92 protein-coding genes, 1 pseudogene, 1 CRISPR repeat array and 1 riboswitch (1 of these 95 running past the window's edge) are annotated in these 115,343 nt (G+C 49.8%); of the genes and pseudogenes, 66 read left to right on the forward strand and 27 right to left on the reverse strand.

The window, feature by feature from the left end; all coding sequences use genetic code 11:
- Positions 1-348: 348 nt before the first annotated feature.
- The 7 genes and pseudogenes from H8S65_RS03125 to H8S65_RS03155 form a co-directional block, all read left to right on the forward strand.
- A pseudogene (locus H8S65_RS03125) lies at positions 349-531 on the forward strand (hypothetical protein); the annotation flags it as partial.
- Positions 532-653: 122 nt separating this feature from the next.
- The gene (locus tag H8S65_RS03130; RefSeq protein ID WP_186928513.1) at positions 654-2,198 is read left to right on the forward strand and encodes an acyl-CoA carboxylase subunit beta; all 1,545 of its coding nucleotides are present in this window, start codon (positions 654-656) and stop codon (positions 2,196-2,198) included.
- 12 nt (positions 2,199-2,210) lie between these two features.
- Positions 2,211-3,722, forward strand: a complete 1,512-nt coding sequence (gene accC, locus H8S65_RS03135; RefSeq protein ID WP_186928514.1) for an acetyl-CoA carboxylase biotin carboxylase subunit — start codon at positions 2,211-2,213, stop codon at positions 3,720-3,722.
- A 118-nt stretch (positions 3,723-3,840) separates the two neighbouring features.
- Positions 3,841-4,368, forward strand: a complete 528-nt coding sequence (locus H8S65_RS03140) for an acyl-CoA carboxylase biotin carboxyl carrier protein subunit (RefSeq protein WP_186928515.1) — start codon at positions 3,841-3,843, stop codon at positions 4,366-4,368.
- A gap of 391 nt (positions 4,369-4,759) precedes the next feature.
- The gene (locus H8S65_RS03145) at positions 4,760-5,536 is read left to right on the forward strand and encodes a DUF6261 family protein (RefSeq protein WP_186928516.1); all 777 of its coding nucleotides are present in this window, start codon (positions 4,760-4,762) and stop codon (positions 5,534-5,536) included.
- 163 nt (positions 5,537-5,699) lie between these two features.
- Entirely contained in the window at positions 5,700-7,388 is a 1,689-nt protein-coding gene (locus tag H8S65_RS03150) for a T9SS type A sorting domain-containing protein (RefSeq protein ID WP_186928517.1), read from the forward strand.
- Between the two features lie 145 nt (positions 7,389-7,533).
- Positions 7,534-8,709: a DUF4925 domain-containing protein gene (locus tag H8S65_RS03155; RefSeq protein WP_186928518.1), complete on the forward strand. Its 1,176-nt coding sequence runs from the start codon at positions 7,534-7,536 to the stop codon at positions 8,707-8,709.
- Positions 8,710-8,818: 109 nt separating this feature from the next.
- On the opposite strand, the gene H8S65_RS03160 is transcribed toward H8S65_RS03155, so the two are convergent.
- The 4 genes from H8S65_RS03160 to H8S65_RS03175 all read right to left on the reverse strand — a co-directional run bounded on the left by H8S65_RS03160 (position 8,819) and on the right by H8S65_RS03175 (position 13,602).
- Positions 8,819-9,904 (reverse strand): LptF/LptG family permease, encoded by a 1,086-nt coding sequence (locus H8S65_RS03160; protein WP_186928519.1) that lies wholly within the window; start codon positions 9,902-9,904, stop codon positions 8,819-8,821.
- Positions 9,905-9,916: 12 nt separating this feature from the next.
- A complete protein-coding gene (gene tgt / locus H8S65_RS03165; RefSeq protein WP_186928520.1) occupies positions 9,917-11,047 on the reverse strand; it encodes a tRNA guanosine(34) transglycosylase Tgt in 1,131 nt (376 codons plus the stop codon).
- Positions 11,048-11,119: 72 nt separating this feature from the next.
- The gene (locus H8S65_RS03170) at positions 11,120-12,670 is read right to left on the reverse strand and encodes a 4Fe-4S dicluster domain-containing protein (RefSeq protein ID WP_186928521.1); all 1,551 of its coding nucleotides are present in this window, start codon (positions 12,668-12,670) and stop codon (positions 11,120-11,122) included.
- Positions 12,670-13,602 carry a DUF362 domain-containing protein gene (locus H8S65_RS03175; RefSeq protein WP_186928522.1) on the reverse strand — a complete coding sequence of 311 codons (933 nt, stop codon included), beginning with the start codon at positions 13,600-13,602 and terminating at the stop codon, positions 12,670-12,672. The genes H8S65_RS03170 and H8S65_RS03175 overlap by 1 nt, the downstream gene beginning before the upstream one ends.
- 99 nt (positions 13,603-13,701) lie before the next feature.
- Between H8S65_RS03175 and H8S65_RS03180 the strand changes: the two genes are divergently transcribed.
- From H8S65_RS03180 to H8S65_RS03190, 3 genes are all read left to right on the forward strand, one after another.
- Positions 13,702-14,496, forward strand: coding sequence for a hypothetical protein (locus tag H8S65_RS03180; protein ID WP_186928523.1), 795 nt, complete (start codon positions 13,702-13,704; stop codon positions 14,494-14,496).
- A 130-nt stretch (positions 14,497-14,626) separates the two neighbouring features.
- A complete protein-coding gene (locus H8S65_RS03185) occupies positions 14,627-14,851 on the forward strand; it encodes a winged helix-turn-helix domain-containing protein (protein WP_008148574.1) in 225 nt (74 codons plus the stop codon).
- Positions 14,852-15,414: 563 nt separating this feature from the next.
- Positions 15,415-16,014 (forward strand): recombinase family protein, encoded by a 600-nt coding sequence (locus H8S65_RS03190; protein ID WP_186928524.1) that lies wholly within the window; start codon positions 15,415-15,417, stop codon positions 16,012-16,014.
- A gap of 108 nt (positions 16,015-16,122) precedes the next feature.
- On the opposite strand, the gene H8S65_RS03195 is transcribed toward H8S65_RS03190, so the two are convergent.
- Both H8S65_RS03195 and H8S65_RS03200 read right to left on the reverse strand, forming a co-directional pair.
- Positions 16,123-18,600 (reverse strand): endonuclease MutS2, encoded by a 2,478-nt coding sequence (locus H8S65_RS03195; RefSeq protein ID WP_186928525.1) that lies wholly within the window; start codon positions 18,598-18,600, stop codon positions 16,123-16,125.
- A gap of 15 nt (positions 18,601-18,615) precedes the next feature.
- Positions 18,616-20,034, reverse strand: a complete 1,419-nt coding sequence (locus H8S65_RS03200) for a PDZ domain-containing protein (RefSeq protein WP_186928526.1) — start codon at positions 20,032-20,034, stop codon at positions 18,616-18,618.
- 231 nt (positions 20,035-20,265) lie between these two features.
- Here H8S65_RS03200 and H8S65_RS03205 point away from each other — a divergent pair, with 231 nt between their 5' ends.
- The gene (locus tag H8S65_RS03205) at positions 20,266-20,868 is read left to right on the forward strand and encodes a nucleotide exchange factor GrpE (protein WP_186928527.1); all 603 of its coding nucleotides are present in this window, start codon (positions 20,266-20,268) and stop codon (positions 20,866-20,868) included.
- Between the two features lie 42 nt (positions 20,869-20,910).
- Positions 20,911-22,068: a molecular chaperone DnaJ gene (dnaJ, locus tag H8S65_RS03210; protein WP_186928528.1), complete on the forward strand. Its 1,158-nt coding sequence runs from the start codon at positions 20,911-20,913 to the stop codon at positions 22,066-22,068.
- 153 nt (positions 22,069-22,221) lie between these two features.
- Here the strand turns inward: dnaJ and H8S65_RS03215 are convergent, their stop codons facing one another.
- The 13 genes from H8S65_RS03215 to H8S65_RS03275 form a co-directional block, all read right to left on the reverse strand.
- Complete coding sequence (locus H8S65_RS03215; RefSeq protein WP_186928529.1) at positions 22,222-22,761, reverse strand: flavodoxin family protein; 540 nt, start codon at positions 22,759-22,761, stop codon at positions 22,222-22,224.
- Positions 22,762-22,927: 166 nt separating this feature from the next.
- The gene (locus H8S65_RS03220; RefSeq protein ID WP_186928530.1) at positions 22,928-23,656 is read right to left on the reverse strand and encodes a porin family protein; all 729 of its coding nucleotides are present in this window, start codon (positions 23,654-23,656) and stop codon (positions 22,928-22,930) included.
- Between the two features lie 2 nt (positions 23,657-23,658).
- Complete coding sequence (locus tag H8S65_RS03225) at positions 23,659-24,225, reverse strand: flavin reductase family protein (RefSeq protein ID WP_186928531.1); 567 nt, start codon at positions 24,223-24,225, stop codon at positions 23,659-23,661.
- Positions 24,226-24,231: 6 nt separating this feature from the next.
- Complete coding sequence (gene pyrI, locus H8S65_RS03230) at positions 24,232-24,696, reverse strand: aspartate carbamoyltransferase regulatory subunit (protein WP_186928532.1); 465 nt, start codon at positions 24,694-24,696, stop codon at positions 24,232-24,234.
- Between the two features lie 55 nt (positions 24,697-24,751).
- A complete protein-coding gene (gene pyrB, locus H8S65_RS03235; RefSeq protein WP_186928533.1) occupies positions 24,752-25,672 on the reverse strand; it encodes an aspartate carbamoyltransferase in 921 nt (306 codons plus the stop codon).
- A 197-nt stretch (positions 25,673-25,869) separates the two neighbouring features.
- Positions 25,870-27,231, reverse strand: coding sequence for an efflux transporter outer membrane subunit (locus H8S65_RS03240; protein ID WP_186928534.1), 1,362 nt, complete (start codon positions 27,229-27,231; stop codon positions 25,870-25,872).
- A 3-nt stretch (positions 27,232-27,234) separates the two neighbouring features.
- Positions 27,235-30,429 carry an efflux RND transporter permease subunit gene (locus H8S65_RS03245; protein WP_186928535.1) on the reverse strand — a complete coding sequence of 1,065 codons (3,195 nt, stop codon included), beginning with the start codon at positions 30,427-30,429 and terminating at the stop codon, positions 27,235-27,237.
- Positions 30,430-30,440: 11 nt separating this feature from the next.
- A complete protein-coding gene (locus H8S65_RS03250) occupies positions 30,441-31,547 on the reverse strand; it encodes an efflux RND transporter periplasmic adaptor subunit (protein ID WP_186928536.1) in 1,107 nt (368 codons plus the stop codon).
- A gap of 306 nt (positions 31,548-31,853) precedes the next feature.
- Positions 31,854-33,548 carry an alkaline phosphatase gene (locus H8S65_RS03255; RefSeq protein WP_186928537.1) on the reverse strand — a complete coding sequence of 565 codons (1,695 nt, stop codon included), beginning with the start codon at positions 33,546-33,548 and terminating at the stop codon, positions 31,854-31,856.
- Between the two features lie 11 nt (positions 33,549-33,559).
- Positions 33,560-34,732 carry a M24 family metallopeptidase gene (locus H8S65_RS03260; protein WP_186928538.1) on the reverse strand — a complete coding sequence of 391 codons (1,173 nt, stop codon included), beginning with the start codon at positions 34,730-34,732 and terminating at the stop codon, positions 33,560-33,562.
- 87 nt (positions 34,733-34,819) lie between these two features.
- Positions 34,820-35,644, reverse strand: coding sequence for a M48 family metallopeptidase (locus tag H8S65_RS03265; RefSeq protein WP_436277867.1), 825 nt, complete (start codon positions 35,642-35,644; stop codon positions 34,820-34,822).
- Positions 35,645-35,790: 146 nt separating this feature from the next.
- Positions 35,791-36,348, reverse strand: a complete 558-nt coding sequence (locus H8S65_RS03270; protein ID WP_186928540.1) for a LemA family protein — start codon at positions 36,346-36,348, stop codon at positions 35,791-35,793.
- Positions 36,349-36,841: 493 nt separating this feature from the next.
- Complete coding sequence (locus H8S65_RS03275; protein ID WP_186928541.1) at positions 36,842-37,738, reverse strand: helix-turn-helix domain-containing protein; 897 nt, start codon at positions 37,736-37,738, stop codon at positions 36,842-36,844.
- Between the two features lie 155 nt (positions 37,739-37,893).
- Here H8S65_RS03275 and H8S65_RS03280 point away from each other — a divergent pair, with 155 nt between their 5' ends.
- The 26 genes from H8S65_RS03280 (at position 37,894) to nrfA (ending at position 71,948) form a co-directional block, all read left to right on the forward strand.
- On the forward strand, positions 37,894-39,099 hold the full coding sequence (locus H8S65_RS03280) for a DUF418 domain-containing protein (RefSeq protein ID WP_186928542.1): 1,206 nt from the start codon (positions 37,894-37,896) through the stop codon (positions 39,097-39,099).
- Between the two features lie 246 nt (positions 39,100-39,345).
- Positions 39,346-39,747: direct repeats of the CRISPR family, unit length 37 nt; unit sequence GTCAGAAAGGTTATTCCAGTAGAACAAGGATTAAGAC.
- Positions 39,748-39,965: 218 nt separating this feature from the next.
- Positions 39,966-40,397, forward strand: a complete 432-nt coding sequence (locus tag H8S65_RS03285) for a DUF6078 family protein (RefSeq protein ID WP_186928543.1) — start codon at positions 39,966-39,968, stop codon at positions 40,395-40,397.
- 144 nt (positions 40,398-40,541) lie between these two features.
- A complete protein-coding gene (locus tag H8S65_RS03290; RefSeq protein WP_186928544.1) occupies positions 40,542-42,605 on the forward strand; it encodes a BT4734/BF3469 family protein in 2,064 nt (687 codons plus the stop codon).
- 289 nt (positions 42,606-42,894) lie between these two features.
- Complete coding sequence (locus tag H8S65_RS03295) at positions 42,895-44,010, forward strand: acyltransferase family protein (protein WP_186928545.1); 1,116 nt, start codon at positions 42,895-42,897, stop codon at positions 44,008-44,010.
- A gap of 26 nt (positions 44,011-44,036) precedes the next feature.
- Positions 44,037-45,167: an acyltransferase family protein gene (locus tag H8S65_RS03300; RefSeq protein ID WP_186928546.1), complete on the forward strand. Its 1,131-nt coding sequence runs from the start codon at positions 44,037-44,039 to the stop codon at positions 45,165-45,167.
- A 4-nt stretch (positions 45,168-45,171) separates the two neighbouring features.
- Complete coding sequence (locus H8S65_RS03305) at positions 45,172-46,377, forward strand: L-serine ammonia-lyase (protein WP_186928547.1); 1,206 nt, start codon at positions 45,172-45,174, stop codon at positions 46,375-46,377.
- Between the two features lie 70 nt (positions 46,378-46,447).
- On the forward strand, positions 46,448-47,446 hold the full coding sequence (locus H8S65_RS03310; protein ID WP_186928548.1) for a glycoside hydrolase family 43 protein: 999 nt from the start codon (positions 46,448-46,450) through the stop codon (positions 47,444-47,446).
- A 122-nt stretch (positions 47,447-47,568) separates the two neighbouring features.
- Positions 47,569-48,213, forward strand: a complete 645-nt coding sequence (locus H8S65_RS03315) for a TetR/AcrR family transcriptional regulator (RefSeq protein ID WP_186928549.1) — start codon at positions 47,569-47,571, stop codon at positions 48,211-48,213.
- 17 nt (positions 48,214-48,230) lie between these two features.
- The gene (locus H8S65_RS03320; RefSeq protein ID WP_186928550.1) at positions 48,231-49,550 is read left to right on the forward strand and encodes a TolC family protein; all 1,320 of its coding nucleotides are present in this window, start codon (positions 48,231-48,233) and stop codon (positions 49,548-49,550) included.
- Between the two features lie 307 nt (positions 49,551-49,857).
- A complete protein-coding gene (locus H8S65_RS03325; RefSeq protein ID WP_186928551.1) occupies positions 49,858-50,751 on the forward strand; it encodes an HlyD family secretion protein in 894 nt (297 codons plus the stop codon).
- Between the two features lie 5 nt (positions 50,752-50,756).
- Positions 50,757-51,677, forward strand: coding sequence for an ABC transporter ATP-binding protein (locus H8S65_RS03330; RefSeq protein WP_186928552.1), 921 nt, complete (start codon positions 50,757-50,759; stop codon positions 51,675-51,677).
- Positions 51,678-52,053: 376 nt separating this feature from the next.
- Positions 52,054-52,791 carry an ABC transporter ATP-binding protein gene (locus H8S65_RS03335; RefSeq protein WP_186928553.1) on the forward strand — a complete coding sequence of 246 codons (738 nt, stop codon included), beginning with the start codon at positions 52,054-52,056 and terminating at the stop codon, positions 52,789-52,791.
- A gap of 37 nt (positions 52,792-52,828) precedes the next feature.
- On the forward strand, positions 52,829-53,968 hold the full coding sequence (locus H8S65_RS03340) for an ABC transporter permease (protein ID WP_186928554.1): 1,140 nt from the start codon (positions 52,829-52,831) through the stop codon (positions 53,966-53,968).
- A 5-nt stretch (positions 53,969-53,973) separates the two neighbouring features.
- Positions 53,974-55,065: an ABC transporter permease gene (locus H8S65_RS03345; protein ID WP_186928652.1), complete on the forward strand. Its 1,092-nt coding sequence runs from the start codon at positions 53,974-53,976 to the stop codon at positions 55,063-55,065.
- Between the two features lie 171 nt (positions 55,066-55,236).
- Positions 55,237-56,046, forward strand: a complete 810-nt coding sequence (locus H8S65_RS03350) for an IclR family transcriptional regulator (protein ID WP_186928555.1) — start codon at positions 55,237-55,239, stop codon at positions 56,044-56,046.
- Between the two features lie 6 nt (positions 56,047-56,052).
- The gene (locus H8S65_RS03355; protein WP_186928556.1) at positions 56,053-57,828 is read left to right on the forward strand and encodes a YncE family protein; all 1,776 of its coding nucleotides are present in this window, start codon (positions 56,053-56,055) and stop codon (positions 57,826-57,828) included.
- On the forward strand, positions 57,825-58,919 hold the full coding sequence (locus H8S65_RS03360; protein WP_186928557.1) for a chorismate transformation FkbO/Hyg5 family protein: 1,095 nt from the start codon (positions 57,825-57,827) through the stop codon (positions 58,917-58,919). Before H8S65_RS03355 ends, H8S65_RS03360 begins: the two co-directional genes overlap by 4 nt.
- 144 nt (positions 58,920-59,063) lie before the next feature.
- Positions 59,064-59,825, forward strand: coding sequence for a cupin domain-containing protein (locus H8S65_RS03365; protein WP_186928558.1), 762 nt, complete (start codon positions 59,064-59,066; stop codon positions 59,823-59,825).
- Positions 59,826-59,854: 29 nt separating this feature from the next.
- Positions 59,855-63,850: an SUMF1/EgtB/PvdO family nonheme iron enzyme gene (locus H8S65_RS03370; RefSeq protein ID WP_186928559.1), complete on the forward strand. Its 3,996-nt coding sequence runs from the start codon at positions 59,855-59,857 to the stop codon at positions 63,848-63,850.
- Positions 63,851-63,980: 130 nt separating this feature from the next.
- The gene (locus H8S65_RS03375) at positions 63,981-66,416 is read left to right on the forward strand and encodes a cytochrome c biogenesis protein CcsA (protein WP_186928560.1); all 2,436 of its coding nucleotides are present in this window, start codon (positions 63,981-63,983) and stop codon (positions 66,414-66,416) included.
- Positions 66,417-66,510: 94 nt separating this feature from the next.
- Positions 66,511-66,825, forward strand: coding sequence for a hypothetical protein (locus tag H8S65_RS03380; RefSeq protein WP_008148365.1), 315 nt, complete (start codon positions 66,511-66,513; stop codon positions 66,823-66,825).
- A 35-nt stretch (positions 66,826-66,860) separates the two neighbouring features.
- The gene (locus H8S65_RS03385) at positions 66,861-67,877 is read left to right on the forward strand and encodes a dihydroxyacetone kinase subunit DhaK (RefSeq protein WP_186928653.1); all 1,017 of its coding nucleotides are present in this window, start codon (positions 66,861-66,863) and stop codon (positions 67,875-67,877) included.
- 7 nt (positions 67,878-67,884) lie between these two features.
- Positions 67,885-68,499 carry a DAK2 domain-containing protein gene (locus tag H8S65_RS03390; RefSeq protein ID WP_186928561.1) on the forward strand — a complete coding sequence of 205 codons (615 nt, stop codon included), beginning with the start codon at positions 67,885-67,887 and terminating at the stop codon, positions 68,497-68,499.
- 44 nt (positions 68,500-68,543) lie between these two features.
- Positions 68,544-69,416: a 3-hydroxy-5-phosphonooxypentane-2,4-dione thiolase gene (lsrF, locus tag H8S65_RS03395; RefSeq protein WP_186928562.1), complete on the forward strand. Its 873-nt coding sequence runs from the start codon at positions 68,544-68,546 to the stop codon at positions 69,414-69,416.
- 6 nt (positions 69,417-69,422) lie between these two features.
- The gene (locus H8S65_RS03400; protein WP_186928563.1) at positions 69,423-70,310 is read left to right on the forward strand and encodes a beta-propeller domain-containing protein; all 888 of its coding nucleotides are present in this window, start codon (positions 69,423-69,425) and stop codon (positions 70,308-70,310) included.
- Positions 70,311-70,532: 222 nt separating this feature from the next.
- On the forward strand, positions 70,533-71,948 hold the full coding sequence (nrfA, locus tag H8S65_RS03405; protein ID WP_186928654.1) for an ammonia-forming cytochrome c nitrite reductase: 1,416 nt from the start codon (positions 70,533-70,535) through the stop codon (positions 71,946-71,948).
- A gap of 4 nt (positions 71,949-71,952) precedes the next feature.
- Here the strand turns inward: nrfA and H8S65_RS03410 are convergent, their stop codons facing one another.
- Positions 71,953-74,256: a sensor histidine kinase gene (locus H8S65_RS03410; protein WP_186928564.1), complete on the reverse strand. Its 2,304-nt coding sequence runs from the start codon at positions 74,254-74,256 to the stop codon at positions 71,953-71,955.
- A gap of 214 nt (positions 74,257-74,470) precedes the next feature.
- Between H8S65_RS03410 and H8S65_RS03415 the strand changes: the two genes are divergently transcribed.
- The 24 genes from H8S65_RS03415 to H8S65_RS03530 all read left to right on the forward strand — a co-directional run bounded on the left by H8S65_RS03415 (position 74,471) and on the right by H8S65_RS03530 (position 101,209).
- Positions 74,471-74,665, forward strand: a complete 195-nt coding sequence (locus tag H8S65_RS03415) for a hypothetical protein (RefSeq protein ID WP_186928565.1) — start codon at positions 74,471-74,473, stop codon at positions 74,663-74,665.
- A gap of 706 nt (positions 74,666-75,371) precedes the next feature.
- Positions 75,372-76,751 (forward strand): cytochrome c peroxidase, encoded by a 1,380-nt coding sequence (locus H8S65_RS03420; RefSeq protein ID WP_186928566.1) that lies wholly within the window; start codon positions 75,372-75,374, stop codon positions 76,749-76,751.
- A 43-nt stretch (positions 76,752-76,794) separates the two neighbouring features.
- Positions 76,795-77,256 carry a septal ring lytic transglycosylase RlpA family protein gene (locus H8S65_RS03425; RefSeq protein WP_186928567.1) on the forward strand — a complete coding sequence of 154 codons (462 nt, stop codon included), beginning with the start codon at positions 76,795-76,797 and terminating at the stop codon, positions 77,254-77,256.
- Positions 77,257-77,355: 99 nt separating this feature from the next.
- A complete protein-coding gene (locus H8S65_RS03430; protein WP_186928568.1) occupies positions 77,356-78,624 on the forward strand; it encodes a TolC family protein in 1,269 nt (422 codons plus the stop codon).
- Positions 78,625-78,661: 37 nt separating this feature from the next.
- Complete coding sequence (locus tag H8S65_RS03435) at positions 78,662-79,750, forward strand: efflux RND transporter periplasmic adaptor subunit (RefSeq protein WP_186928569.1); 1,089 nt, start codon at positions 78,662-78,664, stop codon at positions 79,748-79,750.
- 8 nt (positions 79,751-79,758) lie between these two features.
- Positions 79,759-82,884 (forward strand): efflux RND transporter permease subunit, encoded by a 3,126-nt coding sequence (locus tag H8S65_RS03440; RefSeq protein ID WP_186928570.1) that lies wholly within the window; start codon positions 79,759-79,761, stop codon positions 82,882-82,884.
- Positions 82,885-82,997: 113 nt separating this feature from the next.
- On the forward strand, positions 82,998-83,675 hold the full coding sequence (locus tag H8S65_RS03445; protein ID WP_186928571.1) for a response regulator transcription factor: 678 nt from the start codon (positions 82,998-83,000) through the stop codon (positions 83,673-83,675).
- Positions 83,672-84,850, forward strand: a complete 1,179-nt coding sequence (locus H8S65_RS03450) for a sensor histidine kinase (RefSeq protein ID WP_186928572.1) — start codon at positions 83,672-83,674, stop codon at positions 84,848-84,850. The genes H8S65_RS03445 and H8S65_RS03450 overlap by 4 nt, the downstream gene beginning before the upstream one ends.
- A 222-nt stretch (positions 84,851-85,072) precedes the next feature.
- A complete protein-coding gene (locus H8S65_RS03455; RefSeq protein WP_186928573.1) occupies positions 85,073-86,071 on the forward strand; it encodes a 2-hydroxyacid dehydrogenase in 999 nt (332 codons plus the stop codon).
- 92 nt (positions 86,072-86,163) lie between these two features.
- Positions 86,164-87,021: a patatin-like phospholipase family protein gene (locus H8S65_RS03460; protein ID WP_186928574.1), complete on the forward strand. Its 858-nt coding sequence runs from the start codon at positions 86,164-86,166 to the stop codon at positions 87,019-87,021.
- A 66-nt stretch (positions 87,022-87,087) separates the two neighbouring features.
- Positions 87,088-87,903, forward strand: coding sequence for a 3'(2'),5'-bisphosphate nucleotidase CysQ (cysQ, locus tag H8S65_RS03465; RefSeq protein ID WP_186928655.1), 816 nt, complete (start codon positions 87,088-87,090; stop codon positions 87,901-87,903).
- A 142-nt stretch (positions 87,904-88,045) separates the two neighbouring features.
- Positions 88,046-89,599, forward strand: a complete 1,554-nt coding sequence (locus H8S65_RS03470; protein WP_186928575.1) for an SLC13 family permease — start codon at positions 88,046-88,048, stop codon at positions 89,597-89,599.
- A gap of 10 nt (positions 89,600-89,609) precedes the next feature.
- On the forward strand, positions 89,610-90,227 hold the full coding sequence (cysC, locus tag H8S65_RS03475) for an adenylyl-sulfate kinase (RefSeq protein WP_186928576.1): 618 nt from the start codon (positions 89,610-89,612) through the stop codon (positions 90,225-90,227).
- Between the two features lie 28 nt (positions 90,228-90,255).
- Positions 90,256-91,167, forward strand: coding sequence for a sulfate adenylyltransferase subunit CysD (gene cysD, locus H8S65_RS03480; RefSeq protein WP_186928656.1), 912 nt, complete (start codon positions 90,256-90,258; stop codon positions 91,165-91,167).
- Positions 91,168-91,266: 99 nt separating this feature from the next.
- Positions 91,267-92,730 (forward strand): sulfate adenylyltransferase subunit CysN, encoded by a 1,464-nt coding sequence (gene cysN / locus H8S65_RS03485; protein WP_186928577.1) that lies wholly within the window; start codon positions 91,267-91,269, stop codon positions 92,728-92,730.
- A 3-nt stretch (positions 92,731-92,733) separates the two neighbouring features.
- Entirely contained in the window at positions 92,734-93,837 is a 1,104-nt protein-coding gene (locus H8S65_RS03490; RefSeq protein WP_186928578.1) for a cholesterol-responsive sulfotransferase, read from the forward strand.
- Positions 93,838-94,075: 238 nt separating this feature from the next.
- Positions 94,076-95,038, forward strand: coding sequence for a PCMD domain-containing protein (locus H8S65_RS03495; RefSeq protein WP_186928579.1), 963 nt, complete (start codon positions 94,076-94,078; stop codon positions 95,036-95,038).
- A 70-nt stretch (positions 95,039-95,108) separates the two neighbouring features.
- Positions 95,109-97,109: an NAD-dependent DNA ligase LigA gene (gene ligA, locus H8S65_RS03500; RefSeq protein WP_186928580.1), complete on the forward strand. Its 2,001-nt coding sequence runs from the start codon at positions 95,109-95,111 to the stop codon at positions 97,107-97,109.
- The gene (locus tag H8S65_RS03505; protein WP_186928581.1) at positions 97,106-97,627 is read left to right on the forward strand and encodes a DUF6913 domain-containing protein; all 522 of its coding nucleotides are present in this window, start codon (positions 97,106-97,108) and stop codon (positions 97,625-97,627) included. The genes ligA and H8S65_RS03505 overlap by 4 nt, the downstream gene beginning before the upstream one ends.
- Before the next feature lie 53 nt (positions 97,628-97,680).
- Complete coding sequence (gene dapA, locus H8S65_RS03510; protein WP_186928582.1) at positions 97,681-98,574, forward strand: 4-hydroxy-tetrahydrodipicolinate synthase; 894 nt, start codon at positions 97,681-97,683, stop codon at positions 98,572-98,574.
- A gap of 21 nt (positions 98,575-98,595) precedes the next feature.
- Positions 98,596-98,772, forward strand: coding sequence for a DUF4250 domain-containing protein (locus H8S65_RS03515; RefSeq protein ID WP_186928657.1), 177 nt, complete (start codon positions 98,596-98,598; stop codon positions 98,770-98,772).
- A gap of 88 nt (positions 98,773-98,860) precedes the next feature.
- Positions 98,861-99,964, forward strand: a complete 1,104-nt coding sequence (locus H8S65_RS03520) for a cytochrome-c peroxidase (protein ID WP_186928583.1) — start codon at positions 98,861-98,863, stop codon at positions 99,962-99,964.
- 55 nt (positions 99,965-100,019) lie between these two features.
- The gene (locus tag H8S65_RS03525; RefSeq protein WP_186928584.1) at positions 100,020-100,370 is read left to right on the forward strand and encodes a DUF6565 domain-containing protein; all 351 of its coding nucleotides are present in this window, start codon (positions 100,020-100,022) and stop codon (positions 100,368-100,370) included.
- Positions 100,371-100,390: 20 nt separating this feature from the next.
- Positions 100,391-101,209, forward strand: coding sequence for an alpha/beta hydrolase (locus H8S65_RS03530; protein WP_186928585.1), 819 nt, complete (start codon positions 100,391-100,393; stop codon positions 101,207-101,209).
- Positions 101,210-101,331: 122 nt separating this feature from the next.
- Here the strand turns inward: H8S65_RS03530 and H8S65_RS03535 are convergent, their stop codons facing one another.
- A complete protein-coding gene (locus H8S65_RS03535) occupies positions 101,332-102,999 on the reverse strand; it encodes a formate--tetrahydrofolate ligase (RefSeq protein ID WP_186928586.1) in 1,668 nt (555 codons plus the stop codon).
- Between the two features lie 81 nt (positions 103,000-103,080).
- A complete protein-coding gene (locus tag H8S65_RS03540; RefSeq protein WP_186928587.1) occupies positions 103,081-103,779 on the reverse strand; it encodes a precorrin-2 C(20)-methyltransferase in 699 nt (232 codons plus the stop codon).
- 119 nt (positions 103,780-103,898) lie between these two features.
- A riboswitch (cobalamin riboswitch) is annotated at positions 103,899-104,099 on the forward strand.
- Between the two features lie 56 nt (positions 104,100-104,155).
- Between H8S65_RS03540 and H8S65_RS03545 the strand changes: the two genes are divergently transcribed.
- The 4 genes from H8S65_RS03545 to H8S65_RS03560 all read left to right on the forward strand — a co-directional run bounded on the left by H8S65_RS03545 (position 104,156) and on the right by H8S65_RS03560 (position 108,110).
- Positions 104,156-105,316 (forward strand): ABC transporter substrate-binding protein, encoded by a 1,161-nt coding sequence (locus H8S65_RS03545; protein ID WP_186928588.1) that lies wholly within the window; start codon positions 104,156-104,158, stop codon positions 105,314-105,316.
- A 9-nt stretch (positions 105,317-105,325) separates the two neighbouring features.
- On the forward strand, positions 105,326-106,363 hold the full coding sequence (locus H8S65_RS03550) for an iron chelate uptake ABC transporter family permease subunit (RefSeq protein WP_186928589.1): 1,038 nt from the start codon (positions 105,326-105,328) through the stop codon (positions 106,361-106,363).
- Entirely contained in the window at positions 106,363-107,370 is a 1,008-nt protein-coding gene (locus H8S65_RS03555; RefSeq protein ID WP_186928658.1) for an ABC transporter ATP-binding protein, read from the forward strand. The genes H8S65_RS03550 and H8S65_RS03555 overlap by 1 nt, the downstream gene beginning before the upstream one ends.
- 65 nt (positions 107,371-107,435) lie before the next feature.
- Positions 107,436-108,110, forward strand: a complete 675-nt coding sequence (locus H8S65_RS03560) for a hypothetical protein (protein WP_186928590.1) — start codon at positions 107,436-107,438, stop codon at positions 108,108-108,110.
- Here H8S65_RS03560 and cbiD read toward each other — a convergent pair whose 3' ends face one another.
- The 5 genes from cbiD to H8S65_RS03585 form a co-directional block, all read right to left on the reverse strand.
- The gene (gene cbiD, locus H8S65_RS03565; RefSeq protein ID WP_186928591.1) at positions 108,111-109,955 is read right to left on the reverse strand and encodes a cobalt-precorrin-5B (C(1))-methyltransferase CbiD; all 1,845 of its coding nucleotides are present in this window, start codon (positions 109,953-109,955) and stop codon (positions 108,111-108,113) included.
- A gap of 164 nt (positions 109,956-110,119) precedes the next feature.
- Positions 110,120-112,057, reverse strand: coding sequence for a precorrin-4 C(11)-methyltransferase (cobM, locus tag H8S65_RS03570; protein ID WP_186928592.1), 1,938 nt, complete (start codon positions 112,055-112,057; stop codon positions 110,120-110,122).
- A complete protein-coding gene (cbiE, locus tag H8S65_RS03575) occupies positions 112,050-113,309 on the reverse strand; it encodes a precorrin-6y C5,15-methyltransferase (decarboxylating) subunit CbiE (protein WP_186928593.1) in 1,260 nt (419 codons plus the stop codon). The genes cobM and cbiE overlap by 8 nt, the downstream gene beginning before the upstream one ends.
- Positions 113,306-114,718, reverse strand: a complete 1,413-nt coding sequence (cobJ, locus tag H8S65_RS03580) for a precorrin-3B C(17)-methyltransferase (protein ID WP_186928594.1) — start codon at positions 114,716-114,718, stop codon at positions 113,306-113,308. Before cobJ ends, cbiE begins: the two co-directional genes overlap by 4 nt.
- Before the next feature lie 48 nt (positions 114,719-114,766).
- A protein-coding gene (locus H8S65_RS03585; RefSeq protein ID WP_186928595.1) for an AMP-binding protein crosses the window boundary here: on the reverse strand, positions 114,767-115,343 show its end. 1,088 nt of this gene lie beyond the right edge of the window; 577 of the gene's 1,665 nt are visible here — the last part of the coding sequence; the start codon falls outside the window, past its right edge; the stop codon is at positions 114,767-114,769.

The following is a 115,343-nucleotide window of genomic DNA, read 5'->3' on the forward strand; positions in this document are numbered from 1 at the left end:
ACCGAAGGATTTGTCAACAAATTAAAGATGATTAAAAGAATGTGTTATGGACGAGCAAGCATAGAACTTCTCAAAAGAATGATGATTTGTGTATAAGGCAGCAAATGTGAACAAGACCCAATAAATTTTCCCGCAGGGGTAATATTTTTTAATAATCTTATACATGCTATAACGCTGATTGCCAACACTCTTTAAATAAGCTGTTTTTTAGGGGGATATTGTCGGTTTTGACAATTCGGAACGGGATAGGTAAAGGCCGCTATCGGTCGTTTTTATATATAATATGGAACAATTTAGTATCAAGCATCCCGCTTTTCCATTTCGGCGAGCGGAGCAGGTGCGTGCCGCCAAAGCCAGTACGAAGTGGGCCTGGAGACGCTCTCGGACTACCTCGAAGCGCAGGCTTTGTGGCAGCAGGCTTATGAAATGCAGGTCGATGCGCGTTTTCAGCTCTATTTGAATTATGTCGGTTATCTCAAAGCAGCAGGGGTGTTGTATGATTCCGTTCCTTATCTGTCGAAGGAAAAATGACGAATCGAGAGCAATGTAATAAATATTACCTATCAGTTGATAGATAAACCTTATCCTTGCATCCGGTGTTAGTATATAATAAATGCTTACATTGCACAAAACTCATTTAAACCGGAAATCCCATGAAAGAGAAAATCGATCAGTTGGCGGCGCTCAATCACCAGGCAGAGTTAGGTGGTGGAGAAGACCGGATCGCCAAGCAGCATGCGGCAGGGAAATTGACTGCCCGTGAACGTATTGAACTGCTCCTTGAAAAAGGAAGTTTCGTCGAAGTAGACAAGTTCGTCACCCACCGTTGCACCGAGTTCGGACTCGAAAAACAGCGTCCGTTGGGCGACGGGGTGGTAACCGGCTACGGGATGATAGGTAAACGCACGGTTTTTGTCTTCGCCCAAGACTTCACGGTCTTTGGCGGCGCCCTTTCCGAAACATATGCGCGTAAGATTTGCAAGATTATGGATATGGCGATGCAATTGGGAGCTCCGGTGATCGGCCTGAACGATTCGGGCGGGGCGCGTATCCAGGAAGGCGTCCGCTCGCTGGCCGGATATGCGGAAATATTCCTGCGCAACTCGCTGGCTTCGGGTGTGATCCCGCAGATCAGCGCCATCATGGGGCCGTGTGCCGGAGGAGCCGTTTATTCGCCTGCGCTGACCGATTTTATCTTTATGGTGAAAGATTCCAGCTATATGTTTATCACAGGCCCCGAAGTCGTGAAGAGCGTGACGCAGGAAGAAGTGACCATGAACGAGCTGGGCGGCTCGGAAGTGCACAGCACGAAATCGGGCGTTGCCCATTTCACCGCCGACAACGACATGGAATGTGTCATGAAGATACGCGAACTGATGTCCTTCCTGCCGAATAACAACATGGAGGAACCCCCGTTTGTCCCGACTACCGACAGCGCGAACCGCATCGACGAAAACCTGAACAACCTGGTCCCGACCAATCCGAACCAGCCCTACGACATGCGCGAACTTATCGTTTCGGTTGCGGATGACAACAACTTCTTCGAAGTGCAGGAAGAATACGCCCGCAACATCCTGATCGGCTATATCCGCCTGAACGGGAAGACGGTCGGGGTCGTCGCCAACCAGCCGGCAGCTCTCGCCGGGACGCTCGATATCAATGCGTCGGTCAAAGCCGCCCGCTTCGTCCGTTTCTGCGACGCGTTCAACATCCCGTTGCTGACGTTTGTGGACGTGCCGGGCTTCCTGCCGGGCGTCAACCAGGAATATGAAGGCATTATCCGCCACGGGGCCAAGCTGCTGTACGCCTATTGCGAGGCGACCGTCCCGAAAGTGACGGTTATCACGCGCAAGGCCTACGGAGGCGCCTACGACGTGATGAGTTCCAAGCATATCCGCGGCGATATCAATTTTGCCTATCCGACCGCCGAGATCGCCGTGATGGGGCCGGACGGCGCCGTCAATATCCTTTTCCGCAAAGAGCTGAAGAAAACCGAAGACGTAGAGAAGAAACGCAAGGAGTTGCAGGACGATTACCGCGAGAAATTCGCCAATCCGTACCGTGCCGCCGAGTTGGGATATGTCGACGAGATCATCGAACCGTCGGTAACCCGCCCGCGCCTGATCCGCAGCTTCGAGCTCTTGGCCAACAAACGGCAGTCCAACCCGCCGAAGAAACATTCCAATATTCCACTTTAAAACGCAGCTGTTATGATTAAGAAAGTATTAGTAGCCAATCGCGGCGAGATCGCTATGCGCATCTTTCGTACCTGCCGCGTGATGAATATCCCCACCGTTGCCATCTATACGCATGTCGACCGTGGCGCCCTGCATGTCCGCTATGCCGAAGAAGCCTACTGCATCTCCGAGGATGAGTCCGACACTTCTTATCTCAAACCCGAACTGATCCTCTCGATCGCCAAGAAAACGGGAGCCGCCATCCATCCCGGTTACGGTTTCCTGTCGGAGAATGCCGATTTCGCCCGCCGTTGCGAGGAAGAAGGCGTGATCTTTATCGGTCCGAGCGCCGACGTGATCGCCCGTATGGGTGTCAAGACCGAGGCGCGTAAGATTATGGCGGCAGCCGGTGTCCCGATCGTCCCCGGAACGGAAGAACCTGTCTCCGGCCTCGAAGAAGCCCGCCGCGTGGCAGTCGAAGTCGGCTACCCGATCATGCTCAAAGCCCTTGCCGGAGGCGGTGGAAAAGGGATGCGCCTGGTGCGCGACGAGGCCGGGCTGGACGAGGCTTTCCGCCTTTCCCGTTCCGAGGCCGCCAATTCGTTCGGCAACGATGCCATCTATATCGAAAAATATATCGAACATCCGCATCATATCGAAGTGCAGGTGTTAGGCGACAAATACGGGAATGTGATCCATTTGTACGACCGCGAATGCTCCATCCAGCGCCGCAACCAGAAAGTGATCGAAGAAGCCCCGTCGCCCTTCGTCAAGGAAGAAACGCGCCGGAAGATGTTAGAGATTGCCGTCGAAGCCTGCAAGAAGATCGGCTACTACAGCGCCGGGACGCTTGAGTTCATGATGGACAAGGACCAGAATTTCTACTTCCTCGAAATGAATACCCGCCTGCAGGTGGAACATTCGGTGACCGAAGAGTGTACCGGTGTCGATCTGGTGCGTGACATGATCCTCGTCGCAGCCGGCAACCCGCTTCCCTATAAGCAGAAAGACATCGAGTTCCGCGGAGCCGCCATCGAATGCCGCATCTATGCCGAGGACCCGGAGAACAACTTCATGCCGTCGCCCGGAATCATCAAGGTGCGCGAAGCCCCCGAAGGGCGCAACGTGCGCCTGGACAGCGCCGCCTACGCCGGTTTCGAAGTCTCCCTCCATTACGACCCGATGATCGCCAAGCTGTGCGCCTGGGGCCGTAACCGCGAGTCGGCCATCTCCAACATGGTGCGCGCCCTCCGCGAATACAAGATCTTGGGGATCAAGACGACGATCCCGTTCCACCAGCGTGTGCTGCACAACGCGACATTCCTTTCCGGCAACTACGACACGACCTTCATCGACACCAAGTTCGACAAGGAAGACCTGAAACGCCGCCAGAGCAATGACCCGCTTGTCGCCGTGATCGCTGCCGCTATCAAGCATTTCGAGCAGGAGAAGGAAGCAGCCGCACGGGCAACGACCGTCCCGCTCGTCGGAGAATCCCTGTGGAAGTATTACGGCAAGTTACAGATGACGGCCAATAATTATTAAAACAACATCCTTGTCCCCGCACTTGATGCGGGGCCGCAAAGGAACTGTCGGGATAAAGGCAGTGTCCATGCGATCCCGCGTCAGGCGCGGGAACGAGGTAAGTAAGGAGGAACTTATTATGTCAGCAAAAGCATTAGCGACCTATTTCGCAACAGTAAACGATATCCCTGATACCGAATTTAAAGTGGAAATTCTCGAAGACGGCCCCGTAAAGAAGGTTTCCGTCAACGGCAAAATCTACGAAGTGGACTATAATATGGGAGGCGACACGATCCATTCGATCATCCTGAACCACAAATCGCACGGCGTCCAGATCTCGAATATCGGCAACGACGTCTATGAGGTAAAGAATAAAGGCGATTATTTCCAGGTCCAGGTGATCGACGAATTGAAGAAGATGCGCCAGTCCCGCATCCGTTCCGCCGCCGCCGGCCGCCAGGTGATCACCGCCCAGATGCCGGGCGTGATCCTCAAGGTCAACGTCAAGCCCGGCCAGGAAGTGCAGGCGGGAACTCCGCTCTGCGTGCTCGTCGCCATGAAGATGGAAAACGAGATCCGCAGCCCGATCGACGGTGTGGTGAAGGAAGTGTATATTAACGACGGCGACAAAGTGTCTGTCGGCGATAAAATGTTAGTGGTAGAATAGTTTTTTGTTCTTTTTGTGATTTTCATGGTGGTGAAAGGGAGGATCTCCGAAAAGATTCTCCCTTTTGTTCGTTTTATTTTTGACATTTCTTTTTGCCCTGTCTTTTTAAATTCTTACCTTACCCGCCAGTTCCGAAAAGGGACGGATTCCGACAAAGGGCCCAAAAAAATAAATTGGACGCTTTGCCGGGTGACAAAAGCATCAAAAAAATAATTTGGGCCTTTCGCGAGCGGAAAAGCCTCGAAAAAAATAAAATGGAAGCTTTTTCGCCCGACAAAGGTCTCAAAAAAAAAATTCGGGCACTTTTTCGCCCGGCAATGGGGCCACACCGGAAAACGGGTTTGTTGTCGGGCGGCAATGAATTGAATATAAATCTTTAAATCGAAAAAACATGAAACAAATCATCGATTTCAACAAAACAAAGTTAGCGGCAGAAGCCTCTTACCAGTTCCATCTCGGCATTCAGGCGCGCATCAAGAAGGAAACGGCTGATAAATTGGAGATCACCGAAGAAATCGTTCGTTACGACAACGGTATCGCGCGTATGGATCGCGCCCTTGAATGCTTGTCGAAAAGCGCGTTCACTGCCAAAATGAATGTAGCGGACGGCAAACGCGATAAAATTATCAGGATTTTACAATCACAAGTAGCATCCCCGGAGGTTTATCCCGATGTCGAGGATCAGGAAGCCTGCATGCATTTGAATATCCTGCTCGAATCGTATAAGGACATTGCGAATGCCGCACAGGAAAAAGAAACCGGCATGTGCCGCAACCTGATCCAGGATTTCAGAAGCGATGCCTTTAAAGCGGATGTTACGAAACTGGGCCTCGACAAATGGGTGACACGCTTGGAAGAGGCCAACGAAGAGTTCGACGCAATGGTCGAAAACCGCATCTCTGAAAACCAGACGAAGGTCACCGGCGGTGTAGCCGAACCTCGTAAACAAACGGAACTGGCATATGAAGATATTGTGGCAAAAGTCAACGCCCTGGTGCGTGTCTATGGCGAAGCCAAATATGCCGATTTTATTGATTATGTCAATGCCCGTATCGCTTACTTCAAGACGATCCTAAGCCATAAAGGTATCAAACAACCGTCCAACCCGCCGAATAATCCGGATATCCCGTCATCGGGCGGAGAGGAAGAACGCCCCGGCGAATTGTAAGCCGTTATTTAGATTGAATTGTCCGTTTTTAAGATAACACCGGTTATTCATTTTGGAATGGCCGGTGTTGACTTTTTTGTCTTGCACAAGTCAAGGCGATTCGTTAGTTTTGCTACCATTATAAAACAAAAATGTTTTATGTCTAATCTAAAAATATAGATTTATGAAAAAAGTTTTTACATCGATTAGTATGGCGCTATGCCTCATGGCGTCTTCCTTTACCACCTCTGCACAGACTGCACAACTCAGCGAAGCGCAGAAAAAAGAAATCCAGAAAGAAGTATTGCCGGTCGTATTCGAACAAATCAAGCAGCAAGCCGGCCTTGACATCCTGGGTTGGGCACAGCCGCAGTTGACTTCGGATTTCATTGGAAGTTTGCCAGTATTGAATGCTCAGAGTGGTCTTCGGGCTACAGAGCCTACAGCTTTTAATGTCAAACCGGATAGCATTATGGTTAATGTTGCTGCTATACCGGATATTCCTCCTGTAATGGTAGGCATGATGGGGGATATCAAAGTATCATTTGACAATCACAAGAAGATCATAGTCCCTCTGATAGGGGAAATGGTATTCGGACGCGGTGTTGAAATCGAAATGCCGGGTGTTATCAATGTTACATCTTCAAAACTTGGCGAACTGGCGGTAATCAATATCACGACTACCGGTGGAGAAGGCGATTTAATCCCGTTCACGATGGATATGACGATTTCTATAATGAATTCGGAGGTAACGCCAATGTTAGGCATCTCTTTTACGCAGAATACGACAACACATGCGTTTGAAGCGGCAGTGGATCTCCAGGCTGGTATGAGAGCTATCATGGAGTTGATAAAAGGTTTCAGTGGAGAGACAACAGAGACTGAAGAACCGGCTTTGGACTATGTCGTAAGTATTAATCTGCCAGGGATGTTAGCTACCGGTGAGCTTCCGGTTTCTCTTTATGGCATACTGGAATCGGCTCCTGATAACAGAATCCCGATGGGAGATGCTGCTGTTGCTCTTGATCTCACTGGTAAAATGCCGGTTAAATATATAGGTCTTACCTCTTATGAAAATGCAGTAGCTAAGGGATGGCGCAAACTTTGGTTCAATATGGAACAGAAGACGGCTCAGGATCTGGTCTTGACGATCGACAATTATGTTTATACGACAGAGGCAAAGACCGATTCCGCTTTTGGTGGTAAGACAATCATTACCATGAGCGATTATTCAAAAAGCATGACGCTGACAAACGCTCAATCTGCCCTGAGATCTGTGATCGATCGTGTCGTTTCCGAATTGGCTACAGAAGGCAAAGCATCTATGTATGAGATGCAGATTTCAACAATTGTGGGTGATATAAATGCTGATGGCATACTGGATAATAAAGATGCAATGCCTGTCATGGATATTCACGTGACACCGTCTGTTTCCGGTACGAACATGCTTGCTGCTATCAATATCAAGTCTTATGATTATGATGAAGAAACTGGAATTCCTACCGTTACGGAAATGGATGTGAATGCGGCTCTCAGCATGACAAGCGAAGTGATTAAAGTCGATGTCGTACCGGCTGGTGCTGCGGCTCCGCTTGCAAGCGCTTATTTGAAATCGAATGCGTTCGGCGTCGTAACAAGCAACGATGATATCACAATCAATACCGTAAAAGTAACGCCGGTAGACGGTGGCATCTATATCGACAATAGCGGAAAGGCAACCTATCGTATCGTTAATATGAGCGGTGCTACGATCGCTAACGGAACTGTTTCGGGTGACAACGCTTACATCTCTACCTCTTCTTTGGCAAAAGGCATTTATGTAATTGTCGTAACAGAAAATGGCGTCAGCCAGTCTGTGAAATTCGCTCGTTGATTCAGGTTTTGATCTGGAATATTTCTTTTTTAAGTGGCGCCGGTTGTTTCTTCGGAAATAACCGGCGTTAACTTTTTTCCTTTGTTTCTCACATCTCTATTCTGTATCTTCACGTCGTTTTTATGTATAATTTAAATAGAAGTTTATGAAGAAAAATCTGTTATTTGTGTTTACGATGTTGTGTGCGTTGAGTTTCTTCACCGCCTGTAGCGATGATGACAACAAGAAGAATGAACCGGAAGGGGCAGTGCTGTTGAAGGGCACACAGACTTACAGCGCCGAAAAGCTTTCTCTCAAATATGGAGACAGCCCGCTTTTAGGTAAAGCGATCATATTTGCGACCGAAGATGGCAAAACCGGAACGATTAAGATGGAAGGTGTGTTTGATCCGAGTATCATCGAAGACCTGTTGCCTTCAAAGACTGAGCAAATGGTGTCATTAGCTCCGGGTGTTGTTCCGGGTGAAGTAACAACTATGTTTAATGTCAATCTGACTCAGGATGGAAATAAATACACATTCGAAGGCACAGACTCCAACAACGGCCGCGAAATGAAGTACGCCGGTACGGTCGATTCCACCTCCATGACCTTGGCCGTCAACGTCACGATGCCAAAGAACGATCTGTTGGGGACTTGGAACTTGGCTCCGATCATTCCCGGCGAAAGTGCAGCAGAGGCAAATAAATCGCAACCTCTGACGATGTCATGGGTTTCTTCCACGCCTATAAAAATAGATTGGAATTGGATTGATCCGCAGATGCCTGCAGGGACGATGATGGAGATGCCTGTTGATAATGTCGTTAAATTGTTGAGTAGCCTTTATGCATCTCCTGCATTGGCCGGAGCTTTGGAAAGCATTACTTTCCAGACTGATGGTAATATTGTTGCTTCTTATAAGTCGAAAGGACAGGCCGATTGGCAAACTTCTCCCACTAATTTGGCTCAATATTACATTAAAGACAATAAGATGTTTGTCCAGTTGAATATCGACAACATCATTGCCACGGTGATGGCTAATAAAGGTACAAAAGCCTCGACCAAAGCCGGCTTTGTCGATATCATTAATGGATTTGCTTCTCTTTTGTCGAAAGGGGTCCCTATGAATTATGCAATCAAGAGTGATGCGGCTACTATTTCTGTAGACCAGACATTGCTTCTTCCGTTGCTGTCGTTATTGGCTGATGAAACGATTGTCACATTGCTTCTTCCCAATATCCCGGAAAACTACCAGACTGCTGCCTCTGAAGTATTGAAGCAATTGCCGGAAATCATTAAAAATACAACAGAAATGAATGTTTCTCTACATTTGGTAAAGAAGTAAGAAAGAGCTGTTAGTATTCGGATTATTTCTGTATAGGGCTTAGGCTCTAATATATAAACCCTGCAAAGGCGATGATTTATCGACCGCTTTTGCAGGTTTTTTTATAATCTTATCTCGGTGCTTTCTGATACAAATAAATCGCGATAAACGTATACAATATATTGGGAATCCAAGCAGCCATTGCAGGGCTTAGGCTGCCGTTGATGGCGAAGGTCGATGTGACGGTGGTGAAGAGGATATAGGAAAAACTCAGTGCCAGTCCGATACCGATGTTCAATCCCATGCCTCCTTTGATCTTGCGGGAGGAGAGCGAGGCCCCGATGGAGGTCAGGATGAAAGCGGCCATGATGGCGGCAAAACGTTTGTGATATTCGATCTGGAACGTCTGGATATTGCCGATCCCCCGTCTCTTCTGGCGGTCGATATAGGTGGACAGTTCGGGAGATGTCATCGTCTCGCAGTCGTTGACCGAGATCAGGAAGTCCGAAGGGACGATCGTCAACGTGGTGTCCATGCGGCTTCCCTCGGTGATATGCTCGCGCATCCCGTCGAAGTCGCGGATCATGTAATCGATCAGCGTCCAGTTGTAGAGCGAATCATATTTGATGGAGTTTGCCGTAAGGCGTGAAATCATCTTCTTGTCCTCGAAATGCTCCAAAGAGAAACGGTATCCCATCCCGGAACGCGCATCATAGCGGTCGAAATAGGCGATTACGCCCGGCTCGATCTCCAATTGGGCGGAACGGACATAGTCTACCTTCTTATTCTTGATATATTTGTTTTGAAAGTCGATACGCGTGGCATTGGCAGGCGGAATGATATAAGCGTTCAGCGCAAACGTACTGAGCGCAATGATCGCTGCCGAAATCGCGTAGGGCAACATCAGCCGCCGGAAACTCATCCCGCTCGCCAGCATTGCGATCACTTCCGAATTGTCGGCCAACTTCGAAGTGAAGAAGATAACGGCAATGAAAGTAAACAACGGACTGAACAGATTCGCAAAATAGGGGATGAAGTTCATGTAATAGTCGAAAACGATCGCTTTCAACGGCACGTCCGGACTCAGGAACTTGTCGATCTTCTCATTTATATCGAAGACAACCGAGATAGCGATAATCAGGGCAATCGCAAAGATGTAAGTGCCTAAGAATTGCTTGATGATGTACCAGTCTATCCGTTTCAGTTTGAATTTCATGTGACAGTTTGCTTATAACCGGTTTGATAACTGACGGACCATCTCACTCTTCCAGGTCGTGAAATCGCCGGCAATGATATGTTTGCGTGCCTCTTTGACGAGCCACAGGTAAAACGCGAGGTTATGGATCGATGCCAGTTGAAGTCCCAACATCTCGTTCACCTTGATCAGGTGATGCAGATACGCCTTGCTATAACGCGTGTCGATAGCCGAATGAGCGTCCGGGTCGATAGGAGAGAAGTCGTTCTCCCATTTCTTATTGCGCATATTGATCGTGCCGAAGCGGGTAAACAGCTGTCCGTTGCGCCCGTTGCGCGTCGGCATGATGCAGTCGAACATATCGACACCCCGTTCGATCGCCTCTAAGATGTTGATCGGCGTACCGACTCCCATCAGGTAGCGGGGCTTGTCTTTCGGCAGGATTTCATTGACTACTTCGATCATCTCGTACATCTTCTCGGTCGGTTCGCCTACTGCCAGGCCGCCGATCGCATTGCCGTCCGCACCCTTTTCGGCTATATTCTCGGCAGCTTTCCGGCGCAGTTCCGGGTAAACACAACCTTGCACAATCGGGAAAAGGCTCTGCTGATAACCGTATTTCGGCTCCGTAGAATTGAAACGTTCGAAACAACGGTCCAGCCAACGCTCTGTCAGGCCGAGGGATTTCTTCGCGTATTCGTAATCGGCATCGCCCGGACAACATTCATCGAAAGCCATAATGATGTCCGCTCCGATGATCCGCTGGATATCCATTACCTTCTCCGGGGTGAACAGATGCTTGGAGCCGTCGATGTGCGAACGGAACATAGCGCCTTCTTCATGCAACTTGCGGTTTTCGGAAAGAGAGAATACCTGGAAACCACCGCTATCTGTCAGGATCGGCCGGTTCCATGTATTGAATTTGTGCAGTCCGCCTGCCTGTTCCAATATCTCCAGTCCGGGACGGAGATACAGATGGTATGTGTTTCCTAAAATGATTTGTGCGTTGATATCTTCCTCCAACTCGGTCATGTGGACACCTTTAACCGTGCCCTGCGTGCCGACCGGCATAAAAATAGGCGTTTCAATTACTCCATGATCAGTGGTAATCAGACCCGCCCTTGCATTTGATTTTGTGTCGTTATGTTGTAATTCAAATTTCATGGCTGCAAAGATAAAGAAAAGGCCTTACTTTCACAAATAAGGCCTCATAATATAGTCGGTTATAATCGTTAATCAGAAACCGAAATCGTCGACCTCGACTTCTTTGACTTCCTCTTCTTTAGGCTTCTCGACGAATTTATGTTCCACATTCGATTTGACGATGATGGCGCGCATCGGACGTACCGGGCAGATCGATTCGCATCCGCCGCATCCGATGCAGAGGTCGGGATCGATTTGCGGGATCGTCAGTGTCCCTTTGTATGGAACCATGTGTACGGCCTGGGTCGGGCAATGCTCTGCACAGGCGCCGCAGTCTTTCTCTTCTGTATTGACGACACAACGGCCTTTGAAGAAAGTGGCAATGCCGACCTGTGTCGTTGTCTTCTCTTCGACAGTCAGAGGCTTGATCGCACCGGTGGGACATACGTCGGAACAAACCGTGCACTCGTAATTACAATAACTGCTGATATAGGCCAAACGCGGTTTCAACATATAATCCAATCCGTATTCCAGCCCTGTCGGGCGTAAAACCTGGCTCGGACAGCGGACGACACAGATCTGGCATCCCGTACATTTATCTTTGAAACGTTCCAGGCTGATAGAACCCGGAGGCGTGAGGGGAGGCCATTTCTTTCTGCCTTTTCTGTTCATTTTCCCTTTTCCTTCTCCGGCAATCGCTGATACGATCGGCAACGAGGCGGCAACTGTTGCGCCTGTTGCCAGGAATGTACGGCGGCTGTTGGCGTTTGCCGGCTGGCCGGATTGCGATGCGGTCGGAAGTTGCAGACGATATTGCAAACCGCCTTTGGCACAGGAAGAAACACAATTGAAGCAATCTACGCAACGGGACGTATCGACCGTCAGGTTTTTGCTGTCGATCGCTTCCGCCTTGCAGGTATGTTCACAGTTTCCGCAATGCGTACAGGCTTCCTTATCGAAAGTTATGCGGAAGAACGAGTGGCGCGAAAAAAGGCTCAACAAGGCTCCGACAGGGCAGATCGTATTACAGAACAGCCGTCCGCGGAAAACAGTCATGACGATGAAAACAAGCAACGCGACAGTTGCCGCGATCAGACCGGAGACCGTCACGGTGCTGATCGTCACATGGAACAACGAATAGTTGTCCACTTTCATCAGCAGGTCGGCAAGTATGTTATTCCCCCACATCACGACCGGACGGAACAGGCTTGCCGCAATACGTCCGAAATTGCTGTACGGGTCCAAAAGCAGGCACAACCCGCTAAAACCGAAAACAGCCATGACCGCCGTAATTGCCAACAGCACGTAGCGAAGCCAGTTCATCGGCTTGTGGTAAGTAAAACGGCGGCTTCCTTTCTTCTTTTTCTTGCCGATGCAAAACAGACGGTTGATGATATCCTGGAATACGCCTGCCGGACATATCGTGGAACAATAAATACGTCCGAATACAAGTGCCAGCAAGAACTGGAAGACGATCAGACCGACCATCCCGCCCAACAAGGCCGGCATCAGTTGCAGATGCAGCAAGCGGTGTACACTATCCGGTAAAACTCCCGAAAAGTCTACGAAAAACAAAAGTATGGGTACAAAAAAGAGGATTGCGAGCAAAACTCTCAATCCCTTTAGATAATTCCGTTTCTTCATCAGATCTTAATACGTTTGATGTTTATTTTTTTCAGATCGGTAGAACCCAATTTAAGAGCTTCCCCTTTGCCCAGGTGTGAGACAGCTGCCATATCCAACTTTTTTACCTGATTGAACAATGCAAGAGCGGCAGTATCGACAGCTACGATATTCGGGGAAACGATCATTGATTTCAACATTGCTACGTCGGCCGCACTTTTTCCTTGCGGGCCGTTTTGGTGCATCATGCGGTAAGCATCCACGATGTGCAGCGCCGGCTTCTTCTGCCATGTACAGATGTCGGCGATGCACTGTTGCAAGTCGTTCTGGTGGAAGAAACGGCGATCCCAAACGATCCCCATCATATTCTTCATTGCGCACGATAACTTGGCGCCTCCGTGGTTCTTCAGGATGGGAACATTGATCCAGACATCCGCTTCGATCAGCGATTCGTGTATCTTGGCTTTCTTCAGCGTCACACCGTTGGGAATAGCTACTTCTTTGAAATATTTCTCGTCGTTGCCCGGCATGATGATACCGCCTGCTTCCTTTACGGCGGCGGCGATACCGCTTGTCTCGTAACATTTCTGCCAGTTGTCGCACGTATGGTCGAATACCGTCACCTTTTCGGCTCCTGCCTCGAAACATTTCTTTACGAGTGCCTTTACCAACCCCGGATTCGTATTTCCGGCGAGTTCCGGCGTACGGTCCCATCCGATATTGGGTTTGATAACGACTTTTTGTCCTTTCTTGATATATTTACCGATGCCGCCAAGCGCTTCTAACGCCTTGTCGAGCATGACTTCCGGTTCACCACCCATTACTGCTACCAGATCGGGTACTTGTTCTACTGCTACTGTATTCGAGGAGAGAGCAGCCTGTAATCCTTCAAAATTCAGAGATAAGGCTGCACCTGCTACAACACTGGTCTTAAGGAAATCGCGACGTTTCATCTTGTTCTATTGGTTTTATGTAGTTTATAAAAGTTTTAACAAAGGTAGATAATCTCCAAATATAAATTGTATATTTGACCTCCAAAAAAATCATAAAAGATGGATTTATATTCCTATGTTTCAATAGAATCCTTTGTTCGCGGATGCAAAGAGCCGAAAACGCCGGGAACATTCACCCTGCGTGTCCCTAATTTGCTATATGCCAAGCCGGACGAAATAACCGGATACGGTTTATCCCTGCTCCGCCGTTCGATCGTGTTGCATGAGGAGCAAAATGGTATCAAACAAGAGTTTAGTAAACAAAATATTCCTTTTTTCCGGGAGAACCGCCGGATGCTTATCGGGCCGGAGATCGAGATGTACGCCCTTTCCCTTTACCAGAACCCGGAGATCCCTTCCGGTATGGAGGAAAAGAAGGCTTCCTGTTTGCGGTTGGCTTTCGATTACGGGGCGTTGGGAGAGTATAGTTTGTCGGAGGATAAATATTTGCTCCGCTGCAAATACAATGAGGAGGAGAACCTGAACGCGTTTGTCTCTCAGATGGGGCAGGAGTATGACAAATTCTTTTACGATGAAGAGCATACCGGGTTCAAGCGGGATTCACGTTTCTTCTCGATGCTTTGCAATGCTTGTCTGGAAGTGCGGGAACCCCGTTGGGCTTCCGAACAGGAATGGCGGCTCGTGCAATTTTGCGATCCGGTAGAAGCCGGGTATGATTTTATGGGAGGTAACCTGATTCCTTATGTGGATTATGCGATCCCGTTCGAATGTCTCCACCGGATCGCTTTGGCGGACCTGACGGAGAACAGTTTGACATATAGTGCCCTGGCGGGATTCCTACAGAGTATAGGGTTGGCTCCCGACCGTTATTTGGAAGGGATGTTGGAGGAGTAATTAATGTTGATTAACGTTGTTTCGCTAAACTATTCAGGGGATGGAAGTGTTCACAATTCAAAGCGAAAGAATAATTTGGCTTTCTGAAAAAGTGGTGAGGAATAATATTATATCAAATAAGTGAGGTGCTATGACTAAGAATGATGTTGTTTCAGAGGCTGGTCAGATCTGGTCTTTGTTATCAGAAAGAAAAATTTTGTCAGTGAAGAGGATTGGGGAAATGACTCACTATCATGAGTCTTTAGTCTGTTTGGCTTTAGGATGGTTAGTAAAGGAAAATAAAGTCCGTCTGTTTGAAAAAAGCGGCGTATTGCATGCTGAGCTGAATATTTCGATTCCTGAAATGTATTATTAGACAGATCGGATTGATAAAAGCGATTTGCTCCGTGTAGTTCTCGTTTGCTCATCATGATCCCGCTTACGTTCGCTTTGATGTCGACGAGCGGGGAAAACGATTCCTGCTAATGCTTTATTTCTATATAAGAATGTTTCAACTTTTTTCTTTACGTGAAAATTTATTTTCATGCCGAAGAAAATTTATTTTCATGCTGGAGAAAATTTATTTTCATGCAAAGGAAACTAAATTTTCCCTGTGAGGAACTTTCTGCTGCGTTTGTGCTTTTTCTTCTTTCTTCAGCAGCCTTTCCTGCCACTCCGAAGAGTGAGGGATGTGGCGGTTACGGGCGAAAAGCGGAAGAGGTCATAAATCCCCGGTTATTCGGTAAGTTGTTAGCTATTTCATCCTTAGTGTGATAGCTTTTTGCATACGATTTAATTTATTGCGTTAAAGAGCGGAATACTAACATTTTCTTTAAATAAAATGGAAAGTTTAGCTATTGTGCTATAATTACTTTTCGTATCTTCACCGAAAAATAATTATTGGTTTTACGTTTTTTTAATTATTAAGTTGCTGGAAATATGGTAATAGCTTATTTAAGAGTAGGAACTTCAAACAAAGAGCTTCTGGAAGAACAGAAAGATGAGATTAAACGCTATGCTTCGGATCATAATATAAATATCGATAAGTGGATTACGGATGTCACTGTCGATAAAGGGAAGGAAGATGAACGTAATCTTGCTATGGTACTGGATCGTATGCAAAAAGGCGACAGCCTGGTTTTGTCGGATATTTCCCGCCTGGGACGAACTTTGTCGGAAGTCATGGAGATTATGGGGCGCTGCATGGAAAAAAGCGTTCAGATCTATAGTATAAAGGATCGGTATATCCTGGACCAAACATTGGACCTGCCGGTTATGGGAAGTGTGTTCAGACTGGTGAAGGAGATCGAACACAGTTTGATGTCCACCCGTACCAAAGAGGCCTTGAGTCATAAAAAGAGCACAGGAGGCCCGTTAGGCCGTCCGAAAGGATCGGCGGCCAAACAGTCTTTCCTGGATGCGAATAAAGAAGAGGTGATCAGTATGCTGGAACGCGGGGACACCGTTATGGAGATTTGTAAACGTTTTAATGTTTCCAGGAATACCTATTATATGTTCAAACGGAATTACGGACTCTAAAACCAGTCCTCGAACTTGATCCGGGATCTCATCCTACACTGATAATCGATATTTAGGATTACGAGGTCGGATCAAGTTCGTCATGACAAAACAGAATTTTGTTTGTTTTTATTCGAGTTCCACAACCGTAATGCCAGCACCTCCGAACTGGACATGTTCGTCATGATACTGGTGGACGCCTGGAACGGTGTGCAGGTAATCGCGTATCAACTGGCGAAGTATGCCTGTCCCGGTTCCGTGCAGGATACGGATGCGGGCAGCACCTACCTGTATGGCATCGTCCACAAAGTAAGTAACGGCCTGTAAGGCTTCGTCTCCTCTCATTCCTCTGACATCTATCTCCTGCTTGAAGTTCAATTTCTTTTCATGCATATCGTCTGCTGTCTGGACGCTGACGAAAGTGCTTTTCTGGATCTCTTTCTTGATCTGGCCTTTGCTGACCTTCTCCAATTGTTCCAGCTTGACCGTACTCTTGATCATGCCGAATGCCACGACTGCCTGCTTTCCCTGAACTTCCATAACGGTTCCGGCAGAGACCTGTCCTTTGAGGCGGACGTTGTCGCCAGCTTCTATGACGTCGCGGTTGAAGATTTGTTTGGAGGCCGGCGCGTTTTGTTTCTGCTTTTTACGTTCTTTGCGTTCCTGTAACTTTGCCATTTTGCGGGCGATCTTGTCGTCCTCTTCTTCGGCTGCTATCACAGATGCCTTGAATTCTTCCAGCGCTTTGCGGGCGAGCTTGGTCTGTTCCTTTTCCGCCTGTGCCTCTTTGATTTCGCGGATCGTGTTTTCGATCTTTGCGTTGGCTTCGGAAAGGATGCGCTGTGCTTCTTCCTTGGCGTTACGCATGATCTCTTTCCGTTGTTTGTTTACGGCTTCCAGGTCCTGCTCGTAGCGGGCGGTAATATCTTCCAACTTCTTTTCCTGTTGGCGGATATTCTGCCGCTTGCTTTCCCAATAGCGTTTGTCGCGAACGATATCCTGGAGGTATTTATCCATGTTGATATAGTCGGAGCCGACATTGGCCGACGCATCGGCTATGACATCCTCCGGCAGGCCGATCTTCCGGGCGATCTCGACGGCAAAGGAACTTCCCGGATTGCCGATCGACAGCTTAAAGAGCGGTTGCATCAGGTGTCGGTCATAGAGCATGGCGCCGTTGACGATCCCTTCCGTGTCTTCCGCGAAATGCTTCAGGTTCTGGTAGTGAGTCGTGATAACGCCGTAGCTGTGATTCCGGTTGAAACGGTCCAGCAGGGCTTCGGCAATCGCACCGCCGATCTGGGGTTCCGTACCGCTTCCGAACTCATCGATTAGGATTAAAGTCTTGCTGTTGCAATTCTTGACGAAAAACTTCATGTTCGTCAGGTGTGAACTGTAGGTACTCAGGTCGTTTTCGATACTTTGTTCGTCTCCAATGTCGATAAACAGGTTTTCGAATAATCCCGTCTTCGAACTTTCATATACCGGGATCAACAGGCCGCATTGCAACATATATTGCAGCAAGCCGACCGTTTTCAGGCAAACGGATTTACCACCTGCATTCGGCCCGGAGATAATCAGCAGACGCTTTTTCTCTTCCAAGAGAATATCCAGCGGGACGATCTGCTTGTTTTGTTTCTGTAACGAAAGGAAGAGCAGGGGATGTGCGGCGCGAATCCAGTCGATCTGCTGTTTGTCCTCAACAACCGGCTTGATTCCGTTTATCTGCTCGGCAAACAACGCTTTGGCACGGATGAAGTCGATCTCGGCCAGGAACTCGTAGGACTGCAGGATGTCGGGTACTAACGGACGGACGAAATTTGTAAATTCCGTCAGGATCTTCATGATCTCCCGGCGTTCGTCACCCTCCAGTTCACGGATGCGGTTGTTTGCCTCCACGACTACTTCCGGCTCGATGAAAACGGTCTTGCCGCTGGCCGATTCATCGTGCACGATCCCTTTGATCTTCCGTTTGAAAGCTGGAGCGACCGGGATCATCAGGCGCCCGTCGCGCATGGTGGGAGTAATATCCTTATCTACTACGCCTTCCGATTGTGCGGCACGTAATATTGATTGCAAGCTGCGGGAGATGCCGCTCATGGTGGCCGTGATCTCTTTTCGTATCTGCGCCAGGGCAGGAGAGGCATTGTCTTTCACCCGCCCGAACTTATCGAGGATCGCGTCGATCTTCCCGACCAGTTGCGGGAATACCAGGATATCGCCGGCAAGAGCGGTCAATGCCGGATATTTGATATCTTCTCCCTCTTCCAGGGAAGGGCGGAAGAAACGGATAATATCGTTGATTGTCTGGAGCGAACGTTTCAGGTCGAATAGCTCTTTTTCATCCAGCCAGGTTCCTTCGGGGCGTATCCGCTTCAACGAATAACGCACATCGAAAAAATAACTGGCGGGAAATTCGTCTTCTCCATGCAGGATGCGGACAAACTCATCGGTCTGTTCCAGACGTTGGGTTACGGTTTGATAATTGCCAGAGAACTCCATCTCTGCTACCCGCTCTTCTCCGAGCGGGCTTAAACATTTTTCTGAAATTAAACGGCGGACTTTATCGAAGCCCGTTTTCTGTTCGAAATTTTGCGGGTATATCACTTTCTTGTAGATGCTTTATTTTACTTCGACCGTCACAGACCGGCGAATGGTCGGACGGACGATGATTTCCATTTTGTTCTTACCCCTTTTGATATCGAACGTACAGGCATTGTTTCCGGACGGGTTGATATACGGGGCGTAATAATATAAATATGAGTAGGCTGCTTTATTTCCGGATTTCTGGATCGCATCGGCTACCTGCGGGTATTTGAATGTATCCCAGAACATACAACGTTTGAAACCGTTGACATCCGTAAACCGGGTTTTCGGATCGCGGTATTTCATCGTGTTGGTAATAAATCCTTTGTAAGCCGCGGAGAACTCTTCTGCCGTGTGATTCATTTTTTTGTCGTTGATTTTCTCTACAATATCACGTGGGCGTAGGCCGGCTGCATAGGCAGGCGAGTTTTTATCGACGTCGGCTACCTGTTCCATACGGTCGATATCGTAACTCAGCCCCGTATAGTTGTAGGTTTTCTGATTGACTTTGAACGGCACGTTACGCTGATATTTGACGTACGGATATTGCATGCACATCAACGGCGCATGGATACGGGCATATTCATCTAAGCGGTATGAGTCTTCCAACAGTTCGTTTGCTTCGCATTCCCACAAGATGCGGCCCGGTACGTCACGCTGGTCGATCAGGCGGAAACCGAACTGGAGCAGGTACTCCGCTTCCGCTTCTGCAGACATCGAGTTCAGGAACGGGAATGTCTCCATTTTGCTGTGATTGAAGTTGTAGCGATAGATTGGCTCTTTTTCGACCAGGATCTTGTTCGCTCCTTTATAGTTCGGATTCTTATCGAAGAAATAGAAGGTCTGTACTATGATGTCGGGACGGTCTGTGTCGACTGTCATTCCTTTCTTGGTCAACTCCTTTTCGATGCTTTCGTTGATGGCCGTTTCCAGTTTGCTGTTATTTTCGTCTATGGCAGAGAAGGCGAAAGTTTTGAACTTTCCGAAATCTACAGGATCGGCTGTTACGGTAGTCTTGAACGGACAGACAAATTCCCGTTCGCTGGTCGTTTCGAGGCTGTACATCGAAAAAGCGGTGGCCAGTTGTTCTTCGGTAATCGCATTCCCTTTTTTGCATTCTTTTTTGACAAGCACCTGCTTAGCCGGGGTTGCCAGATTGCCGATCGTCAGCAATACCTCGTTTTTTCCGGCGGGATTCAACATTTCACCGATCTCTTCCGGGGAAATATCTGTCGTTTGCACACCATCGATAGCGATGATGATATCGCTTGTTTTAACACCTGCAAGCTCTGCCGGCGAGTAAGGGATGACACTGGTAATAACCGGTTTGCCTTTTCCCCAGTGGTCGCTTTGACTAATATCGTATGTAATTCCTAATCGGCAGATATTCCGGTTTTGGGCAAAACCGGTAAGAAATGCAAATAGCAGTAAAACTGACAAAATCGCTCTCTTCATAATTAATTCCTTATTGTTTTATTAATCTTATATTTTGTACTATGACAATAAATCATCTTTTACTACACAAAGGTAAAGATATTTTCGTTCTGTAAGAACAGTTGGCAGTATATTTGATGTTATATTGGTGATTGATATCGACAAGAATAGTGCCGACAGACAGGCCGTATGACCGATATTAGTATGATATCTTATTGACAATTAGATAGTAATGAAAATATATAATTGATTATGAACAAGATGAATTTTAATAGTAAGAAGGAAACTGCTGACAAAAAAGAACGCCAGGGTGCTGATGAAGCGACAAAATTGCAGAACGAACAAGTAAATGCGGCAGAAGAAAATGCCGCATCTGACAATGTGACGGATGAAGGTTCGGAACAGAAGGAGCTGGAAGAACTTAAGAAGAAGTATGACGAACTGAACGATTCCCACCTGCGCCTGATGGCCGAGTTCGACAACTACCGTAAACGTACATTGCGCGAAAAGTCCGAACTGATCAAGAACGGTGGCGAAAGTGCTTTGACCCACCTGCTCCCTGTCGTCGATGACTTCGAACGCGCTTTGCAGAATATCCGTTCGGCTGAAGATATAAAGGCCGTTACGGAGGGAGTGGAACTTATCTATTCGAAATTCATGTCTTACCTGTCTCATCAGAATGTAAAACCGATCGAAACTGTCGGCGAACCGTTTGATGCTGAAACGTCTGAAGCCGTCGCCATGATTCCCGCACCGGAACCCGATATGAAGGGCAAGGTTCTGGATTGTGTACAGACCGGTTATTCTTTGAACGATAAGGTGATTCGCCACGCTAAAGTCGTGGTTGGCGAATAATACGACAGGATAATGAGCAAATAACAACAGACAGATACGAAGATGGCTAAAAGAGATTATTACGAAGTGCTGGGCGTCGAGAAGACCGCCTCGGTAGAAGAAATAAAGAAAGCTTACCGTAAGAAGGCGATTCAGTTCCACCCTGACAAGAATCCGGGTGACAAGCAGGCTGAAGAGAACTTTAAGGAAGCTGCTGAAGCGTACGACGTGCTGAGCGATCCTCAGAAGCGTCAGCGTTATGATCAGTTCGGTCATGCCGGAGTGGGAGGTGCTTCACAGGGTGGTGGCTTTGGCGGAGGAATGTCTATGGACGATATTTTCTCCCAGTTTGGAGACATCTTTGGCGGACATTTCGGTGGTTTTGGCGGGTTTAGCGGTTTTGGCGGCGGTTCACGTGGCGGTCGCCGGGTAAATCGTGGTTCGGATTTGCGTGTGAAAGTAAAATTGAACCTGAAAGAGATCGCTACCGGAGTCGAGAAGAAGATTAAGGTTAAGAAATATGTGACCTGTTCCAAATGCCACGGCAGCGGGGCGGAGGACGATCACAGTTCCAAGACTTGTGAAACTTGTCACGGCAGCGGTGTAGTCACCCGTATCGCCAATACGATTTTAGGACAGATGCAGACACAGACAACCTGTCCGACCTGTGGCGGTGAAGGAAAGATTATCACCAAGAAATGTAGCGAGTGTAACGGTGAAGGAATTGTGCGTGACGACGAAGTGATCACGATCAATATTCCGGCCGGTGTGGCAGAAGGCATGCAGCTTTCCATGAGTGGAAAGGGGAATGCGGCCCGTCATGGAGGCATTAACGGTGATTTGCTGATCCTGGTCGAAGAAGAACCGCATCCGGAACTGATACGTGACGAGAACGACATTCTGTATAACCTGCTGCTGAGTGTGCCTCAGGCGGCTTTGGGCGGCACGGTTGAAGTTCCGACCATCGACGGTAAGGCTAAAGTCAAGATCGAGCCGGGGACCCAGCCGGGTAAAGTGCTACGTTTGCGGAACAAAGGACTGCCGTCTATCAATAGCTATGGAACGGGAGACCTGCTTGTAAACGTAAGCGTATATATTCCGGAAACGTTGTCCGCGTCAGAGAAGGATATCATGAACGGTCTGGAAAACTCTCCTAATTTCCAACCGAAGAAATCTGTTAAGGAGAAGATTTTCGATAAGTTCAGACATATGTTCGATTAACATTCTGTGGCGTTTGGAAATAAAAAAGGCTGTGTCAAGGATTGCGACACAGCCCTTTTTATTTCCGCCATACGGATTAGCTTCCGGTCGTAAGTGGAAAAGGCCTTGTTTCAAAACACCGGTGTTTTATGCCAGGACTGTCACTGCAATCGCTTAAACTTGCTTTCCCATTTGATAGGCTTCTTCCATGGCAGGTTTACCGTTGATCTCTCCTTTGTGCCAAACGCCTAATCCGAACACGGTTCCTTTTATTACGGGATTTTCCAGACAGTCCAGGAATCCCTGGAAAGTGTCGATCGTGCGGAGCATTTTTTCCCGGTCGTCTTCGGCTGCCGTTACGATGAAATAAAATTCCTTGCCGTTCATCTCCGTGTATCTTCCGCAACAACGGTCTATCAGTGTTTTCATTTGGGCGCTCATCGTGTAGAAATAGACAGGGGTGCCCATTACGATTAAATCGGCATTCACCATTTTTTCGATGATCTCTGCCGCGTCGTCTTTTTGAGGGCACGGTTTCTGGTACAGGCTGCATGTGCTGCATCCCGTACAGTAATGGATTGTTTTGTCTCTCAGGAAAATCTTTTCCACTTCATGATTACTTTCTATCGCACCACGCATAAATTCGTCACAGAGTGTGTCTGAGTTGCCGCCGCGCCGGGGACTGGATGATAAGATCAATACTTTTTTTGCCATACTTGTATATTAGTTTAAATCGCTATTAAAAATGTTCCGGAGGAACGGATACAAAGTTACTGTGACGGGCTGGTTAGAATTGTATATGAATTACAGGGATAAATACCATTTTTACAGGATAAGGAGACGTATATCCCAATTCCCGGTCAACCAATGAAAATCTGAATTAGAACAGGAAACCGAGTGAAAAGCTCATTATGTTTGTCCGTTTTTCAATGCTGAGAGCTCCTTTTTGGTTGGCTTCGGTCTTACCTATCTCTCGGAAATCGGAAGCAACCTCATTCAAGCCGAATTCATAGCTGAAGTCAAGAAACAGGCGCCAGATACTGACTCCCAGTCCGGCGGCTATGCTGATCCCGAAAGGCGTGTTGTCATCTTCAAACTCTCGGGGCCTGTCCGTCATATCCGTGCTGTAGCGCGTCTTGTAATTGTATTTGATATTGGGACCGAACATCATGCTTAACGCATAGGGACCTTCTTTCACCAGATAATAACCGACCATCACCGGTACTTCGAGTGTGGCGGACTTATAGGTAATCCGGTTCTTGCCGATAGGCACTTGGGCGTTTGTTCCGCCAGGCAGGCTACTTTCCATCTGTGGTATGTTGAAACGTATGTCGCCTTCCGTATATTGCCACGCCAAACTGGGTTGAATATAGAAACGATCGATATTGACCCGCGCAAACGCGGCTGCCTGATAACCTACCTTATATTGTAGGCGTATATCTTCCATTTCCTGATTGTCTATCGTCAACGATTTGACAATTGGGAATGCGGCATTGACTCCGACTTTTCCTCCCCAGTTGAATGTCTTGTCTTCGATCTTGATAAACTTCTGGGCATCCGCAGGGAAACAGAATGGAAGAATCAGCAATATAAGGTAAATTTTCTTCATGACTATTTTTTCTTTCTGACCGACCAGCCGAACTTACCGACAAAGTCGCCCAATCCATAATATTTGCCATGAGAATAAGCCAGCAGGTCGGCACGCTGCATATCGAACGCTCCCGTTTCCGGATCCAGATATCTGTCGTCGGCCTGTACGTTCACCACGTCGGCGATAAACATATCATGGCTACCTAATGCCATTACTTCTTTTACCCGGCATTCGATACAGAGCGGGCACTCTTCGATGATCGGGGCGCTTACGACCGAGGCTTTTCCCGGCGTCAACTTCATCTCCTCAAACTTGGCATGATCTTTTCCCGAGTTGACACCGCACCAGTCGGTTGCATACGCCAGCTCGCGGGTTGTCAGGTTAATCACAAATTCCATATTCTTTTTCAGGATCGGATAGGAGTGGCGCTCCGGACGGACAGATATATAACACATCGGTGGATTGGTACAGACCGTACCCACCCACGCGACAGTTATAATATTGTATTCCGAAGGCTCAGAGCCGCAACTAACCATTACCGCAGGCAGCGGATAGATCATCGTACCGGGCTTCCAGTCATGCTTCATATCGGATTATTTAACGATAATGTCTTCTTTATTGATCTTGCGTTCGCAATAATGGCATCTGATCGTACCCTTCTCTTTGTCGATTACATCGAAACGGGTCGGCATAGGTTCATTATTGGTGATGCATTTCGGATTGTTGCATTTTACGAGCCCTACCAGTTCGTCCGGTAAGGTAACGGTCTTTTTCTCCACCACTTCGTAATCGCGGATAATGTTCAGGATCACGTTTGGGGCGATCAAGGCGATCCGGTTGATCTCTTCGTCACAGAAGAACTTGTCGGAGATCTTGATCACACCTTTGCAGCTCATTTTATTACTGTGAAAATTGTTACCGATCGTAATCGTATTATTCATGTTCTCCAGCCCCAGTAATTTGGCTACTTTAAACAACTGGCTGGGGGGGATATGATCGATGGCAGTACCATTTTCTAAAGCGGCGACTTGCAATTCTTTTTTCTTTTCTGCTGACATAGCTTTATTAATTGAAATTTGATGATTATAAATTGAAAATTAAGAAACAGGATTCTTAATCTTCAACGGAAATACCCAATACTTCGCAGATAATGGCTTGACGGGCGAACAGTCCGTTACGTGCCTGCTGGATATAGTAGGCTTTCGGATTATCGTCCACATCATAAGCGATTTCGTTCACGCGAGGCAGCGGATGCAGGATGCGCAGGTTCTCGCGGCTGTTTTTCAGCATGTCATTCTTCAGGATATACACATTCTTTACACGTTCGTATTCTTCCAGGTCGGTGAAACGTTCGCGTTGTACACGGGTCATATACAGAATATCCGTCTGGTTGATGATGTCTTCCGTAAATTCGGTATATTCGTTGTATTTGATGCCATGTTTGTCGCAGAAGTTCTTCTGTTCGTCCGGCATGCGGAGTTCGTTCGGTGCGACGAAGTTGAATGTCGGGTTGAAATGAGACATGCCTACGATTAACGAATGCACGGTACGTCCGTATTTCAGGTCGCCTACCATCGTGATGTTGAGGTCGGTCAGCTTGCCTTGTGTCTTTTGGATGGAATAGAGGTCCAGCATGGTTTGGGAAGGATGCTGGTTTGCTCCGTCGCCGGCATTGATGATAGGCACGTCCGTGATCTCCGAAGCATAGCGGGCAGCACCTTCCAGATGGTGGCGCATAATGATAAGATCGACGTAGTTGCTTACCATCAGGATGGTATCTTTCAGTGTTTCGCCTTTGGAGGAACTGGTCGTTGAAGCGTCGGAGAAACCGATCACACGACCACCCAATCGGTTCACCGCAGTCTCAAAGCTCAGGCGTGTGCGGGTGGAAGGTTCGAAGAACAAGGTCGCTGCAACTTTGCCTTCCAGCACTTTACGGTTCGGATTTGCTTCAAACTTCCTGGCGTTATCCAGAATACGAAGAATGTCCTCTTTGGAACATTGATCGATAGAAACTAAACTTTTACTTTTCATTGTTGTGTATATTCTGTCTTATGCCTACAAAAGTATAAAAAAATGCATAGACAATATCATGGCTCCGGTTATTTTTCACTTGATAAAAAAGGACCTGTTTCGTCAAAGTTGGTATACTTTTCTGAAACAGGTCCTATGAAATAGGTAAAAGGTCCGGTTTAAAAGGTTTTTGGCTTTTATGGATAAAAAATGTTTTCTTATTCTCTACCGCCTCCCAAAGCTTGATAAAGGTTTATCACGCTTTGTATCTCGGTGAACCTGTTAGCTGTTTGCGACAGCTGTGCACTCAACAAGGACTGGCGGGCGGTCAGTACTTCCAGGTAGGTAGTCGTACCGTGCTCCATCAGCAACGATGTGCTTTCCAATGCCTTTTCCAAGGATTGGATTTGCTTTTCGAACAGGACGGTTTTGGCCTTGCTTGTCTGGCAGGCCACCAAAGCGTCGTTGACTTCGCTACCGGCATTCAGCAAAGATTGTTGGAATGCCAGACTTGCTTCTTCCTGCTGTGCTTTGGCTATTTTGTATTGAGCCATGATCTGCCCTTTGTTGAACAACGGCTGTGTAAGTGAGCCGACTGCCGAAGCCAGGAATTTACCCGGATTGACGATCATGCTTCCTGCCGAGTTGGTCCATCCGGCACTTCCGCTCAGTACGATGGAAGGATAGAATGCTGCACGAGCCTGGTTGGTCATGTAAAATGCCTGTTCCAGCGAACGTTCGGCAGCACGCACATCGGGACGGTTCGACAACATTTGCATCGGTACGCCGACTGCCACGTCTTCCGGAAGCTGCTGGTCAGCCAACTTTCCACGTTCGTAGCGGCGTGGGGTTTCTGCGAGCAACAGGGCGAGACTGTTTTCGACCTGGTTGATCTGCTCTTTCAGGTCGAGAATGGAAGTCTGCACGCTGTAGTAAGCCGCTTCCATTTGGGAAGTGGCCGCCTCATTGGCTAATCCGGCATCCATCAATGCGCGGGTAGAAGCCACCGTCTCTTTCCAGGCTTCTTCTGTCTGTTGCGAAATGGCTAACTGCTCATCCAGCATCAACAATGTATAGTATACGTTGGCGATCCCGGCTATCAATTGGGTACGCACGGCCTGCTGGTAGTCCTTGCTTTGGGCATACAGCGCTTTGCTCTGTTGCTTGGCATTGCGCAGACGTCCGAAAATGTCCAGTTCCCAACTGGCTGTGGCGGGCAACGTGTATGTCTTAGTCGCTTTTCCTCCGTCGAAACTGCTGATCGTTCCTTGCGGGGAAAGTGCGAACGAAGGTAGAAAAGCGAGCTTCGCCGACATTAACGCCGCTTCCGCTTCCTCGATCTGCAATTGAGCGGACCGGAGGTCGGTGTTGTTTTGTAACCCTTGTTCGATAAGAGCCTGCAATTGCGGGTCCGTAAAAAGTTCCCGCCAGTTCACATTACCGAAGTTGGTCGTATCATCGACAGCCACCTCTTCTCCGTACAGGTTGTCCGGAGTCGTTTCGGCCGGTTGATATTTAGTGTATATGCCGCAACTGCTCAACAGAGCGGTTGCGGTTGTCAATACGATTATTTTCTTCATACCTTAATTATTTTCATTGTTTAAACCGTCACGTTCGTTTTGGCTCTTTTGCTTTTCCAACGCAACTTGCATATCGGTTTCCACTTCCATCGGCGGACGGATTCTTTCTTGCATGTATTCGAAAATGATGTAGAATACCGGCACGACGAACAGCAATGCTAATGTTCCGACTGCCATACCGCCGACAACACCTGTTCCTAATGAACTGTTGCCGTTGGCTCCGGCTCCGGATGCGAACATAAGCGGAAGCATACCGAAGATCATCGTAAGTACGGTCATCAAAATCGGACGCAAACGGGCTTGTGCGGCCGAATAAGCCGACTCGACGATACCCATCCCTTTACGGCGGCGTTCGATGGCGAACTCGGTGATCAAAATCGCTGTCTTGGCCAAAAGTCCGATCAGCATGATTACACCGGTTTGCAAGTAAATGTTATTTTCCAATCCAAACAGTTTGGCGAACAGGAACGAACCCATCAATCCGAACGGAACGGACAGGATAACGGCCCAAGGCACAAGGAAACTTTCGTACAGGCAAGCCAGGATCAAGTAGATAAGCAAGATACAGACCGCATAGATAAAGAGAGTTTGCGAGCCTCCGGTATTGGCCTCTTCACGCGCCATACCGCCATATTCGTACCCGTATCCTGTCGGCAACATTTGGGCAGCCACTTCTTCGATGGCCTGTTGCACTTCACCTGTGGAATATCCCGGTGCCGGGTTCACATTGACCGTGATACAGCTGAAGAGGTTGAAACGGTTGGCCACTTCAGGTCCGAGTACCCGTTTCAGGGTTACGAACTGGCTGATAGGAGCCATTTCCGTCCCGTTGCGGACGAACATATTGTTCAGGGCTTGCTCGTCAAGACGGTATTCAGGTGAGGCTTGCGACATCACGCGATATACTTTTCCGAATTGGTTGTAGTTGGAAACGTATGCGCCACCGCAATAACTACCCAATACGTCGAGAACCGTCGAAGGTGAAATGCCGGCCCGTTTACATTTGGCAGCGTCCACATCGACCGATATCTGCGGGAAGTTCATGGCATAAGAGGTATAAGCCATCGCCACTTCGGGACGTTGGTTCAAAGCCCCGATATATTGCATGGCGTTGCCGTAGAAGGTGCTCATATCTCCACCTGTACGGTCCTGCAAGTTCAACTCGATGGAGTTTCCCAGACCATAGCCCGGAATCATACCCGGCTGGAAACAGAATATCTGCGCCTCTTTGATTTGGGCGAATTGTGCGTTCAGGCGGGTCACCACAGCATCGGAAACATGTTCGGCCCCTTTTCTTTCATTCCAGTTTTTCAAACGGATGATCGCCATACCGTAGGAAGTACCCTGGCCTGCCAGGAAGCCGTAACCGGCTACGCGGGAGTAATGTTCTACTTCCGGTGTGTTCTTCAGGATGTCCTCTACCTTGTCCAGTACCTTGCCTGTCTCTTCCAGCGTGCTACCCGGAGCAATGGCTACATTCGCCATAATGACTCCCTGGTCTTCTTGCGGGACAAGACCTGTCTTGGTATTGCTGATGAGCCATCCTAACAGGATAACGGCTGCGATCATTCCGGTCCATACCATCCAACGGTGATGGATGAAAAACATGACGCCTTTTTTGTATTTACCCAACACCGCGTTGAAAGAGGCATTGTAGGCGGCACGCACACGACCGTTAATACTTTTGGCACTCTTTTTTCCATCGCTCGGACGCATCATCATGGCACATAGGGCAGGGCAGAGCGTCAATGCACAAATCATGGAAAGACCTACTGAGGTCGCCATCGTTACACCGAATTGCGTGTAGAAGATACCGGAAGTACCACCCATGAAAGTTACCGGCACGAACACGGCCATGAACACGCAGGTACAGGAGACAACGGCCATCGTTACGTCGCCCATCGCATCTTTCGTGGCCTGGTAGGACGAGGTGTAGCCCGAATCGAATTTCGCCTGTACGGCTTCCACCACTACGATCGCGTCGTCCACCACCGTACCGATGGCAAGCACTAATGCGAATAGAGTCAAGATATTGATTGTAAATCCGGCGGCAGTCAAGCAGGCGAATGTACCGATCAACGAAACGATGATCGAAATAGACGGGATCAACGTACTCTTTAAATCCTGCAGGAAGAAATACACCACAAGGATTACCAGAAGAATCGCCACGATCAGCGTTTCTACTACATTATATATAGAAGCGAAAAGGAAGTCGTTGGAACTCATCATCGTGATAAATTCCGTTCCTGTAGGCAATTCATCTTTCATCTTATCCAACTCGGCGGCAATACGCTCGTTTACTTCCGTAGCATTGGAGCCGGCTACCTGGTAGATCATGAATGTCACGGCCGGTTTACCGTCCATCTGGCTGTCGAAACCGTAGCTCAATGTTCCCAACTCGACCTTGGCGACATCTTTCAAGAGTAAAACAGAACCGTCTTCCTGGGCCCGGACAACGATATTCTGGAATTCTTCCACACTCTTCAAACGTCCGCGGTATTTCATTGTGTATTGGAAAACGTTTTTCGAATTTTCACCCAGCGAACCGGTCGGCGCCTCGATGTTCTGTTCTCCTAATATGGAAGTCACGTCCGAAGGAACCAATCCATATTGGGCCATTCGTTCGGGGTTCAGCCAGATACGCATACTGTAGGTATCGCCCAATTCCATTACATCGCCTACGCCTTCAATACGTTTGATACGCGGGATAACGTTGATGTCAAGGTAGTTTCCGAGAAATGTCTTGTCATAACGTCCATCGGTACAGACAAGTGCGTCGATCTGCAAGAAACTGGTCTGTCGTTTCTGGGTGCTGACGCCGATACGGGTTACTTCGGCGGGCAATAAACCCTGGGCTTTCGTTACACGGTTCTGTACGTTGACAGCCGCCATGTCAGGATCCGTCCCTTGTTTGAAATATATTTCGATACTTGCCGAGCCTGCATTGGTGGAAGTGGAAGTCATGTACATCATGTTTTCCACACCGTTGATACTTTCTTCCAGCGGCATGATGACACTGTTCATCACTGCGTCGGCATCTGCACCGGTATAAGTAGCCGATACGTGGACCGTAGGCGGCGCAATGTCAGGATATTGCTCGACCGGCAAGGTAAAGAGCGAAATCAGTCCGATCGCCAAAATAAGAATGGAGATGGAGATGGCCATAACGGGCCGTTTGATAAAAATATTTCCTTTCATACTTCGATCCTTTATTTAACTTGCGTTCCTTCACGTACTAATCCGGCTCCTTCGGATACGATCTCTTCGCCCACCTTCAATCCGTCGAGTACGATGTATTCACGACCGTCGCTGATTTCAGCCACGGTAATTAATGTGGAAACGGCTTTGCCGTCCACTACTTTGTAGACAATCGTCTTGTCCTGCATGCGGACTGTTGCGCCCTGAGGTATGACGATACAGTCTTTGTAAGCCTGCGGTATGAGCACATTGCCGGAGGCTCCGCTATGAAGCAGGCGGGATTCGTTGGGGAATACGGCACGCACGCCGACTGTCCCGGTCTTCCGGTCGATCACTCCGCTGATCGATTCGATCTTTCCTTTCTGTTCGTAAATAGACTGGTCGTTCAGTTTCAACGACACTTCCGGCATGTTTTCCAGGGCTTCATCCATGCTTTTGTATTGGCGGCTCATGGCCAGCAACTGGTTTTCCGTCATGGAGAAGTAGACATACATGTTCGAATTGTCCGAAACCGTTGTCAGCGGTTGGGGAATACTGGCGCTGACCAGTGCCCCGGCACGGTAAGGCAACATACCGACAACTCCGTCGGTCGGACTTTTGACTTCCGTATAAGACAGATTGTTGCGGGCGTTCAGTTCCTGGGCTTCGGCCTGAACCAACTGTGCTTTGGCGGTCAGGTAACTGTTTTCGCTTGTTTTCAGGTTAAAAGCGGAAACAACCTTTTTCGCAAACAGTTCTTTTGTGCTGCTGTAGTTCAGTTCGGCGGTAGCCAAAGCTGCTTTTGCCACTTCCACGTTTGCCTGGGCTGTTTTTAAGGCAGCCTTATAAGGAACCTGGTCTATGACGAAAAGTAATTGTCCTTTCCGTACAACCTGTCCTTCCGTTACACAAAGTCGCTCGATAGTTCCTGATACTTGCGGATAAATATCTATATCCTGGCGACCGCGGATCGTGGCCGAATAAGGTGTTGTCAGCTCTTTGTCAGCCGTAGAAACTTTCATCGTCGCGTAAGATGCTTTCATCTGCGCATCCGGTGCATGTTTGCAGGATGCCATCCACATAGTCGTACAGCCGATAACTGCCATCAGCCGTATCCATTTTGCATTTGCTCTTGTCATATTCGTTTATTATTTAGAAATGACGCAAATGTATTTCAAAAAAGATCGGTATAATTTGTCTGAATTTCTATATAAATCTCCCGTATTGATACTGTATAGATATTTTAATAAAAGAATGATTGAAAAAAAACAAATAACTATAACATACTGCTATGTGGTTTGTAAATCGGGTGTTTGGAAGGACAGGATCGGTTAATGGAAGTATATTGGGATTCACGGGAGAGACAGCGGTGTGTCAAAATGTACTTGTCCCCGCGTCAAGCGCGGGAACAAGGCAGTTTTGACACACCTTCGTCGTCTTTATTTTTATTGCAGATATTCTACCAGTTTGGTCGGCAGATAGAATGTGTTGTTTTTGTCAACATATACGATTACCGAATTCAGGCGGATTTCTTCCTGGCCTTTCTTTCCGATCGTCACGATGTTGCTGAACGGCGTGATATTGATTTGTTTCTTTTTGTTCTTTACAACCAATGAAGGAGAACCTTTTTCGTCTTTGGCCGGAACTATTTCACATTTGAAATCTTTGAATACTTCCGTGTGAGGAGCGAAGTTTCCGGCTGTCAGGTCTTCCAGCGTGTCGTGCGTCATGCCGAACAAGGCGCAGAGATAATGGTTCAGCTCAATATTCGTGTGCATGCCGAGAGGCAGGCTTCCCTGGTCCGGATGGTAGGCGGCAAGAAATACTTCTTCACCTGTATGACCTCCGGTTGTGAAGCCGAAACAAGTGCGTGAAGTCAGCAGTTGAGACATGAAAGAAGTCAGGGAACCGCTGTATAAGGAACCTTTGCCTTCGGTCGAACGTTCGCTTTGCGGTATCGGGCTGTTCTTATAGTCTTTGCAATGGTTTAAAGCATCCAACTCTTCCGGTGTCAGTTCGAAACCTGCATACGTGCGGAATACGTTCTGGACTTCGGAAGCCGGAACACTGTTCACCTTCTTGGCAAAGCCTTCGGCTGTCAGCTTATACAGAGAAAACTGGTGGAAGAGTTGTTCCTTGCTCAGTTTGTCGTAGCCTTTGCAGTCACGACGTCCGATGCTGATACCGCTGTTGCCGTGGTCGGGAACCATGATAACGGCAGTCTCACCATTCTGGCGGGCAAATTCGAGAGCAGCACCGCAAGCACGGTCATAAGCTAAGAAATCGGTAGCCATGCCGACCGGGTCGTTAGCGTGAGCAGCCCAGTCGACCTTGCTGCCTTCAACCATCAAGAAGAAGCCGTTCGGGTTCTGGGATAATTTTTCGATCGCTTTGCGTGTCATTTCTTCCAAAGAAGGCTGTTGGGCCGGGTCGCGGTCGATGTCATAAGCCATTTCCTTGTCTCCGAACAAGGCCCACATATTGTTGCCCTTGTAATTACGCATACCGTCGATGTCATTCTTGAAGACACCGTATCCGTTACCTTTCAGGTAGGCTTCGCTTTCTTCGGGAAGCAGGCTGACGCCACCGCCGATCACTACGTTCAGGTCGTTATGAGCCATCTGCGGGGCGATCCATTCATATTTGCCACGGTTGTAACTGTGGGCGGAGCAGTCGGCCGGTGTCGCATGCGGAAATTCGCAGGTGAAAACCAGTCCCGTTGATTTGCCCTGTTTTATTTTGGCGGCTTCCAGGACGGTTGTCAACGGTTGGAAAGCGCGTGCCGGATCGGTCGGGTAGATGTCGTTGTCGCCGTCGTTCTCCGGATAAGTGGAAACGTAGCCTGTGCGGCTGGGCTGTCCCGTCATGTAGCAGGAAGTCGTAGGAGCCGAGTCGCCGATCGGGGCATTCGAAGAATGCGTGCGGACCGTACCGCAGAGATACGGGTCGATGTTCAATTTCGGCTTGTCGGGGTTGGTGTACCATTGCAGCCAACGCGCCATGGAAACTGTAGCCAGTGATGTACCGTCCGGAATCAGAAGAATGACATTCTTCACCGGCTTTACGTTTTCTACATCCTGAGCCTTTACCGGCACGAAGATGACAGCCAGTAACAGGAGAAGTGTAATTGTTTTTTTCATGTTCTTACTATTTATAGTTGTATGATATCTTCTGTAAATTGCGTAATCTTCTCCAGCCCGGTTTCCGTAACCAGGAAACTGTTTTCGATGCCGACGGCGCCGACACCCGGTATTACGTATTTGGGTTCGAGCGCGAATACCATGTTCGGTTCCAGCACCTCTTTCGAGCGGGGCGTAAGTACCGGGAGCTCGTTTATCTGGATGCCGATGCCGTGTCCTACGAATTTGGCTTGTTGCTTGGTTCCCATGAAGTAAGCGCCGAGTCCCTGGTTTTCGGTGATTTTGGCGGCTATCTCATACAGTTCGGCACAGGGTGTTCCCGGCCGGGCGATATTTTCTATTTCGCTTTCGATAAGGAGTGCGGTCTGATGCGCCCGGTAAGCAAGCTCGGTCAGGCGGCCAACGGAGAACACACGTGTCATATCCGTCATATAAGCCGTATAGTTTCCCGCCATGTCCACCATAATGGCCGTCCCTTCTTTCAGGACCGTCCCGTTCGCACCTAACGGGCAGGATGCGTCGATGCCGCCTCCGCCTAAGGCAAAGTCGAAAGGAGAGGGGACTTCGGCGTTTTCTCCCGCCAGGATACTTCCCATAAAGATATCCATATTAGCGCCGAAAGCGCGGAACAGCCCGATGGAACCGTTCTTGCGCATCCGCTTTTCTATTTCATACTGGAATTCGAGGTCTGTCATTCCGGGACGGAAACATTCGGGAATTTCGGCGTATGTCTTGGCGTGGCGTTCGGCTGAGATACGGAACATCTGGATCTCGTGCGGCGTCTTTATCCGGCGCAGCTCACGCATCATTGTGGTAGCGTTTCCGGTCTCTTTCGGATTGAAGATCTTTTGCAGGCGTATATAGTCGTTGTATGTCAGTTCGTCGGCTTCGAGCAAGAGCTTTTCCGGCATTTCCAGTCCGTGGGACACGAACAGTTCGGCCATCTGTTCCGGTTTGCGGATATATTCCACATGGTCGTGTACCAAGCCGTTCGGGCGTTTCACGAAGAACCAGGGAGCGCCTTCTGCCGGAAGGTAGAAGTATCCGCTATAGACACGTCCGGTTGTATAATACAGGTTTACATCTACGGTGAGCAGGCATCCGTCGGCGTTTATTTTTCGCATCGCCTGTTGCATGCGATCCCATTTCAGCTTGAGATCGCCAATCAATTCTTTTTGTATCATTTCCAACACTTAATTTTTATCCGGCATCAAAGATATTAAATTAATGCCGGGATTGGAATGATTTTGGATATTAATTCTTGATTAAATTTAGAATTGTTCGAGCACTTGTATCCGCTTTTCGATGGGCGGATGAGTGGCGAAAAGTCCGCTTAAACCGCTCAATGCGCTTTGGGCTTGTTTGCCCGGATGCTGGATGAAAAGCTGGGCTACGTCTTCCCGTTTGACGGCTTCGATGTCGGGATCGGCCGATATTTTCCGCAGTGCGCTGGCAAGGGCGAGCGGATTCTTGGTCATCTCGGCAGCCCCGGCATCGGCCAGGTATTCCCGTTTGCGCGAGATGGCGAAACGCATCAGCATGGAGAAGAAATAGCCGATGGCTGCAACAACCATGACTAAGACGATGATGATCGCAGTGTTGTTTTTCTCGTCTCTCCTGCGGCTCATCGACGAGTAGTAGACGGAACGCATGGCCATCTGTGCGAGCATGGCAAAGATGCCGACAAAGACAATCGATACGATCATCAGGCGCACGTCCTTGTTGCGGATATGCGACAGCTCGTGTGCAATGACCGCTTCCAGTTCTTGGTCGTCCAACTTGTCGATGATCCCCCGCGAGAGGCTGACGGTGTAAGTCCTTTCGTTGATGCCGCTTGCAAAAGCGTTCAGCGAATCGTCGTTGATGATATTGATCTTGGGCATTTTCATCCCCTGGCTCATGCACAGGTTTTCCACTAAGTTATATACCCTTTTGTTTTCCATTCTCGACAAAGGTTCGGAACCGGTTGCCGAGTTGATGATGCTCGTATTGGCAAAATAGGCGATGATGAACCACATGAGTACGCCGCCCAACACGTATGGCGCCAAATGGATGAACATTCCGGTGGAATATCTTAATATCTCGGCCCCCGTCATGCCGTCGTCGTTCATCGCCAACAGGTGGAGCAGGTAGCAGAACGCAAAAAGCAGTCCCATCACCAGGCAGGGAAACAAGCAAAGCAAGAGCAGGGACCGGAAGTTGTTCCTGCTCTGTTGGGTTTGTATACCGACGTATTGCATCCTTAGAACTTGATTTTTGGTGCTTCTTCGAGTGTCGCGCGTTGTTCGCCCAGATCGAACATGATCTCTTTCTTGAAACCGAACATGCCGGCGATCAGGTTGGACGGGAATGTCTCGACTGCGTTATTCAGTTCTTTCGTTGCCGAATTGAAATAGCGGCGTACGGCAGCCAACTTGTTTTCCAGGTCGGAAATTTCTTCCTGCAACTGCAAGAAGTTCTGGTTGGCTTTCAGGTCCGGATAGGCTTCGAGGGTGATTTTCAATCCGGAAAGAGCGGAGCTCAATGCGTTTTCTGCCACGATCTTGTCGTCGATCGTTTTGGCGCTGATCGCTCCGTTGCGGGCGTTAATGACGCGTTCCAGCGTCTCTTTCTCGTGCGAGGCATAGCCTTTGACCGTTTCGACCAACTGCGGGATAAGGTCATGGCGTTGCTTGAGTTGCACGTCGATGTCGGCAAATGCGTTCTCACGGTTGTTACGCAATTTCACTAACGAATTATACAAAGAAACGATCCAGATTGCCAGGATCACGATCACTGCTATTAAAATGATTACTGTCATTGTCTATATATTTAGATTATGCCTGCAAACATACGAATTAATTTACAATATTGTTTCTCCTGGATCCTAAAACAGGTCGCTATGTGATCCATTCCGAACCAAAGCTAATATGAGTCGTCCTTCATCTCGTTTTGATTCATCTAACTGTCGTCGACGAGCCTGTTTAAGATCTTTTAGATATTGATGGGTAAATTCGAGTGTGTATTTCATTCTTTTACTTTATCAAGATAATCTTCAAATGAACTACATTTTATAGTGTCTCCAGTTTCAATTTCATGAATGGCTTGGCGCGTTTGAATATTAGGAATTGTATTTTTTTTACATGCACTTTTGAAACTCCGCGTAACATACTGATGGCTTTCTTTATATTGGCCACTACAGATGGGTCTTCTATTTCAACAATCAGTTGTGTCATAATTTTGATCTGTTCTTGTTTATATACATGACAAAGATAACTTATTCCTTTTTGTTTTCCAAAAAAGAAACTTATTTGTTACAACATCCTGTATTCATTCGGAGAAGTCCCGACAACCCGTTTGAACGCTTTGCTGAAATATTGGGGATACTGGTAACCTAAGGTGTAGGCTATATCGCTAATGGATCTGGACCGGTCGGCGAGCAAGTCTTTTGCCACCTCCATCGTTTTCGATAAAATGTATTCCTGTGCCGAACGTCCGGTTTCCTTTTTGATCAGATCCCCGAAATAATTGGCTGACAGATGCAACTGATCAGCGCAATAAGCGACGGTTGGCGTTCCGAACGATTGCGGCTTCTCGGAAACAAAATAACCGTTCAGCAGTGTTTCGAAAGAATGGAGGATGTCCTTGCCCTCCTTCTTGCGCGTGACAAACTGCCGGTCGTAGAAGCGGATGCAATAATTAAGGAACAGTTCGATGGTAGATACGATGATCTGGTTGCTATGCTTGTCTGTCGCCCCTTTGATCTCTTCGTCGATTTTCATCATGCAGTCGATCAGTGTCTCGCGTTCCTGTTTCGAGATATGCAGGGCTTCGTTTACGGCATACGAGAAGAAAGTATACTCTTGTATGTGCCGGCCGAGGGACGTGCCGTGCAGCAGCTCGGGATGAAAGGCCAGGCACCATCCTTTGGGCTGGAACGTTTCGCCGTTGTCGTTGTTCCCGATGATTTGTCCCGGTCCGATAAATACCAAGGTGTTTTCTTGGTAGTCATATTGCCTGCGTCCGTACTGGATGAAGTCGGCGCATTTGACATCCTTCAGGTAAATCGTGTAGATCCCCATATTCTTGCGTGCATGCCGCAACGGGGGAATAGTTGACATATTGATGACACTGACCAGCGGATGCAGGGTTTCGACTTGCATGAAATCATTGTAGTCCTTGATTGTATTTAACAATAAAATATTGTCCATGTCTATTCTGTTTATTCGCTGTTTTTGCAAATATAAGTGTTTTTACAGTAAAAAATATCCGCCGAACCGTAATTTATATCTCTTTTGTTTCGTTGGCATCCCGTAATTTTGCTCCCGGAAGAAAACGGATGAAAATCAAATATAAATTTAGATATATGGAAATGACAAAAACATTGCCTGCTTCCGGCGGGCGTATTACGGTGATCGACGCCCTGCGCGGTTTTTCTCTTATCGGCATTTGCCTGATTCATTCGATGCAACATTTTGGAGCTATAGGGACGATGACGCCCCAGGCTGTGTTCCCGTGGGAAGGGACGCTAAACGAGATTTTCAGTTGGCTTATCAATTATCTGGTTTTCGGGAAATTCTTCATTATCTTCTCTTGCCTGTTCGGTTTAAGTTTCTTTATCCAGATGGACCGGGCGGCGAAGAAGGGACTCGACTTCCGTCCCCGCTTCTTGTGGAGGCTGGTTCTGTTGTTGGCGATCGGTTATTTGCACGGCTTGATTGTCCGGGTGGACATCTTGCTGATATATGCGATACTGGGTTTCATTTTGGTGTTGATGTATAAATGGCCGACCAAGCTACTGGCGGGGATTACGCTGTTTCTCTTCTTAGGAGGCGCTTCGCTTGTCCCGGTGGTCTATAAAAGCCTGACGGCTCCGGTGGTGGAGCAGGTGGAACATGTCTCCGAAAGAGCTGCTTCCCGTCCGGCTGGTCCCCGACAAGCTCCGACGCTGTCTGAAACGATTGAAAACAACGCTTGGAACGGACTGGTCGGAAAAATGAGGTTTCAGGTGGCAAGCGGGCGTATCTACCAGACGTTGGGGCTTTTCATTTTAGGGTTTATCGTAGGGCGTATTCGCCTGTTCGAACGTCTGGGCGAGTTTCGCAACCGGTTGAACCGTTGGGCCTTGTTTGCCCTTGCAGGATTGGGCTTGCTGTATGTGGCGCGCTCTTACCTTCCGCCTGTTGCCTGGGGAGAGGTTTCTTACTTTTCGTGGATGAGCTCGACAACGACGAATCTGATTAATCTGCTGACCGCTTATCTATGGGTGATCGTCGTGATAGAGGCATATCGTTTGCAGAAGGTGCAGCGGGCAATGGCGCCATTGGTCAGCTATGGCCGCATGGGATTGACGAATTATATCGTGCAGTCTGTGGCCGGTGTCTTTATATTTTCCGGTTTCGGGCTGGATTGGAGCAATCTGGGCGTTTTCCTGAGCGTATTGGTTTGTCTTGCTTATACAGGCGTACAGATCGCGATTAGCCATTATTGGTTGAAAGGTTTCCGTTTCGGCCCGATGGAGTGGTTGTGGCGGACCGGCACTTATATGAAGTGGCAACCGCTGGTACGGTGATCGGGCAGAAGATCGAATTGGATATCATCATGCACAACAAAAATACCTTGTTTTTCTGACGAAAGCTGTTCGTTTACTGATAGTTGATTCGCCTTTGGGAATACTTCCTTTGAGTTCTTTGATATATTAATATTATTACTATCTTTGCATCTGTTTAAAACAAAGCTAATTTTTGTGAAAACGAAAGTGGCTTATGTGAAAAAGTGGAACAAGGTGGTTGATAGATAGCAAGTTGGTGTTTTTGCTGTCAGAAAGGTTATTCCAGTAGAACAAGGATTAAGACCCTCTTGCCGGTGTTCCATCCGGCATAGTTCTGATAGTCAGAAAGGTTATTCCAGTAGAACAAGGATTAAGACTTTTAGGGACAATATGATATCCAACTCTGGATGATGTCAGAAAGGTTATTCCAGTAGAACAAGGATTAAGACACCGTTTTCGGCATCGTTAAATTCGTGTCTTAAAATGGTCAGAAAGGTTATTCCAGTAGAACAAGGATTAAGACCTGTTCGACCTTAACGCTTACGCGTCTCAGTTCGATAGTCAGAAAGGTTATTCCAGTAGAACAAGGATTAAGACAAAGATAATTTTTCTGCTTGTTTAGATAAATTAGAGTCAGAAAGGTTATTCCAGTAGAACAAGGATTAAAAACAGCTCCCTTCATAATAGATAAAATATCCGTTTACTGACACTGCTGCCACTGTAAGTACTATATGAATTGAATAATAATGAATTGTGATGGTTGTTGTAGTAAATTGTATAAATACGAAAAATATGATTTACTATCACTTTTTTGATGATATTGTTTTAAAAAGTTTGTTTTTGACTTCTGAAATGCTTATATTTGTAGAAATCTAAAAAAGAAAGCTATGTTGGAAAAAAATGAATCCGTTCAAGTCCCTTCCCGGTTTGCATTGTGTTATAAAAGCGATTGCCGCCGGGCAGGCGAGTGCTTACGCTATCAGGTGGCGGGATGCGTGTCGGGAGAACGTTCCGTTGTATGTGTCGTCAATCCGTTATCCATCTCTTCCGACGAAGGATGCGGGCAATTCAAGGCTTGCCATGTACTCAAATATGCATACGGCATGACGGGCGTTTGGGACCGCTTGCCTTACCGGGCGGTAAAGGACGTGAGACATTGTATGCTAAGCCATTTTGGAAAAACTCATTTTTATCGTTTGATGCGGAAGCAACGTTGTTTCAGGCCGGAAGACCAAGTGTATGTGGAAGGCGTGTTCCGGAAATTCGGCATTGCAAGCGAACTTGTTTTCGACAGCTACCAGCTCGATTATGAATGGTAGGGCGGTTACTGTTAGTTTCATAGGTATGAAACTTTAGTTTCACTTGCGGGAAACTTTTGTTCCCTCTGCATGAAACTTTTGTTTCACCTAAGGGAAACAAAGTGAAACTTTTTATCGGATTCGGGAAACCTAATTATGCAAGCAATGAAAGTCACAAAGCAAAAAATATATCAGAAACAGTTGGCGCAACGGGCGCTGGAGATGGAAGCGGTCGTCGAATTGGTCAAAAGTGAAAAGACGAAGGAGGAGGTCGGGCGGTTCAGGGAAAGGCTACGGTGCGCTCAGCCGAACCGCCGTTATACATTCACGCAAAAACTGCCGCAACTGTTGTTTGCCGGAACATTTCGCAAGGACGTGATGAAAGAATATAACGGATGGGTCTTGCTGGAAGTAAACCGGCTGGGCGGCAAGGCGGAAGCGGAGTCTTTGCGCCGGAAGATTGCCGGATACCCGCAGACGCTGTTCGCGATGGTCGGGTCGAGTGGCCGGAGCGTGAAGTTCGTGATACCTTATACACGCCCTGACGGTTCGTTGCCGCGCCTGCGGAGGGAGGCGGAGTTGTTTCACGCGCACGCCTACCGCCACGCGCTCAAGACCTACGAACCGCGCCTCTCTTACCCGGTGGAACTGAAGGAGCCGGTGCTCGAACGGGGGTGCAGGATGAGTTTTGACGAGGATGTGTATTATAATCCCGCTGCGCTGACCATCCATATCGAGCAGCCAGCGGAAATGCCTGAAGAAAGTTTCTATCAGGAAAAGTATGACAAGCTTGTCCCGCCTGAAAACGCTGTGAGGTCTCTTTCCGAGCGTTACCGTTACCTGTCCGTGCAGTATGAACTGGCTTTGGAGCAGGCCGTGGAAAAGTATGGCGAGTTGGGCGACAAGCCGGATTTCAAGCCCGTGCTGGTCCATATCGGCAAACTCTGTTTCGGGGCGGGCATCGAGGAGGAGGAATGCGTGAAATGGACGTTGCTCTATTTCAGAAACTTGCTCGCGGAAGTCGAAGTGCGCGAGACGATCGGACACGCCTACCTGTCGGAAAAAGGCTTCGGGCTGCATGCGCTGAGCAAACCCGAACAGCTACAGGCGTTGAAAACGGAAGAGTTTATGGGCAGGCGCTACGACTTCCGGTTCAACACGATGACCGGCGGGGTGGAGTATCGCGAGCGGAACACATTCTGTTTCGACTACCGGCCTGTGACCGAACGGGTGATGAACAGCGTCGCCTTGAACGCGCAAAAAGAAGGGTTGCAACTGTGGGACCGTGACGTGCGCCGGTATATTCATTCGGATCGTATCCGCGACTACGCCCCGGTTGAAGACTACCTTTTCCGGCTGCCTGACTGGGATGGGAAAGACCGCATCCGTCCGCTTGCCTCCCGCATACCTTGCGATAATCCTCATTGGGAACATCTGTTCTACATCTGGTTTCTTTCGATGGTCGCCCATTGGCAAGGCCGGGACCGGAGGCACGGCAACAGCGTTTCGCCTCTGCTGGTTGGCGGGCAGGGGTGCGGGAAGTCCACGTTCTGCCTGAACCTGCTTCCACCCGGACTGAGTGCCTATTATACGGACAGCATCGACTTCGGCAAACGGCGGGATGCCGAGCTTTACCTGACCCGTTTCTGCCTGATCAACATCGACGAGTTCGACCAGGTCAGCGAAAAGCACCAAGGATTCCTGAAGCACCTGTTGCAGAAACCGATCGTGAACCTGCGCAAACCGTATGCCACCCAAGTGGAAGCCGTCCGTCGCTACGCCTCTTTCATCGCGACCAGCAACCACACGGACCTGCTGAGCGACCCGTCCGGAAGCCGCCGCTTCATCTGCATCGAAGTGAAAGGCCGGATCGACAATACGCAACCGGTCGAATACGACCAGCTTTACGCGCAAGCCGTCGCGGCGTTGGACAAAGGGGAGCGTTATTGGCTTATGCCCGAAGAGGAGCAGAGGCAGATGCAAGCGAACGAGGAGTTCCAACAGCGTCCATTGTACGAAGATCTCTTTTTCCGATTTTTCCGTCCGGCCGTCAACCGTGAGGAGGGCACGAGAATGTCTGCTGGCGAGATTTACGAAGTCTTGCAAAAGCAGAGCCGCACGAAGCTCCCGTCCGGGCAGATCCCGCATTTCGGGCGGTTTTTGAAAAAAGTGAACATGATAACTTTCAACTCCAACCGGGGGAAACTCTATTTGGTCGTAGGCAAATAACATCCGCTTCAAATCCAACCTTTCCCTCCCCGACGGCATCGGGTTGGGAAAGGGGGTAAGCCTTGGAAATGGAATTTTGCGAACATATTTTCCTCGGAAAGATTGACTTTTCTTTTTTTATCCATTATATTTGAGACAAATATTGTTCTTAGTCTAATAAATCATGGTGTATCCATCCCAATATAATCTGTTAGGTGCTTATATCAATGGTGTTAAGGAGAAAGGATATAATGCGGTAACTATATTGTGAATGATTTTTATGTCCAATAGTAATTTAGATATATGTAATATGGAAAAACAAAAACAGTCCCGGCGGCTGCTATCGCTGGATGCCCTGAGGGGGTTTGATATGTTCTTTATTATGGGAGGGGCCTCCCTTTTCGTTGCGTTGGCAACGTTGTTTCCGAATCCTTTTTTTCAGGCGATGGCCGATCAGATGCACCATGTGAAGTGGGACGGGCTGACACATCACGACACGATCTTCCCGTTGTTTCTGTTTATTGCCGGTATCTCGTTCCCGTTCTCGTTGGAGAAGCAGCGGGAGCAGGGAAAGACGGATGCCGATATCTATAAAAAGATTATCCGCCGCGGGCTGACGCTGGTGGTGTTGGGATTTGTCTACAACGGACTGCTGAATTTTGATTTTGAGCATCAGCGCTACGCCAGCGTGCTGGGGCGTATCGGCTTGGCATGGATGTTCGGGGCGTTGATCTTTGTCAATACGCGGACGATCACACGCGTTTGGATCACGGCGGCGATCCTGGTCGGGTACTGGTTGCTGTTGGCTTTTGTTCCGGCGCCGGACGGAGGTGGGGCAGGAGTCTTCACGATGGAAGGTTCGCTGGTCGGCTATGTGGATCGGTTGCTGTTGCCCGGACGCCTGCACTTGACGGTGCATGATCCCGAAGGAATTCTATCGACTGTGCCTGCGATTGCGACCGCCTTGTTAGGTATGTTTACGGGTGAATTCATCAAGATGCAGCGGGAAGGGCTGACGGATAAGAAGAAAGCGGGCGGACTGGTTGTCGCCGGAGCCGTCCTGCTGGCTGTCGGTTTGCTTTGGAGCCTTTTCTTTCCGGTCAACAAGAACCTGTGGACAAGTTCGTTCGTCTGTGTTGTAGGAGCCTATTCCGTGTGGATGTTTGCGTTGTTCTTTTATGTTGTCGATGTGTTGGAGTTTCGTAAATGGACGTTGTTCTTTAAGGTGATCGGCGTGAACTCTATCACGATCTATCTGGCCCAGGAATTTGTCAACTTCTCTTTCACTTCCGATGCTTTGTTCGGTGGTCTTGCCGGGCTGATGCCGGAGACCGTTCAGCCGTTGGTCGTCTCGGTCGGCTACATTGCCGTTTGTTGGGGATTCTTGTACTTCCTGTACCGTCAACGGATTTTCTTGAAGGTGTGAAATCATAAATTAAATCATAAATCATTATGAAACCTGCTTATGAACGCCTGGAGTCGCTCGACGTGTTGCGCGGCTTCGATTTGTTTTGCCTGGTGGCGCTGGAAGGGATTTTGCATCCTCTCGGACGTGCGATAGACGCGTCGTGGTATAACGACTTTCTGTGGGGCTTCTCGCATGTGCAGTGGGAAGGTTTCTCTTCGTGGGACTTGGTGATGCCGCTCTTCATGTTCATGGCGGGCGTGTCGATGCCGTTCGCCTTGTCCCGATACAAAGCGATGCCGGATAAATGGGCGGTCTACCGCCGTATCGTCAAACGGGTGATCCTGCTCTGGATCTTCGGTATGATGTGCCAGGGAAACCTGTTGGGATTGGACCCGGACCGGATTTATCTTTATTCGAACACGTTGCAGGCGATTGCGATGGGCTACCTGATCGCGGCCATGCTGTTCCTGCATGTGCGGCTCTCCGTACAGATCGGGACGGCGGTTGCCCTCTTGCTGGTCTATTGGGGCGCGATGCAGTTCATTACGGTTGACGGCTATGGCGGTGGCAATTACACACCCGACGGAAACCTGGCCGAATGGGTGGACCGTACCGTGTTGGGACGGTTCCGGGATGCTGCCGTGATCGAGAACGGGCAGGTCGTGTTTGCCGGATCATACCGTTATACCTGGATATTAAGCAGCCTGAACTTCGGGGTGACGGTGCTGACCGGGCTTTTTGCCGGACAGATCCTGAAAAGCGCGATGGACCGGAAGCGTAAATGGCAATGGCTGTTAGGGATCGGCGTGGCGATGGTTGCCCTGGGGTGGCTGTGGGGGTTGCAGCTTCCGGTAATCAAGAAGATATGGACGAGCTCGATGGTACTGGTCAGCAGCGGTTACTGCTTCCTGCTGATGGGCGTGTTCTATTATTGGATCGATTATAAGGGACATCGGAAGAACCTGACCTGGCTGAAAGTCTACGGCATGAATTCGATTGTGGCCTATATGCTGGCTAACGTGATTAGTTTCAGATGTATAGGGATATCTCTTTTTCATGGTCTCGAACAATATCTGGGAAATTACTATCCGGCTTTGATCGCAGCGTCGAACGCATTGATTATTTATGTAATTTTGTGGCTGCTTTATAAGCGTAATATATTTTTAAAAGTATAAGTAAATGGAATCAATCAAGCAAATATACCGGATCGGTCACGGGCCGTCCAGTAGCCACACGATGGGGCCGATGCGTGCTGCCCGGATGTTTCTGGAACGCAATCGCGGCGCTGTGCGGTTTAATGTCACTCTCTATGGTAGTCTGGCGGCCACAGGCAAAGGCCACATGACGGATGCGGCAATTCTCGAAGTGTTGAGCCCGGTGGCCAAGACCAACATCACCTGGGAACCGAAGGTGTTCCTGCCTTTCCACCCGAACGGCATCCTGTTCCAGTCGTTTGACGAAAGCGGCGAGGAGTTGGATAACTGGACGATTTACAGTATCGGGGGCGGAACATTGGCAAACGAAACCTACAACGAGTTGACACAGGGGCAGGTCTACGAAATGCATACCATCAAGGAAATACAGGCTTGGTGCGAAAAAACCGGCCATTCCTATTGGGAATATGTCGAACAGTGCGAAGGTCCGCAGATATGGGATTATCTGGCCGAAGTATGGGAAGTGATGCAACAGGCGGTCCATAACGGACTCGAAGCCGAAGGCATTTTGCCCGGCGGCCTGGGAATCCGGCGTAAGGCATCCGACTATATGATCCGTGCCAAAGGTTACGGCAGCAGCATCAAAAGCCGTGGAATGGTCTATGCGTATGCATTGGCCGTTTCCGAGGAGAACGCTTGCGGAGGCAAGATCGTGACTGCTCCGACCTGCGGTTCGTGCGGTGTCATGCCGGCTGTGCTCTATCACCTGAAAGAATCTCGCGATTTCCGTGACTCCCGTATCTTGCGTGCGTTGGCCACTGCCGGGTTGTTCGGCAATGTGGTGCGTACGAATGCATCCGTTTCCGGAGCCGAGGTAGGATGCCAGGGAGAGGTCGGTGTGGCTTGTGCGATGGCGGCAGCGGCGGCCAGCCAGCTATTTGGCGGAACGCCTGCCCAGATCGAGTATGCGGCCGAAATGGGACTGGAGCACCACTTGGGATTGACCTGCGACCCTGTTTGCGGACTGGTCCAGATTCCTTGTATCGAACGTAATGCTTTTGCGGCAGCTCGTGCGCTGGATGCAAACACTTTCTCCAACTTCTCCGATGGCAAGCACCGGGTAAGTTTCGACCAGGTGGTCGAAGTGATGCGCCAGACCGGAAACGACCTGCCGAGCCTTTATAAGGAAACATCCGAAGGCGGGTTGGCTAAGAATATGGAGCAGAAATGAAAAAAATATGATTTATCATCGACGCAGAAATTATAAATCTCAAGATCATAAATGTAAAAAAAATCGTACAATGAAAAAAAGTTTATACATGCTATTGTGTGCCGCTGCCTTAGTGGCTTGCGGGCAGCCGAAGCAACAAAAGGCAGCTACAGATGAAGTGGCAACCAGCGGTAATCCCGTGCTCGAAGGATGGTATGCCGATCCCGAAGGAATCATTTATGGCGATACCTATTGGATATTCCCGACTTGGAGCGACGCGTATGAGAAACAAACCTATTTCGACTGTTTTTCGTCCAAGGATCTGGTGAACTGGACGAAGTATTCGTCTGTGCTCGATACCTCCGCCGTGAAGTGGGCGAAGAAAGCCATGTGGGCGCCGTCTATCATCCATAAGGATGGCAAATATTATTTCTTCTTCGGAGCCAATGACGTGCATGAAGGCGAAGTAGGAGGAATCGGAGTTGCCGTCAGCGACCGTCCGGAAGGTCCGTACAAGGACCTGTTGGGCAAACCGCTTATCAACGAGATCGTCAACGGGGCACAACCGATCGACCAGTTCGTTTTCCGTGACGACGACGGTCGCTACTATATGTATTACGGCGGTTGGGGACATTGCAATGTTGTCCTCCTGAACGATGACTTCACCGGATTGGTTCCTTTTGAAGACGGAACGGTCTACAAGGAGGTGACACCGGATAAATATGTGGAAGGCCCGTTCATGTTCAAGAAGAACGGAAAGTACTATTTTATGTGGAGCGAAGGAGGCTGGACCGGTCCCGATTACTGTGTCGCATACGCGATCGCCGATTCGCCTTTCGGACCGTTCGACCGTGTCGCCACCATTCTCCAGCAGGATTCGACGATAGCGAGGGGAGCCGGACATCATTCTGTTTTGCATGTTCCGAACTCGGAAGACTACTACATCGTCTACCACCGCCGTCCGCTGAACGACAATACCCGCGACCACCGTGTGACTTGTATCGACCGGATGACTTTCGATGAGAATGGATTTATAAATCCTGTTAAAATGACATTCGAAGGTGTTTCCGCCCGTACAATAGATAAGTAAGAAGCGATTAATCGCTAAAAGATATTAAAACAGGAGCGTAGCTATTGCGTTCCTGTTTTTTTACACTACTTTTGACACATGTGTCAGACATAGTGGATGAAATATTTAATAACATTATAACGATGAGTACAGAAGAACTTCAGGACATGGAAAGCCGGATTATAGAAGCGGCTAAGCGGGTGTTTGTCAGGAAAGGATATGAAGCGACCAAAATGGGCGATATCGCTACTGAGGTCGGAATCAGCCGTACGGCCATGCACTATTATTTCCGGACGAAGGAGATGCTTTTCGATGCGATCTTCGGCCAATTGATGGATGCGTTGTTACCCAATATCGGAGTGATTGTAAGTGAGCCGACCTCTTTCCTGGATAAGATTCCGAAGATCGTGGAGCAGTACACGGCGATGATTCAGGCCAATCCGCTGTTTCCGATCTTTGTGGTGAACGAGTTTAACCGTGATCCTGAACATTTATACAAGACGATCCTGAAAGATCCGGAGAAAGTCAAGCCGTTATTGCTTTTGCAAAAACAGATGCAGGAGGAAATGGAGCGGGGATCGCTGAAGAAGATTCCGTTGGTCTATACGGCTTCCACCTTGATGAGCCTGATCGTCTTTCCGATGTTGGCAAGGAATCCGCTCACGAGTGTTTTCTTTGAAGGCGATCCCCGGAAATTCGAGGACTTTCTACAGGAACGAAAGGCTTTTATCACGGATGTCATGATCCGGTTGCTGATGCCGGACGAGGTGCAAACTGTAAAAGAATGAATAAAAGGAGGATGCATATGAAACAGACATTCCTGCATAGCTGGAAACAGATCGTCCTGTTGCTTGTCTTTCCCCTTATGGCGGAAGGAGTAGGGGCACAGGAACGTATTACGCTGGGCGAGTGCTACGAATGGGCGCATGCCAACTATCCGCAGATACGTCGGTACGGGCTGATCGAGCAGACCGAACAGTATAACCTGTCCAATGCCGCCAAAGGCTGGATGCCGCAACTCTCGGTCAATGCAAAGGCAACGTACCAGAGCGATGTGACGAAACTGCCGTTCGATGCAGATAAGCTGTCGGCTGTGATCCCCGGAATCGAGATCCCGACACTTGGCAAGGATCAGTATCAGGTCGTGGCCGAAGTGAACCAGACGATCTGGGACGGCGGTGCGATCCGTTCCACCCGCCAGTTGACGGAGGCGCAGGCGATGGCCGACCGGGAACAGCTGAACAGCGATCTTTATGCCTTGAACGACCGGGTGAACCAGCTTTATTTCGGTTGTCTCCTGCAGGACGAGCTGATCCGCCAGAACGGTTTGCTCCAGAAAGAGTTGCAGATCAATATCGATCGTATCTCTGCCATGATGGAGAACGGCGTTGCCAACCAGTCCGACCGCGAAAGCATGGAAGTCGAATTGTTGAACGCCCGCCAGAAGGAGATCGAGTTGAAGGCAGCCCGTTCGGCTTACGGCAAAATGCTGGCTGCCCTGATCGGTCGGCCTGATGCCGGAACGTTCGTGTTGGAAGTTCCTTCGCTGCCGGGGACAACTTCATTGTCGCCTGTGATCAACCGTCCGGAGCTTCGTGCGTTGGATGCCAAAAGCGATCTACTCGAATTGCAGAACAAGCAGTTGACTGCCGGCCTGATGCCTCGTATCGGCGCTTTCTTCCAGGGAGGATATGGCCGGCCGGGGTTGAATATGTTAGAAGACAGTTTCAATCCGTTTTATATGGCAGGTGTCCGTTTGAGCTGGAACATGGGTAAACTATATACCTTGAAGAACGATCGCCGGAAGATTGCCACGAACCGCCAGGAGTTGGAGGTACAACGGGAGACGTTCCTCTTTAACACTCGTCTCCAATTGACGCAGCAGAACACGGAGATCAAAAAGATGACCGACCTGATGAAAGCGGACGACGAGATCATCCGTCTCCGCACCAGCATCAAAAAGGCGGCCGAAGTTAAATTGGCGAATGGCGTGATCTCCGTCACCGACCTGATCCGCGAAATCAACTCCGAAGATCTGGCCCGGCAATCCGCCGCCACCCACCGGATTCAGCAATTGCAGTCGATCTATAATTATATGTACACAACAAATGAAGGATACAAATGAGGATTTATAGGTGGACTAACAGCCAAGGCTGCGCCTTATGCCGTAGGCTCTCTTTTGCCGTCTGCTTCAGCAGACGGTTTAAAAGATTTAGAGGCAAAGCCTCTTCCTCTGTGGACTTCAGTCCCTTTTCATATATTATATTTAAAGGGGTTAAAACCCACAAAGGAACCGGCAAAGCCGGAACAACCATCTATCCGTCTGCTTCAGCAGACGGCAAAAGAGAACCTGCGGCAACGAGGCTTGCACATTGTTGCTATAAACACACCGATAAATCATCATTTAATCGAAAGAAATAAACACATTCAATATGAAACCGATTCTTTTATTCAGTTTTGTTCTGGCTTTGTCTGCTTGCAGCAGCAATAACAACGACTTCGATGCCACCGGTGCATTCGAATCCACCGAAATAATCGTTTCCTCGGAAGCGAACGGGAAGATCATGGAATTGAACCTGCAGGAAGGTGACAGGCTTGAAGCCGGGGCAGTGCTGGGCTATGTGGACAGTACGCAGCTTTACCTTCGGAAGAAGCAGCTCGAAGCGGGCCTCCGTAGCGTGGACATTCGGAAACCGGACATCCGCAAACAGATCGCTTCCCTTGAACAGCAGATCGCCGTTGCCCGCAGTGAGCAGCAGCGTATGGAGAACCTGGTAAAGGCAAAAGCCGGCAACCAGAAACAGGTCGATGACATCGTCAACAACATCAAAGTGCTGCAAAAGCAACTGGATGCCCAATATTCGACCTTGCATAAAACGACAGGCGGGGCGGATGCCGAAGCGGAAAGCATCGTCTACCAGATCATGCAGTTGGACGACCAGTTGCAGAAAAGCCGCATCGTCAACCCGCAGTCCGGCACAGTCCTTGTGAAATATGCCGAACCGGGCGAAGTCACGGCGGCCGGCAAGCCTCTTTATAAGATAGCCGACACCGATCTCTTGTATCTACGCGCTTATCTTACCGCCGAACAGCTTACGCAATTGAAACTCGGACAGCAGGTTCGTGTCTTTGCAGATTTCGGCGAAAAGGCACAAAGGGAATATCCGGGTACGATCACCTGGATTTCCGAAAAGTCGGAATTTACCCCAAAAGGCATCCAGACCAAAGACGAACGTGCCAACCTGGTGTATGCCGTCAAGATCGCTGTCAAGAACGACGGTTACTTGAAGATCGGACAGTATGGAGAAATGAGGTTTAATTCTTAATTTACATGAAGGATATAGTTGTTCAGAAGGTCAATAAGGCTTACGGGAAAGTTCAGGCTTTGCAGGATATCTCGTTGCATATCGGCGAAGGGGAGCTTTTCGGGCTGATCGGGCCGGATGGGGCGGGCAAGACGTCGTTGTTCAGGATACTGACTACCCTGCTGCTGGCGGATAGCGGTACGGCATCGGTTTGCGGGCTGGATGTCGTGCGCGATTATAAGGAAATCCGATGGCGTGTAGGGTATATGCCGGGACGCTTTTCCCTTTATCAGGATCTGACGGTGGAAGAGAACCTGAACTTCTTTGCTACCGTATTCAATACGACTGTTGAGGAAAACTACGACCTGATACGCGACATATATGTCCAGATCGAACCTTTCAAGAAGCGGAAAGCCGGGAAGCTCTCCGGCGGGATGAAGCAGAAGTTGGCGCTGAGCTGTGCGTTGATCCATCGGCCCGATGTTCTTTTCCTGGACGAGCCTACGACAGGTGTCGATCCTGTTTCGCGTGTGGAATTTTGGGATATGCTGGATCGGTTGAAGAGGCAAGGAATTACGATCCTGGTTTCAACGCCCTATATGGATGAGGCTTCCCGTTGCGACCGTATTGCCCTGATGCGCGGCGGCCGGTGCTTGTCGGTCGACACGCCGGAAGGTATTCGCGGTACGTTCGATAAGCATTTGTATGCGGTCCGGTCGGCTTCCATGTATAAGCTGTTGCTCGATCTCAGGACATACCCGGATGCGGACTCTTGTTTCTCTTTCGGCGATGCCCATCATTTCTCCATTCGCAAGGATGTAGTGGAGAAAGAAGGGGAAGCCGCCTTCCGCAGGAATTTGCAGGCTTTCTTGACGGCAAAAGGACATACGGATATCGGTATCGAACCGATAAAACCCGGTATCGAGGATTGTTTTATGGCTTTATAAATATGAAAAGGACCGTCCCAGGTTGGGACAGTTGATATAGTAATGAGTTAATAATAATGTGGTGCATAAATGCTGATTTATGGGTGTGTTTATAGCTACAATGTGCAAGCCTCGTTGCCGCAGGTTCTCTTTTGCCGTCTGCTGAAGCAGACGGATAGATGATTGTTCCGGCTTTGCCGGTTCCTCTGTGGGTTTTAACCCCTTTTGATACAATAGATGAAAGGGACTGAAGTCCACAGAGGAAGAGGCTTTGCCTCTAAATCTTTTAAACCGTCTGCTGAAGCAGACGGCAAAAGAGAACCTACGGCATAAGGCGCAGCCTTGGCTGTTAGTCCACCTATAAATCAGCATTTATACCATTTTGTCTTTTATAATTATGAACGTAATAGAAACAGATAAACTAACGAAATGCTTCGGAACCTTTACTGCCGTCGACCACATTAGTTTCACGGTAGGCGAAGGGGAGATTTTCGGTTTCTTGGGGGCGAACGGAGCCGGGAAGACGACGGCTATGCGTATGTTGTGCGGTCTTTCGACACCGACCTCCGGGACGGGAAAGGTCGCCGGTTTCGATATCTATAAGGAAACGGAACAGATCAAGCGGCATATCGGCTATATGAGTCAGAAGTTTTCCCTTTACGGCGACTTGAAGGTCTGGGAGAATATCCGTTTGTATGGCGGTATCTACGGCTTGTCGGAAAAACAACTGAAAGCGAAGACGGACGAACTGCTTCGTGTCCTTGATCTGGAGAACGAACGGAACACCTTGGTCGATGCACTGCCGTTGGGCTGGAAGCAAAAGTTAGCTTTCTCCGTCGCTATCATCCACGAACCCCGGATCGTTTTCTTGGATGAGCCGACCGGAGGTGTCGATCCTGTCACCCGCCGTCAGTTCTGGGAACTGATCTACCAGGCTGCCGAACGCGGTATTACAGTCTTTGTCACCACCCACTATATGGACGAGGCGGAGTATTGCAACCGTGTCTCCATCATGGTAGACGGGAAGATCGAAGCCCTGGACAGCCCTTCCGCCCTCAAATCGTCTTTCAAGGCCGGTAATATGAACGAAGTTTTCCATGCGTTGGCGCGGGGGGCAAGGAGAGTGGACAATTAGAAATTAAGAATTAAGAATTAAAAAATAAGAAATAAAGATGAGAGATTCTTTGGCTGCTTTTGTTAGAAAGGAATTTTTACACATTTTCCGTGACAGGCGGACGATGATGATCCTGCTGCTGATGCCTATTGTGCTGATCATCCTTTTCGGCTATGCCATCACGACGGAGATCAAGCGTGTGCCTGTCGCAATCCTTGATCAGAGCCGCGACGAGGTAACACAGAAAATGATTTCCCATTTTGTCGCCAGCGAGTATTTCGAACTCTATAAGATGATCGATAGCGAAGAAGAAGGCCAGGCTCTTTTCCGTCAGGGAAAAATCCGGATGGCTTTAATAGTTGAAAGTGGAAAGTTGAAAGGTGAAAATGAAATCCAGCTATTAGTCGATGCGACCGATCCGAACGAAGCGACGCAGCTATCTGCGTATGCTACGCAGATAGCAGTTGAAAGTGGAAAGGTGAAAGTTGAAAGTGAAAATGCAAATAGCAACGCGAAGCCACTTTCACCTTTCACCTTTCACCTTTCACCTGACCAAGGGATTGCGCCGGTAATCAAGTTGCTCTATAACCCCCAGCTTCGTGGCGCCTATAACTTCGTGCCCGGTGTCATGGGACTGATCCTGATCCTTATCTGTGCCATGATGACCTCCGTCGGGATCGTGAAGGAGAAAGAAATCGGGACGATGGAAGTGCTTCTCGTCTCTCCGATGAAACCGGTTTATATCATTCTGGCAAAAGCTACTCCCTATCTGTTGCTGAGCTTAGTGAATATAGCTACCATCCTAAGTTTGTCGTATTTCCTGCTGGATGTGCCGATCAATGGCAGCCTGTTGCTGTTAGTGGGCGTTTCCGTCCTCTATGCATTGGTGGCGTTGTGCTTGGGATTGCTGATCTCGACGATAGCCGACACGCAGCAGGCCGCCATGCTGATCAGCGCCGTTGTCCTGATGCTGCCTGTCATATTGCTTAGCGGGATGGTATTTCCGATCGAGAATATGCCGGAGATCCTGCAAGTCATTTCCAATATCGTACCGGCCAAATGGTATATCATCGCCGTGAAAGATATCATGATAAAAGGCTTGGGCTTCGGTTCCGTCCTGCAGGAAATAGGCGTGTTGGCATTGATGGTGGTCGTGCTGGTCGGATTAAGTGTGAAACGTTTTAAAATACGATTGTAATGAGGATGCTGAAATATTTATTGGAGAAGGAATTCAAGCAGATCAAACGGGACCGTTTCTTGCCCCGTATCATCTTCCTGTTGCCGGTCATACAACTGGTGATCCTTCCTTTTGCCGCTAATTTCGAGATGCGGAATATCAATCTTAGTATCGTGGACAACGACCATACCGTCCTTTCCCGTAGGCTGACAGACAAGGTTCTTTCTTCCGGCTACTTCCGGCTGGCGGATGTTTCGCCCCGTTACGACGAGGCTTTGGTTTCGATCGAAAGCAATGCCGCCGATATCATCCTCGAAATCCCGTCCCGTTTCGAAGAACGGTTGGGACGGGAGGGAACGGCCGAGCTCCTGATAGCCGCCAATGCCGTGAACGGGACGAAGGGAGGAATCGGCAGTTCATATCTTGCGTCTATCATCCAGGATTTTAACCAGGAGAAAAGTCTCTCTCCCATATCGGCCCAGGAGGGAGGAATCCGTGTCACGAACCTGTTCAACCCACATCTGAATTATAAGAACTATATGGTTCCCGGTATCATGGCTTTCCTGCTGACGCTTATCGGAGGTTTCCTTTCCGCACTGAACATCGTGAGCGAAAAGGAGAAAGGGACGATCGAACAGATCAACGTGACGCCTGTCCCGAAAGCCCTGTTCCTGCTCTCCAAGCTGATACCGTTCTGGGTTATCGGTCTTATCCTGCTCACGATAGGCGCCTGTATCGCCTGGCTGGTCTACGGATTGTTGCCGGTAGGCAATATGGGGATCATCTATCTGTTTGCGGCAGTTTACCTGATGGCGTTTACCGGTTTCGGCCTGGCTATCTCGTCCGTGTCGTCCACCCAGCAACAGGCGATGTTCACGGCTTTCTTTTTTATGATTATTTTTGTCCTTCTGAGCGGTATGTTTACACCGGTCAGCAGTATGCCGGTCTGGGCACAGGAACTGACACGTGTCAATCCGCTCCGCTATTTAGTCGAAGTGATGCGAATGGTTTATCTGAAAGGCAGCACTTTGTCAGACCTCACCGGGCACTTCATTGCCGTTTGCCTGTTCGCCCTGTTCTTTAACGTGCTTGCTATCGTCAGCTACAAGAAGAGGTGAAAGTTGAAAGGTGAGAGTTGAAAGTGAAAATACAAATAGCGACGCGAAGCACCTTTCAACTTTCACCTATAATGTGTTTTACGACATACTTAACTATATTTTACAAACATCCTGCCTTCATTTCTTCGCACTCTTCTATATTTGATTCAAATCTGAAACAATATTTCAAATATGGAAAGCGTTATTCCAAATATGGAAAAAGCAGAAGAGAACTACAAGGTTCCGAATCTCGAAAAAGGGATCGCTGTACTTGAGTACTTGTCGCTTCACACCCAGGGTGAGACGCTTCAGGAAATCAAGTCGACCCTTGATATTTCACAGACGACGGCCTATCGTATTTTAAATACGCTGGTGCGTTTGGACTATTTGATTTATAATGAAGACACAAAGCGATACAAGTTATCCCGTAAATTGCTAACTTTGGGATTCAGATCACTGAACGAACACAATTTACTGGAAACTGTTTTGCCTCGTTTGCGTGATTTGCGCGATCAGGTAAAAGAGACGGCATGCTTCGGCGTGCTGGGAGACCGGAAGGGTATCTTTATCGAGCAGGCACAGGGACATCATACGTTCCGTTTTATCCTCTCGCCGGGGAAACCTTTCGATTTGCATTGTTCGGCTCCGGGAAAGGCGATCATGGCTTATCTGCCGAATACAGTACGGGACCGATATTTGACTTATATGGAATTTACACGCTACAACGCCCGGACTATTACTTCGCGTGATGCTTATCTGGAGGAACTTGAGAAGGTCCGGAAATTGGGCTATGCCATGGACAATGAAGAGGAGTTGAACGGTGTGATTTGCATCGGAGCGCCTATCTTTAATTATACAGGTTATCCTTGTGGGGCAATTTGGATTTCAGGCCCGAAGGACCGGTTGTCGAAGGAGGTCGTACGGACATCGGCCGATTGTATAAGGAAAGTGGCCCAGACCATTTCCCTTGAGTTAGGATATAGTAAAGCAAAAAAAATATAATATACCATGAACACACGAAAATACATGTTTAAAAACTCACTGGTGGCTTGTTTTGCCTGCTGTTGCATCTCCTTTGCTTCAGCAGGCAACCCACCGTTCTTCCCGACAGATGTCGTGACGAATGCCGAAGGTGAGTTGTTGATGACAGATAAAGGGGTAAAGCGGGTTGATGTTTTTTCGCCTGATGGTAAAACATTGTTGCGTTCTTTTCCTATGGACGAAGCGCCTACGGGCATCCTCGTGGATGGCGACAAGGCGTATGTGACGACATTCGGAACGACAGGCCATTTACAGATCCTGTCGCTCGAATCGGGCAGGGTGGAGGCTTCTATTCCGACCGGTTCGGGAGCATGCCATCCGATGTTCGGCCCGGATAAGAAACATATATATGTATGCAACCAGTTCCAGACTACGATCTCCGAGATCGATCCGGTAGCTCGCAAGGTGATGCGTACGGTGAAGGTGCTGCGCGAACCGAAGTCCGCCGTGTTCAGCAAGGACGGCAAATATATGTTCGTCACGAACTTCTTGCCGGCACAGCGGGCTGATCTCGACTATGTGGCCGCCTGTGTCTCCGTCATCGAAATGGATGGCTTCACGAAGGTGAAGGACATCCAGTTGGCAAACGGTAGCAATGCCCTCCGGGGAATCTGCATCACTCCCGACGGCAAGTATATATATGTATCGCACAACTTGGGCCGTTTCACTGTGCCGACCTCGCAATTGCAACAGGGATGGATGAACACGAGTGCTTTCAGTGTGATCGATGCCGACAAGCAGGAGTTTTTAGGGGCTATCGTCGTGGACGAGCCGGAACGGGGTGCAGCCGGTATCTGGAGCATTGCCTGCAATGACGAGTCTGTCTTCATCTCTCATTCGGGAACGCACGAGGTCAGTGTGATCGACCATAAGGCGATGCTGGAGAAATTCCTGAACTATCCCAATAAGGCGGTGTTAGACTACGACCTGACTTTCTTATACGGTCTTCGTGAACGTATCCCGTTGGAGGGGAACGGTCCTCGCAATATGATCCTGGCAGGTGACAAGCTGATTATCCCGACCTACTTTGCCGATGTCCTGAATATAATGGATGTCAATACGAACGAAGTGACGTCGGTTGAGCTGAATCCCGGACGCGAGGAAACGGCAGAGAACAAAGGCGAACGCTACTTCAACGATGCTTCGCACTGTTTCCAGAACTGGCAGAGCTGTAACGGTTGCCATCCGGGGGATGCCCGGACGGACGGCATGAACTGGGACTTGATGAACGACGGTGTCGGCAACTCCAAGAATTGCAAGAGCATGCTCTTTAGCCATGTGACTCCTCCCAACATGATTTCCGGTATTCGCGAACATGCGGAACGGGCTGTGCGGGCCGGCTTTAACTTTATCCAGTTTTATGATGTTACCGAAGAAGACGCCGTTTGTGTGGATGCCTATTTGAAATCGCTTCGTCCCGTGCCCAGTCCTTATTTGGTGAACGGCGAACTGTCCGATCTGGCAAAGGAAGGGCAGAAGGTTTTCGAAAAGTTGAAATGCGGGGAATGCCATAGCGGTGTTTACTATACGGATATGAAATACCACCGTATCGGTGAAGATATAGAGTTCGAAAAAGGTTGGGATACTCCGACTTTGCGCGAGGTGTGGCGTACGGCTCCTTATTTGTTCGACGGACGTGCCGCCACCATGAAGGATGTGTTCAGTGTCCATAAGCACGGCATCGAGAAAAAAGTCTCAGAGAAAGATATCGAAGCATTAACCGAATATGTGAACTCTTTATGAATTATTGCGATAAAATACATTATAATATCTATACGACCGCGTTGTCTACCTTCGGTGATATGGTGGACGCCCTGTTGGCACAGTTGCCGCAAGACGAACAGATTCTCCGTTTGGCATTCTTCGGTATGCCGAACGACAACGAACAATACGTCTCCCGCCGTATCATACTGCGCGAGAAGATCCGTAAGTTCTACGGGAACCATGAGCCGGTATTGAGCTACGTTTCCCAGCCTCCTCTGAATGCCGGATTGATCCTGGAGGTTCATAGCTACAAGGCGGATGAAAACGATCATATCACCTTCCGCCATCACGGTGGTTTCCCGTATGTCGTACTGGAAAATGCCGATGGCCGTTTCCTTTTTGCCGGAGGTTTCCACGGTGATGTGATCAACTTCGGCATCCAGCAACAGTCTTCAGAAGTATTCCATATGATGGGAGAGGTGATGCGGCGGGAAGGCTTCCCGGTGAACAGCATCATCCGCCAGTGGAACTACATCGAGCAGATCACCCGTTTCGACGGGCCGGACCAGCATTACCAGATGTTCAACAACGCCCGTGCCGATTTCTATGGAAAGACGGACTGGAGCAACGGCTATCCGGCTGCTACCGGTATCGGGGCCAACTTGGGAGGCATACTGGTCGATTTGGATGCGGCTGTATTTGCCCGCCCCGGATGCTATGCCACCCCGATCGACAATAAGTTGCAGATTGCCGCCCATGCCTATTCGGACCAGGTCCTCGAAGCTGCCCAGCAGAAGAAAGCGACACCGAAGTTCGAGCGTGCCAAGAGCATGACCTTCGACGGCAGGCGGATTGTCTATATAAGCGGTACGGCAGCCATCCGTGGAGAAGAAAGCCTGATAGGAGTAGGGCTCGACCGCCAGCTTCATATCACAATGGAAAACATCGACCAGCTGATCGGAGCGGCGAAGCTGAAAATGCTGCGTGTCTATCTGAAAGAAAAATCTTTTTATGAGGAGGCGCGTCAGTTGCTTGAAGGATATAATTTGAATATACCGATCTCTTACATGTGGGCGGATGTTTGCCGGGATGAGCTATTGATAGAGATTGAAGGGATTGCCATCGAATAACAGTTTCATAGGCATGAAACAAAAGTTCCCTCGTAGGGAAACGACAGTTTCTTAGGGAGGAAACGATAGTTTCCCCGAAGGGAAACGGATGGAACAAAAGCAGGAAACAAATATTAATTACTAACTAAATAAACAAGAGAAAAGATGAAAAAGAATCTTATGAAATTAACTGCGATGGGAGCTCTACTGCTTTCTATGGCTGCATGTGGCGGCAAAACATCTACCGGCGAAGCGACCTGTTGCGCTGCTGCAGGCGAAGGACAATGCACCGAACAGTGCGGAAATGATTGTAAAAACGAGTGTAACAACAATGCTAACTGTAAAAATAATAAAGAAATGAAGTATTCAAAGAAATTCACAAATGCCGACTTCTACAAAGACGGCAAGTTCCAACAAGATGTTGCTATTGAAGCAATGAAAGACATGTTCGCTTTCTATGACGTTCCTTTTACCGAACTGATGGCTAAGGACATGTGGGTAACCGACTTCGGTCTGGGCGATTTTGAAAACGTAGGTATGGGCGGTATCTTCTGGATCAACGATGCTGATCATGGCTACTTTGCTCATGCTATCTATCTGCTTCCGGGACAGATGATTCCTGAGCACGCTCATGTGAAAACCAAATTCCCGGCTAAACACGAATCTTGGATGGTAGAAAAGGGATGGGTATATAACTTCTCTGTATTAGGAGATGAAACGCCTAACGCTCCGGCTATCCCGGCTACTCACGGACCGATCAAGAGTAAGAACTTCGTAGTTCAGAATGTCGGTGATGTTCTTCGCCTGAAACAATTGGAATCTTTCCACTTTATGATGGCTGGTCCTGAAGGTGCTATTGTTGATGAATGGGCATGCTACCATGATAATGACGGCTTGCGCTTCACCAACACGAAAGCTGCGTTATAATAAGTAATAAACACCTTATAATTTATTACATGAATAAATACTATTTATTAGTATCACTCCTTCTGTCCTCTTCTGTCATGGTGTCCGCCGGGCCCAAGCAGAAGAAGGCGGAAACGTGGATTGATGCTTCAGTCAAAGCTAAAACGGAATTGCAGGCAAAGCTGAAGAAATCCGGAATGCCGATCATCTCTACCTGGATGAAGCATAAGGCGAAAGCCGAACCTTTCGTGGTAGACCTGAAAGGCGTGGATAAGCTGGTGCTTGTAACGGCCGGTGGTCCCGACGGTACGGACTACGACCAGGCTGTATGGGCAAACGCCCGTTTGATTAAAGCCGATGGTACAGCCGTATGGTTGGACGAAGTTCCTTATGAATATGGTGTTGCCGGTTGGGCAAAGCCTAAGATGAACACAAATGCTTACGACCATGAAATCGTAATTGCCGGAAAGGAATACAAACACGGTGTGTTCTGCCATGCGAACGGAACGTTGGTATATCCGGTGGGTGGCCAGTATGTCCGTTTCGAAGCCGAAGTAGGTATCGACGATACTTCAAGCGGCGGAAGCGTGTTCTTCCAGGCGTTGAACACAGTCCCGACCTTTGTCGCAGAAGAATTGAATACCAAATATCCGAAAGAGATCGGTATGCTGGGCGCCGTATTGGACGGCCTGGATACCTGGCTGATCACTCCGGATGCTTCTGTTGAAAAGCAGGCTGCGGATAATGCGATCGCCCGGTTGAAGGACGGTGCGTACTATTCGAATGTAGCCAAGCAGATCGCTAACGAAAAAGATCTCAACACCCAGATACGCAAGTATCTCGAACTGGTTGAGAAAGTACAGGACCTGTACACGCTTCAGAGTGATTTGGAATGGCTGAACGTCGAGGCTGTCAAATTGGCTTTCGCCGATATGAAAAAGCAGAAAGGCTACGACGCCGCCAAATACGAACCGATGCTGAACGAACTGGTACAGCTCGAAAAGAAAGGCTTCAAAGGCATCTATAACGGTGACGAACAGGCCATCGCCGATGCCAAGAAAGCATTGGAATGTAAACGTGCTATCTTGCTGGCAAACCCCTTGCTGGATGCCGACAAGATCGTGGCAGCCCGCTTCAAAGTAGGTTCGAAGGCCCATCAGATCATGACACCTTCTTTAGGAACCCAGGCCAATAACTGGAGTAACCAGGAATCTGCCGGCCGTGAAGGCTTCGATGCCGAGATTGTCGAACTCTCCAACCTGCGTGGCGATGTGCAGATGCGCCAGGTATATAAGCCGAAAAACGGTTCTTCCATCGCGGACCTGAAACTGCATTGGAACGGTGACCGCGTCATGTTCACACAGACGCAGGACGACAAGCGTTGGAACATCTACGAAGTGAATCTGGATGGAACAGGCTTCAAACCGCTTGTTGAAAACGACGAGCCGGATCTGGAATTTTATGATGGGACGTATCTGCCTGACGGCCGTGTGATTGCGATCTCCAATATCGGTTATCAGGGCGTTCCCTGTGTAAACGGCGATGACGCTGTCGGTAACATGGTGCTGTATAACCCGAAGGATAAGAGCATGCGCCGCCTGACATTCGACCAGGATGCCAACTGGAACCCGGTTATCATGAATAACGGTCGCGTGATGTACACCCGCTGGGAGTACACCGACCTGACTCACTACTATTCCCGTATCGTCATGCACATGAATCCGGACGGGACAGAAAACAAAGCCCTCTACGGTAGCGGCGCGATGTTCCCGAACAGTACGTTCGACGTACAGCCGTTGCCCGGCCATGGTTCGGCGTTCGTCGGCATTATCTCCGGCCACCACGGTGTAGCCCGTTCCGGTCGTATGATCATCTTTGACCCGACAAAGGGACGTAAGAGCACAGCCGGTATGGTACAGGAAATCCCTCACCGCAACCGTCCGATCCAGGAAGAGATCAAAGACCAGCTGGTTAACGGCGTATGGCCGCAGTTCATCAAACCGACACCGCTGAACGATAAATACTTCCTGGTAGCAGCCAAGTTAGACCCGCACGCTTTGTGGGGACTTTATCTGGTGGACGTTTACGACAACGTGACCTGTTTGATGCAGGCAGAAGGCGAAGGCTATATCAGCCCGATCCTGGTGCGCGAAACGAAGACTCCCCCGTCTATCCCCGACCGTGTGAAACTGAATGAAAAGGAAGCGACATTCTTTATTCAGGACATATACGAAGGAGAGGGTTTGAAGGGCATTCCTCGCGGAACGGTTAAGTCACTGCGCCTGCATGCTTACGAATATGCGTATGTAAAGACCCGTTCCGACCATAACTGGCACGGAATCCAGTCTGGTTGGGATATCAAACGTATGTTGGGTACGGTTCCTGTTGAAGAAGACGGTTCCGTGATCTTCAAAGCTCCGGCAAACACTCCGATCTCCATCCAACCTTTGGATAAGGACGGTGTGGCTATCCAGTGGATGCGTAGCTGGGTAACCGGTCAGCCGGGCGAAGTGGTTTCCTGTATCGGTTGCCACGAAGACCAGAACCAGATCGCGATCCCGAAACGTGTGATCGCTTCACAGAAAGCTCCGTCTGCCTTGACTCTGCCCGAAGGAGGTACTCGCTCCTTTACGTTCGACCTGGAAATGCAGCCGATCCTGGATCGCGCTTGTATCGCCTGTCATAATGGTGAAGGAAAAGCGTTCGACCTGCGTGGCGGGAAGAAAGACAAGTTGGGCTATGGCACGTCTTATCTGAACCTGCATCCGTACGTACACCGCCAGGGTGGTGAAGGTGATATGGTCGTCTTGCAACCGTACGAATATCATCCCAACACGAGCGAACTCGTTCGTCTGTTGAAGAAAGGTCACCACAATGTGAAGCTGACAGATAAGGAATGGAAGACCCTTTACAACTGGATCGATTACAATGCTCCTGATAAAGGTTATTTCAATGCTAACGTGCTGGAAATGCTTCCTTATAAAGGATTCGACCAGATCAAGCGTCGTAAGGAATTGACCGATAAGTATGCAAACGGAGCCGGTGTGGACTGGAAGAAGGAAATCGCCGACTATGCGGATTATCTGAAGAAGCAAGGCCCGATCACTCCGGTAATGCCAGAAAAGGCTGCTCCTGTAAAGGAAAAGACCGTGAAGGCTAAAGGCTGGCCTTTCGGGTCCGACCGGATCAAGGAAATGCTGGCTAAGGAAACCGAAACCCGTAAGGTGGTTGAAATCGCTCCGGGTGTGAAAGTCAATTTCGTCCGTATTCCGGCCGGAGAATTCGTGATGGGTAGCTATCGTGGCGAACCGGATGCTTATCCTACTGCCAAGGTGAAGATCGACAAAGGCTTCTGGATGGCCGAGTTGGAAACGACGAACGAACAGTTCAACGTTGTCTTCCCGGATCATGACAGCCGTTTCGTTGACCAGCAGTGGAAAGACCATGTGAACCAGGGTTATCCGGCTAATAAACCGGAACAACCGGTGATCCGTGTCAGCTACAACGATGCTATGGAATTCTGCCAGAAACTGAGCGAAAAGACAGGTCTCAAGATCACGCTTCCGACAGAAGCGCAGTGGGAATGGGCTTGCCGCGCCGGTAGCGACCAGGACTTCTGGTATGGTGACATGCACACAGACTTCGGTAAGAAGGACAACCTGGCGGACAAGACAACCTTGTTGCTTGCCGTTTACGGTGTAGACCCTCAGCCGATGGCTAAGACGAACCCGTGGTACAAATACTATACCTTCCTTCCGAAAGAAGAGAGTGTAGACGATGGTAACCTGGTTCAGGTTGGCGGCAAGGCATACGAAGCCAATCCGTTCGGTCTGTACAGCATGCACGGAAACGTAGCCGAATGGACCCGTTCCGACTATGTATCGTATCCGTATAATGAGAAGACGAAAGAGACATCCGAATACAAGGTTGCCCGTGGCGGTTCTTACATCGACCGTCCGAAGTATGCGGCTTCCTACACGCGTAAAGCTTACTATCCGTACCAGCGTGTGTTCAATGTCGGTTTCCGTATGATCATTGAAGATTGATAATAAAGAGGTATAGATAATATCTATCAACCCATAGAGAGCACAGATGTGGCAGATTGCCACGGATTATTTCATCAAACGATTAATCTGCGTACATTTGCCGCATCTGTGAACTCTAATAAAAAAGTAAATGAAAACAAATCTCGAAAGATTTTTCTCCTCCTTTGTAACGACGATCGTCCTGTTACTGATTTATGCCTTTGGCCTGGCCGTTGCCACTTTCATCGAAAAGTATCACGGTACAGCAGCAGCCAAAGCAATGGTTTATTATTCCCCCCTGTTTTTCCTGCTCCAATTTCTTTTAGTCGTCAACTTCATAGCGGCTACCCTCAAGCACCAATACCTGAAACGCGGCAAATGGGGTCTGATCCTGACTCATTTCGCCTTTATCATCATCCTTCTCGGCGCCCTGACTTCTTTCCTTTCCGGCGAAGAAGGAATCCTGCATCTGCGTGAAGGAGAGACAAGCAATCAGATTGCTGTCCGCACTTCCGAGGGCACGACCTTTCGCACCCTGCCTTTTTCCGTTGAACTGAAGAAATTTACCCTGACCCGCTATCCCGGTTCCGCCAGTCCCTCTTCCTACGAGAGCGAAGTGATTGTCCATGTGGACGGAGAGGACCGCGAAGAACGGATCTTTATGAATAACGTATTGGATGTAAAAGGCTATCGTTTCTTCCAGGCCTCTTATGACCAGGATGAACACGGAACCATCCTTTCCGTCAACCGCGATGTGACGGGACGGAACATCACCTACGCCGGCTACCTTCTGCTGGTTATCGGCCTGGTCCTTTGCCTGGTCGGCAAGGACTCCCGGTTCATGCGCCAGAGCCGCCGCCTGAAAGAACTGCGTAAGGCGACCGGCGTAACGGTCGTGTTGCTTGCGCTCCTTGCCGTTTCCCTGTCCGTAAATGCCAATGAGAAGGCTTCCCCGATGCTCGATGCCGTACAAAAATATGTGGTAAGCCCGGAACATGCCGCTCTCTTCGGCGCCCTCCCGGTCCAGTCGGGCAGCGGTCGTATGATGCCGGTCAACACCTTCTCTTCGGAGATTCTTCGTAAACTCCATAAATCGGATAAGATCGGTAAACTCAATTCCGACCAGTTCCTTCTCAGCCTGCTTGCTATGCCGGATATGTGGATGCGCGTTCCCTTTATCGCCCTGTCCAATCCCGAACTGGCTGCCTACTATGATCTGACGGACGGCGAATGTGCCTATATCCAGGTGTTCGACAGCAACGGTAATTATAAGTTGCAGGAGAAGTTAGAGGAAGCCTATAACAAGATGCCAGCCCAGCGAACCCGTTTTGATAAAGACCTGATGAAGTTGGATGAGCAAATGAATATATTCCACCAACTGATTAACCACCAAATGCTGAACCTCTTCCCGAAAGAAAACGATCCGAATCATAAATGGTATGCGCCCGGTGACGACCTCTCTGCCTTTAGCGGCAAAGACTCCATGTTCGTCTCCCGTATCCTCGACTGGTATTTAGGCGAGGTACAGGAAGGCTTGAAGAGCGGCGATTGGGCGAAAGCCGATGAAGTGGTCGGCATGATCGGCACGTACCAGCAAGCTAAGAACAAGACGCTCGATATCAGCCCGAAGCGTATGCAGGCCGAATTGAAATATAACAAGATGGATGTTTTCCGCTATTGCAAGATCGGTTATCTGGTCTTAGGCGGACTGTTGCTGGCTCTTTCTTTCGCGATGCTGTTCCGCCGGAGCCGCTGGATAAAAGCTGTTATCTGGCTGTTGGGGATCGGTGTGCTGGTCGTCTTCCATTACCACATGGCCGGTATGGGGATGCGCTGGTATATCGGCGGCTATGCTCCCTGGAGCAATTCCTATGAGACGATGGTCTATGTCGCATGGGCGACTGTCTTTGCCGGCCTCTTGTTCGTGCGCCGCAGTAAGATCACCTTTGCGTTGGCAACCCTGTTCGGCGGTATCATCCTCTTCGTGTCCGGCCTGAACTGGATGGACCCGGAGATCAATCCGCTCGTGCCAGTCCTGAAATCGCCGTGGCTGATGTTCCATGTGGCGGTCATTGTCGCTGCTTACGGCTTCTTCGGCATCAGTTGCCTGATCGGGCTGACCAATATGGTGATGATGTCCGTTACCGGAAAAAAGAACAAAGAGATATTGAAAGCCCGTATCGCCGAACTGAGCATCGTGGGCGAGATGGCGCTTTGGGTGGGGCTTGCCCTGATGACTGTCGGTACTTTCCTCGGAGCTGTCTGGGCGAATGAGTCCTGGGGCCGTTACTGGGGCTGGGATCCGAAGGAGACCTGGGCGTTGATCACGATGGTCGTGTATGCCGTAGTGACCCATCTCCACTTGGTGAAACGCTGGAATAACCTCTGGTTGTTTAACCTGGCATCCGTTATCGCGTTCGCCTCCGTGCTGATGACCTTCTTCGGTGTCAATTATTTTCTGAGCGGAATGCATTCATACGGTCAAAATGATAATGTGCATGGAATATTCACCTATCTTTATGTCGCCTTAGGGGTAGTCGTCGTCCTGGCTGTCCTTTCATACAGGAGATGGAAGACAAAGGTGTAAAACATATATGTTTTGAAAGCGAAACATATATATATTAAATTAGAGAGAACTGATAACGAATAAAAATAGTACGAACACTTAAAATTAATTAGTCATGAGAACATTTAATCATGTCGGTATCGTAACGACAGAACAAGTAGAAGGGGCTATGTTTAACGAAGGCCTGAGTGTATGGTTGACAGACTACAGCAAAAGTCCGAACCGCATCGAATTCCTGAAATTTGAAGAAGGAAGCTGCCTGCCCGAACTGGTACAGAAACAGGGACACATCGCTTACACTGTTCCTTCTCTGGAAGAAGAACTGAAAGGCAAGAAAGTGATCTTTGGCCCGGCTGTATGCGACGAACATCTGACGATCGCTTTCATCGAAGAAGAAGGTATCGCCATCGAAATCATGGAAATCAAATAATAACATTAATAACTTAAATGAAGGAGGAAAATACCATGTCAGACATGAAGACAAAATTCATAAATGATCCTGAACAGATAACACCCGAATTGTTGGAAGGTTATGTATTGGCATACCCTGACCAGGTAAAATTAGGGGGTGAGAATATCGTTGTACGTGCTAACCCGAAGAGTGAAGACAAAGTCGCTATCGTCACTTTAGGCGGTTCCGGCCACGAACCTGCATTGAGCGGATTCGTAGGCGAAGGCATGCTTGACTGTTCCGTTGTAGGAGACGTATTCGCTGCTCCCGGTGCACAACGCCTGTTCCAGGCTTTGCAGTTGATGAAACGTGAAGCCGGTATCCTGTTGGTTGTCCTGAACCATTCGGGCGACGTGATGAGTGCAAACATGGCTTGCCAGTTGGCAGAACGTGTAGGCATCAAAGTGAAACAAGTGTTGACACACGATGATATCAGTGCCGGTATTGGCGCTAACACCGAAGACCGCCGCGGTTTGGCCGGTTGCGTGCCTTTGTATAAGATATTAGGTGCTGCATCCGAAGAAGGCAAATCGCTTGACGAACTGGTTGAGATCGCAGAACGCTATAACAAAAACGTTGCTACCCTGGCCGTTGCCATGCGCTCTTGCACGCATCCGCAGAACGGCGGTACGATCACCGACCTGCCCCAGGGCATCATGGAGATCGGTATGGGACAGCACGGCGAAGGCGGTGGTGGACAGACACCGCTTGTCTCTGCCGATGATACTGCAGCCCAGATGGTAGACCTCCTTTGCCAGCAGCTCCAGCCGAAAGCAGGCGACAAGATGCTGCTAATCATTAACGGCGTAGGAGCGACGACCCACATGGAGTTAAACATCATCTTCCGTAAAGCCTACAAGGAACTGGAAGCCCGTGGCCTTCAGGTTGCAGTAAGCCGTATCCAGGAAATCCTGACCGTACAGGAACAAGCCGGTTTCCAGATGATCATGGCTATCCTCGACGAAGACCATATCGACTATCTGAAAAACAAACGTGCTGATGCACCTTACTGGACAACAATCGGTAAATAAACGAGATATGAAACAACTGACTATCGAGAACTTCAAGGCGATGCTGGACAACGCCTTGAAGAACATCAAAGAACGCGAAGACGAATTTTCTAAACTGGATGCTGTTATCGGTGACGGCGACCACGGCCAGGCGATCGTGACGGCTATGTCCGCCATCGTGGCTACGGCCCGGAAAGGAACGGAATTCAAAGCCATGCTGAACGATATGGGCTTTGACGTCATGTTGCAGGTAAGCGGTTCCACCAGTACGCTGTTGGGTGCTTTCTTCTTAGGAATGAGCGACCATGCTTCCGGAACGGAACTGGATGCTGCAGGAGTGAAGGCCCTGTTTGCCGGTGGCCTTGCCAACGTGCAGAAACAGACGAAAGCCCAGAAAGGCGACAAGACCATGATGGACGCCCTGATCCCAGCCGTGGAGGCTATCCAGGCATGTCCTTCGGACGACATCAAGGAAATCCTCGAAGCCGGAGCAAAAGCCGCCCTTGCCGGTGCTGCAGCGACAGTAGAGATGAAAGCCAACTTCGGCCGTGCCCGTAATTATGGCGAACGTTCCATCGGTTATGCCGACAGCGGCGCCACCTCTTGGAGTTGTATGTTCGAATCGTTTGCAAAAGCGCTTTGAGAAATTAAGAATTAAGGATTAAAAATTAAGAAAGGAAAAAAGCTATGGCTGATATGGATGGGTTCAGAGAAGCGAATAATTTCGGCTTCGGACAGACTTCCCAGTTTGATAATTTTCATGTAAAAGGTGCGTCTAACTACTCTTGGGGTATGAAAGACCGTCTTTCCCGTATCTTCAACCCGAAAACAGGCCGTGCCGTCATGTTGGCGTTCGACCACGGGTTTATCATGGGGCCGACTTCAGGTTTGGAACGTATCGACCTGAACATCGTTCCCCTTGTACAGTATGCCGACTGTATCATGTGTACACGCGGCATCTTGCAGACTTCTATCCCCGCCAACATCAACAAGCCCGTTTGCCTCCGTTCGGATGCCGGTTCGACGATCCTGACGGAACTGAACCGTAATGTCCTGATCGACGTCGAAGATGCGATCCGTTGCAATGCTTCCGCTTTGGCAGTCATGTTCTCTGCCGGCGACGGCGACCAGGAAGCTATCACGGCTGCCAACTTAGTGGAGGCTGTCGATATGGGTAACCGCTACGGCATCCCGGTTATGGGTGTGACGGCTGTCGGCAAACAGATGGCGCGTGACTCCCGTTACTTCGCATTGGCATCACGCGTATGCGCCGAGAACGGAGCTGCTATCGTGAAGACCTACTACTGCGACGGCTTCGAGAAAGTAGCTGCTGCCTGCCCGGTTCCCGTAGTGATCGCCGGAGGTAAGAAACTGCCTGAGAAGGAAGCGCTCGAACTCTGCTATAACGCCGTTAACGACGGGGCTGCCGGTGTCGATATGGGACGTAACGTGTTCCAGAGCGAAAACCCGGCTGCCATGATCCAGGCTGTACACGCTGTCGTACACGAAGGCTTGACACCGGAACAAGGTTTTGAAATGTTCAAGGATTTGTCAAAATAAGAGGTCATGCGTAAATTAGTAACCTATCTCTGTTCCGCATTGTTGCTGGTAACCGCTACTTCCTGCGAGAAGAAGACAGAAAAATTGCTGTTGGGCGGTTCCGGCTGGAACAAGATCGTGATCATCGATAAGAACACCAAGCAGGTAGAGTGGGAACATCCCCTTGAAAAAGGTTGGGAATGCAACTCGGCTGTTGCCACTCCCGACGGGAACATCCTCTTCGCCTATGCCAGGGGAGCGAAGCTGATCGACCGGAACCATCAGGAGATCTGGGATATCGCTGCTCCCGATACTTGCGAGATGCAGACGGCCCGTGTGTTGCCCGACGGCAACTACCTGTTAGGCTGGGTAGGACATCCGGCTGTCATCATGGAGGTAAGCCCGAAGGGAGAAATCCTGTCGCGTATCGAATACGAGACAGGCATCGAACATCCGCACGCCCAGTTCCGCCAGCTGAACAAGAATGCCCGCGGTAACTACCTGATGCCCCTCTTTGCTACTTCCGACGTACGCGAGATCTCTCCGCGCGGCGAAGTCGTAAAGATCACCCGCCTCGAAGGAACGCCTTTCACGACATTGGCGTTGGCTAACGGGAACCATTGGGTTGCCTGTGGCGACGGCCACTCCCTGATGGAGGTGAACCTCGATAACGGCGAGGTGGCCCGGCGTTACGGTGAGAACGATATCAAAGGCGTCCGCCTCTTCTTCGTGGCCGGCTTGCTTCCTGCAAAGGATGGTGGCCTGTACGTCTGCAACTGGCAGGGACATGACAAGAACGCCGTAGAGGCCAACAGCCCCCAAGTGTTCGAAATCAACGATAAAGGTGAAGTGATCTGGAACCTGAACGACAATGAGAAGTTCGGTATGATTTCTACGATTAGCACGATAGAATAAGCCGTCTAAAGGTTTTGTAATTACCGGACGCAGAACTGGCAGAGTGGCACAGAACAGAAAATGTGCCTATAGCGGTTATCTGCGTCCGGTTTATTTTTTTTGACACATCTTTTATTTTGCTTATATTCGCGGCGCGTAAGCAAATCAATTCAATAACTAAAGGGTAAAATATTGAAACTGCTATTACAAACACTTACAATTATCGGTATAGTCGCTGTCGCTATGGCCGCCACTATTTATAGTGCGACTTCCTGCCGGAACAGAATCAGATTCATCGACGATATCAGCGATAAGCAGGAAACGAGCGATGAAGTTCTTATCTCCAGCGACTTGATGTCCCTGCGTTATTCGAACGAGTACCGGAGTTGGAAAAATACAATTGACACGACATTCCGCAGTCTCTATAATGGCAACCAGCGTACGGATGTCCTGGCAGCCCGTCCCCGGATGGTAGTCTTGTGGGCCGGATATGCCTTTGCAAAAGATTATGAAACTCCAAGAGGCCACATGTATGCTATTGAAGATGTGCGCAGCAGTCTGCGTACAGGCTCCCCGATGCATAAGACTGACTATTCGCAGCCTGCAGCCTGCTGGGCCTGTAAGAGTTCCGATATCCCTCGCTTGACAGCCCGTGCAGAGGGAAAGACTTTGTATAAAAAGAAATGGGTTGAATTGGGTAGCGAGGCTGTCAACCCGATCGGTTGTGCCGACTGCCATGAGCCGGAGAGTATGACCCTGCGTGTCACCCGTTCCTTCCTTGTGGATGCCTATTCCTGTTGCGGACGGCGCATGGAGGACGCGACGGAGCAGGAGATGCGCTCCCTCGTCTGTGCCCAGTGTCATAGTGAGTATTACCTCCGTGGAGAAGACCGTATGCCGGCTTTGCCCTGGAATCGAGGCTATGCGCTTGAAGATATGGAAGCCTACTACGACAGCCTGCATTTTACCGATTTCATCCATAAGCTAAGCCGTGCCCCCCTGCTGAAAGCCCAGCATCCCGACTTCGAATTGGCTCAGATGGGAATCCATGCACAACGAGGAGTTTCGTGCGGAGAATGCCACATGCCAGCTGTCGGAGAAGGAGAGAAACGCTATAACAACCACCATATCAAAAGCCCTTTGGCGATGATAGATCGTACCTGCCAGACTTGCCACCGCGAGAGTGAGGAGACTTTGCGTAACGATGTCTACGAACGTCAAGGTAAAGTGTTGAACATGCGGAACCGCTTGGAAGAAGAACTGACCAAAGCCCATATCGAAGCCCGGTTCGCCTGGGACAAAGGGGCTACGGACAAGCAGATGGAACCGGTCTTACAACTGATTCGCCAGTCTCAATGGCGTTGGGATTTTAGCGTAACTTCGTGGGGTGCGTCGTTTCATGCCCCTCAGGAAGTCCTGCGCTTGTTAGGCGACGGCTTTGATAAGGCATCCCAGGCCCGTATGTCGCTTATGAAACTTCTTTCGCGCCTCGGTTATGCCGGTGAAGTTCCCATGCCCGATCTCTCGACCAAAGGGAAGGCTCAGCTGTATATCGGTCTCGATATGGAAAAGGAGCGGATCGACAAGCAGAAATTCCTTGAAACGGTAGTTCCCCAATGGCTCGAAGAAGCGAAAGCCAATAAACGCATTATCGAGTAACGGTTCATGCTTCCTGTTTAGGCGCGTAAGGCAGTGCGATCGTAAATGTGCTGCCTTTTCCTACGGTCGATTCCAACGAGATATGGCCTTTGAAGGCTTGGATGATGCTCTGGCAGATGGACAATCCCAATCCTGTTCCTTGGGCGAATTCGTCGAGTTTCTGGAAACGTTCGAAGATCATGGCCTTTTTCTCTTCGGGAATGCCTTTACCGGTATCGGCCACGTGAATCAGGACGAAGTCGTGATCCGGGCAGAGCTTGTACCCGATCGTGATATGCCCTTCGGATGTGAACTTCCGTGCATTGTTAATGAAGTTCGTGCATACCTGTGTCAACCGTAACCGGTCAATGCGGATGATTGCGGGATGCTCTGGCAACTGTATCCTCAGTTCCACCCCTTCGGGCATCATCATCCGGTGCGTATTGAACACGTCTTCTATCAGCTCACTTAGGTCCAGCTCCTCGTAAGAAAAAGACATGCAGCCTGATTCGATGCGCGACAGGTCCAAGATGTCGTTAATCAGCTTGAGCAGCAGCTCGCTGTTTTTGGAGATCAGGTCGAGAAATTCCACCTTTTCCTCCGGCTCCAGCTCCATATCTGAATTGAGCAATTCCGAGAAGCCGACGATAGCGTTGAGCGGCGTCCGTATCTCGTGGCTCATGTTGGCCAGGAATACCGATTTCATGCGGTCCGATTCTTCAGCCTTCCGGCGCGCTTGTATCAGGCTGTTCTCCGTACTCTTTATCTTTTCGACGTTCAGGCACAGGCCGCTGACAGCCATCGGGCTGCCGGCGTTCTCCTCCCGCCAGTTCTTGTTCTGGGCGTAGCGGAATTCCCACCATTCATGCCCTTTCCCGTTGAAGTCATGACGCTGCTGTACGACCTGCGGCGCGTCGAGTCCCATTTTAAGTTGCTCCCGGCTTTCTTGATAAGCAGCTCGGTCGGAGGGATGGATTGTTTGCAGGAACTGTTCGGTCGTGATCGGTACTATGGGGATACCCAGTGCGTTATAGAACTCACGGTCAAACTCGAACAGGTCGTTCTTATACCGGAAAGCGAAGATATTCCCGCTTTCAAGGGCGAAGGATAGGAAGGCTTTCTCCTCGCGCAATTTCTTCTGCGCCTCCAGCTTGTACGACTCCTCCAGCTTGTACTGCTTGCGCTGGTAAACGAAGAGGGTGATCAGCAGGGCTGACACCAGGGCGGCCAAAACAGACAAGATGATCTTATAGCGTACCACGAACGGCATATTCACAAAGATAGCGTCTGTTGGCAGGAGTCCCAAATCTATGTTCCACCTGTCCAGTTCCTCGTAATTAAAGATATACGATTTCCGTGTTTGCTCCATCTGCGGGAAAGCGGACAGAGGCATGCCTTTCAGTATATCGGCTACGCGATCTACCGCCTTGTGTGTCTGATCTTCAAGGGATGCCATATAGCCGCCGGCGATCCCATTCTTGCTGCCCAACAGTTCGTTCACGACACAGAAACAGGGGAAGGCACTAAGCCGTCCCAGCGAGAGGGTCGTATAGTCTCTCTTCGTTGCCAAGTAGGCCTTGTTGTAGTAGTTCTCGCCGAATCCCCGGATCAGGGCGGGAGTCGACCGGGCGTTCAGTGTGCTTACGTACATCGAATCGGGTTTGATCTTGGGGATATCCGTAATGGAGATCCCGTTTTTTCCGGAGAGGCGCGCACGGTCTGTCGAATAGATATTGTTTACGGGGCATATATCTTCTATCTGTCGATTCATCTCGGCCAGGATCATGTCGTCCTGCAAGGTCTCGTCCGTCACTCGTATGACAATACAGTTGCCAATTAGGTGTTGTATCAGCTGTATATTCGCCCGGAAGTCCGGCTTGTCATAGAAACCTGTCAGGTTCGGATGCTTTTCGATGATTGGGATATTAGGGTAGTTGATTCCCATGAACACGACTGGTATCGACTTTGAGTCCGGATGCTTGCTTGCGACCAGGGCATTGAGGGCTTGGTCGTCGTTCACGAGGATGATATCCGGTTTCCAGGAAGAGAGTTCGTCGAGCTTATTGAATATCTTCAGCCTTAGTTGCTTTTCGGAGGATTGCTCGCAATCCAGGTATAGCGAATAGACCGTCGCCCGTATCCCCTTTTTGTTGAGGTTTTGCGCGAGGATCTTCTTCATCTCCTTGTATGGGGAGAAATGTTTTTCGTAAGACTGGATGACCAGTATATGTTTCTCTTCGGACGTTTCGGTCGAGACGCCGCATGACATGCAGATGAACAAGAGAATCATTACAGTTGCTATCGCCTGGAATGAATATTTATGAAGCATACGAAGTTGAAATATTGTCGAGTGTTCTTATCTTCCTGCAAAAGTAAGCTTTAATTGCATAAAAACTAAGAAAATCATGGATTTATTCATGATATGCCTGTTGATTCATGCTAAATACAGATTCTCCGCCAAAAGTGAAAAATCGGTATATGAAGCGTTGGACAAAGAATAAAAGTTTTTTTAAGGAAAAGAATTGCAGAAAATATAAAATGATATGCATACCCTGAGTGTAGATACTTTGAGAGTTGATATTTTTAAAGAGCTTATAAATTGGGATCAAGAAAAGTTGTCCGAAGTTTATGAGTATGTTAAAAATTTGGCTTCAAAAGAAAATTCGGAAACCTCTCTTTTGCAAGAACTCCTGGATACATCTGTCGATTATGCGATTAAAGCACATAAAACGGGGTGATTTTCATTCTACCTGGGAAGTATGGATAAATTGGAAAAGGAAATGGGATGAATGTGATTTGGACATCCCCGGAAGAGAAGAGCCTTGCTGAAACTCTTTATTATATCAGGTTGAGAACGGGAGACAATTCTGCCCGTAAGGTATAGCAAATGATTCGGAAGCAGGCTGACTTATTGGCCATGAACCCAGGGAATATACGTGACCTTCGCGAAATACTATCATTGCTATTCTAAGTAAAGCCATTCAACCTATCAACACCTTATAAAGACTTTCGAACCCTCCCCCAGCTTCAGCGTGTAGCCCGATAATCCGAGTCAGTCGGCTTCGGGGTTTTTGAAGGGCGTCCTGGCAGGAACGAGAAAATCGCTTAGAGAGTGGCGAGTCCCCTCTTCACAGGGAGAGGAGGCTGAGGTAGAGAACAAGAACACAGATCGTCACAGGAAACCCGTACCCTTTGTTTGTTGTCGCGTCTGAAACTCGCTGCGCTCAGACAATAGACATTCCGGGTGATCACTCCGGTATCTGCGTTTAACGCTCGCCAGCTTAGGTCTTTATCTTTTGCTTACTTTTGGATCAAGCTAAAAGTAACAAGAAAAGAATATAGTTTTTATTTATCATGTCATAAATAAAACTTATAAACTTTATACTTCTCTCTTGATAATTCTGAATACCTTTGCATTTAACAAATTTAAATAAACTAATAATTATGCTTAACACTATTCTTTGTAAGAGGACGGCATTACCTTTAGGGCTGCTTTCATTGGCTCTGGTTCTGCCATCGTGTGGTTCTTCCGAATACAAGAAGTATGCGGATAACCAGGCAAAACAGGTTGCTTCCATCCTTCGTGAGAACGGATGTATGCAATGTCACTCTGCTACGGCGGCGACTCCTTTTTACGGTAATCTTCCTCTGATCGGCCCGACTGTCAAGGCGGATATGCAGGAAGGCACGCGCTATCTGGACCTGACGGCGATGCTGGAGGCGCTCGATAATGGCAAACTCGTTTCCGAGGCCGACCTGGCCAAGGTGGAAGATGCCGCTCTCTCCGGTTCCATGCCTCCCGCCAAGTATTCGCATATGCCGATGCACTGGGGTACGAACCTTGATAGCGACGAAAAGGCTGTCCTGCTTTCGTGGGCGAAGGATGTCCGTAAGAAGAACTATTCGACACCTACTGTCGCCGAAGAATTTGCCAACGAGCCTGTACAACCGTTGATGGCTTCCATCCCGACCGATCCGGCGAAGGTGGCACTGGGCTTCGATCTCTATCATGACACTCGTCTTTCCGGCGATAATACGATCTCGTGTGCTACCTGCCACGGGTTGGCTACTGCCGGTGTGGACCGCAAACAATATTCCGAAGGTATAGACGGACAGTTCGGCGGCGTGAATGCCCCGACCGTCTATAACTCGGCTTTGAATATCCTGCAGTTCTGGGACGGACGTGCTGCCGACCTGAAGGAGCAGGCTGCCGGGCCTCCTCTGAACCCTGTTGAAATGGGCAGCCACTCGTTTGACGATATTTCGGCCAAGCTGGCGGAAGACAAGGAATTGAGCAAGCGCTTCCTTGAAGTTTATCCGGAAGGTTTCAACCAGTCTACGATCACCGATGCCATCGCCGAGTTTGAAAAGACGTTACTCACGCCGAGCCGCTTCGACAAGTACCTGATGGGCGACAAGACCGCCCTGAATGCCGGGGAGGTCGCAGGCTACGAATTGTTTAAGGAGAATAAATGCGCTACCTGCCATACGGGTGTGAACCTGGGCGGACAGTCCTTCGAATACATGGGTATCAAGGATAACTATTTCGATTATCGCGGCACGGGGCTGACGGATGGTGACAACGGACGTTATTCCGTTACGAAGAACGAACAGGACCGCCATCGTTTCAAGACTCCGACCCTGCGTAACGTGATGCTTACCCCGCCGTATATGCACGACGGTTCGATCGCAACGGTCGAGGATGCTATCCGTATCATGCACCAGTTCCAGATCGGTAAGGACATTTCGGACGCGGATACCAAGAGCATCGTAGCGTTCCTGAACACGCTCACCGGAGAATATAAGGGCGAGCTGTTACAATAATATCAAGAGCTTTACGTTATTTTAAAGTAAAACGATAACGTGTATGCCCTTCCGCCTGGTACATATCCTCCTCCTGTTGGTCGCTTTCGCGGGCACGGGAGAAGTGTGGGGCCAGGAGGAAGGGCTTGCTTCTTATTACCACAACCGTTTTCACGGCCGTAAGGCTGCCAGTGGCCGGATTCATGATGCGGACGAGTTGGTAGCGGCCCACCGGACGTATCCTTTCGGCACTTTCCTGCGTGTCACCAACCTGTCCAATATGAAGCGGGTGATCGTCTGTGTCACCGATCGCGGCCCCTACCGTAAAGGCCGTATCATCGATGTCTCTGCCGGTGCGGCCGAACTTTTAGGCTTTAAGAAAAAAGGTCTTGCCCGTGTCCGTATCGAGGTCGTTCCAGGCGAGATGGATCTTAGTTTTCTTGATCTTCTCTATCCCAAAATTCCTTTTTTAGAAGTGGATCATCTTCGGGTGAGACCGCCTTACAGGATCGATATGAACAAATGATCTAATGATTTTCTAATTTCACCTAAGAGTATTCTAATCGGATATCGGGGGTGATTCATGTTGCAGGTCTGTACATTTGCCGCAAAAAAGAAGAAGCAAATGTATAGACCTGTTTTATTGATCCTGTTGATGATCCATGTGTGGGCGGGGGCGGCGCAGGAGGGCGTTGTCCGGCTGTCGTTGGACGATGCACTCGAACGTTTCGCCGCTTGCAACCTGTCTTTGATCGCCGGGCGTTATAATATCGATATGGCGGAGGCGCAAGTGATGCAGGCAAAGCTGATCGAGAATCCGGTCATTTCGCTCGAACAGAATATCTACAACCGCAATAACGGCAAGTATTTCGATCTGGGAAAGGAGGGCGAGGCCGTGGTGGAGATCGAGCAGCTGATCTATATTGCCGGGCAGCGCAACAAGCGGGTTCGTCTGGAAAAGATCAATAAGGAGATGGCGGCATATCAGTTTGAAGAGTTGCTCCGCACGCTTCGGGGGGAGCTGAAGGAGAAGTTCGTCGATCTTTATTACACCCGGAAATCTTTGTCGGTCTATGACCGGGAGATCGGGTATCTGTCTACTGTCTTAGATGTCTATAAGGAACAGAATGCGAAAGGGAATGTCTCTCTTTTGGAGAAGTCGCGCATACAGGCTTTGCTGCTTTCGCTGAAACAGGAGAGGAACGGCATTTCGAATGAGGTAGTCGCCTTGGAGGGAGATCTACGTTTGCTCTTGGGGTTGAAGGGCGGGGAGGGTCTGGAGCCGCTTTTCGATGAATCGGTGCTGGACCGCATCAGGCTGGATAATATTCCGTTCGCCGAATTGAGTGCACGCCTGGCCGAGCGTCCCGACCTGAAACAGGCGGAGGCGGGCATACGGGCCTCGGAGGCGGATGTGCGTTTGCAGCGGTCGCTCGCTTTCCCAGAAGTGAGCTTGAAAGGGGCTTATGACAGGGCGGGGAACTTCTGCAACAATTACTTCGCAATCGGATTGAGTGTCTCTGTCCCCATCTTCAACCGTAATCAGGGGAATATCAAATCGGCACGCCTCTCCGTCCTCCGCAACAACAGCTTGGCGGAGCTGGCACGCAGGCAGGCGGATAACGAGCTCTTTGCTTGTTACACGAAGCTGGAAAAGGCGCTGGAGCTTTACCGTTCCTCGGATTATGAGCTGGAACGGGATTTCGATCGCATCATCGAAGGGGTGAACACCGGTTTTCAAAAGCGCAACATCAGCCTGTTGGAGTTTATCGATTATTACGGGGCTTATAAGGAGACTTGCTTGCAGTTATACGATATGAAAAAGGGGGTGGTGCTGGCGGTGGAGGAGTTGAACACAGTGGTGGGCGTTACTTTTGGATCAAGCCAAAAGTAACAGAACAAATAGGTAATTTAAATATATCTCTATGAATATGAATAAGAAAAATCTTTTTCTACTCTTTCTTTTCCCCTTATTCTTTTCATGCGGCAACCGAGCCGCAATGCCAAAAGAAACGGACGCAGGCCTGATGTTGACGGATAGCCTCCGGCAGGTGGTCTCGGTCGATACCGTACGGAAGACGTCTTTGAATGACGAGCTGTTGTTGAACGGCCGCGTCACTTTCGATGCAGGGCAGGTAGCCCATGTGTATCCCATCTTCGGAGGGACCGTTACGCAGGTGGAGGTTGAAGCCGGCGATTACGTGAAGAAAGGGGATCTTCTCGCTGTTATCCGAAGCAGCGAAGTGGCCGATTTTGAGAAACAGCAGAAGGATGCCGTCCGTCGACTCGCCTTGGTCGACCGCAATCTCGAAGCGGTACGGGACATGCTTGAAAGTGGAATGGCCTCCGAACGTGATCTCTTGCAGGCCGAACAGGAAGCCGCCAATGCGAAGGCGGAGGTGAAAAGGCTCCGTGAGGTGTATGACATCTACCGGATCGGTTCCAGCTCTACTTACAATATAACCTCTCCCGTCTCCGGCTTTGTGGTCGGGAAGAACATCAGCCGGGATATGCTGATCCGCTCCGACCGGGAAGAGGAGTTGTTCACCGTCTCCGGTCTGGACGACGTCTGGGTGATGGCGGATGTGTACGAAGGTGATATCCGCAAGATACAGGAAGGAGCACCTGTCCGTATCACGACGCTCGCCTACGGGAAGGACAGGGAGTTCGCCGGGGAGATCGACAAGGTCTATAACCTGCTCGATAACGAGAGCAAGACGATGAAGGTCCGTATCAAATTAAACAATAAGGATTATATGCTTAAACCGGGAATGTTTACGAACGTGTATGTACAATGCCGGGTGGAAGGGCGACTCATGCCCCGCATACCGGCGCATGCCCTGATATTCGAGGGAAGCAAACAGTATGTCGTGTGTGTCTGTACAGACGGCAGCCTACGGATGCAGGAAGTCGGTGTCTATAAGCAGACGGACGAATACTGCTATCTGAATGCCGGGCTGGAAGAGGGAGACGTGGTCGTGAACGAGAACGCTCTGCTGGTCTACAATGCTTTAAAATAAGAAACGAGATGCATACTTTTATAGATAGAATTATCACCTTCTCGCTCAGGAACAAGTTTTTCATCTTTTTCCTGACCGTGATAACCATTATCGCCGGGACGGTCAGTTTCCTGCATACGCCTGTCGACGCTTTTCCCGATGTGACGAATACGAAGGTGACGATCATTACCCAATGGCCGGGACGGAGCGCGGAGGAGATCGAGAAGTTCATCACGATCCCGGTCGAGATAGCCATGAACCCGGTACAGAAGAAGACGGATATCCGGAGTACGACACTGTTCGGGTTGTCGGTCATCCATGTGATGTTCGACGACGATGTGGACGATTTTTATGCTCGCCAGCAAGTCTATAACCTCTTGAACGATGCAGACCTGCCGGAAGGGGTGACACCGGAGGTACAGCCGTTGTACGGGCCTACGGGAGAGATTTTCCGGTATACATTGCGTAGCGACAAACGGACGGTACGGGAGTTGAAGACTTTCCAGGATTGGGTGATCGAGCGGAAACTGAGGGCGGTTCCCGGAGTGGCGGATATTGTCAGCTTTGGAGGGGAGGTGAAGACCTTCGAGGTGAGTGTGAATCCGAACCAGTTGATCAACTACGGGGTGACGACGCTCGAACTCTATGACGCCATTGCCAAGAGCAATATTAACGTAAGGGGTGACGTGATCACCCGGAGTTCGCAGGCGTATGTCGTCCGGGGGATCGGTTTGATCAACGACGTGAAGGAGATCGAGAACATCGTGGTGAAGAACATCAACGGTACGCCTATCCTGGTGAAGAACCTGGCGGATGTGCACGAGTCTTCTTTGCCCCGTCTCGGACAGGTGGGGCGGATGGAAGAGGACGACGTGGTGCAGGGCATCATCGTGATGCGGAAAGGGGAAAACCCCGGTGAAGTGATCGCCGCCCTGAAAGACAAGATCGCCGATATCCAGCAAAACTCCTTGCCGGAGGATGTGCGGATCGTCCCCTTCTATGACCGGGAGAATCTGGTGGACCTAGCGGTGCATACGGTGACCCGCAACCTGATAGAGGGAATCCTGCTGGTGACTTTCATTGTGTTGATTTTTATGGCGGACTGGCGTACGACGGTCGTGGTGTCGATCATCATACCGTTGGCGCTGCTCTTTGCCTTCATTTGCCTCCGGGCGATGGGGATGAGCGCGAATCTGCTCTCGATGGGGGCGATAGACTTCGGTATTATTATCGACGGGGCGGTCGTGATGGTGGAGGGGTTGTTTGTCGCGCTCGACAGGAAAGCCCGCGAAGTGGGGATGCCTGCCTTCAACGTGATGAGCAAGATGGGGATTATCCGGCATACGGCGAAAGATCGGGCGAAGGCCGTGTTCTTTTCCAAGTTGATCATCATCACGGCGTTAGTTCCGATCTTCTCTTTCCAGAAGGTGGAAGGGAAGATGTTCAGTCCGTTGGCCTATACATTGGGATTTGCCCTGTTGGGAGCCTTGATCTTTACGCTGACACTTGTGCCGGTCCTTTCGTCTATGCTGTTGAAGAAGAATGTGAGGGAGAAGCATAACCCGTTCCTAACTTGGGTGAACCGGATGGCGACGGGGCTGTTCGACCGCTGTCATGCCCATAAGCGGATGACGGTGACGGCCACGACAGCGGTGGCGATTGCCGGGCTGTGGTGCTTCACTTTGCTGGGCACGGAGTTCTTGCCGCAGTTGAACGAAGGTTCCATCTATATCCGGGCGACGCTTCCGCAGAGCATCTCGTTGGACGAGTCGGTGAATCTGGCAAACCGGATGAGGCGCACGTTGGCCTCTTACCCCGAAGTCCGCCAGGTGTTGTCGCAGACGGGGCGGCCGAACGACGGGACGGATGCGACGGGTTTCTACAATATCGAGTTTCATGTGGACATCTATCCGGAAAAGCAATGGGAGAGCAAGCTGACGAAAGCGGAACTGATCGAGAAGATGCAGGAACGGCTGGATATCTATCCGGGAGTGGACTTCAACTTCTCGCAACCGATCAGCGACAACGTGGAAGAGGCGGCCAGCGGAGTGAAAGGTTCTATCGCGGTGAAGGTGTTCGGCAAGGACTTGTACGAGTCGGAGAAGAAAGCGGTCGAGGTGTATAAGGTCTTGCAGACGGTGGACGGGATTGAAGATTTAGGGGTGATCCGCAATATCGGACAGCCGGAACTGAGGATCGAGCTGAACGAATCCCGTTTGGCGCGTTACGGTGTGGCGAAGGAGGACGTGCAGTCGATCATCGAGATGGCGATCGGAGGAAAGAGCGCCTCGCTGCTTTACGAGGACGAACGGAAGTTCAATATCATGGTGCGCTATGAATCCTCTTTTCGTCGCAGTGAGGACGAGATCGGCAAGATACTGGTCCCTGCACGCGACGGGGCGATGATCCCGGTCAAGGAGCTGGCGGATATCCGTACGATTACGGGACCGCTGATTATCTACCGCGACAATCATGCCCGCTTCTGTGCCGTCAAGTTTTCCGTCCGCGGACGGGATATGGGGACGGCTGTAGCCGAAGCGCAGCAGAAGGTGAAGAAGCTGGTCCGCCTGCCTGAAGGTTACACCCTGAAATGGACAGGGGATTTCGAGAACCAGCAACGGGCCACGAAGCGGTTGGCGCAGGTCGTACCGGTCAGTATCGCGATTATCTTTATCATCCTTTTCGTCCTCTTCGGGAATGCCCGTGATGCGGGACTGGTCTTGCTGAATGTGCCGTATGCCGCGGTCGGGGGGATTCTTGCTTTGCTGCTTACCTGTTTCAATTTCTCGATATCGGCGGGTATCGGGTTTATCGCCCTCTTCGGTATCTGTATACAGAACGGGGTGATCATGATATCGGATATCAAAAGTAACCTGAAAGCACGCAGCCCGTTGGAACAAGCCGTCAAGCAGAGTGTCCGTTCGCGTGTCCGTTCCGTCCTGATGACGGCTTCGATGGCTGCCATCGGCCTGATGCCTGCAGCGCTTAGCCACGGCATCGGCTCGGAGAGCCAGCGCCCATTGGCGATCGTCATCATCGGCGGCCTGATCGGAGCGACCTTCTTCACCCTCTTCGTCTTCCCCCTGATAGTCGAAGCCTTTTACTGCCGGATGCTGTACGATAAGGACGGAAAATTGTTGCAACGCAAATTATAAAGAGAATGAGATGCAAAAAATATTTTGTTTTTTGAGGGGATAAACCCTGTAAAGAATCACCCATAAATGATCATTTATCCTATATTTGTAGTCCGATACACAAAAAATATGCAATGGCAAAGATATTATTAGTAGAAGATGAAATAAACATCGCCTCCTTCATCGAGCGGGGCTTGCAGGAGTTCGGTCATGAAGTCCGCGTGGCCAATGACGGGCAAGCCGGATGGGAGTTGGTTCAGCAGGAGGATTTCCAACTGTTGATACTTGACATCATCATGACGAAGATGAACGGCCTGCAACTCTGTAAGCAATATCGCCAGGCCTATGGCTACCAGTCGCCCGTAATCATGCTGACCGCCTTAGGAACGACGGATGACATTGTGAACGGCCTGGATGCCGGAGCTGACGACTACCTGGTGAAACCTTTCAGTTTCCAGGAACTGGAAGCCCGCATCAAAGCCCTTTTGCGGCGCACGGGGGCGGAGCCTGCCGTACCGCTTCTGAGTTGTGGCGACCTGACACTCGATCCGTCCAGCCACCGGGCGATCCGTGGTAAGCTGGTCATCGATCTGACTGTGAAGGAATACCGCCTGCTCGAATATCTGATCCAGAACCAGGGGACGGCACAGAGTCGGCTGACCTTGCTGAAAAATGTCTGGGACAAGAACTTCGATACGAATACGAATGTGGTGGATGTCTATGTCAATTACCTGCGCAGCAAGATCGACAAGGATTTCGACCACAAACTGATCCGCACCGTAGTAGGAGTGGGCTATATGATGGAAGCATGAAGACAGGAAACAAGATAGCACTTTTTTATACGGCTATCACGATCGGCATTATTTCGGTGGTGACAGTCGTTTTCTATTTTGTGGCGACCGACTATATCAGCCGCCTCTACTATTCCTATCTGACAGAGAAAGCATACGCGACGGCACAGAAGCACTGGGAAAAGGATGAGTTGAACGAAGAGGATTACGCCCGTATCCAGCAGCATTACGAGGAGACGTTGCCTGTTGCTGCGGAAATCTTGCTGAACGCCGATAGCATCGCGGAGACACGTGCCGCCTTGTCCCGTTACCTGACCGATGAGAAGATCGCTTCCTTGTATGCAGGCAATGTGGTTCGTTTCCATGAAGGGAAAGAATTAGGGGCGGCTGTCTACTATCCGGATAATGAGGGCAATTTTATCGTACTGGTCGTGTCGAGCAACCAGTACGGCGGGGATATCCAGCACCGGATCGGCTGGCTGTTGTTGGGGATGCTGGTGACCAGTGCTGTCTTAGTCTATTTCGTCGGACGTTTGTATGCGACCCGTATGGTCGATCGTATCGATGCGGCTTACCAGAGCGAGAAGTCTTTTATCAGCAATGCGTCCCATGAGCTGAATAATCCGCTTACGGCCATCCAGGGGGAATGCGAGATCAGTTTGTTGAAGGAACGTACGCCGGCCGAATACCAGGCTGCATTGGGGCGTATCGCTTCCGAAACGAAGCGCATCATCCAGTTGATGAAGAACCTGCTCTTTCTCTCTCATGGGGATAAGGAGATTTTGAAGAATGCCCGTGAGACGGTTTTGCTGGCCGACTTCCTGATGCAGTTCGTGGGCAACCGTGTTCGTTTTACAACCGACCATTTCGCTTTTGTCATCGAGGCGAATCCGCATCTGCTGAAGATTGCTATCGGTAACATCTTGAATAATGCCTGTAAATATTCAGGCGAAGAGCCTGTCGAGATGCAGCTGAAAGGTTCTGTCCTGACCATTACGGACACGGGGATCGGTATTCCGGAGGAGGAGATTGCCCGTGTGTACCAGCCTTTCTATCGTGCTTCCAATACGCGGGAGTTCGCCGGGCATGGTATCGGGTTGAGCCTTTCGATGCGTATCCTGAGGAGCTATGGAGCCGAAATCACGATTACGTCGGAAGTCGGGAGGGGCACGGCAGTAGAGATTGAATTTCCGTAAGATTTAATAGGTGGCTTTTTTATTTATCGGGATAATAAGCGTAATGCAGCTGCAAATAAGGAAGGACAGTCTTCAAAGGAAGGCTGAGCGATATACTTCATTATAAAAACTATATATGGGCAGGTCCGGTTGAGCACTCCTTAGCCGGACCTTTCTTTTTCTGCTGTCGACGTTCTTTCAACATTTAATCCGTTTTGATTGTTAGATATAAAAACAGATAATATGGCATACAAAATCGCATTCTTTGGAGCTAAACCGTACGATATAGCTTCATTCGACAAAGTAAATGAAAAGTATAATTACGACATTCGTTACTACAAGGGACATTTGAACCCGAATAATGTAGTCCTGACGCAAGATGCGGACGCGGTCTGTATCTTTGTCAACGACACTGCCGATGCCACTGTGATCGATGCGATGGTGAACAACGGTGTCAAACTGCTGGCCCTTCGTTGTGCCGGCTTTAATAACGTGGATATGAAAGCGGCCAAAGGGAAGTTGCCAGTCGTTCGCGTACCGGCCTATTCGCCTTATGCCGTAGCCGAATATTCGCTTGCCCTGATGCTGTCGCTGAACCGGAAGATACACCGTGCCTACTGGCGTACGCGAGACGGTAATTTCTCGCTGAACGGCCTGATGGGATTCGATATGCACGGCAAGACGATCGGCATTATCGGTACGGGAAAGATCGCCAAGATTCTGATCCGTCTGCTGAAAGGGTTCGGAATGCGTATTCTGGCTTATGACCTTTATCCCGACATGAAGTTTGCCGAAGAGGAAGGAATTTCTTATGTTTCGTTAGACGAACTGTATCGCGAGTCGGACATCATCTCCTTGCATTGTCCGCTGACCGACCAGACAAAATATATGATCGACAAAGACTCCATCGACAAGATGAAGAAAGGCGTAATGATCATTAATACAGGCCGGGGCCAACTGATCAACACCAACGACCTGATCGAAGGCCTGAAGGAAAAAAAGATTGCAGCTGCCGGCTTGGACGTGTACGAGGAGGAGGGCGAGTACTTCTATGAAGACAAATCCGATAAAATTATCGACGATGATGTACTGGCCCGTCTGCTTTCTTTTAATAATGTGATCGTTACCTCGCATCAGGCTTTTTTTACGAAGGAAGCCCTGCATAACATTGCAGAGACAACCCTTCAGAATATCGATGATTTCCGCCACCATCGTCCCCTGGTGAACGAAGTTATTCTGTAAAAAGACTATGTTTATATCGCTGATTTATTATATTTTTGTGGCCATTGTCCGGTGTGAGCCAGGCAATGGCTTTTATTTTTTAGTAAACAGATATGGAAATAGACAGTCGCACAGGTCTGGTGCTTGAAGGAGGGGGGATGCGTGCCATCTTTACCGTCGGGGTGCTGGACTGCTTTATGGATCATGAGATTTGGTTCCCCTATACGATCGGCGTCTCTGCCGGGGCAAGCAACGGCATATCGTATGCCTCCCGCCAACGCGGACGTTCCCGTTTCAGCAATATCGACCTGCTGGAAAAATATGATTATATCGGTTTCAGGCATTTCCTGCGGGGACGGGGCTATATCGACATGAAATACCTTTTTTATATTTATCCGGAGAAATATTACCCGCTCGATTACGAGACTTACTTCAAGTCGCCGAACCGCTTCGTCATGGTCACCAGCAATTGCCTGACGGGTAAAGCCGAGTATTTTGAGGAGAAGCAGGATGCGGACCGTCTGGTCGATATTTGTTGTGCCTCCTGCACGCTTCCGGTGCTTTGCCCGGTGGCGTATGTCGACGGCGTCCCGATGGTCGACGGAGGTGTCTGCGATGCCATCCCGATCCGGCATGCCATCGACGACGGTTTCCACAAGAACGTGATTATCCTGACCCGCAACAAAGGTTACCGGAAAGAAGAAAAGGATTTCTGGCTGCCCGGCTTCATCTACCGCCAATATCCCGCTATCCGGAAGCAATTGAAACTGCGCTATCGCAACTATAACGAAGTGTTGGACTATATCGATGAACTGGAAGCGAAAGGAGACGCGATCGTCATCCGCCCGCAGGAGAAGATAGAGGTAGGACGCACCACCAACGACCGTAAGAAGCTGTCTGCCTTGTATGACGAAGGCTATGCCATCGGCCAATCCATCGTCGAAAACAACCGGTTTGATTTTTGCCTTTGAAATTCGGATTATTCGAGGAAATTCCTTACATTTGTACATTAACACTCTAAAAAGATGCAAGTGATGATGAACAATTATGCAAACTACCTGTATATAGCTATTCGCGCCGCCCTCGATGCCGGCAAAGCTATCATGGATATTTATACCGATCCTGAATCCGATTTCGGCATCGAACGGAAAGCCGATAATTCTCCTTTGACAAAAGCCGACAAGAAAGCCCATGCGATTATCTCGATGGCCCTCTCCGTGACGCCTTTCCCCGTGTTGAGCGAAGAAGGAAAGGAAATACCTTTTGCCGAACGTTCCGGCTGGGATATGCTCTGGATCGTGGACCCGTTGGACGGGACGAAGGAGTTTATCAAGAAAAACGGCGAATTTACAGTTAATATTGCCCTTGTGAAAGAAGGGGTTCCGGTATTGAGCGTGATCTACGTACCCGTACGGAAAGAGCTGTATTTCGCGGCAGATTCGTTGGGAGCATTCAAGCTGACGGAGATAGACAGCGGAAACCAACCTTCAATGGACGAGATAAAAACGAAAGCTATACACCTGCCTATGTCGATGGGACATCAGGGAGTCGTGGTGGTCGCTTCGCGTTCGCACCAGACGGAAGAAACGACTTCCTTTATCGAGAATCTGCGTAAGCAGGGACAGCCGGTAACCTTGATCAGTAGCGGCAGTAGCTTGAAGATATGCCTGGTAGCAGAAGGAACGGCCGATGTATATCCCCGTTTCGCTCCGACGATGGAGTGGGATACCGCTGCCGGACATGCGATTGCACGGGCTGCCGGATGCGATGTTTATCATATCGATGGCAAAACACCTCTGAAGTATAATAAGGAAGACCTTCATAACCCGTGGTTCATTGTCAAACCGCTCTGACGGGCGGTTTGTTCCGTTTCCTGAAACTTTTGGTCTGTTAGTAAGATAATCCCTAAAATAGGTTATCGTAATGAGATTAGATTTAATATTCTTATTACATTTGCACCTTATCTGAAAAACTTATACTTACAGACAAGTAGGCATGAACTTTGAAATAATATTTGTATTGCTGGCGTTGGCCGGCATGATAGCGGCATTGATATGGGATGGATTGAGGCCTGGGATGGTGTTACTCACGGTTGTGGTACTCTTTCTCTGTGCAGGAATATTGACGCCGAAGGAAATGCTCGAAGGCTTTAGCAATAAAGGGATGATAACTGTCGGAATGCTTTTTCTGGTAAGCGAGGGCATTCGCCAGAGCGGAGCATTGGGGCAGCTTATAAAGAAGTTGTTGCCGGAAGGGAAAACAACTGTTTTCAAGGCACAGTTCCGAATGTTGCCTCCGATTGCTTTTATCTCGGCTTTTCTGAACAACACCCCTGTTGTCGTTATTTTCGCCCCTATCATTAAGCGTTGGGCGGAGTCGGTCAAGTTGCCGGCGACGAAATTCCTGATTCCTCTTTCGTATGTGACCATTTTAGGCGGTATCTGTACCCTGATCGGAACGTCGACCAACCTGGTCGTACATGGCATGATCCTGGAAGCGGGATATGAAGGTTTCACGATGTTCGAACTCGGAAAGGTCGGCATCTTTATCGCATTAGCCGGTATCGTTTACCTGTTCGTCTTCTCCAACAAACTGCTGCCTGATTCCCGTGCGGATCGTTATGAGGAAGAAGAGGAAGAAGGCAATCCTGGCAACCTGCACCGGGTGGAAGCGGTGTTGGGTTCACGTTTTCCGGGTATCAATAAAACGCTGGGCGAGTTCAACTTTACCCGCCATTACGGTGCGATCGTGAAAGAAGTAAAGAGCGGGGGACAACGTTTTACCCGCGATCTCGATAGGGTGACGTTGCACGAAGGCGATACGCTGGTTCTTTGGGCGGACGATACATTCGTGCCGACATGGGGCGAATCCAGCGTCTTCCTTTTGCTTGCCAACGGTACGGACGGAACGGAACCGGTTTCGCGCAAGAAACGCTGGCTGGCATTGGGCTTGCTCATCTTTATGATCGTAGGGGCCACGGTAGGGGAGTTGCCTGCGGTGAAAGGAGCGTTCCCTGAAATCCGGCTGGATATGTTTTTCTTTGTCTGCATTACGACCATCATCATGGCGTGGACCAAAATTTTTCCTCCGAAAAAGTATACCAAATATATATCTTGGGATATCCTGATTACGATTGCCTGTGCCTTTGCCATCAGCAAGGCGATGGAGAATTCGGGTTTTGCAGCTTTGATAGCCAGCCATATCATCGGTATGGCGCATAATATCGGCCCGTATGCCTTGTTGGCGATCCTTTTCATTATCACGAATGTCTTTACGGAGTTGATCACGAACAATGCAGCTGCGGCGCTCAGTTTCCCGATCGCCTTGTCGGTCGCTACGCAGTTAGGCGTGGACCCGACACCGTTCTTCGTGGTAATCTGTATGGCGGCATCTGCAAGCTTCAGTACGCCGATCGGTTATCAGACCAATCTGATTGTGCAAGGTATCGGTAGTTATAAGTTCACGGACTTCGTGAAAATCGGTTTGCCCCTTAACTTAATCACTTTTTTGATCTCGGTATTCGTGATACCGATGATCTGGAAATTCTAAATAATTGACAATGGAAGAAAAACAAACTAACATCTATCCTATTTTCGATAGGATGATGACGAGGGAGGATAAGGAGCGTTTGTTGAAACAACGTAGTGTGATGGTGTGGTTTACCGGGCTGAGTGGTTCCGGGAAGAGCACGATGGCGATAGCGCTTGAGCGCGAATTGCACAAATGCGGTTTGTTGTGCCGCATCTTGGATGGCGATAATATCCGTAGCGGGATCAACAACAACCTGGGCTTTTCGGCCGAAGACCGGGTGGAGAATATCCGTCGTATAGCCGAAGTAAGTAAACTCTTTATCGATACAGGTGTTATCACTATAGCGGCTTTTATCAGCCCGAATAACGATTTGAGGGAAATGGCGGCTTCCATTATCGGGAAAGAGAATTTCCTGGAAATATATGTCAGCACTCCGATCGAAGAGTGTGAGCGGCGTGATGTCAAAGGTTTGTATGCGAAGGCGCGCCGGGGCGAGATCAAGGATTTCACAGGTGTTTCCGCTCCGTTCGAGGCTCCCGGACATCCTGACCTGACGTTGGACACTTCCGTGTTGAGCCTGAAGGAATCCGTTCACGAACTGATGGACCTGATCATTCCGAAAGTAACCGTTGCAAGACAATTATAAATAAGTAATCAAATAATACAATCCTATAATTATGTCAGATTATAAATTGAGCCATTTACAGGAGCTGGAAGCAGAGTCTATCCATATCATCCGGGAGGTAGCTGCCGAGTTTGAGAATCCTGTTATGCTTTATTCTATCGGGAAAGACTCGTCCGTCATGGTTCGCCTGGCTGAAAAGGCTTTTTCTCCAGGGAAAGTCCCTTTCCCTTTGATGCACATCGATTCTAAGTGGAAGTTTAAGGAAATGATCCAGTTCCGTGATGACTATGCGAAGAAATTCGGATGGAACCTGATCGTAGAGTCCAATATGGAAGCCTTCGAGGCTGGCGTAGGCCCTTTCACGCATGGCAGCAAGGTGCATACGGACCTGATGAAGACACAGGCGTTGCTGCATGCGCTCGACAAATATAAGTTCGATGCCGCCTTTGGAGGAGCCCGCCGTGATGAAGAGAAGAGCCGTGCGAAAGAACGTATCTATTCGTTCCGCGACAAGTTCCACCAGTGGGACCCGAAGAACCAGCGTCCGGAATTGTGGGATATCTACAATGCGCGTGTACATAAGGGAGAGAGCATCCGTGTGTTCCCGCTCTCCAACTGGACGGAACTGGATATCTGGCAATATATCCGTTTGGAAAATATTCCGATCGTACCTCTGTATTTCGCCAAGGAACGCCCGTGCGTAGAGATCGACGGCAACCTGATCATGGCAGACGACGACCGTTTGCCGGAGCAGTACCGCGACCAGATCGAGATGCGTATGGTCCGTTTCCGTACGTTAGGGTGTTGGCCGCTGACAGGTGCTGTCGAAAGCAATGCCGACACGATTGAAAAGATCGTCGAAGAGATGATGACGACAACCAAAAGCGAACGTACGACCCGTGTGATCGACTTCGACCAGGATGCAAGTATGGAACAAAAGAAAAGAGAAGGATATTTTTAATTAGTTGAAAGTGGAGAGTTGAAAGTGGAAAGTGGCTTCGCGTCGCTATTTTCACTTTCAACTCTCAACTCTCAACTTTCAACTTTCAACTTAGACATTATGGCAACATTAAATATAAAGGAGTTCTTAGATAAAGACGAACAGAAAGACCTGCTCCGCTTTCTGACTGCCGGATCGGTGGATGATGGCAAATCGACGCTGATCGGTCGTTTGTTGTTTGACAGTAAGAAGATTTATGAAGACCAGTTGGATGCCCTCGAACGCGACAGCAAGCGCATGGGGAACGCCGGCGACCATATCGACTACGCCCTGTTGCTGGACGGCCTGAAAGCCGAACGCGAACAGGGGATCACTATCGATGTGGCCTATCGCTATTTCAGTACGAATAACCGTAAGTTCATCATTGCCGATACTCCGGGGCACGAACAGTACACCCGCAATATGATCACCGGCGGTTCGACTGCCAACCTTGCCATCATCCTGGTGGATGCCCGTACGGGGGTGATCACGCAGACACGCCGCCATACTTATCTGGTTTCATTGCTGGGTATTAAGCATGTGGTACTGGCTGTGAATAAGATGGACTTAGTGGGTTTCGACAAGCAGATATTCGATCAGATTGTTTCGGACTACAAGGCGTTTGTCTCCTCTATGAATATCCCGGATATTACTTGTATTCCCCTTTCCGCTCTGGATGGCGACAATGTGGTGGAAAAGAGCGACCGCACGCCCTGGTATGAGGGGCCGTCGTTGCTGGACTTCCTCGAAACGGTTCCTATCGACCAGGACCGAAACTTCGAAGACTTCCGCTATCCGGTACAGTACGTTCTGCGTCCGAACCTGGACTTCCGTGGTTTCTGCGGAAAAGTATCCAGCGGCATCGTTCGTAAAGGCGATACGGTAATGGCTTTGCCTTCCGGCAAAACTTCCAAAGTGAAGAGTATCGTTACGTATGACGGAGAACTGGATTATGCTTTTCCGCCCCAATGTATCACGATCACGCTGGAAGACGAGATCGATGTTTCCCGCGGCGAAATGCTGGTACACCCTGACAACTTGCCGATAGCAGACCGCAACTTCGAGGCCATGCTGGTGTGGATGGACGAAGAGCCGATGGATGTGAACAAACAATTCTACATTAAACATACAACCAACCTGACGCGTGCCCGTGTAGACAGCATCCGCTATAAAGTGAATGTCAACACGATGGAACAGTTATCGGTTGACAATGGACAATTGACAATCGACAATCTGCCGATGAAGCTGAACGAGATCGCCCGTGTCGTCTTTACGACCGGAAAGGAACTGTTCTTCGATCCGTATCAGAAAAACAAACAGACCGGAGCCTTTATCCTGATCGACCCGATCACGAATAACACGTCGGCTGTCGGTATGATTATCGACCGGGTGGATGCCCGCGACATGGTGACGGAAGATGCGTTGGCCGTACTGAACTTGCCGGAATTAGGTATCGGTTCCGAGCACTACGAAGCTATCCGTACCGTTTGTAAAGAGCTCGGACGGCAAGGCGTCCCCGTGAAGTGTATAACAGAAAATAAATAAGGCATGGGATTACTGGAATTTGACAAACTACCGATCAATACGTTAGTCGGAGCCGACTGGAAAACGTTCAAGGCCGTGACAGCCAATAAAACGGTCGACAAGGGATTTCGTAACAAATATTTCCTGACGAAATCCGTTTGCCGCCTGCTCAGCCTGTTGCAACCGTTCGAAGATGCGCGTTACCGCAAGATTGCGGGCAAGCCGCTGGAGATGGACCCGGTGTTCATTCTCGGACATTGGCGTAGCGGGACGACTTTCATGCACAATGTCTTCTCGTGCGACAAGCATTTCGGCTACAATACGACCTATCAGACCGTATTCCCGAACCTGATGCTCTGGGGACAGCCTTTCTTCAAGAAGAACATGGCGTTCCTGATGCCCGACAAACGTCCGACCGATAATATGGAGTTGAAGGTGGATCTCCCCCAGGAAGAGGAATTTGCCTTGGCGAATATGATGCCTTACACGTATTATAACTTCTGGTTCTTTCCGAAGCATATGCTCGAATATTGCGACCGCTATCTGCTTTTCGACAATATCAGCGAACACGAGCGGGAAGTGTTTAAGGAAACATTCCTCAAACTCATCAAGATTTCCCTCTGGAATACGAACGGGACCCAGTTCCTGAGCAAGAATCCGCCTCATACGGGACGCGTGAAGACGTTGGTGGAAATGTTTCCGAATGCGAAATTCATCTATCTGAAACGGAATCCGTACACGGTGTTCGAGAGCACGCGCAGCTTCTTCACCAATACGATCCAGCCGCTCCGCTTGCAGGACATCTCCAACGAGCAGATCGAAAGCAACTTTATCGAAGTGTATCGCCGTCTGTTCTATAAATATGAAGAACAAAAGCACCTGATACCCGAAGGGAACCTGGTAGAGGTGAAGTTCGAGGATTTCGAGCAGGATGCTTTCGCCATGACAGAGGACATATACAAGAAATTAAACCTCCCCGGCTTTGAAGAGTCAAAAGCAGAAATCGAGAAATATCTCGGAAAAAAGAAGGGCTATAAAAAGAACCAGTACAAGTATGACGACCGCACGGTACAGCTTGTTGAAGAAAATTGGGGAATGGCTCTCGATGAATGGGGATATTCTTTATAGGTGAAATCGTTGCAGCTGATTTCGCTGGCTCCCGGCAAAGGAAGATTCACGTGAAGCTGAGGCTGCCGGGAGCCAGCGAAGCCTGCTGCATGTGAATCCGGGATTGCCGGGAGCCGGCAGAGACGGATTCATGCGCTTCCGGGACTGCCGGGAGCCGGCGGTTCGAACTGCATGTGTTTCTTGTGCCGCTGGCTTCCTGCGGCTCCGGAAGCGGTAATTGAAAAAAACAGTATTTGAAATGAAACGAAAAGCAAAAATATTCCTGCTCCTGGGAATTGTCAGTTGTCAATTGTCAATTGTCAATTCCCAAGAGCACGTGGTTCCGTTCAGTTTTGGAGATATGGATCATTGGGTCGTTCGCGAGATACATGAATCCGGCATCATCGGAGGAAATACGAAGCATCTTTATGAGCTTGGCCCGACAGATACGATCATTGGCAACACTGCCTATACGAACCGGGGCGGTTCGCCGTGGGCGAACTCCAACGTGATGGCAAAGGTGGCAGGCGTGGTGAAGACGAATACTTCTGTCTTCCCGGAGAGGCGGGACGACGGTTGGTGCGCGCGCTTGGAGACACGAATGGAAAGTGTGAAGGTTTTCGGCCTGGTCGATATCGAAGTGGTAGCTGCCGGTTCCGTCTTTCTCGGAACGGTACACGAACCGATCAAGGGGACCAAGAACCCGCAGGCCATGTTGAACAGCGGAGTGGCGTTTACCAAGAAGCCGAAGGCATTGCGCTTTGACTATAAGGTGAAGCTGGCTCCTGAAAAGAACCGCGTCCGCAGTACCGGCTTCAGCCGCAAGACAACGGTTGCCGGACAGGATTCGATCGCAGCCATTCTTTTCCTTCAGAAACGTTGGGAAGATGAAGACGGAAACATATATGCCAAACGTGTCGGGACAATGGTGCAGCGTTATACGGAGTCCAGCAACGGTTGGGTGAACGGTGCGACCTATCCGATCCTGTACGGCGATATTTCGAAGCATCCGGAGTATAAGCCTTATATGCGGATTCAGGTGGAAGAGCGTTATGCCTTGAACAGCCAGGGTAAAAGCGTCCCTATCCAGGAAGCAGGTTGGGCGGCGGAAGGCGAATTGCCGACTCATCTCGTCCTGCAGTTTACTTCCAGCCACGGTGGCGCCTACATCGGCTCGCCGGGCAATACAATGTGGATCGATAATGTAGAACTTATATATTAGGTGAAAGTTGAAAGTTAAATTTTTCTTTTCAACTTTCAACTTTCATCTTTCACCTTTCAACTGATCTGAAATGATGGCAAAAGATAAAATAAAAGCACTTCGCGAAGCGCTGGAGCAACATAATTACAACTATTATGTGCTTTCGGCACCGACGATATCGGACCGTGAGTTCGATGAGATGATGAAAGAGTTGCAGACCCTTGAAGAGGCGCATCCCGAATATGCCGACCCTCATTCGCCGACACAGCGGGTGGGGAGCGACCTTTCCAAAGAGTTTGAACAGGTAGTGCATAAATATCCGATGCTTTCGCTGGGCAATACCTATTCGGAAGAGGAAGTGAAGGATTTTTACGAGCGCATAGCCCGTGACCTGAACGAGCCTTTCGAGATTGTCGCCGAGTTGAAATATGACGGCACGTCCATCTCGCTTACCTACGAGGACGGCCGTCTGGTCCGGGCTGTGACGCGTGGCGACGGGACACGTGGCGACGATGTAACGGCCAACGTGAAGACAATCCGTTCGGTCCCTTTGAAACTGATGGGTGACCGATACCCGGCAGCATTTGAGATAAGGGGGGAAATCCTGCTTCCCTGGGCCGAGTTCGACCGCTTGAACAAAGAACGTGAAGAACAGGAGGAGCCTCTTTTCGCCAATCCGCGCAATGCCGCTTCCGGCACGTTGAAGCAACTGAACCCGGCGATTGTGGCAGCCCGTAAGCTGGATGCCTATTTCTATTATTTGTTGGGAGAGGAGTTACCGGCGGAAACGCATTTCGATAACCTGGAGGCGGCCCGTTCATGGGGGTTCAAGATTCCGAACGTGATCCGCGTGTGCAACAGCCTGGAGGATATATACGATTATATCGCTCATTGGGATGCCGAACGCAAGAACCTGCCGGTTGCGACAGACGGGATCGTTTTGAAAGTAAACTCATTGCGTCAACAACGCAATTTGGGATTCACGGCCAAAAGCCCGCGTTGGGCGATTGCCTACAAGTTCCAGGCCGAACGTGCCGTGACGCGCCTTAACTCCGTGTCTTTCCAGGTCGGGCGGACAGGGGCCGTTACTCCGGTTGCCAACCTGGAACCGGTATTGTTGGCCGGAACGACCGTGAAGCGTGCTTCCCTTCATAATGCGGATATTATCGAGGGACTCGACCTGCATTTGGGTGACAAGGTATTTGTGGAGAAAGGCGGCGAGATCATTCCGAAGATTGTCGGTGTCGATGTCGAAGCCCGCGGCTTGCTGGTAGGCGATAAGGTCCGTTTTATCCGTTCCTGTCCCGAATGCGGCACACCGTTGGTGCGTCCCGAAGGAGAAGCGGCCCACTATTGTCCGAACGAAGCCGGCTGTCCTCCACAGATCAAAGGGAAGATCGAGCATTTCGTTACCCGGAGGGCCATGAACATCAATATGGGGCCGGAGACTGTCGAAGATTTGTACGAAGCCGGCTATGTCAAGAACGCGGCCGATCTCTATACATTGGAAATATCCGATCTGCTGCGCTTGGAACGCTGGGCTGACAAGAGTGCCCGCAACCTGATGGCGAGCCTTGAAGAATCCAAACAGGTTCCTTTCGAACGGGTCCTTTATGGATTGGGGATTCGCTTTGTGGGTGAAACGGTGGCAAAACGCTTGGTCTCCGCTTTCCACTCTATGGATCAGTTGGGACAGGCTTCTTTTGAAGATTTGATAGCCGTGGATGAGATCGGAGAACGGATCGCCCGGAGCATCATCGCTTACTTTGCCGACGAGCGTAACAGGACGTTGGTGAACCGTTTGAAAGAATACGGGCTGCAGATGTCCGTGGCCGAAGAAGTTCTGGCAAACCGTTCCGAGAAACTGAAAGGCTTGAGCATTGTTATCAGCGGGACGTTCGCCAAACATTCCCGCGACGAATACAAGGCTATGATCGAGCAGCATGGCGGAAAGAACAGCGGCTCGGTGTCCGGTAAGACCGATTATATCCTGGCGGGAGATAATATGGGACCGGCCAAACTCGAAAAGGCGGCCAAGTTGGGTGTGAAGATTATAAACGAAGACGAATTCTTAAATATGATAGCGGAATGAGACTGACGAATTATTTTATTAAAAAGAAAGTGCAGTCTTTGGCTTCCGAGGCTGCCAGCCGCAAGCATGAGTTCTGTACGCTGGAAGACGCAGGCCATATCCTGATCCTTTATCAGGCAAACGACCATGAGCTTGTAAAGCCTTGCCTGGACGTCCTGCGTAAGAAGAACAAAAAGGTGCAGGCTTGTGTCTATGTCTCCGGCGACCCGGCACCTGAAACGGATGCCTCGTACACTCCGGTTCATGCCAAGAAGGATGTGAACACTTGGCTGGTCCCTTCCGATGCCGTCGTGGAACGGTTCAGGACGATCAAGGCGGATATCCTGATCGATCTTACGCGGCCCGACTGCTACCCGATGCAATACCTTATGCTACAGCATCCTTGCGGATTCAAGGTGGGAGTGAAGCATGCCGATATCGATTTGTATGATCTGTCCATATCAGTAACAGAGCGTGAAGATATCAAGCATTTGTTCGAACATATATTATTTTATTTACAGGCGATACGCTCAAAATGATATAAATTCCTTATTTTTGCAGTGCTAAATAACAAAAAAGGAATATTTTCCCCATGGCAGACATAAATTTAAAAGGAATGGGTGTGGCGCTGATCACTCCCTTTAAAGAAGATGAAAGTGTAGACTATGAGGCGTTGGCCCGGCTTGTAGACTATCAGTTGCAGAATGGAACCGATTATCTGGTTGTGTTAGGTACCACTGCGGAAACCCCTACACTCGCAGAAGAAGAAAAGAAGAATATAATCAATTTGGTCGTAACGAAGGTAAACGGGCGCATTCCCATCGTGTTGGGGGTTGGCGGAAACTGTACGCGTTCGGTTGTCGAAAAGTTGAAAAACGATAACTTTGACGGTATAGATGCGATCCTGTCTGTCGTACCTTACTATAATAAACCGTCCCAGGAAGGAATCTATCAGCATTATAAAGCGATTGCGGAGGCGACTGCGTTGCCGATTGTCCTGTATAACGTTCCGGGACGTACCGGCGTGAACATGACGGCCGAGACTACGCTGCGTATCGCCCGTGAGTTCAAGAACGTGATCGCGGTCAAGGAGGCTTCCGGCAATATCACCCAGATGGACGATATCATCAAGAACAAACCGGCGAACTTCAATGTGATTTCCGGAGACGACGGTATCACTTTCCCGCTTATTACGTTGGGAGCTGTGGGCGTGATTTCCGTAATCGGCAATGCTTTCCCGCGTGAGTTCAGTCGTATGGTGCGTCTGGCATTGGCAGGCGACTACGATAGTGCCCGTACGATCCACCATAGCTTTACGGAGTTGTTCAGCTTGCTGTTTGTCGACGGCAATCCGGCAGGAGCGAAGAGTATGCTGAATGCAATGGGCTTTATCGAAAATAAATTACGCTTGCCTCTGGTTCCGACCCGTATCACCACGTTCGAAAAGATTCGTGATGTACTACGTCAGTTGAGCATTAAGTGCTAAATCGTATCTGAATAAGTTATGATGACACTACCGGAAGATCCGATGATGCTTTTTAGCGTGATCAACATGAAATTGCGTGATAATTATGCTTCTCTCGACGAGCTATGCGACGATATGAATGTCAAAAAAGAAATACTTGTACAGAAGTTGAAAGACGTGGGCTTCGAATATAGCCAGGAGAATAATAAATTCTGGTGATTTTGTTCCTTGTCAGAAGAAAAAATGCTGGTTGCCGCATAGTAACCGGCATTTTTTGTATCTTGTTCCCGTAAAATGTAATATGATTATGGATAGTTGCGGATATGGAAAAACAAAAGTAGCCTGGCTTTTAGGGGCAGTTTTGCTGTTTTTTGCTTGTGCTCCTGTAACTCGAACGGACTTGAGTGAAAAAGAGTTGTTAGGCAAACGGATTTTTTTTGATGAATCGCTTTCCGAGCCTGCCGGACAATCTTGTGGAACTTGTCATGAACCGACGAAAGGCTTTGCCGATAAGTATGGGCGGATTACTTCGGAGGGAGCCGTGAAGGGATTGTTCAGTAACCGGAATTCGATGACCTGTGCCTATGTAGCTTATGTTCCGGCTTTGCACTATAATAAGGAAGATGAAACATACGTCGGTGGTCTGTTTTGGGATGGACGCGTGAATTCTCTTGAAGAACAGGCCGGTCAACCTTTCGTCAATCCGTTGGAGATGGGAAATAAAGATCGTAAAATGGTGGTCGAAAAGTTTCGTAATGCAACTTACTATCCTGACTTTGTCCGTATTTATGGAGAGATTGTTTCCTGTGATTCTCTTTATGGGAAAATATTAGATGCCTTGGCCACTTATCAGCGTTCGATTGAAGTAAATCCGTACACATCCAAATATGATGCCTACCTGGAAGGAAGGTATGAACTGACCGGCCAAGAGAAGGAAGGACTGGCATTGTTTAAGGAGAAAGGACTATGTGCCGAATGCCATGTGCTGGACAATGATGAACGGGCCGGACGTGTTTTGTTTACGGATCATACCTACGACAATTTGGGTATTCCTTCCAATCCGGATAATCCCTTCTTCCAGGTTCCGGCTCCTTACAATACGGTCGGACGGGACACGATGGACTTGGGCTTAGGGGCTTTCCTGCATGACAGTACCGAATTCGGCAAGTTCCGCGTACCCACATTACGCAATATCGCCTTGACGGCTCCTTACGGGCATAACGGCTATTTCAAGACACTTGAGGAGATAGTCCACTTCTATAATGTGCGTGACGTGGAAGAATACCCGGCTCCCGAATATGCGGAGACCGTCAACCGCGATGAACTGGGAAATCTCGGACTCACACCGGAGGAAGAAGCGGCCATTGTCGCTTTCATGCATACCTTGACCGACGGATATCAAATAGATTGATCCATATTGTTTTTTTGTATACATTTGCTGTCATTTAATAAAAAGTGAAAGAGATATGAAAACAAAATTGATGATGTTTATGGCGGTTGTCGCTTTGTTCGTTTTAAGTGGTTGCAGCGATTCCAAAGAGTCGTATGTGAAAGATTTCAAGAAGTTTATCGAAAAGGTGGAAGCTGCCGGAAGCGATTATACGGAAGAAGACTGGAAGAAAGCCGATGAAAAGTTCGAAGCCTTTACCGGTGACCGCTATGAGAAGTTCAGTTCCGAACTGACAATAGACGAGCAGGTGGAGATCACCAAACTGAAAGCGGCCTATGCAACCCGGAGAGGACTTTCGACCTTGAAGAACGGAATGGACAAGCTCCTCGACAGTGATATCCTCAAAATGGAAAAGAACAAAAAATAACGTTTGCAGAGTCTGATACCATGAAACTTAAATTATCCTTTTTAGCGATTTTCGCCTTGGTCGCCATTTCGGCGAGAGGGGCGGTTGTCGATACGTTGGCCGTTTACAGCGAGGCAATGAAAAAGAATGTCCAGGTCGTTGTCGTTTCTCCGGATGATAATCGTGCACCGAAACCGGTGATCTACCTGTTGCACGGATATGGAGGGAATGCGAAAACCTGGATTTCCATGAAGCCGGAGTTGAAAGATATTGCAGACCGCGACGGTCTGATCTTTGTCTGTCCTGATGGTAAGAACAGTTGGTATTGGGACAGTCCGAAAGATCCGTCCTATCGTTATGAGACATTCGTTTCCTCCGAATTAGTCAAATATATCGATTCCGAATATCAGACAGTGAAAGACCGTTCCGGTCGTGCCATTACAGGGCTGAGCATGGGCGGACACGGAGCCATGTGGCTGTCTTTCCGTCATAAGGATGTGTTTGGCGCCGCCGGCAGCACGAGCGGCGGAGTCGATATCCGGCCGTTCCCCAACAACTGGGAGATGAGTAAGCAGCTCGGAAACGAGAGCGACAATCAGGAGGCCTGGAACCGTCACACGGCGATCACGCAGATCGACCGTATCAAGAACGGCGAGCTGGCTATTATCTTCGATTGCGGTTACAGCGATTTCTTTTTCGAAGTGAATAACGACTTTCATAAGAAGCTGCTGAAATATAAGATCGACCATGATTTCCTGGTCCGTCCCGGATCGCATAACGGCGAATACTGGAAGAACTCGATCGACTACCAGATCGTGTTCTTTAAGAAGTTCTTCGATAGACGCGGAGAAAAGAAATAGAATATAGATATAGAGACAGGGACGCGGATTTCTCGAATAACGCGGATATTATTATCTACAAATAAATCCGCGTTATTCGAGAAATCCGCGTCTTTAAAATTATCTGCGTCCTTGTGATTGAATTAGCTCAACCCTTCGATCACGCCGTTCTCGATGTCGATGCGTTTTGCCTGCGGATTTTTCGGCAATCCCGGCATACGCATGATTTCGCCCATGATTACAACGATCATCTCTGCACCGTTGTTGATGATGATGTCGCGCACTTTCAACTCGAAATTCTTGGCCACCCCGTATGCTTTCGGATCGGAAGAGAACGAATACTGCGTCTTGGCGATGCAGATCGGGTAGTGGGAGATTCCTAAGCTTTCGATCTGTTTGATTTTCTTGTCCGCCAATGTCGTGTAGACAACGGAGGCTGCGCCGTAGATCTGTTCGGACACTTTTTTGATCTTGGTACGGATCGGTTCGTCGTCCTCGTAGATGTATTTAAGCGGGGCGGAAGGTTTCTTTTCGATCGTGTCGACCACCAGTTTCGCCAGTTCTGCACCCCCTTCTCCACCAGCGGCGAATACGTTGTTCATACAGAAACCTACGCCTATCTCACGGCAATGTTCTGCCACCAGCGCGATTTCTTCGTCCGTATCGGATGCATACCTGTTGAAGGTCACGATTACTTCCTGCCCGAAACGTTTCATATTCTCGACATGCTTATCCAGGTTCTCGAAACCATTTTTCAGTCCTTCGATATTCAGCTCCTTAATCTTGTCTTCCGGTACGCCTCCATGCAACTTCAAGCTCTGGGCCGTCGCCACGATAACCGTCAGCTTCGGTGTCAATCCGGCTTTCCGGCATTTGATGTCGAAAAACTTTTCAGCTCCTAAGTCGGCGCCGAAGCCGGCCTCCGTAATGACATAATCGCCATATGTCAGCGCCATCTTGGTCGCCAGGACGGAGTTGCAGCCGTGTGCGATGTTGGCGAACGGGCCTCCGTGCACGAATGCGGCCGTGTTCTCGGTTGTCTGCACCAGGTTAGGCAGGAGAGCGTCTTTCAGCAATACTGTGATTGCTCCGGCCACTCCCAGGTCGTTTACGGTGAAAGGCTTGTCTTCGTTCGTATATCCTAACAGGATGTTGCCGACACGGCGTTTCAAGTCCTCGATGTCCGTTGCCAGGCAAAGGATCGCCATGATTTCCGAAGCGGGCGTTATGTCGAAGCCCGTCTCCGTCGGTACGCCGTTGGCTGATCCACCCAGGCCGGAAACGATGTTGCGCAAGCTGCGGTCGTTCACGTCCAGCACGCGTTTCCATTTGATCTCTTTCAAGCCCTCGCAGGTGTTACGCGTCTGGTAGATGTAGTTGTCCAGCAACGCCGTGATCATATTGTGGGCGGAAGTAACCGCATGGAAGTCCCCCGTAAAATGCAGGTTGATGTTTTCCATTGGCAACACTTGCGAGTATCCGCCTCCGGCAGCTCCGCCCTTCATACCGAAGCACGGGCCCAGTGATGGTTCACGCAAGGCGACGACCGCCTTTTTACCGATCTTGTTCAATCCCAAAGCCAGTCCGATCGAAACGGTCGTCTTGCCGATGCCCGCTTTCGTAGGAGTGATAGCCGTAACCAGGATAAGATTGTGTTGTTTGATCTTCTCTTCGTCAATCAGATGGAGAGGTATTTTGGCGATGTATCTGCCGTAATTCTGAACTTCTTCGCGCGGGATGCCTAATCCGGTCGCGATTTCTTTTATCTTGCGCAGAGAGACCTCTCTTGCAATTTCTATGTCTGATTTCATGTCTTATGTAAGTTTAAGTGGAAAACAAAAGTAAATATATTTTTATATAATAACAAAATGAAAGGCCAGGTAGTTCAGGTACTATCGGATGATCATCAGGGAAAAGTATGGGAATATTTTCTCCTGAATTTGTTTCCGGTCAGAGGTATGGAACTCTTTCCCGGTCCCGACATTCTCGAAATAGTGGAAGTTCGCTTCCGGATGCAACCGGATGCAGGTATGGACGGCCTCCACGCATTGGGACAGCTTCATGATGACGATCACGTAGCCGGCCTTGATCTTTTCCGACAATTCTTCTGCCGTCAGTATTCCGGGGATGACGATGATCTGTTCTTCCTGTTTGACGATATGCAAGCCGGCCAATGCGCCCGCCGCAATGAAAGCGGGGATTCCGGCGATCCGTTCCACTTCGATCCGGTTCTCCCTGAATTTGTCGTATATATATTGTATGGAAGAATAGAACCCAGCATCGCCTTCCGCCACAATGACCACCTTTTTCCCTTCGTCCCAGGCGGATATAGCCTTTTCATACAAGGCATCGTAGACCTTCCAGGCTTCGGTGCGGTCTTTGCTCATCGGGAGCGTGAAGAGTCTGATCGCGGATTTCCCGATTTCCAGTTCTTCGATAATACGGGCTGCGCGTGAGAGGGGTTGCCCGCTCTTACTCATGGTGGCGGGGCAATAGATAATATCGGCCTGTCGGAGTTTTTTCAAGCCTTTCAGGGTGATCAGTTCGGGGTCTCCCGGACCGAGCGATACGAAGCAGATGGGGTACGACATGTGCGTTTGATTTATTAAGTGCGCAAAAGTGAGAAAAATCACGGAACTTTCCAAATGGCGGCTTGTAAGAAAAACTGATTTGCCTGTCACTTTTCTCTTGAAAGAAAAGTAATATTATTATATTTGTCCCCTGAAACAGGTTTCCCTGTCCTCCTTACAGGACAGGGATTAAAAGGGAACCGGGTGGAAATCCCGGACAGACCACGCTGCTGTGAAACTTCGGAAACATACCGGCAATACTCTATGCCACTGATCGGGGGATCGGGAAGGTGTCCGGGATGGAAGTAAGTCAGAAGACCTGCCGTTTCGGTTTGGAAGAGTTTCGTCCTCGTGGGGTGGACAAGGCTTGCCCGGTTGTAATAAAATAATATCGAATATGAAAAAATGCCTGGCAGGGTGTTGCCTGCTTATGTCGTTGTGTGTCGCATCTTCGTGTACGACCAAAAACAATCAACAGACCGACAAGGTGGAAACGACGGAAGAGAGCGCGTTTTCCGGTGTCCGTATTGTGCTGGAGTATGCGCATGGTTTCGAATTGTCCTATCGGGACGGATATGTCTTGTTGGATATCCAGGACCCGCAGAATGAGGAAAGTACGACTTTCCATTATGCGCTGGTCAGGAGAGGAACGAAACCTGCCGGCATCCCCGGATCGTATACCGTGATCGAGACGCCTATCAGAAGCGTTATCTGCATGACCTCCTTGCAGTTGTCCAATTTTATCAAAATGGGCGAGCTGGACAAGGTCGTGGGAGTGACCAGCACCCGGCATCTGTTCAACAGGGAGATGAACGAACGCCTGAAGAGCGGAAAGACCGTCAAGATCGGCATAGAAGGGAATTTTGACAACGAGGTGATCATGAGCATGAACCCCGACCTGATCCTTGTCTCGCCTTTCAAACGGGGCGGATATGAGACCTTGAAGGATGTCGGCATCCCGTTGATCCCGCATTTAGGCTATAAGGAAATGACGCCATTGGGACAGGCGGAATGGGTGAAATTCGTCGGCCTGCTGTTGGGACAGGAACAAAAGGCGAACGAGACGTTCGACGCTATCGCGGCCCGTTATAATGAGTTGAAGGAGCTGACGACGGAAGGAAAAGTGAAGAAACGCCCGGTCGTGCTGAGCGGCGAGATGCGGGGCGGTAACTGGTATGCCGTGGGAGGGGAGAGCTTCCTCGCCCAACTCTTCGAGGATGCCGGAGCCGACTATTTCCTGAAAGATGACAAACGTTCGGGAGGCGTGACGCTCGACTTCGAAACTGTCTATAACCAGGGTGACGAAGCCGATTACTGGCGCATCGTGAACAGCTATCCGAGCACGTTCAGCTATGAGGCGTTGAAGGAGCAGGACCCGCGTTATGCCGATTTCCGTGCTTTCAAGGAGAAAGGGATCATCTATTGCAACATGAAAGATACGCCCTTCTACGAAAGCATGCCGACCGAACCGGAAGTCGTGTTGGCCGACCTGCTGCATATATTCCATCCGGACCTGCTGCCCGACCATACGCCAGTTTATTATGCACGACTCAAATAAATTGCACGAATGAGACATTCTACTTCTTTTCTGATGTTGCTCATCGTAGCGTCTATCCTGGTTCTGATGTTCCTGAACCTGGTGTTAGGATCGGTGTCTATCCCGTTGAAGTCTGTCTGGAACATTATTTGCGGACTGGGAGACGAGCCGGTGACCTGGCAGAATATTGTCTGGAAATCACGTCTTCCGCAGGCGTTGACAGCTTTGGTGGCGGGAGCGGGTCTGGCGATAAGCGGCTTGCAGATGCAGACTGTTTTCCGGAATCCGCTGGCGGGGCCTTCTGTGCTGGGGATCAGCTCCGGTGCGAGTATGGGGGTGGCCTTCGTGGTGCTGTTGAGCGGTAGCCTCGGAGGGGTTGCACTTAGCAAATTGGGGTTTATGGGAGAAATCGCGCTTTCGATTGCGGCCGTGATTGGTTCGCTGTCAGTGATGGCGTTGATCGTATATGTGTCGCAGAAGGTGAAGGGGAACGTGACGCTGCTGATCATCGGCGTGATGATCGGCTACGTGGCGAATGCGGTGATCGGCGTGCTGAAGTTCTTCAGCGTGGAGGAAGACATTCGCGCCTACGTAATCTGGGGATTAGGCAGTTTCTCCCGTGTTTCCGGCAACCAGATGATGCTGTTTGTCGCGATCATGGCGATTCTGATCCCTTTGTCCTTCCTGCTGATCAAGACGCTGAACCTGATGCTGCTCGGCGACGGCTATGCCCGTAACTTGGGGCTGAACATCAAGCGGGCGCGTCTCTTGGTTATCACCTCGGCGGGAGTGCTGACGGCGATCGTGACGGCCTATTGCGGACCGGTCATCTTTCTTGGTCTGGCCGTCCCGCACCTGTGCCGGGCCATTTTCCAAACGTCCGACCACCGGGTCTTGATGCCTGCCGTCTTGTTTGCCGGTGCTGCGCTGGCACTCGCCTGTAACCTGATTGCCCGGATGCCCGGTTTCGAAGGGGCTTTGCCGGTCAATTCGGTGACCGCCCTGGTCGGTGCTCCGGTAGTGGCTTCTGTGCTATTCCGCAAACGTAAGAACGAACTGAACGAATGATGAAACAAGATACGATTCATATAAACGACCTCTCTATCGGTTACCGGACAAAGAACGATACCAAGTTGGTGGCGAGCCATATACAGGCCCGGATTTATAGCGGAGAATTAACCTGCCTGTTAGGGGCGAACGGAGTCGGGAAGTCGACGCTCCTGCGCACACTGTCGGCTTTCCAGCCGAAGTTGGAAGGCGAGATCGCCGTCTTGGGACGTGATGTGGACAGCTATTCGGACAAGGAATTGAGCACGACGATCGGCGTTGTCCTGACGGAGAAGTGTGACATCCGGAATATGTCCGTGCGGGAATTGGTCGAGATGGGGCGCAGTCCCTACACCGGTTTCTGGGGACGATTGGGCAAGGAGGACAAGCAGATCGTGGAAGAATCGATCGCCCTGGTACGGATCGGGAATCTGGCCTCCCGCATGGTGCACACCCTGTCGGACGGGGAACGGCAGAAGGTCATGATCGCCAAAGCGCTGGCCCAGGAAACGCCTGTGATCTTCCTGGACGAACCGACCGCTTTCCTCGATTTTCCGAGCAAGGTGGAGATCATGCAACTGCTCCATCATCTGACACGGAGCACGAATAAGACGATTTTCCTCTCCACGCACGACCTCGAACTGGCGCTCCAGATTGCTGACAAGGTTTGGCTGATGGACCGGACGAACGGGATTACGATCGGAACGCCCGAAGACCTTGCCCTGAGCGGCCACTTGAGCGGTTTCTTCGCCCGCAAGGGAATCGTGTTCGACACGGAGACCGGCCTGTTCCGCATCGATAACCAGTATTCGAAAGAAATACGCTTGACCGGGCACGGGCAGAAGTATGCAATGGTTCGCAAGGCGCTTCAGCGGAACGGCATACGTGCCGGCCGGCATGTGGAATCGCCTGTGTGGATTGAGACGGGCGATCTGTCTGCCGGTTCCGCATTCCTGATCCACCATCCCGACGGGCATACGCAGGCTGCCGATACCATAGAATCCCTTTTGCAGCAGCTTTCCATCTGACAAAAAAGCCTAAAAGGAAAAACTTTTCCCGCTTCATTTGTTATTTCTATCAAAGAATAAATGATATGAAAAAGAATTTCCTTTATGCTTGCCTGTTGTTCGCAGGCGTGTTTACCGCTTGTGATAACGATGATTCGGACGGGATTGACCCGTCGATCCCTTTCTACCAGAATTTGGGTGTCGAATATAATGTTACGCAGAATCATACCCATATAGGCGCGAATTTCAATAAGTATAACAGTGAAGGGGCCAATCTGCGCCTGCCGGCCAAAGGCATTCTCTTTAACGGGAAAGTGCCGGACTTTTTAGGGATGGGAACCTATATGTATATGCTGTCGGAATCCGGGCTGGATCCGGTCACGTTCACCTTTACCCGCTGGAAAGACCAGGTCTATACGAACAAGGCCTCTATCGATGATGTCGATCCGATCGCGCTTCCCGAATCCCTGACGTCCGTCAAAGGTAATGGCGCAACCGTTATCACCTGGGTAGGAAAGCCGATCGGTAAGGACGAGTATGTCCAGGCGCACCTGACCTATAACGGCGGCGTCTATGATATCAACAATACGCAGGAAGGCGCGACCTTCATCACGCTGAACTTTACGAACCCGACCTCTGCCACTAAAGGAACCCTGTTCCTGAGCCGCGTCAAGAAACTCCCTTTGCAGGAGAGCAACGGTGATGCGGGAGGAAAGATCGATGTCTCCTATGTGCAGAACAAGGATGTTACGTTTGAATAATCAAGATTGAAAGGCTATTTCCCCGCTTTCCGAAATCAGCAGGACGGACAGTTTCCCGTCGGGAAGCAGAGGCGCACAATGCTCCCGGCATTTCTGCAACAGAAGCGGGAAGAAGCTTTGCTGTTCGGTCTCGTTGAACAGCTCCCATAGTTCCCTGGCCAGCGTCAGGGAATCTATTTTTTGTACGGACTCCTGTTTGCAGCCTGCCTTTCCGGCCAGTTCTTTCAGGAAGGCTTTGTTCATGACGACCTTCTTGCTGTGCGTGTCCAGTGCTCCTTCCGCCAGTTTGACGGCTTTGCCGATCATGATTCCCATGACAACTTCGTCGAATTGCAGTTCGGCGGCTATTTTCAGCGTCTCCCCGATAAAGTTCCCGTAGTGCACGAACATCTGCGGGGGAAGTTCTTCCGAGAACCGTTCCGACAGGTAGCCTTTCAGGAAACGTTCGCTTTTCGCCCCAGAGTTGATGACGAGGCGGGAGCATCCTATTGCTTTCGCCACTTCTGCTTCTTTCCGGATAGAGGCGATAAAGGCGTCGTTCGAGAAAGGGCGTACGATCCCGGATGTCCCGATGATCGAGATCCCGCCGACGATTCCCAACTTCGGATTGAATGTCCGGGCGGCCAACTCTTTCCCTCCCGGAACGGAGATCGTGACGACCACCTCCTTTATCTTGCCGGACAGGCCGTTTTCTTCCAGTACCGCTGTCAGCTCCCCGCAAATCAGACGGCGGGGAGTGGCGTTGATAGCAGGTCCGCCAATTTCGAGGCCGAGGCCGGGAAGCGTCACCGTGCCGACCCCTTCGCCGCCCCGGAACAGGAAGGCGGGGGCAGGGGATTGTCCTGCCTGCAACTCGATGCGGGCGATGACGGAACAGCCGTTTGTCACATCCGGATCGTCACCGGAATCCTTTACAACCGTGCACAAGGCGGCGTTGTCTACCCATTCGGTAGCGGCGACAGGGAGCGTGGTCTTTTCCCCGGAAGGGAGTGTGATGCAACTTGCGGTTTGTTCCCTTCGGCTCAGGAGGGCGACCAAGGCGGCTTTGGCTGCTGCCGTAGCACATGTGCCGGTCGTGAAACCGCTCCGGAGCGGGAAGAAACCGGGGGCCAGGCGTTCGATGGCTTTACGGAGCCCTTCCACACCTTGCACGAAGGTGAAACTGTCGGGCAGGAGAGGGCGCTGTATGACATAAACGGGGATGCCGCAGGCCCCGGCCGCCTCGACCTTTTCCCTGAAATATCCGCTTTCCCCGCTTTCCTTTGTCAGTACGGCATCCGGGTGAAGCCGCTCCAGCAGCCCCTTTTCATCTTCTCCTTCATGGAAGAAAACGAGCCGTTCCTTCGGGAACCCGTCGGACTCGGCCAGTGAAAGTGATTCTTTCCTGTCCAGGATACGGAACCAGCAGGGCGTCTGTTCCCAATAAGGACGCAGCTTCGCAATGGTCTTGACGCCTGTCAGGGCCAACAGGTTGCGGATCCCGTCCGCACGCAGGCGGTCGATGGCGGCGGCATAATCCGCACACCATATCAACCGCTTGTCACGTTCGGGATATTGCCTTTCCAACCGTACGACCGGAATCCGGAGCCGGGAGGAGACCTTTGCAAGCGTACGGTGCAACCGGATGGCAAAAGGGTGGGCGGCATCGACCAGCAACGAGATTTCTTTCTCGCGGCAGAACCGTGCCATCTCTTCTTCCTCCATGCCTCCGGTGAGCCGGATGGCGTGGGCGGCTTCTATCGCTTGTTCGCTGCCGACCGTCGAGTAGTAGTAGGGCTTGCCTGCACTCTCGACGACTTGTACGGCCTTGCGTCCTTCGGTTGTTCCTCCTAAGATCAGTATCATAATGCTTCTGTTGTTCTCTTGTCTTTACCGGTAATGTCGTGGGGTATCATCCTCTCTGGCGAGTGCTTGCCTCGCAGGTAGGAGGTGTCATGCCTCCTACCTACGATGTGCCGTACCTCCTACCTATGAGGTATCATGCCTCATAGGTAGGAGGTGACCCCTCGCTAACGGCGGTACAGATGCTTGAACTCCTCGGCGTAGAGACGCGAGACCCCTGCGCGGTTGTCTATGGCATCGCCCACGACTAACAAGGTTGTCAGCGTCAGGTTGTTTTCTTTTACGATCCGTTCCAGGTCTTTCAACTCGCCCCGGTAGATGCGTTCGTCTTTCCAAGTCAGCTTGTAGCAGGCGGCTACCGGTGTCGTCGGCGGGTAATGTTCTAAAAGTTCTTTCTGTACCTGCCCGGCAATGCCGGCGCTCAGGAAGATGCACATCGTGCTTTGGCTGGCAGCCAGCTTATGCAACTGCTCCTTCTCCGGCATGGGCGTCCGTCCTTCGCCACGCGTCAGGATGATGGTCTGCACCTTTTCGGGAATGGTGAACTGGGAACGGAGAGCCGCCGCGGCAGCCTGGAACGAGGAGATTCCCGGCGTGATATGGTAGCTCATGCCGTAGCGGTCGAAGAATGCCATCTGTTCCTGTATCGCCCCGTAGATGCAGGGGTCGCCCGTATGCAAGCGTACGACGAATTTCCCCTTGTCATAGAACTCTTTCATAAGGGCGAATTGTTCTTCCAGGTTCATGTCGGCAGAGCTGCGAACCGTCGCACCTTTCTTGGCGCACAGGGTGAGCTCTTTGGGAACGAGGCTGCCGGCATACAGGATCAGGTCTGCATTTTCCAGCATCCGCCTTCCCCGGATGGAGATCAGTTCCGGATCGCCCGGCCCGGCTCCGACGATCTCGATGTGTCCTTGTCCCGGTTTTCCTTTTTGCTGACTATCTTCTTCGTTCCGTACTGCCGATTTGCTGATGGCTATCGCATAAGTGAAGTCTTTCGTCTGCCCCTTTTGTTTTCCCACCAATAACGGGCCGCCTTCTGCACTCAGGATAGCTGCCGCTTCCGAGACACTGCCCGACCCGGTGACTTTCTTTACTGTGGAAGAGGGGTGAGGTACGGGAATCTTGTCCAGTTCCCCAGCCGGATAGGTCTTGAACGGGCTGCGCAGGTAGGTGTCCGCCAGTTCCTTTAATATCGGTTCGTCTTTCTTCAGGTCGATGGAGGAGACGTCGGCTATGCTCTTCAGGTTGAACCTGTAGAAGATGGAGCAGATATACAGGTCCGTGAGGACGGATTTCATGTCTGCCAATCCCTTTTTGCATCCGACACCTAAGTGAAGCACTTTCGGGAAGAATGACAGGCAGGGGATGGGGGATTTATGATAGTAAGTGGGACTGACCGTGATCAACAGTTCGTATTTATCGAGGTCGATATCTTTATATTTATAGAAGACATCGACGTGCGGGGGACAGGTTCCCTCCATATAGTCCGTCTCCTTTGTGCGGATATCGAGCAGGAGGGCGGTCGGCCGGCAGTTGACGAAGCGGGCGACACATTCGTTCATGGCCTTTTTCCTCGAAGCGTTAAACGTCTCCTCGTCTGTCTGCTCGAAGTCGGTTTGGAAGAAACTGATTATGCCTTCTTGTGGGTTGTAGACATCCTGTTCCCAGCCGTATTGTTTCGAGAAAGTGTCCAGTGCCCAAAGTCCCTGGTTGTCGCTTTGTGTCGTGACAACCGCCTCGGCGCCCAGTATGCGGGCCAATTCGTGTGTCAGTTCGTTCGCCCCGCCGATATGGCCGGACAGTACCGACACGACATACTTGCCGGTACTGTCGAGGCAGACGACTGCCGGGTCCGTGTACTTGCTCTTGATGTAAGGAGCGATGCTTCGTACGCAAATGCCCATCGCCCCGATAAATACCATCGCCTTCGATTTATCGAAAAGGTCGCCGGCCAGTTCCTCGAAAGAGGTGAATGGTTCGACATCGTTATCTGCTTCTCTACAATAGATAACGGTTTTACCTGGATATTCGTCTCGGATTTTGCGTGCTAACGGCAGGCTGCTTGCCGAAACCACAATGATATTCAATAAATCTTTATACATGATGTTTGCCTGTTGCACAGAGTATGGTTATAGGATTATGTGAGTCGACCGTAATGTTCATTTCCGACCGTAACTTCAAGCCGTTTTCTTCGACCGCCTCCCGGAACAGCTTGCTGCTTTCTTCCGAAACGGAGTTGAAGACGATCTTGCCGTGCAGACTGTCCAGGTGGGAAGCGACTTTGCAGACTATCTCTTTCAGCTTGCCGCCATGACCGCCGATAAAGACGGCATCTACAATCGTGTTCTCTTCGATTGACAGGTTCAGGAAGTTCCCGATACGCAGGTCTATGCCGGGAGCGCTGTGCAGCCGTGCATTTGCCCGGATGATGTTCTTGCATTCTTCCCGCACTTCGAAAGCCTGGATATGCAGGTGGGGATACTGGCGTCGTGCTTCGATCGAGACCGAGCCGGTGCAGGCGCCGATATCCCAGAAGGTGTGGCTGTTATGCAACTCTAACAAGCTCAAGTCTATCACTCGTATCGGTGCTTTGGTAATCATCTTTGCCCGGTCGTCGAGCAAGACGAACTTCGTGTCGGGTATGCCTAAGGCCGGTCGTTGCAGCTTGCTGTTCAGGTCCTTTATCAGCAGGACGCAGTTCGGATTGGTGAAACTCATCTCGCTGATTTCCTCGATCGGGTAGCTTTTATAGATTTTCTCCTTCTTCGGGTTACCCAAGTGTTCGGCTACCCGCATGGTGTAATCCTTGTCCAGATGATATTCCATCATCCTCTTGGCAATGGCTCTGGGCGTGTGGACACGGTCGGTCAGTACACCGATCAGCGGCCGGCATTCCAGAAACGCCCGGTCGAGTTCGTGCCACGGACGTCCGGTGACAGACACGGCGTGCATGTTCTCATACGCGATTTGTTCGCGGTGTGCGAATATCTGCAATGAGTTGAAGTAGGGAAACACTTTCATGCCCACCCCTAAAAGGTTTTTCCGGATGGTGGAAGCGAAACCGAAAAAGAACGGGTCTCCCGAAACGAAGGAGACGATCACTTTGTCTTCCTGGATCAACCGGCTGTATTCCGCGAGGACTGCATCTATAGGAGTCTTGATCTCGATCCATACCGCATCGGCGGGCAGGAACGGCTTTACAATCTCGTAATGACGCTTCCCTCCGGAGAAGATATTGTCGTGTTTGACACTTTTGATGATGACTTCTATATGTTTGGGTTGTGGATTATCATCCATCCCGACCATATAGATGTGTATTTTGCCGTAATTTTCTACTATTTCTTTAGCCTTCATACGTCTCTACCTGGTTTTAATTGTTCTGCATCGTTGTAGCATAAAATCGCGTTTACCAAAGTCGCGGCGAGGTTGCTACCGCCTTTCCGTCCTTCGATGATGAGTTTAGGAATAGAAACAAATGGCTTTACCATGTGTTTGGATTCCTGTACGTGTACGAAACCGACAGGAGCGGCAATGACGCCGGCGGGAGTGGCTTTCCCTTTCCTTATCTGGTCACAAAGTTCCATTAATGCGGTTGGCGCATTGCCGAAAACATATAAAGCGTCGGGATGTTCCTGTACGGCAAGCCGGATGCCGGCCTGTGTGCGGGTGATCCCTTTTTCTGTTGCAAGTTGTACAGTACGCTCGTCCTGCAAATAGCATTTCACCTCGATCCCCATGCGCTGCAAGGCTCCTTTGCGGATGCCGGAAGCGGCCATTGTGACGTCTGTGATGATGGTGCGCACCTCGCCCCGGCTGAATTTTCCGTAGAGGGAAGCCACCGCCCTGTCGTCAATCCGTAGGATGTTTTCCATATCGAAATCGGCTGTCGTGTGGATGGCATGGAGCAAAGCCCATTTCTTGTCGAGTGGTATTTCTTTGTTCTTGAGTTCTTTCTCGATGGTGCGGAAGCTGCGGATCATGATGTCTTGGCCGATCCCGACATCCGTTTTCATCTTGATCTCCCCGTAATAGCCGCGCGGTGTGATGAATTTGCCGCCGGCCTCGTACGACTGCGAGTTCCCGATCAGGATGACGGTGAACATATCGACCTGCTCCGGGTCGAACGCTGCCAACGTGGTCAGGTTGACGACTTGCTCTTCGCGTCCAGCCTGGCGGACATAGCCGACTGGTGTTTCGGGTGCACGTTCTTCGAGGAACAACTCCTTGAGGCGATACAGTTGCCAGTAGCGCCCTTCGCTTTTCGGATTGTAGACGGCTGTCACGAAGTCGCCGGCGGCGGCAGCCCGTATGCGTTTTTCGATCCGCAGCCAGGGAGTCATCAGGTCGGAGAGGGAGATGATGCAGAGATCATGCCCGATAGGTGCTCCCAGAAGCGAAGCCGCTTTCTGGAACGCACTGATACCGGGCACTACCTCGATCTCCACTTGCGGCGCCTCTTTCATCGTCCGCATTTCATATATCAACGGGGCCATCCCGTAGATTCCGGCATCACCAGAACTGATCACTGTCACCGTTTTACCTTCCGAAGCGTATTTGTAGGCCTCTTCGGCACGTGCTTTCTCACGCTTCATCCCGGTATCGATACATTGGGCATCCGGGCGGATTATATCTTTTATAAACTGGAAATAATAATTATATCCGATGATCACATCCGACTGCCTGATGGCAGATAACGCCGCGGGCGTTATGTCTTCGCGACTTCCCGGCCCAATGCCGGCAACAGTAATTTTCCCTTTGTTCATATGAGCTGTTTGTAAATTAACAGAAAACAAAGGTACGATTTTATTTACTTAATTTTCCTCTGCGGGTTGATATAAATACCGTTTAATACTCCGTTTCGGTGTCTTTTCGAATTCTTCCTGGTAAAGTTTGAAGCAGGACACTTTGCTGTAGGCGGGCATTTCGGTGTTTAACTGGTCGATATTTTGCTGCATCAGCCCTTCGATCTCGGAATGTTGGATGCCTGCCTTGTCCACTTGTTCCCAGTCCGGATAGATCAGGGCGACCAGTTTGCCTCCCTGCGAAATGATCAACGACTCCGCTACGTACAACATATTGTTCAGGCGGTCTTCGATTTCTTCCGGATAGATGTTCTGTCCGTTGGAACTTAGGATCATGCTCTTGCTTCGTCCGCGGATGTAGAGGAAACCGTCTTTGTCGAGCGTTCCCAAGTCGCCTGTCCGCAGCCAGCCGTCGGGCAGCATCACCGCCTTCGTCGCCTCCGGATTCTTGTAGTAGCCCAACATCACGTTCATGCCGCGAACCAGGATTTCGCCTACTTCGTTCTCCGGATCGTTCGAGTCGATCCGGATTTCCATGCGGTCGACGACACGGCCTACCGAACCCTGCTTGAACGTGTCCCACTGC

The sequence above is a fragment of the Parabacteroides hominis genome, from assembly GCF_014287585.1.
GTDB classification, from domain to species: Bacteria; Bacteroidota; Bacteroidia; order Bacteroidales; family Tannerellaceae; genus Parabacteroides; species Parabacteroides hominis.

Coding starts and splice junctions, on each gene's coding strand:
- H8S65_RS03330 (WP_186928552.1), top strand. CDS start 50,757: ATGAAGGATATAGTTGTTCAGAAGGTCAATAAGGCTTACGGGAAAGTT.
- pyrI (WP_186928532.1), bottom strand. CDS start 24,696: ATGTCAGCAGAAAAGAAAAAAGAATTGCAAGTCGCCGCTTTAGAAAAT.
- nrfA (WP_186928654.1), top strand. CDS start 70,533: ATGGCCGCCACTATTTATAGTGCGACTTCCTGCCGGAACAGAATCAGA.
- H8S65_RS03255 (WP_186928537.1), bottom strand. CDS start 33,548: ATGAAAAAAACAATTACACTTCTCCTGTTACTGGCTGTCATCTTCGTG.
- H8S65_RS03460 (WP_186928574.1), top strand. CDS start 86,164: ATGGAAATAGACAGTCGCACAGGTCTGGTGCTTGAAGGAGGGGGGATG.
- H8S65_RS03365 (WP_186928558.1), top strand. CDS start 59,064: ATGAAAAAGAATCTTATGAAATTAACTGCGATGGGAGCTCTACTGCTT.
- H8S65_RS03355 (WP_186928556.1), top strand. CDS start 56,053: ATGAACACACGAAAATACATGTTTAAAAACTCACTGGTGGCTTGTTTT.
- H8S65_RS03390 (WP_186928561.1), top strand. CDS start 67,885: ATGAAACAACTGACTATCGAGAACTTCAAGGCGATGCTGGACAACGCC.
- H8S65_RS03320 (WP_186928550.1), top strand. CDS start 48,231: ATGAAACAGACATTCCTGCATAGCTGGAAACAGATCGTCCTGTTGCTT.
- H8S65_RS03540 (WP_186928587.1), bottom strand. CDS start 103,779: ATGTCGTACCCCATCTGCTTCGTATCGCTCGGTCCGGGAGACCCCGAA.
- H8S65_RS03185 (WP_008148574.1), top strand. CDS start 14,627: ATGACTAAGAATGATGTTGTTTCAGAGGCTGGTCAGATCTGGTCTTTG.
- H8S65_RS03445 (WP_186928571.1), top strand. CDS start 82,998: ATGGCAAAGATATTATTAGTAGAAGATGAAATAAACATCGCCTCCTTC.
- H8S65_RS03370 (WP_186928559.1), top strand. CDS start 59,855: ATGAATAAATACTATTTATTAGTATCACTCCTTCTGTCCTCTTCTGTC.
- H8S65_RS03495 (WP_186928579.1), top strand. CDS start 94,076: ATGAAACGAAAAGCAAAAATATTCCTGCTCCTGGGAATTGTCAGTTGT.
- H8S65_RS03315 (WP_186928549.1), top strand. CDS start 47,569: ATGAGTACAGAAGAACTTCAGGACATGGAAAGCCGGATTATAGAAGCG.
- H8S65_RS03280 (WP_186928542.1), top strand. CDS start 37,894: ATGGAAATGACAAAAACATTGCCTGCTTCCGGCGGGCGTATTACGGTG.
- H8S65_RS03175 (WP_186928522.1), bottom strand. CDS start 13,602: ATGAAACGTCGCGATTTCCTTAAGACCAGTGTTGTAGCAGGTGCAGCC.
- H8S65_RS03190 (WP_186928524.1), top strand. CDS start 15,415: ATGGTAATAGCTTATTTAAGAGTAGGAACTTCAAACAAAGAGCTTCTG.
- H8S65_RS03440 (WP_186928570.1), top strand. CDS start 79,759: ATGCATACTTTTATAGATAGAATTATCACCTTCTCGCTCAGGAACAAG.
- H8S65_RS03360 (WP_186928557.1), top strand. CDS start 57,825: ATGAATTATTGCGATAAAATACATTATAATATCTATACGACCGCGTTG.
- tgt (WP_186928520.1), bottom strand. CDS start 11,047: ATGAAATTTGAATTACAACATAACGACACAAAATCAAATGCAAGGGCG.
- H8S65_RS03290 (WP_186928544.1), top strand. CDS start 40,542: ATGAAAGTCACAAAGCAAAAAATATATCAGAAACAGTTGGCGCAACGG.
- H8S65_RS03425 (WP_186928567.1), top strand. CDS start 76,795: ATGCCCTTCCGCCTGGTACATATCCTCCTCCTGTTGGTCGCTTTCGCG.
- H8S65_RS03250 (WP_186928536.1), bottom strand. CDS start 31,547: ATGACAAGAGCAAATGCAAAATGGATACGGCTGATGGCAGTTATCGGC.
- H8S65_RS03430 (WP_186928568.1), top strand. CDS start 77,356: ATGTATAGACCTGTTTTATTGATCCTGTTGATGATCCATGTGTGGGCG.
- H8S65_RS03560 (WP_186928590.1), top strand. CDS start 107,436: ATGAAAAAGAATTTCCTTTATGCTTGCCTGTTGTTCGCAGGCGTGTTT.
- H8S65_RS03180 (WP_186928523.1), top strand. CDS start 13,702: ATGGATTTATATTCCTATGTTTCAATAGAATCCTTTGTTCGCGGATGC.
- H8S65_RS03515 (WP_186928657.1), top strand. CDS start 98,596: ATGACACTACCGGAAGATCCGATGATGCTTTTTAGCGTGATCAACATG.
- H8S65_RS03265 (WP_436277867.1), bottom strand. CDS start 35,644: ATGACGGGGGCCGAGATATTAAGATATTCCACCGGAATGTTCATCCAT.
- H8S65_RS03345 (WP_186928652.1), top strand. CDS start 53,974: ATGCTGAAATATTTATTGGAGAAGGAATTCAAGCAGATCAAACGGGAC.
- H8S65_RS03215 (WP_186928529.1), bottom strand. CDS start 22,761: ATGGCAAAAAAAGTATTGATCTTATCATCCAGTCCCCGGCGCGGCGGC.
- H8S65_RS03335 (WP_186928553.1), top strand. CDS start 52,054: ATGAACGTAATAGAAACAGATAAACTAACGAAATGCTTCGGAACCTTT.
- cbiE (WP_186928593.1), bottom strand. CDS start 113,309: ATGAAGGCTAAAGAAATAGTAGAAAATTACGGCAAAATACACATCTAT.
- H8S65_RS03340 (WP_186928554.1), top strand. CDS start 52,829: ATGAGAGATTCTTTGGCTGCTTTTGTTAGAAAGGAATTTTTACACATT.
- H8S65_RS03385 (WP_186928653.1), top strand. CDS start 66,861: ATGTCAGACATGAAGACAAAATTCATAAATGATCCTGAACAGATAACA.
- cbiD (WP_186928591.1), bottom strand. CDS start 109,955: ATGATACTGATCTTAGGAGGAACAACCGAAGGACGCAAGGCCGTACAA.
- H8S65_RS03400 (WP_186928563.1), top strand. CDS start 69,423: ATGCGTAAATTAGTAACCTATCTCTGTTCCGCATTGTTGCTGGTAACC.
- cysQ (WP_186928655.1), top strand. CDS start 87,088: ATGAACAATTATGCAAACTACCTGTATATAGCTATTCGCGCCGCCCTC.
- H8S65_RS03350 (WP_186928555.1), top strand. CDS start 55,237: ATGGAAAGCGTTATTCCAAATATGGAAAAAGCAGAAGAGAACTACAAG.
- H8S65_RS03555 (WP_186928658.1), top strand. CDS start 106,363: ATGAAACAAGATACGATTCATATAAACGACCTCTCTATCGGTTACCGG.
- cobM (WP_186928592.1), bottom strand. CDS start 112,057: ATGTATAAAGATTTATTGAATATCATTGTGGTTTCGGCAAGCAGCCTG.
- H8S65_RS03545 (WP_186928588.1), top strand. CDS start 104,156: ATGAAAAAATGCCTGGCAGGGTGTTGCCTGCTTATGTCGTTGTGTGTC.
- H8S65_RS03130 (WP_186928513.1), top strand. CDS start 654: ATGAAAGAGAAAATCGATCAGTTGGCGGCGCTCAATCACCAGGCAGAG.
- H8S65_RS03535 (WP_186928586.1), bottom strand. CDS start 102,999: ATGAAATCAGACATAGAAATTGCAAGAGAGGTCTCTCTGCGCAAGATA.
- H8S65_RS03140 (WP_186928515.1), top strand. CDS start 3,841: ATGTCAGCAAAAGCATTAGCGACCTATTTCGCAACAGTAAACGATATC.
- H8S65_RS03145 (WP_186928516.1), top strand. CDS start 4,760: ATGAAACAAATCATCGATTTCAACAAAACAAAGTTAGCGGCAGAAGCC.
- H8S65_RS03505 (WP_186928581.1), top strand. CDS start 97,106: ATGAGACTGACGAATTATTTTATTAAAAAGAAAGTGCAGTCTTTGGCT.
- H8S65_RS03415 (WP_186928565.1), top strand. CDS start 74,471: ATGCATACCCTGAGTGTAGATACTTTGAGAGTTGATATTTTTAAAGAG.
- accC (WP_186928514.1), top strand. CDS start 2,211: ATGATTAAGAAAGTATTAGTAGCCAATCGCGGCGAGATCGCTATGCGC.
- cysC (WP_186928576.1), top strand. CDS start 89,610: ATGGAAGAAAAACAAACTAACATCTATCCTATTTTCGATAGGATGATG.
- H8S65_RS03380 (WP_008148365.1), top strand. CDS start 66,511: ATGAGAACATTTAATCATGTCGGTATCGTAACGACAGAACAAGTAGAA.
- H8S65_RS03520 (WP_186928583.1), top strand. CDS start 98,861: ATGGATAGTTGCGGATATGGAAAAACAAAAGTAGCCTGGCTTTTAGGG.
- H8S65_RS03245 (WP_186928535.1), bottom strand. CDS start 30,429: ATGAAAGGAAATATTTTTATCAAACGGCCCGTTATGGCCATCTCCATC.
- H8S65_RS03470 (WP_186928575.1), top strand. CDS start 88,046: ATGAACTTTGAAATAATATTTGTATTGCTGGCGTTGGCCGGCATGATA.
- ligA (WP_186928580.1), top strand. CDS start 95,109: ATGATGGCAAAAGATAAAATAAAAGCACTTCGCGAAGCGCTGGAGCAA.
- H8S65_RS03310 (WP_186928548.1), top strand. CDS start 46,448: ATGAAAAAAAGTTTATACATGCTATTGTGTGCCGCTGCCTTAGTGGCT.
- H8S65_RS03420 (WP_186928566.1), top strand. CDS start 75,372: ATGCTTAACACTATTCTTTGTAAGAGGACGGCATTACCTTTAGGGCTG.
- H8S65_RS03550 (WP_186928589.1), top strand. CDS start 105,326: ATGAGACATTCTACTTCTTTTCTGATGTTGCTCATCGTAGCGTCTATC.
- dapA (WP_186928582.1), top strand. CDS start 97,681: ATGGCAGACATAAATTTAAAAGGAATGGGTGTGGCGCTGATCACTCCC.
- H8S65_RS03410 (WP_186928564.1), bottom strand. CDS start 74,256: ATGCTTCATAAATATTCATTCCAGGCGATAGCAACTGTAATGATTCTC.
- H8S65_RS03525 (WP_186928584.1), top strand. CDS start 100,020: ATGAAAACAAAATTGATGATGTTTATGGCGGTTGTCGCTTTGTTCGTT.
- H8S65_RS03160 (WP_186928519.1), bottom strand. CDS start 9,904: ATGAAATTCAAACTGAAACGGATAGACTGGTACATCATCAAGCAATTC.
- H8S65_RS03490 (WP_186928578.1), top strand. CDS start 92,734: ATGGGATTACTGGAATTTGACAAACTACCGATCAATACGTTAGTCGGA.
- H8S65_RS03200 (WP_186928526.1), bottom strand. CDS start 20,034: ATGAAGAGAGCGATTTTGTCAGTTTTACTGCTATTTGCATTTCTTACC.
- H8S65_RS03450 (WP_186928572.1), top strand. CDS start 83,672: ATGAAGACAGGAAACAAGATAGCACTTTTTTATACGGCTATCACGATC.
- H8S65_RS03375 (WP_186928560.1), top strand. CDS start 63,981: ATGAAAACAAATCTCGAAAGATTTTTCTCCTCCTTTGTAACGACGATC.
- H8S65_RS03455 (WP_186928573.1), top strand. CDS start 85,073: ATGGCATACAAAATCGCATTCTTTGGAGCTAAACCGTACGATATAGCT.
- H8S65_RS03275 (WP_186928541.1), bottom strand. CDS start 37,738: ATGGACAATATTTTATTGTTAAATACAATCAAGGACTACAATGATTTC.
- H8S65_RS03220 (WP_186928530.1), bottom strand. CDS start 23,656: ATGAAGAAAATTTACCTTATATTGCTGATTCTTCCATTCTGTTTCCCT.
- cobJ (WP_186928594.1), bottom strand. CDS start 114,718: ATGAACAAAGGGAAAATTACTGTTGCCGGCATTGGGCCGGGAAGTCGC.
- lsrF (WP_186928562.1), top strand. CDS start 68,544: ATGGCTGATATGGATGGGTTCAGAGAAGCGAATAATTTCGGCTTCGGA.
- H8S65_RS03295 (WP_186928545.1), top strand. CDS start 42,895: ATGGAAAAACAAAAACAGTCCCGGCGGCTGCTATCGCTGGATGCCCTG.
- H8S65_RS03325 (WP_186928551.1), top strand. CDS start 49,858: ATGAAACCGATTCTTTTATTCAGTTTTGTTCTGGCTTTGTCTGCTTGC.
- cysN (WP_186928577.1), top strand. CDS start 91,267: ATGGCAACATTAAATATAAAGGAGTTCTTAGATAAAGACGAACAGAAA.
- H8S65_RS03300 (WP_186928546.1), top strand. CDS start 44,037: ATGAAACCTGCTTATGAACGCCTGGAGTCGCTCGACGTGTTGCGCGGC.
- H8S65_RS03285 (WP_186928543.1), top strand. CDS start 39,966: ATGTTGGAAAAAAATGAATCCGTTCAAGTCCCTTCCCGGTTTGCATTG.
- pyrB (WP_186928533.1), bottom strand. CDS start 25,672: ATGAAAAGTAAAAGTTTAGTTTCTATCGATCAATGTTCCAAAGAGGAC.
- H8S65_RS03150 (WP_186928517.1), top strand. CDS start 5,700: ATGAAAAAAGTTTTTACATCGATTAGTATGGCGCTATGCCTCATGGCG.
- H8S65_RS03270 (WP_186928540.1), bottom strand. CDS start 36,348: ATGACAGTAATCATTTTAATAGCAGTGATCGTGATCCTGGCAATCTGG.
- H8S65_RS03305 (WP_186928547.1), top strand. CDS start 45,172: ATGGAATCAATCAAGCAAATATACCGGATCGGTCACGGGCCGTCCAGT.
- H8S65_RS03205 (WP_186928527.1), top strand. CDS start 20,266: ATGAACAAGATGAATTTTAATAGTAAGAAGGAAACTGCTGACAAAAAA.
- H8S65_RS03155 (WP_186928518.1), top strand. CDS start 7,534: ATGAAGAAAAATCTGTTATTTGTGTTTACGATGTTGTGTGCGTTGAGT.
- H8S65_RS03530 (WP_186928585.1), top strand. CDS start 100,391: ATGAAACTTAAATTATCCTTTTTAGCGATTTTCGCCTTGGTCGCCATT.
- H8S65_RS03240 (WP_186928534.1), bottom strand. CDS start 27,231: ATGAAGAAAATAATCGTATTGACAACCGCAACCGCTCTGTTGAGCAGT.
- H8S65_RS03225 (WP_186928531.1), bottom strand. CDS start 24,225: ATGAAGCATGACTGGAAGCCCGGTACGATGATCTATCCGCTGCCTGCG.
- H8S65_RS03170 (WP_186928521.1), bottom strand. CDS start 12,670: ATGAAGAAACGGAATTATCTAAAGGGATTGAGAGTTTTGCTCGCAATC.
- H8S65_RS03260 (WP_186928538.1), bottom strand. CDS start 34,732: ATGATACAAAAAGAATTGATTGGCGATCTCAAGCTGAAATGGGATCGC.
- dnaJ (WP_186928528.1), top strand. CDS start 20,911: ATGGCTAAAAGAGATTATTACGAAGTGCTGGGCGTCGAGAAGACCGCC.
- H8S65_RS03435 (WP_186928569.1), top strand. CDS start 78,662: ATGAATAAGAAAAATCTTTTTCTACTCTTTCTTTTCCCCTTATTCTTT.